This window comes from Acinetobacter oleivorans DR1 (genome assembly GCF_000196795.1).
GTDB lineage: Bacteria > Pseudomonadota > Gammaproteobacteria > Pseudomonadales > Moraxellaceae > Acinetobacter > Acinetobacter oleivorans.
The window spans coordinates 1,844,927-1,960,269 of sequence record NC_014259.1 but is presented as its reverse complement, the minus strand read 5'-3'; the positions used below and the strand labels follow the sequence as shown (position 1 = coordinate 1,960,269).

104 protein-coding genes and 3 pseudogenes (2 of these 107 running past the window's edge) are annotated in these 115,343 nt (G+C 38.5%); 34 read left to right on the top strand and 73 right to left on the bottom strand.

Translation table 11 applies throughout. The annotated features are described in order from the left end of the window. Positions 1 to 1,008: the 3' portion of an HlyD family secretion protein gene (locus tag AOLE_RS09215; RefSeq protein WP_013197799.1), read on the top strand. Its footprint begins 81 nt before the window's first position; only the last 1,008 of its 1,089 coding nucleotides appear in the window; its start codon lies beyond the left edge, outside the window; the stop codon is at positions 1,006 to 1,008. Between the two features lie 76 nt (positions 1,009 to 1,084). Here AOLE_RS09215 and AOLE_RS09210 read toward each other — a convergent pair whose 3' ends face one another. The 6 genes from AOLE_RS09210 to AOLE_RS09185 all read right to left on the bottom strand — a co-directional run bounded on the left by AOLE_RS09210 (position 1,085) and on the right by AOLE_RS09185 (position 7,528). Beyond that, complete coding sequence (locus AOLE_RS09210) at positions 1,085 to 2,341, bottom strand: OprD family outer membrane porin (RefSeq protein WP_013197798.1); 1,257 nt, start codon at positions 2,339 to 2,341, stop codon at positions 1,085 to 1,087. Positions 2,342 to 2,419: 78 nt separating this feature from the next. Then, entirely contained in the window at positions 2,420 to 3,763 is a 1,344-nt protein-coding gene (locus AOLE_RS09205; protein ID WP_005305569.1) for an MFS transporter, read from the bottom strand. Positions 3,764 to 3,874: 111 nt separating this feature from the next. Then, positions 3,875 to 4,576: a fumarylacetoacetate hydrolase family protein gene (locus tag AOLE_RS09200; protein ID WP_013197797.1), complete on the bottom strand. Its 702-nt coding sequence runs from the start codon at positions 4,574 to 4,576 to the stop codon at positions 3,875 to 3,877. A 31-nt stretch (positions 4,577 to 4,607) separates the two neighbouring features. Beyond that, on the bottom strand, positions 4,608 to 5,246 hold the full coding sequence (gene maiA, locus AOLE_RS09195) for a maleylacetoacetate isomerase (protein ID WP_013197796.1): 639 nt from the start codon (positions 5,244 to 5,246) through the stop codon (positions 4,608 to 4,610). Further along, a complete protein-coding gene (locus AOLE_RS09190; RefSeq protein ID WP_013197795.1) occupies positions 5,243 to 6,463 on the bottom strand; it encodes a 3-hydroxybenzoate 6-monooxygenase in 1,221 nt (406 codons plus the stop codon). Before AOLE_RS09190 ends, maiA begins: the two co-directional genes overlap by 4 nt. A gap of 27 nt (positions 6,464 to 6,490) precedes the next feature. Next, positions 6,491 to 7,528 (bottom strand): cupin domain-containing protein, encoded by a 1,038-nt coding sequence (locus AOLE_RS09185; RefSeq protein WP_013197794.1) that lies wholly within the window; start codon positions 7,526 to 7,528, stop codon positions 6,491 to 6,493. A 154-nt stretch (positions 7,529 to 7,682) separates the two neighbouring features. Between AOLE_RS09185 and AOLE_RS09180 the strand changes: the two genes are divergently transcribed. Continuing rightward, positions 7,683 to 8,576 carry a LysR family transcriptional regulator gene (locus AOLE_RS09180; RefSeq protein WP_013197793.1) on the top strand — a complete coding sequence of 298 codons (894 nt, stop codon included), beginning with the start codon at positions 7,683 to 7,685 and terminating at the stop codon, positions 8,574 to 8,576. Positions 8,577 to 8,674: 98 nt separating this feature from the next. Here the strand turns inward: AOLE_RS09180 and AOLE_RS09175 are convergent, their stop codons facing one another. The 3 genes from AOLE_RS09175 to AOLE_RS09165 all read right to left on the bottom strand — a co-directional run bounded on the left by AOLE_RS09175 (position 8,675) and on the right by AOLE_RS09165 (position 13,177). Next, complete coding sequence (locus AOLE_RS09175) at positions 8,675 to 10,066, bottom strand: amino acid permease (protein ID WP_013197792.1); 1,392 nt, start codon at positions 10,064 to 10,066, stop codon at positions 8,675 to 8,677. 108 nt (positions 10,067 to 10,174) lie between these two features. Next, positions 10,175 to 11,740, bottom strand: coding sequence for a CoA-acylating methylmalonate-semialdehyde dehydrogenase (locus AOLE_RS09170; protein ID WP_013197791.1), 1,566 nt, complete (start codon positions 11,738 to 11,740; stop codon positions 10,175 to 10,177). A gap of 54 nt (positions 11,741 to 11,794) precedes the next feature. Beyond that, positions 11,795 to 13,177: an aspartate aminotransferase family protein gene (locus AOLE_RS09165; protein ID WP_081399144.1), complete on the bottom strand. Its 1,383-nt coding sequence runs from the start codon at positions 13,175 to 13,177 to the stop codon at positions 11,795 to 11,797. Between the two features lie 96 nt (positions 13,178 to 13,273). Here AOLE_RS09165 and AOLE_RS09160 point away from each other — a divergent pair, with 96 nt between their 5' ends. Further along, complete coding sequence (locus AOLE_RS09160; protein ID WP_013197789.1) at positions 13,274 to 14,191, top strand: LysR family transcriptional regulator; 918 nt, start codon at positions 13,274 to 13,276, stop codon at positions 14,189 to 14,191. Positions 14,192 to 14,258: 67 nt separating this feature from the next. Here the strand turns inward: AOLE_RS09160 and AOLE_RS09155 are convergent, their stop codons facing one another. The 4 genes and pseudogenes from AOLE_RS09155 to AOLE_RS20900 form a co-directional block, all read right to left on the bottom strand. Beyond that, positions 14,259 to 14,738: an SMI1/KNR4 family protein gene (locus AOLE_RS09155; protein WP_035331563.1), complete on the bottom strand. Its 480-nt coding sequence runs from the start codon at positions 14,736 to 14,738 to the stop codon at positions 14,259 to 14,261. Further along, complete coding sequence (locus tag AOLE_RS09150; protein WP_013197787.1) at positions 14,738 to 21,187, bottom strand: two-partner secretion domain-containing protein; 6,450 nt, start codon at positions 21,185 to 21,187, stop codon at positions 14,738 to 14,740. The genes AOLE_RS09155 and AOLE_RS09150 overlap by 1 nt, the downstream gene beginning before the upstream one ends. 24 nt (positions 21,188 to 21,211) lie before the next feature. Continuing rightward, positions 21,212 to 22,951 carry a ShlB/FhaC/HecB family hemolysin secretion/activation protein gene (locus tag AOLE_RS09145; RefSeq protein ID WP_013197786.1) on the bottom strand — a complete coding sequence of 580 codons (1,740 nt, stop codon included), beginning with the start codon at positions 22,949 to 22,951 and terminating at the stop codon, positions 21,212 to 21,214. A gap of 407 nt (positions 22,952 to 23,358) precedes the next feature. Next, positions 23,359 to 25,512 (bottom strand): annotated as a pseudogene (locus AOLE_RS20900) (calcium-binding protein); the annotation flags it as partial. 341 nt (positions 25,513 to 25,853) lie between these two features. Between AOLE_RS20900 and AOLE_RS20895 the strand changes: the two are divergent. Further along, a pseudogene (locus AOLE_RS20895) lies at positions 25,854 to 25,925 on the top strand (hypothetical protein); the annotation flags it as partial. Here the strand turns inward: AOLE_RS20895 and AOLE_RS09135 are convergent. The 3 genes from AOLE_RS09135 to AOLE_RS09125 form a co-directional block, all read right to left on the bottom strand. Beyond that, positions 25,922 to 26,110: a type II toxin-antitoxin system Phd/YefM family antitoxin gene (locus tag AOLE_RS09135; protein WP_013197784.1), complete on the bottom strand. Its 189-nt coding sequence runs from the start codon at positions 26,108 to 26,110 to the stop codon at positions 25,922 to 25,924. The pseudogene AOLE_RS20895 and the gene AOLE_RS09135 overlap by 4 nt on opposite strands. A 61-nt stretch (positions 26,111 to 26,171) precedes the next feature. Next, on the bottom strand, positions 26,172 to 27,440 hold the full coding sequence (locus AOLE_RS09130; protein ID WP_013197783.1) for a DcaP family trimeric outer membrane transporter: 1,269 nt from the start codon (positions 27,438 to 27,440) through the stop codon (positions 26,172 to 26,174). Between the two features lie 156 nt (positions 27,441 to 27,596). After that, positions 27,597 to 28,274 (bottom strand): RraA family protein, encoded by a 678-nt coding sequence (locus tag AOLE_RS09125; RefSeq protein WP_013197782.1) that lies wholly within the window; start codon positions 28,272 to 28,274, stop codon positions 27,597 to 27,599. Positions 28,275 to 28,473: 199 nt separating this feature from the next. On the opposite strand from AOLE_RS09125, the gene AOLE_RS09120 reads away from it, so the two are divergent. Together AOLE_RS09120 and AOLE_RS09115 are read left to right on the top strand one after the other, a co-directional pair. Further along, complete coding sequence (locus tag AOLE_RS09120) at positions 28,474 to 29,463, top strand: hydroxyacid dehydrogenase (RefSeq protein ID WP_081399142.1); 990 nt, start codon at positions 28,474 to 28,476, stop codon at positions 29,461 to 29,463. A gap of 75 nt (positions 29,464 to 29,538) precedes the next feature. Continuing rightward, a complete protein-coding gene (locus tag AOLE_RS09115) occupies positions 29,539 to 30,858 on the top strand; it encodes an MFS transporter (protein WP_013197780.1) in 1,320 nt (439 codons plus the stop codon). Between the two features lie 59 nt (positions 30,859 to 30,917). Here the strand turns inward: AOLE_RS09115 and AOLE_RS09110 are convergent, their stop codons facing one another. Together AOLE_RS09110 and AOLE_RS09105 are read right to left on the bottom strand one after the other, a co-directional pair. Next, a complete protein-coding gene (locus AOLE_RS09110; protein ID WP_013197779.1) occupies positions 30,918 to 31,616 on the bottom strand; it encodes an IclR family transcriptional regulator in 699 nt (232 codons plus the stop codon). A gap of 253 nt (positions 31,617 to 31,869) precedes the next feature. Continuing rightward, positions 31,870 to 33,330, bottom strand: a complete 1,461-nt coding sequence (locus AOLE_RS09105; RefSeq protein ID WP_013197778.1) for a carotenoid oxygenase family protein — start codon at positions 33,328 to 33,330, stop codon at positions 31,870 to 31,872. Positions 33,331 to 33,433: 103 nt separating this feature from the next. On the opposite strand from AOLE_RS09105, the gene AOLE_RS09100 reads away from it, so the two are divergent. Continuing rightward, positions 33,434 to 34,045 (top strand): TetR/AcrR family transcriptional regulator, encoded by a 612-nt coding sequence (locus AOLE_RS09100; protein WP_013197777.1) that lies wholly within the window; start codon positions 33,434 to 33,436, stop codon positions 34,043 to 34,045. Between the two features lie 37 nt (positions 34,046 to 34,082). Here the strand turns inward: AOLE_RS09100 and AOLE_RS19820 are convergent. The 4 genes and pseudogenes from AOLE_RS19820 to AOLE_RS09085 form a co-directional block, all read right to left on the bottom strand. Continuing rightward, a pseudogene (locus tag AOLE_RS19820) lies at positions 34,083 to 34,262 on the bottom strand (hypothetical protein); the annotation flags it as partial. A gap of 137 nt (positions 34,263 to 34,399) precedes the next feature. Further along, positions 34,400 to 35,533, bottom strand: a complete 1,134-nt coding sequence (locus AOLE_RS09095) for an OmpW/AlkL family protein (RefSeq protein WP_013197776.1) — start codon at positions 35,531 to 35,533, stop codon at positions 34,400 to 34,402. 341 nt (positions 35,534 to 35,874) lie between these two features. Continuing rightward, the gene (locus tag AOLE_RS09090; protein WP_013197775.1) at positions 35,875 to 36,111 is read right to left on the bottom strand and encodes a hypothetical protein; all 237 of its coding nucleotides are present in this window, start codon (positions 36,109 to 36,111) and stop codon (positions 35,875 to 35,877) included. Between the two features lie 7 nt (positions 36,112 to 36,118). Continuing rightward, positions 36,119 to 36,328 carry a hypothetical protein gene (locus AOLE_RS09085; protein ID WP_005305637.1) on the bottom strand — a complete coding sequence of 70 codons (210 nt, stop codon included), beginning with the start codon at positions 36,326 to 36,328 and terminating at the stop codon, positions 36,119 to 36,121. A gap of 353 nt (positions 36,329 to 36,681) precedes the next feature. Here AOLE_RS09085 and AOLE_RS20490 point away from each other — a divergent pair, with 353 nt between their 5' ends. Then, entirely contained in the window at positions 36,682 to 36,855 is a 174-nt protein-coding gene (locus AOLE_RS20490) for a hypothetical protein (protein ID WP_005305641.1), read from the top strand. 275 nt (positions 36,856 to 37,130) lie between these two features. Here the strand turns inward: AOLE_RS20490 and AOLE_RS09080 are convergent, their stop codons facing one another. The 7 genes from AOLE_RS09080 to AOLE_RS09050 all read right to left on the bottom strand — a co-directional run bounded on the left by AOLE_RS09080 (position 37,131) and on the right by AOLE_RS09050 (position 41,671). Continuing rightward, positions 37,131 to 37,361 (bottom strand): hypothetical protein, encoded by a 231-nt coding sequence (locus tag AOLE_RS09080; RefSeq protein WP_013197774.1) that lies wholly within the window; start codon positions 37,359 to 37,361, stop codon positions 37,131 to 37,133. Between the two features lie 151 nt (positions 37,362 to 37,512). After that, a complete protein-coding gene (locus AOLE_RS09075) occupies positions 37,513 to 37,695 on the bottom strand; it encodes a hypothetical protein (protein ID WP_013197773.1) in 183 nt (60 codons plus the stop codon). 158 nt (positions 37,696 to 37,853) lie between these two features. Further along, the gene (locus tag AOLE_RS19815; RefSeq protein ID WP_013197772.1) at positions 37,854 to 37,994 is read right to left on the bottom strand and encodes a hypothetical protein; all 141 of its coding nucleotides are present in this window, start codon (positions 37,992 to 37,994) and stop codon (positions 37,854 to 37,856) included. A 238-nt stretch (positions 37,995 to 38,232) separates the two neighbouring features. Beyond that, positions 38,233 to 38,580, bottom strand: coding sequence for a TonB C-terminal domain-containing protein (locus AOLE_RS09070; RefSeq protein ID WP_013197771.1), 348 nt, complete (start codon positions 38,578 to 38,580; stop codon positions 38,233 to 38,235). A gap of 105 nt (positions 38,581 to 38,685) precedes the next feature. After that, positions 38,686 to 39,348, bottom strand: coding sequence for a hypothetical protein (locus AOLE_RS09065; protein WP_013197770.1), 663 nt, complete (start codon positions 39,346 to 39,348; stop codon positions 38,686 to 38,688). A gap of 126 nt (positions 39,349 to 39,474) precedes the next feature. Next, entirely contained in the window at positions 39,475 to 40,032 is a 558-nt protein-coding gene (locus AOLE_RS09060) for a TetR/AcrR family transcriptional regulator (protein WP_013197769.1), read from the bottom strand. 781 nt (positions 40,033 to 40,813) lie between these two features. Beyond that, on the bottom strand, positions 40,814 to 41,671 hold the full coding sequence (locus AOLE_RS09050; RefSeq protein WP_013197766.1) for an SDR family oxidoreductase: 858 nt from the start codon (positions 41,669 to 41,671) through the stop codon (positions 40,814 to 40,816). Positions 41,672 to 41,798: 127 nt separating this feature from the next. Here AOLE_RS09050 and AOLE_RS09045 point away from each other — a divergent pair, with 127 nt between their 5' ends. Next, positions 41,799 to 42,158 (top strand): winged helix-turn-helix transcriptional regulator, encoded by a 360-nt coding sequence (locus AOLE_RS09045; protein ID WP_003651924.1) that lies wholly within the window; start codon positions 41,799 to 41,801, stop codon positions 42,156 to 42,158. A 106-nt stretch (positions 42,159 to 42,264) separates the two neighbouring features. Beyond that, a complete protein-coding gene (locus AOLE_RS09040) occupies positions 42,265 to 42,699 on the top strand; it encodes a winged helix-turn-helix transcriptional regulator (protein ID WP_023274226.1) in 435 nt (144 codons plus the stop codon). 67 nt (positions 42,700 to 42,766) lie between these two features. On the opposite strand, the gene AOLE_RS09035 is transcribed toward AOLE_RS09040, so the two are convergent. From AOLE_RS09035 to AOLE_RS09000, 8 genes are all read right to left on the bottom strand, one after another. Continuing rightward, positions 42,767 to 44,017: an NADH:flavin oxidoreductase/NADH oxidase family protein gene (locus AOLE_RS09035; protein ID WP_013197764.1), complete on the bottom strand. Its 1,251-nt coding sequence runs from the start codon at positions 44,015 to 44,017 to the stop codon at positions 42,767 to 42,769. Positions 44,018 to 44,025: 8 nt separating this feature from the next. After that, on the bottom strand, positions 44,026 to 44,412 hold the full coding sequence (locus AOLE_RS09030) for a hypothetical protein (RefSeq protein WP_004642957.1): 387 nt from the start codon (positions 44,410 to 44,412) through the stop codon (positions 44,026 to 44,028). A 47-nt stretch (positions 44,413 to 44,459) separates the two neighbouring features. Then, positions 44,460 to 45,323, bottom strand: coding sequence for an alpha/beta fold hydrolase (locus tag AOLE_RS09025; protein ID WP_013197762.1), 864 nt, complete (start codon positions 45,321 to 45,323; stop codon positions 44,460 to 44,462). Between the two features lie 24 nt (positions 45,324 to 45,347). Next, positions 45,348 to 46,361, bottom strand: coding sequence for an alpha/beta fold hydrolase (locus tag AOLE_RS09020; protein ID WP_013197761.1), 1,014 nt, complete (start codon positions 46,359 to 46,361; stop codon positions 45,348 to 45,350). Positions 46,362 to 46,636: 275 nt separating this feature from the next. Continuing rightward, positions 46,637 to 48,241, bottom strand: coding sequence for a GMC oxidoreductase (locus AOLE_RS09015; RefSeq protein ID WP_013197760.1), 1,605 nt, complete (start codon positions 48,239 to 48,241; stop codon positions 46,637 to 46,639). An 80-nt stretch (positions 48,242 to 48,321) separates the two neighbouring features. Next, positions 48,322 to 49,782, bottom strand: a complete 1,461-nt coding sequence (locus AOLE_RS09010) for a class I adenylate-forming enzyme family protein (protein ID WP_013197759.1) — start codon at positions 49,780 to 49,782, stop codon at positions 48,322 to 48,324. Positions 49,783 to 49,820: 38 nt separating this feature from the next. Further along, positions 49,821 to 50,738, bottom strand: a complete 918-nt coding sequence (locus AOLE_RS09005; RefSeq protein ID WP_013197758.1) for an alpha/beta hydrolase — start codon at positions 50,736 to 50,738, stop codon at positions 49,821 to 49,823. Then, positions 50,735 to 51,841: an enoyl-CoA hydratase/isomerase family protein gene (locus AOLE_RS09000; protein WP_013197757.1), complete on the bottom strand. Its 1,107-nt coding sequence runs from the start codon at positions 51,839 to 51,841 to the stop codon at positions 50,735 to 50,737. Before AOLE_RS09000 ends, AOLE_RS09005 begins: the two co-directional genes overlap by 4 nt. Before the next feature lie 148 nt (positions 51,842 to 51,989). Between AOLE_RS09000 and AOLE_RS08995 the strand changes: the two genes are divergently transcribed. The 3 genes from AOLE_RS08995 (at position 51,990) to AOLE_RS08985 (ending at position 55,160) form a co-directional block, all read left to right on the top strand. After that, positions 51,990 to 52,688 (top strand): TetR/AcrR family transcriptional regulator, encoded by a 699-nt coding sequence (locus AOLE_RS08995; protein ID WP_013197756.1) that lies wholly within the window; start codon positions 51,990 to 51,992, stop codon positions 52,686 to 52,688. Between the two features lie 615 nt (positions 52,689 to 53,303). Beyond that, positions 53,304 to 54,107 carry an oxidoreductase gene (locus tag AOLE_RS08990; protein ID WP_023274225.1) on the top strand — a complete coding sequence of 268 codons (804 nt, stop codon included), beginning with the start codon at positions 53,304 to 53,306 and terminating at the stop codon, positions 54,105 to 54,107. Positions 54,108 to 54,161: 54 nt separating this feature from the next. Further along, complete coding sequence (locus AOLE_RS08985; protein WP_013197753.1) at positions 54,162 to 55,160, top strand: NADP-dependent oxidoreductase; 999 nt, start codon at positions 54,162 to 54,164, stop codon at positions 55,158 to 55,160. 157 nt (positions 55,161 to 55,317) lie between these two features. Here AOLE_RS08985 and AOLE_RS08980 read toward each other — a convergent pair whose 3' ends face one another. Genes AOLE_RS08980 through AOLE_RS08960 form a run of 5 tightly spaced genes read right to left on the bottom strand, consistent with a single transcriptional unit; the run spans position 55,318 to position 59,891 of the window. Continuing rightward, complete coding sequence (locus AOLE_RS08980) at positions 55,318 to 56,187, bottom strand: metal-dependent hydrolase (RefSeq protein ID WP_013197752.1); 870 nt, start codon at positions 56,185 to 56,187, stop codon at positions 55,318 to 55,320. A gap of 35 nt (positions 56,188 to 56,222) precedes the next feature. Further along, positions 56,223 to 57,449 carry an NADH:flavin oxidoreductase/NADH oxidase family protein gene (locus AOLE_RS08975; protein ID WP_013197751.1) on the bottom strand — a complete coding sequence of 409 codons (1,227 nt, stop codon included), beginning with the start codon at positions 57,447 to 57,449 and terminating at the stop codon, positions 56,223 to 56,225. A gap of 24 nt (positions 57,450 to 57,473) precedes the next feature. Then, complete coding sequence (locus tag AOLE_RS08970) at positions 57,474 to 58,331, bottom strand: metal-dependent hydrolase (RefSeq protein WP_013197750.1); 858 nt, start codon at positions 58,329 to 58,331, stop codon at positions 57,474 to 57,476. 13 nt (positions 58,332 to 58,344) lie between these two features. After that, positions 58,345 to 59,091 carry an acetoacetate decarboxylase family protein gene (locus AOLE_RS08965; protein WP_013197749.1) on the bottom strand — a complete coding sequence of 249 codons (747 nt, stop codon included), beginning with the start codon at positions 59,089 to 59,091 and terminating at the stop codon, positions 58,345 to 58,347. After that, the gene (locus AOLE_RS08960) at positions 59,088 to 59,891 is read right to left on the bottom strand and encodes an SDR family NAD(P)-dependent oxidoreductase (protein WP_013197748.1); all 804 of its coding nucleotides are present in this window, start codon (positions 59,889 to 59,891) and stop codon (positions 59,088 to 59,090) included. Before AOLE_RS08960 ends, AOLE_RS08965 begins: the two co-directional genes overlap by 4 nt. Before the next feature lie 107 nt (positions 59,892 to 59,998). Between AOLE_RS08960 and AOLE_RS08955 the strand changes: the two genes are divergently transcribed. The 5 genes from AOLE_RS08955 (at position 59,999) to AOLE_RS08935 (ending at position 64,954) form a co-directional block, all read left to right on the top strand. Beyond that, complete coding sequence (locus tag AOLE_RS08955) at positions 59,999 to 61,045, top strand: AraC family transcriptional regulator (protein ID WP_013197747.1); 1,047 nt, start codon at positions 59,999 to 60,001, stop codon at positions 61,043 to 61,045. Positions 61,046 to 61,125: 80 nt separating this feature from the next. Then, positions 61,126 to 61,695, top strand: coding sequence for a TetR/AcrR family transcriptional regulator (locus AOLE_RS08950; RefSeq protein ID WP_013197746.1), 570 nt, complete (start codon positions 61,126 to 61,128; stop codon positions 61,693 to 61,695). 140 nt (positions 61,696 to 61,835) lie between these two features. Beyond that, positions 61,836 to 62,855, top strand: a complete 1,020-nt coding sequence (locus AOLE_RS08945; RefSeq protein WP_013197745.1) for an MBL fold metallo-hydrolase — start codon at positions 61,836 to 61,838, stop codon at positions 62,853 to 62,855. A gap of 187 nt (positions 62,856 to 63,042) precedes the next feature. After that, positions 63,043 to 63,591 (top strand): RrF2 family transcriptional regulator, encoded by a 549-nt coding sequence (locus AOLE_RS08940; RefSeq protein ID WP_023274223.1) that lies wholly within the window; start codon positions 63,043 to 63,045, stop codon positions 63,589 to 63,591. Positions 63,592 to 63,748: 157 nt separating this feature from the next. Beyond that, positions 63,749 to 64,954: an NAD(P)/FAD-dependent oxidoreductase gene (locus AOLE_RS08935; protein WP_013197743.1), complete on the top strand. Its 1,206-nt coding sequence runs from the start codon at positions 63,749 to 63,751 to the stop codon at positions 64,952 to 64,954. A 97-nt stretch (positions 64,955 to 65,051) separates the two neighbouring features. On the opposite strand, the gene AOLE_RS08930 is transcribed toward AOLE_RS08935, so the two are convergent. Beyond that, positions 65,052 to 65,744 (bottom strand): type 1 glutamine amidotransferase domain-containing protein, encoded by a 693-nt coding sequence (locus AOLE_RS08930; RefSeq protein WP_013197742.1) that lies wholly within the window; start codon positions 65,742 to 65,744, stop codon positions 65,052 to 65,054. A gap of 156 nt (positions 65,745 to 65,900) precedes the next feature. Here AOLE_RS08930 and AOLE_RS08925 point away from each other — a divergent pair, with 156 nt between their 5' ends. Together AOLE_RS08925 and AOLE_RS08920 are read left to right on the top strand one after the other, a co-directional pair. Then, a complete protein-coding gene (locus AOLE_RS08925) occupies positions 65,901 to 66,317 on the top strand; it encodes a MerR family transcriptional regulator (protein ID WP_013197741.1) in 417 nt (138 codons plus the stop codon). Between the two features lie 75 nt (positions 66,318 to 66,392). Beyond that, entirely contained in the window at positions 66,393 to 67,199 is an 807-nt protein-coding gene (locus tag AOLE_RS08920) for a type 1 glutamine amidotransferase domain-containing protein (protein ID WP_013197740.1), read from the top strand. A gap of 67 nt (positions 67,200 to 67,266) precedes the next feature. Here the strand turns inward: AOLE_RS08920 and AOLE_RS08915 are convergent, their stop codons facing one another. From AOLE_RS08915 to AOLE_RS08900, 4 genes are all read right to left on the bottom strand, one after another. Then, the gene (locus tag AOLE_RS08915) at positions 67,267 to 67,842 is read right to left on the bottom strand and encodes a dihydrofolate reductase family protein (protein ID WP_013197739.1); all 576 of its coding nucleotides are present in this window, start codon (positions 67,840 to 67,842) and stop codon (positions 67,267 to 67,269) included. Between the two features lie 201 nt (positions 67,843 to 68,043). Further along, entirely contained in the window at positions 68,044 to 69,111 is a 1,068-nt protein-coding gene (locus AOLE_RS08910) for a saccharopine dehydrogenase family protein (protein ID WP_013197738.1), read from the bottom strand. 15 nt (positions 69,112 to 69,126) lie between these two features. Continuing rightward, a complete protein-coding gene (locus AOLE_RS08905; protein ID WP_013197737.1) occupies positions 69,127 to 70,365 on the bottom strand; it encodes an NADH:flavin oxidoreductase/NADH oxidase family protein in 1,239 nt (412 codons plus the stop codon). A gap of 158 nt (positions 70,366 to 70,523) precedes the next feature. Beyond that, a complete protein-coding gene (locus AOLE_RS08900) occupies positions 70,524 to 71,354 on the bottom strand; it encodes an alpha/beta fold hydrolase (RefSeq protein ID WP_013197736.1) in 831 nt (276 codons plus the stop codon). Between the two features lie 328 nt (positions 71,355 to 71,682). Here AOLE_RS08900 and AOLE_RS08895 point away from each other — a divergent pair, with 328 nt between their 5' ends. Then, complete coding sequence (locus AOLE_RS08895) at positions 71,683 to 72,579, top strand: acetoacetate decarboxylase family protein (RefSeq protein ID WP_013197735.1); 897 nt, start codon at positions 71,683 to 71,685, stop codon at positions 72,577 to 72,579. A 129-nt stretch (positions 72,580 to 72,708) separates the two neighbouring features. On the opposite strand, the gene AOLE_RS08890 is transcribed toward AOLE_RS08895, so the two are convergent. From AOLE_RS08890 to AOLE_RS08865, 6 genes are read right to left on the bottom strand one after another with little or no spacing between them, the layout of a single operon-like run. Continuing rightward, positions 72,709 to 73,326: an NIPSNAP family protein gene (locus AOLE_RS08890; RefSeq protein WP_013197734.1), complete on the bottom strand. Its 618-nt coding sequence runs from the start codon at positions 73,324 to 73,326 to the stop codon at positions 72,709 to 72,711. Continuing rightward, a complete protein-coding gene (locus tag AOLE_RS08885; protein WP_013197733.1) occupies positions 73,323 to 75,059 on the bottom strand; it encodes an FAD-dependent oxidoreductase in 1,737 nt (578 codons plus the stop codon). The genes AOLE_RS08890 and AOLE_RS08885 overlap by 4 nt, the downstream gene beginning before the upstream one ends. A 12-nt stretch (positions 75,060 to 75,071) precedes the next feature. Further along, positions 75,072 to 76,847, bottom strand: a complete 1,776-nt coding sequence (locus AOLE_RS08880) for an FAD-dependent oxidoreductase (protein WP_013197732.1) — start codon at positions 76,845 to 76,847, stop codon at positions 75,072 to 75,074. A gap of 5 nt (positions 76,848 to 76,852) precedes the next feature. After that, complete coding sequence (locus AOLE_RS08875; RefSeq protein ID WP_013197731.1) at positions 76,853 to 77,680, bottom strand: sugar phosphate isomerase/epimerase family protein; 828 nt, start codon at positions 77,678 to 77,680, stop codon at positions 76,853 to 76,855. Further along, the gene (locus AOLE_RS08870) at positions 77,670 to 78,485 is read right to left on the bottom strand and encodes a shikimate dehydrogenase family protein (RefSeq protein WP_013197730.1); all 816 of its coding nucleotides are present in this window, start codon (positions 78,483 to 78,485) and stop codon (positions 77,670 to 77,672) included. The genes AOLE_RS08875 and AOLE_RS08870 overlap by 11 nt, the downstream gene beginning before the upstream one ends. Before the next feature lie 37 nt (positions 78,486 to 78,522). Continuing rightward, on the bottom strand, positions 78,523 to 79,878 hold the full coding sequence (locus AOLE_RS08865; protein WP_013197729.1) for an MFS transporter: 1,356 nt from the start codon (positions 79,876 to 79,878) through the stop codon (positions 78,523 to 78,525). A gap of 209 nt (positions 79,879 to 80,087) precedes the next feature. Here AOLE_RS08865 and AOLE_RS08860 point away from each other — a divergent pair, with 209 nt between their 5' ends. Further along, complete coding sequence (locus AOLE_RS08860) at positions 80,088 to 80,858, top strand: IclR family transcriptional regulator (RefSeq protein ID WP_013197728.1); 771 nt, start codon at positions 80,088 to 80,090, stop codon at positions 80,856 to 80,858. An 88-nt stretch (positions 80,859 to 80,946) separates the two neighbouring features. Here AOLE_RS08860 and AOLE_RS08855 read toward each other — a convergent pair whose 3' ends face one another. Beyond that, positions 80,947 to 82,155, bottom strand: coding sequence for an MFS transporter (locus AOLE_RS08855; RefSeq protein WP_013197726.1), 1,209 nt, complete (start codon positions 82,153 to 82,155; stop codon positions 80,947 to 80,949). Between the two features lie 101 nt (positions 82,156 to 82,256). On the opposite strand from AOLE_RS08855, the gene AOLE_RS08850 reads away from it, so the two are divergent. Then, a complete protein-coding gene (locus tag AOLE_RS08850; RefSeq protein ID WP_013197725.1) occupies positions 82,257 to 82,874 on the top strand; it encodes a TetR/AcrR family transcriptional regulator in 618 nt (205 codons plus the stop codon). A gap of 38 nt (positions 82,875 to 82,912) precedes the next feature. On the opposite strand, the gene AOLE_RS08845 is transcribed toward AOLE_RS08850, so the two are convergent. The 5 genes from AOLE_RS08845 to AOLE_RS08825 form a co-directional block, all read right to left on the bottom strand. Then, the gene (locus AOLE_RS08845) at positions 82,913 to 84,247 is read right to left on the bottom strand and encodes a carbohydrate porin (protein ID WP_035331554.1); all 1,335 of its coding nucleotides are present in this window, start codon (positions 84,245 to 84,247) and stop codon (positions 82,913 to 82,915) included. Positions 84,248 to 84,458: 211 nt separating this feature from the next. Beyond that, positions 84,459 to 85,811 carry an MFS transporter gene (locus tag AOLE_RS08840; protein ID WP_013197723.1) on the bottom strand — a complete coding sequence of 451 codons (1,353 nt, stop codon included), beginning with the start codon at positions 85,809 to 85,811 and terminating at the stop codon, positions 84,459 to 84,461. An 87-nt stretch (positions 85,812 to 85,898) separates the two neighbouring features. Further along, positions 85,899 to 86,231: an NIPSNAP family protein gene (locus AOLE_RS08835; protein WP_013197722.1), complete on the bottom strand. Its 333-nt coding sequence runs from the start codon at positions 86,229 to 86,231 to the stop codon at positions 85,899 to 85,901. Beyond that, positions 86,221 to 88,005 carry an FAD-dependent oxidoreductase gene (locus AOLE_RS08830; protein ID WP_013197721.1) on the bottom strand — a complete coding sequence of 595 codons (1,785 nt, stop codon included), beginning with the start codon at positions 88,003 to 88,005 and terminating at the stop codon, positions 86,221 to 86,223. Before AOLE_RS08830 ends, AOLE_RS08835 begins: the two co-directional genes overlap by 11 nt. Before the next feature lie 311 nt (positions 88,006 to 88,316). After that, positions 88,317 to 89,123: an IclR family transcriptional regulator domain-containing protein gene (locus AOLE_RS08825; RefSeq protein ID WP_013197720.1), complete on the bottom strand. Its 807-nt coding sequence runs from the start codon at positions 89,121 to 89,123 to the stop codon at positions 88,317 to 88,319. Between the two features lie 190 nt (positions 89,124 to 89,313). On the opposite strand from AOLE_RS08825, the gene AOLE_RS08820 reads away from it, so the two are divergent. Beyond that, positions 89,314 to 90,054, top strand: coding sequence for an SDR family NAD(P)-dependent oxidoreductase (locus AOLE_RS08820; protein ID WP_013197719.1), 741 nt, complete (start codon positions 89,314 to 89,316; stop codon positions 90,052 to 90,054). Positions 90,055 to 90,240: 186 nt separating this feature from the next. Here AOLE_RS08820 and AOLE_RS08815 read toward each other — a convergent pair whose 3' ends face one another. Next, complete coding sequence (locus tag AOLE_RS08815; protein WP_005305848.1) at positions 90,241 to 91,302, bottom strand: sigma-54 interaction domain-containing protein; 1,062 nt, start codon at positions 91,300 to 91,302, stop codon at positions 90,241 to 90,243. A gap of 486 nt (positions 91,303 to 91,788) precedes the next feature. Between AOLE_RS08815 and AOLE_RS08810 the strand changes: the two genes are divergently transcribed. After that, the gene (locus tag AOLE_RS08810; protein ID WP_013197718.1) at positions 91,789 to 92,985 is read left to right on the top strand and encodes an acyl-CoA dehydrogenase family protein; all 1,197 of its coding nucleotides are present in this window, start codon (positions 91,789 to 91,791) and stop codon (positions 92,983 to 92,985) included. 92 nt (positions 92,986 to 93,077) lie between these two features. Then, complete coding sequence (locus AOLE_RS08805; RefSeq protein ID WP_013197717.1) at positions 93,078 to 94,154, top strand: sigma-54 interaction domain-containing protein; 1,077 nt, start codon at positions 93,078 to 93,080, stop codon at positions 94,152 to 94,154. Positions 94,155 to 94,218: 64 nt separating this feature from the next. Here the strand turns inward: AOLE_RS08805 and AOLE_RS08800 are convergent, their stop codons facing one another. The 13 genes from AOLE_RS08800 to AOLE_RS08740 all read right to left on the bottom strand — a co-directional run bounded on the left by AOLE_RS08800 (position 94,219) and on the right by AOLE_RS08740 (position 108,188). Continuing rightward, entirely contained in the window at positions 94,219 to 94,998 is a 780-nt protein-coding gene (locus AOLE_RS08800; RefSeq protein ID WP_013197716.1) for an ABC transporter ATP-binding protein, read from the bottom strand. Positions 94,999 to 95,015: 17 nt separating this feature from the next. After that, positions 95,016 to 96,413, bottom strand: a complete 1,398-nt coding sequence (locus tag AOLE_RS08795) for an ABC transporter substrate-binding protein (protein WP_013197715.1) — start codon at positions 96,411 to 96,413, stop codon at positions 95,016 to 95,018. Between the two features lie 43 nt (positions 96,414 to 96,456). Further along, positions 96,457 to 97,527, bottom strand: coding sequence for a branched-chain amino acid ABC transporter permease (locus tag AOLE_RS08790; RefSeq protein ID WP_013197714.1), 1,071 nt, complete (start codon positions 97,525 to 97,527; stop codon positions 96,457 to 96,459). A 3-nt stretch (positions 97,528 to 97,530) separates the two neighbouring features. Then, positions 97,531 to 98,412: a branched-chain amino acid ABC transporter permease gene (locus AOLE_RS08785; protein WP_005305864.1), complete on the bottom strand. Its 882-nt coding sequence runs from the start codon at positions 98,410 to 98,412 to the stop codon at positions 97,531 to 97,533. A 40-nt stretch (positions 98,413 to 98,452) separates the two neighbouring features. Continuing rightward, entirely contained in the window at positions 98,453 to 99,244 is a 792-nt protein-coding gene (locus AOLE_RS08780; RefSeq protein ID WP_005305866.1) for an ABC transporter ATP-binding protein, read from the bottom strand. Positions 99,245 to 99,256: 12 nt separating this feature from the next. After that, entirely contained in the window at positions 99,257 to 100,414 is a 1,158-nt protein-coding gene (locus AOLE_RS08775) for an AMP-binding protein (protein ID WP_013197713.1), read from the bottom strand. A gap of 323 nt (positions 100,415 to 100,737) precedes the next feature. Then, positions 100,738 to 102,327 (bottom strand): rhodanese-like domain-containing protein, encoded by a 1,590-nt coding sequence (locus AOLE_RS08770; protein ID WP_013197712.1) that lies wholly within the window; start codon positions 102,325 to 102,327, stop codon positions 100,738 to 100,740. Between the two features lies 1 nt (position 102,328). Beyond that, positions 102,329 to 102,892 (bottom strand): cysteine dioxygenase family protein, encoded by a 564-nt coding sequence (locus AOLE_RS08765; protein WP_013197711.1) that lies wholly within the window; start codon positions 102,890 to 102,892, stop codon positions 102,329 to 102,331. Between the two features lie 2 nt (positions 102,893 to 102,894). Continuing rightward, complete coding sequence (locus AOLE_RS08760; RefSeq protein ID WP_013197710.1) at positions 102,895 to 103,887, bottom strand: ABC transporter substrate-binding protein; 993 nt, start codon at positions 103,885 to 103,887, stop codon at positions 102,895 to 102,897. A gap of 17 nt (positions 103,888 to 103,904) precedes the next feature. Then, positions 103,905 to 104,993, bottom strand: coding sequence for an LLM class flavin-dependent oxidoreductase (locus AOLE_RS08755; protein WP_013197709.1), 1,089 nt, complete (start codon positions 104,991 to 104,993; stop codon positions 103,905 to 103,907). 202 nt (positions 104,994 to 105,195) lie between these two features. Then, positions 105,196 to 106,092: a LysR family transcriptional regulator gene (locus AOLE_RS08750; protein WP_013197708.1), complete on the bottom strand. Its 897-nt coding sequence runs from the start codon at positions 106,090 to 106,092 to the stop codon at positions 105,196 to 105,198. 305 nt (positions 106,093 to 106,397) lie between these two features. After that, positions 106,398 to 107,192, bottom strand: coding sequence for a TorF family putative porin (locus AOLE_RS08745; RefSeq protein WP_013197707.1), 795 nt, complete (start codon positions 107,190 to 107,192; stop codon positions 106,398 to 106,400). 81 nt (positions 107,193 to 107,273) lie between these two features. Beyond that, on the bottom strand, positions 107,274 to 108,188 hold the full coding sequence (locus AOLE_RS08740) for a LysR family transcriptional regulator (protein ID WP_013197706.1): 915 nt from the start codon (positions 108,186 to 108,188) through the stop codon (positions 107,274 to 107,276). Between the two features lie 100 nt (positions 108,189 to 108,288). On the opposite strand from AOLE_RS08740, the gene AOLE_RS08735 reads away from it, so the two are divergent. The 8 genes from AOLE_RS08735 to AOLE_RS08700 form a co-directional block, all read left to right on the top strand. Then, positions 108,289 to 109,395 carry a muconate/chloromuconate family cycloisomerase gene (locus tag AOLE_RS08735; RefSeq protein WP_023274222.1) on the top strand — a complete coding sequence of 369 codons (1,107 nt, stop codon included), beginning with the start codon at positions 108,289 to 108,291 and terminating at the stop codon, positions 109,393 to 109,395. A gap of 23 nt (positions 109,396 to 109,418) precedes the next feature. Next, complete coding sequence (catC, locus tag AOLE_RS08730) at positions 109,419 to 109,709, top strand: muconolactone Delta-isomerase (RefSeq protein ID WP_003651954.1); 291 nt, start codon at positions 109,419 to 109,421, stop codon at positions 109,707 to 109,709. Positions 109,710 to 109,870: 161 nt separating this feature from the next. Continuing rightward, complete coding sequence (gene catA, locus AOLE_RS08725; protein WP_013197704.1) at positions 109,871 to 110,791, top strand: catechol 1,2-dioxygenase; 921 nt, start codon at positions 109,871 to 109,873, stop codon at positions 110,789 to 110,791. 135 nt (positions 110,792 to 110,926) lie between these two features. Further along, entirely contained in the window at positions 110,927 to 111,598 is a 672-nt protein-coding gene (locus AOLE_RS08720) for a 3-oxoacid CoA-transferase subunit A (RefSeq protein ID WP_013197703.1), read from the top strand. 18 nt (positions 111,599 to 111,616) lie between these two features. Then, entirely contained in the window at positions 111,617 to 112,267 is a 651-nt protein-coding gene (locus AOLE_RS08715; RefSeq protein WP_013197702.1) for a 3-oxoacid CoA-transferase subunit B, read from the top strand. A gap of 391 nt (positions 112,268 to 112,658) precedes the next feature. Next, positions 112,659 to 113,873 carry a 3-oxoadipyl-CoA thiolase gene (gene pcaF, locus AOLE_RS08710; RefSeq protein WP_013197701.1) on the top strand — a complete coding sequence of 405 codons (1,215 nt, stop codon included), beginning with the start codon at positions 112,659 to 112,661 and terminating at the stop codon, positions 113,871 to 113,873. A 10-nt stretch (positions 113,874 to 113,883) separates the two neighbouring features. After that, positions 113,884 to 114,663, top strand: coding sequence for a 3-oxoadipate enol-lactonase (pcaD, locus tag AOLE_RS08705; protein ID WP_013197700.1), 780 nt, complete (start codon positions 113,884 to 113,886; stop codon positions 114,661 to 114,663). Positions 114,664 to 114,922: 259 nt separating this feature from the next. Next, positions 114,923 to 115,343: the start of a penicillin acylase family protein gene (locus AOLE_RS08700; protein WP_013197699.1), read on the top strand. 2,042 nt of this gene lie beyond the right edge of the window; the window shows 421 of its 2,463 coding nt (coding positions 1-421); the start codon lies at positions 114,923 to 114,925; the stop codon falls past the right edge of the window.

The following is a 115,343-nucleotide window of genomic DNA, read 5'->3' as shown; positions in this document are numbered from 1 at the left end:
GTTATGGTTATTGCGTTCATTATTGTTTTAGCCTCTATTTTATGGGTTTTAAAACTTATATTTTTACCATCTTCGACTATTGAAACAGACGATGCACGTGTAGATGTAGAGTACTCAACAATTGCCCCTAAAGTCTCTGGAAATATCGAAGAAATTTATATTAAAGATCATCAGACCGTAAAAAAAGGCCAGCTTTTGGCACGGATTGATGCAAGAGATTATGAAGCTGCTTTAGCTGAAGCAGAATCTAATTATGCTAAAGCTGAAGCTGATTTAAATGAAGCAAAGCTAGCAGTAGAAAGACAACCGACTGTTATTCGAGAAACAGAGGCTCAGCTTAGAAAAGTAGAAGCTGGGATTAAACTCACAAAAGATAATACAGCGCGTTATGAGCAACTACAGGCACTTGGTGCTGAGTCTAGATTAATTACACAACAGTCAAAAACTACATTGACTGAGCAATATGCTGACTTAGACAGCAGTAAAGAAAAAGTTACCGATGCACAGTATCAACTCAACCAATATAAAATTCAGGTTCAAGCCAAACAAGCTGCTCTTAAACAAGCCCAAGCCGCACTTGATAAAGCAAAACTGAATCTGAGCTATACAGAAGTTCGAGCGCCTATTGATGGCATGATTGGACAAAAGTCTGCAAATGTGGGCAACTTTGTAGGTGCAGGTAATCCACTCATGGTGGTTGTACCTTTAGATCAAGTCTATGTAGAAGCAAACTTCCGTGAAATTGAGCTAAAACAAATTAAAATTGGTCAGCCTGTCACTGTATATGTCGATGCTTATAATGTTGAATTAAAAGGTGTAGTAGACAGCTTCTCTCCATCTACTGGCGCATTTTTCTCTCCGATCTCGGCGACCAATGCGACAGGTAACTTTACCAAGATTGTTCAGCGTTTACCTTTACGAATCAAGCTTATTGAAAATCAAAAAGATATTAAGTTGTTGCGCCCAGGTCTATCTGTTGTAGTTTCTGTAGATACCAATAAAAAGTAAATTTGAGGTTGTGACGTAATTAAAAAAAAGAGACCATTGAATGGTCTCTTTTTAAATGATGAGTTTTAAAAAGTCTTTAAAACTTTTTGGTATAGTTTACAAACAAGCGGTCTTCACCAAAGTCATTGCCGTGTTTTACGTTGTAATCAATCCGAATATATTGCAGGGCAACGCCTTTTAAGAAAGGCTGCTGAAATGCATAGTTCAGAATGACATTGGACTCGGTTTCGTGGTTTTTCTCACCATTGGCTGCTTTAAAATCATTTCCGTAAACATATTTCACCATTGCATTTAAGCCTGGTACATAATCTTTAAAGTCATAGCCATACATGACATGATAAGACTTTTCATCTTTTTTAAAGAATCCGGTGGCGTTCCAGTTAATGAAATAGGTTTCTGGTAAGAAACCATCTGGTAAAGGGTATGCCGATTCACCGATAATTTGTTGGTAACCCAAACCAAAGGTATGGTTTTTTACTTTAACTGTTTCTAGTACTCCAATGTTTTGCGCATCGATATCAAAAGTATTGCCGTCATTTTTTACATTGAAGTACTTAAACTTAGAAGTAAGCGCAAAGTTAGGTTGTTTCCAATTATGCTCAAGACCAACATAGTGTTTGTTGTAGAGATCTTCTAAATTACCGAAGTAATATTCACCCTTTAAAGACGGCGTGAATTGATAGCGTAGGTCAATGTAGTTCAAACCATCAGATTCTTTAGTAACTCCATTTGATGTGAAAGAAAACTTTTTAAAGTCTTCTTCATTGCGTGGTGACACTTTTTCAACTCGGCCAATTTCGGCATAGAGCTGATCTGAAAGTTGCGACCTAAGATTGGTTCCCCAATAAGAAGCAAGTAATTGTCGGCTGGCATCGACAGCCGTTACAGGTAAATCTAACCAGAGTTCACCGACGCTTAAAAGGGTTTTGTCGTAGCCCAGTTTTAAAGTGGCGCCGTATTTTAAAAAGTCAGATGCTTGAGATTGTGTTTCCTTATTAAAAGGCAAAACCGTGTCCGCAACATGTTTATCTGAACTCAAGCGAACGGCGTATTGGACAGAAGCATCTGTACCAATCGTAATGGGTTTGTCTGCAATTTGCAGTGTAGTGTCATGCATTTTCGATTTATAAAATAGCGATGCTGCCTGAGACCAGCTACCCGTATCTTTGAGTGCATCATTATCAAAATTACGGTTGATATAGGCATTTTTTAAAGTGAATTTCCATTCATCTTCGCTTTGTTGAGTAGTATCTGCTGCCCACAACATTGAATGACCACTACAGATAAATAAAAGAGTAGAAAACTTTAAATATGGTGTTTTTAAATATTTCATGAAACAAATCATCCTTTAATTATTGTCTGCGCCATCCTTTGGCGCAGACATATATTTGTTCAGTGGAATCGCCTTATCTCAATTCGAAGCGACTAAAACTTGAGACCGATTTTTCTTTAAACGTTTAATGAGTAACAACGAAACCGCGGCACAAAATGCAGGTATCGCTAAAATGCTTAAAATTTCAAAACTGGAGAGATTTAATGACATTAACCAGCCACCCATAATTGATCCCACAATCGACCCTGAGCGCCCTACTGCATTGGCCCAACTAACCCCTGTTGCTCGGCAATGTGTTGGATAAAAACTAGATGCAAAAGCGTTTGCTCCCACTTGCGAACCACTAATTCCTGCACCTACCCCAAACATGGCAAACATCAATAAAGCCGTATTTGCCTGTTCAATTCCAAACCCTAAACAAATCAGGAAAAAACCACCAAAAACATAAGCCGTACTTAAAATTTTGGTTGCATCCATCTTATCCATCAGTAAGCCCAAGACAATGGCACCAATGGTTCCACCTATTTGGAAAATTGAAGTCAGCCATGACGCGTTGGATAAATTAAAGCCCTCATTGGTCAATAAAGTAGGCATCCAACTTGAAATCATATAAATAATGAGAAGGCTCATAAAAAAGGTAAACCAAATCAAAAAAGTGCCCAAAGCAAAGCCTTTATTAAACAAATCCTTCAAACTTGATTTTTCGACTTCATTGACTGTTGGAACCAACGTAGGAGTGCTATTTAAATGCGGTGCGATACGGTGAATAATCTTTTCAATTTTTTCGGTACCCTTCTTTTTAAGCACTAAAAATCGAATAGATTCAGGTAATAAAAAATATAAGAAAGGTACAGTCGCTAAAGGTAATACTCCCCCAATGAGCAAAATACCGTGCCAGCCAATATGAGGAAGTAGCTGAGCCGAAAAAATACCACCAAGAGCGGAACCCACAGTAAAGCCACAGAACATCATGGTCACTAAATTAGAGCGACGAGATGTAGGCGCATATTCAGAGGTTAAAGTAATTGCATTGGGTAAAGCCCCTCCTAGACCCAAACCAGTGAGAAATCTCCAAATAATCAGTGTTTGTAAATCTGCTGAAAAAGAGGCAAAAACACTGGCAATTCCAAACATAATGACCGACCCAATCAAAATCGGTTTACGGCCTAATTTATCGGATAAAGGTCCGAAAATGAGTGCACCAGCCATCAGTCCAAATAAGCCAGCGCCAAATAAAGGCGCCAAATCGGTTGCTTGCAACCCCCATTCTGCCTTTAAAGCAGGTGCAATAAATCCAACTGCTGCGGTATCAAACCCATCAATCGCAACAATCAAAAAACACAACCACATGATTAATTTTTGCAAAGACGATAGCGGTATTTCATCAATGAAACTTTGTACGTCTATAGAATTTTGAGACATGAGAGCTCCTTTCGCCAATACATTGGCGTATATGCAATCCTTAGCAAAGGTGCCCAACTGTATTTTTTATTTAGGTTGAGCACCTATTTCAATAAATCAGATCAATTTGATTTATTTGACATTCACCGTAATTCCAGTCAGCCCGGTAATGTCTGCACGCATAACATCACCTTTCACTACAGCACCCACGCCTTCTGGAGTTCCTGTAAAAATCAAATCACCTGCTTTTAATTCAAATAACGTAGATAAATTGGCAATCGTTTCGGCCACAGACCAAATTAGGTGACTGACATCGCTGTGCTGTTCAGTTTTACCATTTACCGTTAAATGAATATCGGCATTATTGATTTCACCCGTTTGAGTAATCGGATGAATTGGGCCAACTGGTGCAGAAAAATCAAAAGCTTTACCGATTTCCCATGGACGACCTTTTTCACGCATTGCCATCTGTAAGTCACGACGGGTCATATCTAAACCGACGGCATAGCCATAGATATAGTTCGCTGCATCCTCAACCGATACATTTTTGGCATCTTTACCAATTGCAACAACCAACTCAATTTCATAATGAAAATTTGAAGTTTCAGATGGATATGGAATATCAACCGCATCTGTATTTACCGGAACAACCGATTCAAGGTCATTTGGCTTACAAAAGAAAAATGGTGGTTCACGGTCTGGGTCAAAACCCATTTCACGTGCATGAGCAGCATAATTACGGCCGACACAATACACACGGCGTACTGGAAATTTATGCTCTGAGCCGTGAATAAATAGACCCGCAGTGGTCATTGGTTCAAAAATAAATGACATGTTAAATTCCTTCTATTAAGTTAATCACGACTCAAAATGCATCGGCCTGCTGTTCAGGTGCTGCTTTTTGAAATGCTTCTAAGGTCATGCAATGTTGGTAAATTTCATTAATGTTTGGATAAGCCGATAAATCGACTTTAAAACGCTCGGCAGAAACGACTTGTGGAACTAAATAGGCATCTGCAATAGTAGGTTGATTGCCATAGCAAAACTTTTCGCGACTCTGGTCTTGTTCCAAAATATGCTCTAAAGCTGCAAATCCATCCTGAATCCACTTGGCACACCATGCATTGATTTGTGCCTCATCCAGCCCTAAGTTCTGGCGTAAATATTCAAGAACACGTTTGTTATTTAAGGGGTGAACATCGCATCCAACTAATGCAGCAATAGCACGGACTTTTTCACGACCCAATGCATCTGTAGGCAATAAAGCTGGTTCGGGATATTGTTCTTCTAGCCATTCGATAATGGCTGGACTTTGCAACAAGTTTCCTGATTCAGTTTCAATTACTGGTACAAACCCTTGCGGATTTAAAGCTTTAAAAGCAGCTTGATGGTGTTCATTTTTAGCGAGCGAGATATAAGTTGCTTCGTAAGCCAAACCCTTTAGGTTCAACACAATGCGAGTTCGATGCGATGTACCGCTACGGAAAAAGCTATAGAGTTTCATGCTACATTTCCTTGATAATTTTTCACTGCATCAAGGCAGTTATTGACATTCCAGCCATATAACCATTCCATTGCATCATAAAAACGTTCAGTAGGACGTCCACGCCACAAATCGTTTCGAACCAAGCGTTGTACACCTTTAGCATGGTAAATTTTGCCCATTTCACGTGAAGACAAAACAATACGTGCTGTACGTGCCACACGTGCTTTTTGGTAAATATCAAAAGCTTTTAAAATGTCATGGTCAGTAACACGTAATGCTTCACCTAAAGTTACGGCGTCTTCCATCGCCATACATGCACCTTGCGCCATATATTGCGTGGTTGGATGTGCTGCATCGCCAAGTAATGTCACACGGCCAAAAGTCCATGTTTCAATCGGTTCACGGTCTGCAGTTGCCCAGCGGCGCCAACTTTTAGGTAACTCAATCAATTGACGAGCTTTCGGGCAAATTCCTTGAAAATAAGACAGCACTTCTTCTTTAGAGCCGTCGGTTACACCCCACTGTTCTTGCTCACGACTATGGAACGTCACCACAACGTTATATTCCTTTCCGCCGCGTAGTGGATAATGCACAAGGTGACAATTTGGTCCGACCCAAATACTGGCTGCATTCCATTTCAAGTCTTCAGGAAACTCGCTTTCAGGTACAACAGCACGGTAAACCACATGACCTGTAACTAATGCAGGGTCACCCACATAGGTATCACGCACAACGGATTTAACCCCGTCAGCACCAATAAGTGCCTGACCATGATATTGCTTACCATGTTGATCGGTAATCGTTACGCCAGCATCATCTTGGTCAACTTTTTGAATATGACAATTAGTGATAATTTCCAAGTTGCCGTATTGTTTAGCACCTTCGACCAATGAACCATGAATATCGGCACGGTGAATCACCGCATATGGGTTACCGAAACGTTCACGGAATTTTTCATCGGTTGGAATTTTGCCAACCTGATATTCATCAATCGCATCATGCATAACCATATAGTCGGTATAGACTGCTTTACTGCGAGCAATCTCACCAATTCCTAGCGCATCAAAGGCATGAAATGCATTCGGCCCTAGTTGAATACCTGCACCGATCTCACCAATTTCAGGTGCTTGTTCAAAAACCTGTACCTTAAAACCTTGTTTTGCCAAAGCGAGTGCAGCTGCAAACCCACCAATGCCGCCACCAGCAATTAATATCGGTTGTTGAGTATTTGACATGATTTATATCCTTATAAAATATTCTATTTACTGGCGCTCACGCACAGAGTACAAACCCAGTTTCCGTTGTAAGGGCGCTTCATCTGCAATAAACAAATAGCATGGTTGATCAGAGGTATTGATTAAATCAATATGAGAAAAACATGGCGCACATGCCGTATCAGCATTATTTAAATTGAAATCTTTCTGATCAATTTTGACTTGGAGCTGACCATCAATCACATGAAAAATTTGGGCAGTAGAGCGCGGTTGGAGCTGTAACGTTTCATTTGGTCTGAGCATTAAAGCGGAGTAACCAATAATATTTTGACAGTCATCGCCGGTTTCAGGATTGATGTAAGTCACCTGAATTGGTGCTTGATGATTTTCATCATCTGCAAGTGCATGCAAAACTTTTTTGGTTTCTTTCCAAGAGTAACGCATGATCGGATACGAGGCATTTTCACGGGTAAAATGTGCTGTTGGTACGATGCCCGTTCCATAATGATGAGCATTTCCGGCACTGGTCACTTTTTGGATTTCACCCGGTTGTACATAAGAAGCTTCCATGTAATAAACCAAAGGTAAATCCAGTACATCTAACCAGATCACAGGCTCATCGCCATCATGTCCATGTTCATGCCACAGCCCTGATGGTGTAAGGATTAAATCCCCATGCTCCATCATGCATTTTTGACCTTCAACCGTCGTATATGCACCTTCACCCTCAACAATCAGACGTACTGCATTTGGGGTATGTCGATGTGATGGTGCCCACTCTTTTGGCAACAAAAGCTGCATGCCAAGATACATGACCGAACTGGCTTTCATATTTTCCAGACCATGTCCGGGATTTGCTAAAACCAATACACGGCGTTCAGCTTTTTCAATTGGTGTTAACTCACCTGCTTCGAGCAATAAAGGTTTAATATTCTGAAAATACCAAGCGGTTGCTACGGTCTGCGGCATCGGTTTATGCGGAGGTAATACATTGCGTAAACTTGGCCATAAAGGGACTAAATTTGATTCTTCAAGTTGACCAAGATAACGTTTCGGTAAGTCATCTAGCGTTGCTAACTGTTCCATTTCAGATCCTCTATTTAAGGCCAATTGGTACAAGAATGCTTTGTACTTTTACGACCTATTCTTCCTTGATCATCAATGTAACAATCGAAAATTGTTGAATCCATGCACAAAAAGCAATAGTCTGTATTGATAAAATCAATACAAGGAAATTAAAGTGTTTGATCTTGATACTCGGCTTTTACAAATTTTCTTTGAAATTTATAAACATAGCAGTGTGTCTAAAGCTGCCGAACAGCTAGAAATTGGACAACCAACTTTAAGTATTGCGTTAAATAAATTACGTGAGCATTTTCAGGACCCACTTTTTGTCCGTATTGAAAATAAGATGCAACCTACTGAGTTATCTAAACAAATATATCCGCTGGTTGTAGAAATTCTGAACCGACTAAAACTGGTTCAAAACTACAATATTGAATTTGATCCTCAGACTTCAAATTATCAATTTAAAATTAGCATGACTGATATTAGTCATCTGGTTTTATTACCTAAACTGATCAATTATTTACGTGCCCATGCGCCTAATATTCGCTTAGAAATTGTCCCTATTGATGCCAATACACCAGTCATGATGTCAAATGGAGACATTGATTTAGCCATTGGTTTTTTGCCTCAGCTTGAAGCAGGTTTTTATCAGCAAACACTTTTCCAGCAACGTTATATTTGTATTGCCAGTAAAGAACACCCGAGGCTTACAGGCACAACGCTTTCAGACCAAGAGTTTCGCCAAGAGCTACATGTCGATATTTTTGCAACGGGTGGACACTACGTGCTGGAGCATGAGTTACAAAAACTGGGAGTAAACCGAAATATTCTGGTTCGTTTGCCAAGCTATTTAGGGGTTGGCTTGGTTGTTCAAGACACAGACGCGATTGCGACTATTCCTCATTATTTAAGTCAGGTGCTTTTAGTCAGAGGTGGTTTAAAAGTTTTAGAACCGCCTTATCATTTTCCGACTTATAGCGTAAAGCAGCATTGGCATGCACGAGTTCACCAAACACCAAGCAACCAATGGTTAAGAAGAGTATGTTTTGAACTTTTTTCTGAATAGAAAATTTAACAGACACTATTGAAATCTAATAAAACAAAAAGACTTTGCATAGATGAATAAAATTTCACTACACAAAGTCTTTATAAACTCTTTTTTAATTAGTCTAAATTCATGGCAACCGATCTGGTTGCTTTACGCTTTCGCGTGACAAACAACCCGCAAATGACCACCAATAAAGTTACGCCTAAAGATAAAGTAGTTTCATAACTATAGGTAGGTGATAAGAACATATAACCTAAAACAGTCATAATCACTAAAATTACAAACCACGTTAACCAAGGGAACAACCACATTTTAAAAGATATAGCTGCGCCCTCTTTTTCCAATTTATGTCTTAACCGTAATTGTGAAAATGCAATTACAAGATAAACCAGTAATGCGATTGAACCTGTGGTGGATAGCAAGAATCCAAAGACTTGGCCTGGAAACATATAGTTCACGGCACAGCAAATCACGCCAACCAAAGTCGATAAAAATACGGCTGAAGTCGGTACACCTGCTCTATTAATCTTTGTTACAATACTCGGTGCTTCATGGCGTGTACCTAAGGCAAATAACATTCGAGACGAGGTATAAACTGCGGCATTCATACAGCTTGCAACCGCAATAAAAACGACAGCGTCCATAATCAATTTAGTTTCAGGTACATTTAAACTCATTAATACAAACTGGAAGGTACCGAATTTTTGTAAGTCTGGGGAACGCCAATCGACCAAGGCAACAGCAAGAAAAATTGAAACAACAAAGAATAAAATAATTCGATAAAGTACTAAATTCGTTGCACGTTTAATTTTTTCTTCTGGATTTTTAGATTCTGCCGCTGCAATAGAAAGAATTTCTATTCCAAAAAATGAAAATGCTGAGATTAAAATTGCTGACAAAACACCGCCCATTCCGTGTGGCATAAAACCACCATTTGAAAATAGGTTACCAACACCACTCACATTTGTTGCTAAAGGCCACATTCCAAAGACAGCCATTGCTCCAATGATAATAAACACTACAATCGCAATGACTTTAATGAGTGCAAACCAAAACTCAAATTCACCAAAGCTTTTGGTACTAAAAAAATTAGCTAGACTGAGTAAAATAATAAAGGCAAATGCATAAACGGCACTAGAAATTTGCGGGAACCATGAGTGTAAAATTTCAGCTCCAGCAATGGCTTCGATTGGAATCACCAACACCCAAAACCACCAATATAACCATCCAATGGTAAACCCAGCCCAAGGGCCAATGGCTTTACGGGCATATGTAGAAAATGAACCTGTGTCAGGTTGCGCGACCGCCATTTCACCCAGCATGCGCATGACCAGAAAAACTAAAATACTTGTAATTATATAAGCGAGTACGGCAGCAGGCCCTGCTTTTGCAATTGCCGCAGAAGAACCTACAAATAAACCTGCACCAATAACGCCACCAATACTAATCATGGTGACATGTCGATTAGAAAGTCCTTCACTTAATTTTATTGTTTTATCATTGTTCATATTCGATTCCTTCAAATTGACAAACTGATTTTAAAACCGTCTTAAAAATGTACTTCTCCAACTTGTACGAAACAAAAAAGGGAAAATCAGAGTTTTCCCTTTTATTGATTAATTTAATGTAGGCATCGCAAATTGTTTAGCTTCACGAAGCTGAGTTGAAGGCCAACGTTGGGTAATGGTTTTACGGCGTGTATAAAAACGCACACCATCTGGACCATATGCATATAAATCACCGAACAATGAACGCTTCCAACCACCAAAGCTATGATACGCAACTGGTACAGGTAATGGCACATTAACCCCAACCATACCAACTTGAATATTGCTCGTAAAATAACGAGCAGCCTCACCATCACGAGTGTAAATACATGTTCCATTACCATATTCATGGTCGTTAATCAGTTGCATTGCATCTTGCATGGTTTGTACACGAATGACCTGTAAAACAGGACCAAATATTTCTTGCTGGTAACTTGTCATGTCTGGCGAAACTTGGTCAATTAAAGTCGGCCCAACAAAAAAACCGTTTTCATAACCTGTCGGTTTTGCATCACGACCATCCACAACAATTTTAGCACCTTGTTGCTCTGCACTTTGAATAAAAGCTTGCACTTTGTCTTTATGTGCTTGCGTAATGAGCGGTCCGAAGTCATTACGCTCATCTGCATAGTGTCCAAACTTCAATTGTTTCATTTCTTGTTTTAGTTTTTCAATCACAACATCGGCCACTTCATCGCCAATAGCAACTGCGACTGATAACGCCATACAACGTTCGCCAGATGAGCCAAATGCAGCACCTAACAAAGATGTCACGACGTTATCAATATCGGCATCAGGCATAATAATCGCATGATTTTTTGCTCCGCCTAAAGCTTGGCAGCGCTTACCACTCGCCGTTGCCGTACGGTATATGTACTCTGCAATAGGCGTTGAACCGACAAAACTAACCGCTTGAATTTTAGGATGATGTAGCAACGTATCAACTGCTTCTTTATCGCCATTTACAACGCTAAAAACACCATCAGGCAATCCCGCCTGTTTTAGAAGCTCCGCTAAAAATAAAGCGGCAGAAGGCGCTTTTTCCGAAGGTTTTAAAATAAAACAATTACCGCAAACAATTGCCATCGGGAACATCCACAACGGAACCATTGCAGGAAAGTTAAAAGGCGTAATACCTGCAACCACACCTAACGGTTGGAACTCACTCCACGAATCAATATCTGGACCCACATTTTTTGAATATTCACCTTTTAAAAACTCAGGCGCACCACATGCATACTCAACATTTTCAATCCCACGTTGTAATTCACCTTTGGCATCATGGCAAATTTTTCCGTGTTCTTCTCCAATGAGTTGGCAAAGCTTGTCAGCATTTTCTTCGAGTAATTGCTTAAATTTAAACATCACACGCGCACGTTTAATCACTGGTGTATCACGCCATGCTGGAAAAGCCTGCTCTGCAATTTGAACCACTTGATTGACCAACTCTGTATCTGCAAGTGCAACTTCTTTTGTACTCTCACCTGTCGCTGGGTTATAAACAGGTTGTTTCTTGGTATTTTTAGTGACAAGTCCACCATCAATAAAATGCCCTACTACTTTAATGGTTTGTTGGCTCTGATTTGTGTCTGTGTGAGCGCCAGTGTTGCTGTCAAAATTCTCTAAAGTGTTCATCTTTATTCCTTGTGTCTATTCATCTTGTCCAATTAAGTTCTAAGTCGACCAGTGTTATTTCACTTGATAAATTGCCTCACCCACGGCATTCATGAGTCGTTGCAACTCAGCTTCAGTGCTATTAAACATTGGACCAAACTGAAGCGTATCTCCGCCAAAACGGACGTAAAAACCCGCTTTCCAAAGTTGCATACCAATTTCAAAACCACGAATCGTCGCATCGCCGTCACGGGGTGCCAATTGCACAGCGCCAATCAGCCCGCAGTTGCGTATATCAATAATGTTTGGAGCGCCTTTTAATTCATGTAAAAGTTTTTCAAAGCTTGGAGCTAAATCAGCCGATTGATGAATTAAATTTTTCCTCTCTAAAACATCGAGTGTTGCTAAAGCCGCCGCACAGGCAACAGGATGCGCCGAATAGGTATAGCCATGGGTAAACTCAACCGCATGTTCAGGTAAATCTTGCTGCATAAAGGCATCATAAATTTCATGGCTTGCCACCACGCCACCCAGTGGAATAGCACCGTTGGTAATTTGTTTGGCAAAATTTAAAATATCTGGCGTAACGTCAAAATATTCTGAAGCCGTCCATTTCCCCATCCGCCCAAAACCAGTAATGACTTCGTCAAAAATAAGTAAGATATCGTGTTGATCACAGATTTCTCTTAAACGTTTTAAATAACCAGTCGGCGGCACAATGCATCCTGCCGAACCAGAAACTGGCTCCACAATGACTGCGGCGATATTCGAAGCATCATGTAGCTCAATTAACTTAAGCATTTCATTGGCAAGCTCTACGCCACCAGTTTCAGCACAGCCTTTAGTAAAACTTAAATTGGGTTGTAAGGTATGCGGTAAGTGGTCTACATCCATAAGCTGACCAAACATTTTTCGGTTACCACCGATACCACCAAGACTTGTCCCCGCAACGTTTACACCATGATAGCCACGGGCACGACCAATCAATTTAGTCTTGCTTGGTTTACCTTTAATGCGCCAATAGGCACGCGCCATTTTAATTGCGGTGTCGGCAGACTCTGAACCTGAGTCAGTAAAAAATACATGCTGCAATTTTTCAGGCATAAGCTGAATAATTCGTTCAGCCAATTGAAACGACAATGGATGACCAAACTGAAATGCCGGTGAATAATCCAGCTTTGCCAACTGAGTACTTACAGCTTGCTGAATTTCAGGAAGCGTATGCCCAGCACCACAAGTCCAAAGGCCCGACAAAGAGTCGTAGACTTCGCGGCCTGCGCTATCAATTAAATAAGACCCTTTAGCACCGACAATCATGCGCGGATCTTTATGGAAATTACGATTTGCGGAAAATGGCATCCAATGCGCTTGATAATTTAAGCTCATCTGAGCATTTGATTGAACGGTTTCCGATGCTGCGTCGTCATCAGTTAATTTGTCGATATCAAACATAATCACTCTTCTTGTTTTGAGGCTATTTTTTGAGTGTACATAGCACTATAGTTTTGATAAATTCAAATTATCTTGAGTTTAGATTTAAAAAAACAAAACTAAATGAAACCTAAAAAATTAAATCAAGTCACTGATTTTGATATTAAATTACTTAAAATATTTAAAACGGTTTGTGACTGTCACAGCTTTACGTCTGCCGAAAGTATTCTTGGTATTAGTCGTTCTGCAATTAGTTTGCATATGAGTGATTTAGAAAACCGTCTAGGCATTCGGTTATGCCAACGTGGCCGCGCAGGGTTTGCATTGACTGATGAAGGTCGTGAAATTTTAGAATATATAGAAGTGCTCACCGCCTCTATCGAAGACTTTCGCTCTAAAGTCAATCAAATGCACAACCGTCTAAAGGGCGAATTTAATATAGGTATTATTAATAACCTCGTGACCATGCCAAGTGGCTACATTACCAATACGCTGGCACAACTCGCCGAAGAACATTCTGAAGTAATCATTAACATTAGCATGAGTACGCTTTCAGATATTGAGTGTCGTGTGCTAGATAACCGTTTACATGCGGGAGCAATTCCCCTTGTGACTCCGCTGTCTGGCCTAGACTATTTTAACTTATATAGCGAAAGTTCATTTTTATATTGCGGTAAAAACCATCCCTTGTTTGGCAAATGTAGCAAGATGGATTTAGATGAATTAAAAGAATGGCAAGCTGTACTTCCCAATTATGCAATTACACCTGAAGCAGCAAAGTTGCATCAGCTTTTAGACTGTAAAGCGACAGCAAGTGACCGTGAAGGAATTGCATTTCTGATTTTAACAGGAAAATTCTTAGGTTTTTTACCCGACCACTATGCAAAAAAATGGGTTGAAGATGGTTTTATGCAAGCTGTTTCAAAAGAAAAAATGCATTACAGCACACCCATTTGTTTAATTACTCATAAAGGCAAAAACCACAATATTATTTTAAAAACTTTTATGGAGATGCTTGAGAAGCGGATTATTGGAAGTTAAAAAAAGAGACCAACTAATGGCCTCTTTTTATAGTCAATTTACTGTAAATAAATTATATATTTAGAGATTAGTACTCAATAAATTCATGTAAAGAATTTATAAAGTGTACAAAGTTATCTGCTAGATATAGAACCTTTCTTTTACCTTCATTTTTTCCAGAATCATAGAAGTCATCATGTAAAACAAGTACGATTTTTGGTTGATCTTTGATCCAAGGAAGTCTGTAATCAAAACAAATAAAATTTCCACCAGGTGTCGCTCCAAATCCTATGAGCTTTCCCTCATAATCATCATCACCTTCAGGAAATTGCATCCCCTCTATACGTGGCTCATGCAAATATCCTCCTAATTCAACTGTACTGATATTCAGCTCCCCATCAGTATCTACATAGTCGAAGTCAGAAATTTCAGGATAAAGCCCATCATGTTTAGAAATAAGTTCAATGTATTCTGGTGGAAAAGTCACACCTAAACTCAACGCAAAACTCTCAATAACTTCTTTATCGATTGTACCATTTGGGTATTGATCACCAATATCTTGCATCATCATTTAATAATTACCCCTTTTTTTAATGAATCTTGGCCAATATGCTTAACTGCATCATGTACAACTTCTGGTAATAACTGCATGTTATTTGGTCCGGATTGAGCGTTATGATGCCAAGTATAACCCTTTATTTTACTAGCCCCAGCTTGTATTTGCTTTAGCTGCTCACTTGTAAATTGACTTGAGTTGATTTGACCTTTCTGTATAGCTTCCCATAGTGATAAGCTTGCATACTTAAATTGTGTAGATTCCGTCTTATGTGTAGTAATTGGTGTCGTAAATTTAGCAATATCATCAAAAATAGGTAAACCTCTACTATCATAAGGAATATTGGCCATTTTAGTAGTTTTCACACCTGCAGGACTAACATCTATATAAGTTACTTGAGCCGCTTTATTCATTTTGGTACCGTCACCAATTAAATTAACCGACCAGTTATTCCCTGATTTATCCACACCTTTAATATTATTAATTGTTTGTCGTGCACCAGGTTTAAAAGTTGTAGATGTTACTGTTTTTCCTTTAGCCATTTGCTCAGTAATATCTTTGCCAACTTGTGGTACATAAATACGGTATCCTGTACCCGCACTTGAAATAATGGCATCAACTTCACTACCATCTTTTAAAATTAAAGTAATTACTTTTTTGCCTGAGTTTACCCATTTAGCTATAGGGAAAACCGTTATACCAGCAACAAAATAATCAGTTTTAGTTTCAGCATCTCTAAATGCTTTTATATTCCCCCAAATAGGAGTTACATCTTCAAGTGTTTCAAAAATAATTTCAGAAACTTTACTTTGTACTAAAGCATTGCGTAATGCGGGTTGCATTTCATATTTTTTAGTTAAAAACTCTTTACAGCCACTAGAACCATAGGCGAATCCAGCATCTGTACAGCTCCTTTTAGCACCTTCCAGTTTAACTTTAGCACTCACGAATGCATTATTCTCAATGACTGTTTCTGCTGCATTTGCAGCAGTATTAACATCATATCCAGCATATGCAGAGATTATTCCTGATAACAACTTTCCATAATTTTTAATTTCTAACTCATTAATAGGAGTTTGATTATTTAAATTATCATTAACCATAGCCTCTGCAAGAATTTCGCCAACTCCAGCACCAATTGCGCCCGCCTCACATTGTTTTTGTACACTGCCTATAGCACAACCTGCTGCGATATGAATAATTTTATGAAGTACCTTATCAAAAAGATCAGGATTATCTTTTAATAAAGGGGAAAAGTTTTCTCCTATTCCTTGTGCTACTTCAGCATGTAGAGCATTGGTTAATCCTGATAAGATAATAGCATTTAAATTATCAGATAGGTTATTACCTTGAATGCTACTACTAATAATATTAGAACCAACACCTTGTATGAAATTATTAGTCAGTCTCTCTAGCCGAGGCATATCATTTAATTTAATATTTAAAGTGGTGCCTACTTGGCTCATTAGTCCAGCAGTAACTACAGATGCTGCTAAATTCTTAATAGAATCTTTACTTCCTAAATCTTTTAGTGTTTTACCAATATCTCCGCCGTTATTAATCAAACCAATACTTGCTTGAGCTGCCAGACTGGTAATTGCGGCATTTGCCATGGCACCTAGAGCTGATGGAACGATTGCTCCAGCTGCAGTTGTAGTAACGCCAGCAGCACCGAGCATGCTTGCGCCAAGTCCAACAGTAGTACCGCTTGCAGCAGCTCCTCCTGCTGCACCAGCCGCCGCCGCCGTACCTGAACCCATCGTAACAATTGTTACAATGATGACAATAATTGCTGCCCCAGCACCTGTTAAACCTTGTGATTTATAGTCCCAATCTTTTTGGGTTAATAAAACTGTTTGCCAATCAACATCTTTTCGGTTAACTAATTCTTTGAGATATGCATTACCTGGCTGATTAGCCAGTTTTAGAATTTCATCCCGCAACTCAACTTTATTAGCGTCTTTTTCACTAATTGGAACTTGTACACTTAAACCACCAGCGGCTTTAAAAGTAGGTAAGACTGGACCGTTAAAACTTGGTAATTGAGCAGTTTCAGTAATTGAGCCTTTATCTTGCATTGACTGCCAAACAACACTATTACTCTCTTTTTTTAGAGTTTCTGTAACAGTAGTCGAGGCTCCCTCCAAAGTAATAGTCCCGCCCGCTTGGATTTCTGCTCCTTCTAGATAGTTGAATACAGTTCCTGTTAAACGAGTATCAAATCCAGACTTGGTTCCGATATAATCGGCATTTAATTCTGCAGGTAATTCTGATTTCACATTCCGCGTATTCGTGGTATGTGACTTATTCAGTTTGACACCAAGAAATGAACTTTTTTTACTGATATCTGTTGTATTCAGTGATACATCATCAGCAGTTAAAAAGTTTAGATCACCACCTGCCTGAATATTAATTTTTCCATCAATCGCGGTTAGTTGACTTGAATACATATCAATACTAGTACGATTCTGACCACTCATAGCAGGCGTATTCTTTGCTTGACTCTTAATATTAATATTTTTTGCATCAATATCGACGGATAAGCCACCACTTTTCTCATCAGTCTGCGTTGTGGTAATCGTTTTCTTTTTGCCATACCATTTACTTTTGGTCTCAGTCTTCTGAGATTTATTAAAACTATTATTAATTGCAACATCAAAAATTATATTTTTATAAGCTTCAATATCTACATCATTTTCTGAGGTAATTGCCACGCCTTGTAAAATTAAATTATCTGTACTCTGCTTGCCTGTAGCTTTTATAGAAACACCTTTAGTTCCATTAATAGTTGTAGGACTTACTGGACTAAACCAACGATAATCATTATCAGAAGGACTTCCTTGCTCATATGAGTCTTGGTTAGCGTCAATAATAATACTGCCTTTAATAACACCTTTTTTTACACTGTTTTCAGTAGGGTTATTGTATTTTCCTTGAATATTATATCCCTCACCATCTAAGGTTCCAGCAGCTTCAAAATTGACCTTTCCATCTTTCGCATCAATTGATGAACCACTTATACTTAAACCTTTATTAGATACGAGCTGGATGTTGCCTGTGTTGCTGATAATTTTTGAACCAGAGTGTACTTCTCCATTTACGTAACCTACGTTAAATAGTTTTATCATTTCTGAATAAAAATCTTTTTGGTCTCTTAGCGGACCATATTTTGAAACGTATTCTGGGAATTCCTTAGTCGTCTTTTGAAGAGCTTTTTGAAGCTCTCTCTCCATTTCAGGGCTTCCTTCTATTAATTCTCCCGAACTAATTCTTGCATAGACTTTAAGAGCCTCTTTCATAAAGAATGCAATTATGGCCTCATAGTCACTCGACTTTTGTAATATTTTTATCTCTTCATCTAGCTTTGTTATTTTTGCCTTATATTCATCAGTATGTTGATTAGTAATTGTATTTCTAACTCCATCAACCACCAAGTCACCATTTGTCGAGACGATCTTAATATCTTTTTGTGCTGTTAACTGTGAACCTTGAACATCAACTTTAGCACCTTCTAAATTGATACCGCCATTTGCTGTATCCAACTTAATAACTTGTTCTGATCCATTACCAGTTGTTCCTCCATAGCCTTTTAAAGTTAAAGTACCGGTTTTAGAAACAAGTTCAATATCACCCACTGCTTTTAAACTATAAACTTTTGGATCAATCGTTAAGTTAGAATTGGTTTGAATTGTTAAATCACCATTCAGGCTATTTAACTTTGTATCATTCTTGAGTAAATCACTTCCGACCGCATTTAAGTTCAATCCAGTCTGGCCTGCAATAAAACCACCCGCCTCTAATAAAACCGCTCCACCTGTTAAATTTGTATTTTGTAATACTTGGTTTCCTGTAGCCGTTACAGAGGTCACACCCTTAGATGTTAAGTTAGTGACTTTATCCGCAATCCATTTGGTCGCTGGCGTATACTCAGCATTGCTATAAACCGTACGACCAGAGCTTACCGCCAGATGCTGGTCTGATGTAGCATTCACACCCTGTAAAGTCAGTAAATCTTTTGCATAGAGTTCGGTATTACCTTTTGATGTTAATACACTGTCGATAATTGTGCTCATACCTGCTCTACTATTGATCGCAAGTTTACCAACCGTAGAGCTGAGGTCTGTATTTTGGATTTTAATATCAGATTTACTATTTTCTATCGAAACAGTTTGTCCCTTTAGAACATTATTTACCGTTTTAAATCGGCCCGTATCCCCAGTAACAACTACATCATTATTAACTTTTAGATTGATTCCATTATTACTCGAAACTAATATATCGCCCTGACTCGCATTAACTTGTACTGATTGCAAGTTAACGGTGCCATCACCAATCGAGCCAAGCGTTACGCCTCTTAAACCACTAATAACCGTCTGATCAGTTGTTAATTCATCTTTATCAGCTGAAGGCATCGCCTTGGTTGTCTGGGTCGAGTTTAAATTTATATTTTTATTAGCAAGTATAGAAATCTTTCCAGCCGAAGATGTGGCCTTTAAGCTATTTGCAGTAACTCCACCAGCAAGTGCGGTTAGATTAATATCACCTTGAGCCTTGAGTGCCTGACTTAAAACAAGATCAGCAATTTCGGAACTCACATCAATATTTTTTTGTGACGTCAGTGCACTATTGAGTGTTATTTGATTGGCATGGAGTTGGATACTGTCTTTATTGGAAATTTCTTTTGCTGTAACGGTTAAATTATTGGCTGCATCAAGTTGAACCATACCTGTAATAAGGGGAAGTGCCTTGTCAGCATTATTCCAGACCAGATCACGTCCACTATAGGCTTTAATGTTTTTAACTCTGGTTGCAGCATTTTCAAGTGAAAATCCAAGATTCTTTAGATTCAGATCTCCTGAACTATACAGGTTTAGATCTTTACCCGCATAAATCGTTCCGCCTTGAAGATCAATCAAGTTTTGGGTATTAGCCGAATTTGCTTGTAGATTGATTGAACCTAATGATGCCTGTATATGGTTCTCTGTAAGTGATAACTTACCGTTACTTAAAACATTTAAATCTTTGGCAGCAATCAGTTTTGCGCCTTTTGCTGCAACCAAGTCTTTTTGTACTTGTATGGTTGCTGTACCACGGTTACTTTTGAGTTCTGATCCAGCGGCAAGATTGATATTCGCTGCATCAATATAGACATCTCCACCTTGTGAGTCATCCATAATGCGGGTATCAGCAGCCAGATTGATATTACCTTTGGCATTAACGATTAAAGGTGATGAAGCCAGGCTACCGACATTAATAAGAATTTCTTTAGCATTTACATTCAGATTATTACCTGAATCGATATTTAGCATGCTATTACTGTTAATACTGCCTGATGAGTTGATATCGGCAGCTGCATCAGTACCCGTTGTTTGTATGTTCACTAAACCTTGGGTTTTACTGGTCGAACTGATTGTGCCACTGTGTTCAATTTTTCCGGCACTGGTAATCACCAGATTATTTACTGCCTGAATAGTCCCTGCGTTAGTCACGCCCAAACCTTTTTCAGTTCCCATCAAGTAAATATTATTGGCATACATCCCACCCAGCGCTTTAACATCTACCGCCAATGTCGGTGCGGTTCCAGTACCAGTTTTAGCAGTAACATCCTGTAAATCTGCACTGACATTATTCGCCCCGGCAATGACCTGAATATCATTTTTAGCACGTAGTTCAGCACTAAGTTCTAATGCACGCGCATAGAGGTCTACATAATTTGCATCGTTATTATTTCCACCTAGTCCAAATTTAGAATTAGGGTTTGCTGAAACCGTAATTTTTCCTTGGTCAACCGTAAACTGCTTGATACTACCATCAGCATTTAACTGAGGTTTACCTGTGGTGAAAATTGCCTTGTTGGCATTAATAAAGCCACCACCTTTAATACTAATACCAGATGGGTTGGCAATAATCACATCTGCCATTTGCCCTGCAACTTCCAAGTTCCCTTCAAAGCGTGAAGCCGCTGATGAATTTACTTCATTTAAAATAACTCGTGCTTCACCTGTAGCTAAAAACGGGTTGGCTGCAACGTTTCCTACCGTTTGTGTCGTAGCCCCTTGGCGGCTGTTATTCAGGACGGCACCTTCAGCCAGTACATCAAACTGTTTATAAATATTATGAGATATCCCATTTTTGGGAGTTTGAATATTAACGACAGGAACAACTGTACCAGCCGAGTTCTTACCAGCACCAATCACTGCTCTATTCGCAGCATTTGCTGCACTATCCGCCACAATACCCGCATAGACAGGTGCTAAAGGCATCCACAAACTTATACTGGCAACCAATGCTTTCACTTGCCAGAGTTGATGAAATGCCTGAGATTCAGTGTTATTAATATTGCTCTGGGTACTTGCTTCACTTTGGCCTGATGCCTTGGTTTGGCTTCGTACATTTTCGGCCACCGCCACAAACATTTGACGTGCTTTGCTATAAATAATGCGATAACTATTCTTGTTCATGAATTAAGTCTTTTCTAAAGTAAATTAATAAGAAAGGTTGATACTAAAACCGGTAACCCAGTCTTTTTTTATGCTGTCAGGTGCAATTAGCCCTCGACCTGTAAAGGCATCCAGATAAAAACTATTTTGATAGGTGCGTAGCCCTAAAACACTCCCGAGTAAATAACGCTGACCCGGTATGCTATTACGCCCATTAACCCAGCCCTGATCGACCGCCATGTAAAACTGGGTATTTGGAATTGGTGCATTCAAGCTAATTTCTTGCTGTACATACTGCCCGTTATCTCCGGAAAGCATGAGCTCACCATCAAAACCACGCACGCTATAGCGACCACCAATATAAAAGCGGTCATTCGGTACTAAAATTTTTGGTGCATATTGTCCACGCCAGTTAAGGCGATATTGAGCTGGTTTTTCGAGCAAAAGGAATGGTGTGCTAAAACGCAGATCGGCACTTAAAAGTGGCGCACGGGAGTAACCTTCAACAGGAAGATGTTTCCCCTCAATATTGGTAATATTTTCTTCTGGTGCAGTTCGGGCACCTACCCCCATCCCACGACGGTAATCGATGCTGCCGTCTAATACTGCATTTCCTAAATATTGACGATGCTGAAACCCTAAATTCCAGCCTGAGGTTCTACGGTGTAAGACATTAATCTCAACATCATCAATAAAACTTTGGCTTTCCTTATGATAAAGTTTTCCATACAGACTAGTTTTATGCTGCCCGCTACGGCTAATCACACGAGACAAATTCAGGTTGGCTTGTTGGCTGTTACCATGGTAAAGCAGTGGACCATTCGCACCTAAGACTGTTTGCTTATATTGATAGTCATTGTAGCTAAGACCTAAATCATAATAACCAACAGGCAATTGATAACTAATAAAGTAACTTCGGTTTAAGTCTTCATGAAAGTCATCTAATGAGTGACTCACGTTTAACGATAAAATATCATTTAAATGAAATGGGTTATTGACGCCTAACCCGATGTTTCCCATATAGGTACCAGTATCCTGATTACCCGAATCATCTACACTTAAATTAAAATTAACTTTTTGTAGTGGCTGAAGTTTAAGTATTAAATCGCTATAGCCCGTTAATTCTTTATCTTGACTATTTGCAGGGGCAATTTGCATATCTACCGCATAGACACGTTTGAGATTTTCCAACCCCTGATCGAGCCTTTTTAGATTTACAATGTCACCTGCTTTAAATGGCAAGCCTGTCTTAAGCTGTAATGAGGAAATTTTCCCTTCCTGAATTATGATTTTATTCAGGCGACCGATTTGCACACTCAGGTTTAAATTACCCTGATTTAAGTCTTGCGGACTCACGACAATTTGACTGGTAATAAAACCCTTTTTTAAAAGTTCGTTTTGGGCATAGTTCACGATGTTATGTAAACTTTGGGTTCCAATACATTTACCCAAAACATTCTGTGGGTGTTTTTTTATAGCTTTAACCACAAAGTTAAATTGCTGTAGTTCAGACTCTGACTGGTCATTTAAAGGGACAAGACTAATTTGTTTAACCGCCACACATGGACTCTCTTCAACAACCAGATGCTTAAAGTCCTGTAATGGCTTGGTGTTTTGGTAAGGAGTTTGCTGGGCAAGCTGGTCTTGTATTTGCTGGTTAAGCTCTTTTAAACGTTGATCTTGAAGCACCTGACTGGGTAAAGAAACATCTTCAATCGCATAGACATATTGATGAAAACCCGCAAAAAGAATAAGGGAAGTAGTTATAAAATTTCTAGTTAACATCTCATATACAGAATTGTACGTATAAGAACTTTATTTTACACAAAAAAACACATTATTCAATTTTTCTTTATATTTGAATAATATGAAATTTATCATAATTAAGCAATCTTCTTCTATTTAAGCCATATCCATTAGAATTGGTGAAGATCTTGTTGGTATTTGGATAATCTTACATAGAAAAATTTCTATAACATTGTTAATCTTTACTACAATATAAATTATATTTAAAATCAATTACTTTAATTAATTTCTTACAAACGATCTAAAAACCTCTAGCTTTTATTTAATTCATTTGAATATAAAGCTAAATTACCAAAAACTTTTATGGAGATGCTTGAGAAGCGGATCGTGGGGGGTTAAAAAAGAGACTGATTAATAGTCTCTTTTTTAGTCTATTATTAAACAACTTAATGAATAAAGGTATTTAAAGCGATTAAGTTCTCTAAAGTATCATGCTTACCAGTAAGCAAAATTAGTTCTTGTGAATGATACGTAGATTGACTAGACCCATCTCTATCAACTGAAATAATGAGCCCCGCCTCAGTATCTTTTACAGAAATATAATCTTGAAGATTCCCATTTTCATTTATAAGCAATTGAGACAAATCAACTTTATCATTCTCTACGAGATTAAAATCAGTCCACTCACTTTTAACATTTCCACCTAAATTATCTGTGTTATCGAGAATATTAAAAACCACTGTATCTGCACCATCTCCTAGAATATAAGAGTAAGTTTGATTTGCTATGTTTGTCTCGATTACATCGTTACCAGTTGTGCCAAATACAGGTTCGGCAATATGTTGTTCAATTTGAGCTTTATTCCAAACAGTTCCATCATCAAATACAATGGAGGACAATTGTCCCTCACCAAAACGTATTGTTGATGCTGAATCATTGAATGATATTATGATTAGTGAATCGGATTGCTTAAGTAAAATATCACTAGAAAGCACTGATTTTAACTGAAGAGTATTTTCTTCAGCTGCATTATCTAAAATATGAATATAGCTTGATGAAGTAAATAATGCTTTATCTACAATATAAGTATCATCACCTGTCTGACCTAGTAAAGCTGTATATGCATTTGAATTACCACCATAAACCAACGTATCATTACCAGCCCCACCATATAGATAGTCCGAACCTGTATTAGAAATTAAAGTATCGTCTCCATCACCACCATATAAATAATCATTCTGTACACCACCTTGAATCGTATCATTGCCTCCCAAACCATAAATAGTTGAAATCTCAGCATCTGCTTGTAAAGCATCTGCCTCATCAGTACCTAATAATTTACCAATAGTATTCGCTTCAATTTGAGCTTTATCCCAAACAGTTCCGTCATCAAATACAATAGAAGATAAATTATCCTTACCAAAACGTATTGTTGATGCTGAATCATTGAATGATATTATGATTAATGAATCGGATTGCTTAAGTAAGATATCACTAGAAAGCACTGATTTTAACTGAAGAGTATTTTCTTCAGCTGCATTATCTAAAATATGAATATAGCTTGATGAAGTGAGTAATACTTTATCTATGATATAAGTATCATTACCCGCCTGACCTAGTAAAGCCGTATATGCATTTGAATTACCACCGTAAACCAACGTATCATTACCTGCACCACCATATAGATAGTCCGTACCTGTATTAGAAATTAGTGTGTCATTCCCATCACCACCATACAGATAATCATTCTGTACACCACCTTGAATCGTATCATTGCCTCCCAAACCATAAATAGTTGAAATCTCAGCATCTGCTTGTAAAGCATCTGCCTCATCAGTACCTAATAATTTACCAATAGTATTCGCTTCAATTTGAGCTTTATCCCAAACAGTTCCATCGTCAAATACAATAGAAGATAATTGTCCCTCACCAAAACGTATTGTTGATGCTGAATCATTGAATGATATTATGATTAATGAATCGGACTGCCTAAGTGAAATATCACCAGAGGACACTGATTTTAACTGAAGAGTATTTTCTTCAGCTGCATTATCTAAAATATGAATATAGCTGGATGAAGTAAGTAATACTTTATCTATGATATAAGTATCATTACCCGCCTGACCTAGTAAAGCCGTATACGCATTTGAATTACCACCATAAATCAACGTGTCATTACCCGCCCCAGCATATAGATAGTCCGAGCCTGTATTAGAAATTAAAGTATCGTTTCCATCACCACCATATAGATAGTCATTTCCTGTAGATCCTTTAACAATTTGATTAGAAGTAGTATCTGTTGGTTTATAAGTCCCTGATGCAGTATTAATTATAGTAATCAGTGGTTGAGAAATATTTCCAGCTTGATCTGTAGTAGTTACTCGGAATTCGGTATTCAACCAATCAAATTTTTCTTCAAGATTTATTTGAACCCAAGTGTTATCAACTTTCTGTTCAACAATGTAACTATCACTGGGTGCATTAAAAATAATTTTATCTGTGCTTACATCATAACTAAACAAATTAGTTAATATAGGTGTTATAGCATCAAGTGTATTTAATAGAATCATGCTTTCAATCTCTTTAGTATCTGTAATATTTAGCTTTATTAAGTCATCATCTTGGTAAGAAATATTGTCTATTTTCAACTGCAGTAGCTTTTAAAATCTTCATTTAAGTAAATCCTCTGTGGAAGAGTTTTTAGCCAACTTTAGTAAAAGTAAATATATTCTTCATTTTTGTAAAACCTGTTTGTAGCGCAAAAAAATTTACCACAAAAAATAATAAAATCTATAAAAATTCATAATAATAATTTTATTAATCGATATAATTTACCTTACCAAGACTATAGTCAGTAAGCACACTAATTTGATCTTAATTTTAATAATTTCTAAAATCACACTAGCTTTCATAGCTTAAAAAAAGTAAATGGCGATAGAAGAAAGGCAAAAACCACAATATTATTTTAAAAACTTTTATGGAGATGCTTGAGAAGCGGATCGTGGGGAGTTAAAAATCTTTGTTTTTTAATTTATTAAGCTCAAACATCGCATTTTTATATTCAAGATATGCCTTTTCACTGATTAGAACTACAGAGTCTTTCTCTTTTAGTGTAATTTTTACGGCGTAACCTAACAGCACTCTTTCCATGACTTTTGAAAATTGTGATCTTGCATTCGCATAATTAATTTGTTCCACAATATTAGTCCTAATCAGATAAAAGAAAGCCACTTTCGATATTAAAGTGGCTGTGATTACATTAAAAATTGTATCGACCTAATAAGTTGATTCGAGATAATTTTCCTTCTAAATCTGAAAAAGTTTCTCTCTTACCATAGGTGTATTCAACACCAAGATCGATTTTCTCTACAGGCGTCCAAAATAAATTGACGCTTGCATTGATTAGCCTTTTATTTTGATCAGGATTATTTTCTGAAAAATTTGAATCTTTATAGACAAGGCTACCAGCGGACAAAGAAGAACGTAAATTTTCATTCCATTTACGCATATACCCTAACTCAACAGAATCAAATTCACTTAAATACATCCGATTTTGATCAAAGTAGAAAGCATCATTATCTTTTGAATAAAGCATGTAACGGTTATCGCCAGCGATGTGATAGTAATTAAACACAACTGAGTCATTTTCAGAAAGCTTATACTTTGTGCCTAATCCAGCACCCCAAGCAAGTTTAGTTTGCTCTTCATTCGAGTCAGAAACTGCTCGATTTTCATGAAGCATGCCATGCAATTGAACCAAAAAATCTGGATTCTTAAATTCATATCGCATGGTTAATGCAGGAAAACGGCTGCCGCCTTCTACATTTTTATTTTCAACATCACCGCCTTCCAAAGCGACTAATAATTTTTGTTTGGCATCAACAACGTGCTGATAACGGATTTGGATATTACGCTGAGTTCCTGTACCCATCGCGCCTGTAAAATCAACCAAACTTGGAGCTGTATCACTATTCACAAAAGGTGAAGTGGTTTGACCAATCAACCAATTTCCTAGTGAAATATACGCATGTCTAACCCGAACCGAACCATTACCGTTATCTCCGCCACTTCCCATGAAATCGGCTTCTAGCTTTCCAATCAAATCTCCTTTTGAGGTCGGTTTGACAATATCAACACCTACACGGGAAGTCGCAGCAGAAACATTTAATGATTTACTGGTTGAGTTTGAATTGTCTAATGGTATTGACCCTGTTTTATTCGCAATTGAACGCGTTGAGCCTTCAAAATCATATGCGGCATCAACCCGTATATTTCCATAAAATTTAATTTTAGTTTGGTCAGCTGTAATAGGCGTTTCGGTGTTTGATGTTTTGTTTCGAATCAAATCAGGTGCTTTATTCAATCCATTATTTTTATTTAAATTTTGCTGCTCCATCAAGTAATCTATTTGTGCTTGTAATTTACTTATTTTTTCATTTAGCGCTGAGTTATCTTCGCTTTCAGCTTGGGCTTGCTGCAATGTAATACTCATTAATAACGATAAATAAATAATCCCTTTATATTTCATGTCCTTTTCCTTTAGACGAAATTATCTAGACCAAATTGAAATTTCCTATTTTTCAATTAGCGACCTAATAATTATTGAGTTAACTTTTGAGAGCCTAACGAAGCTCAACCATTGACTTCGCTAGTTCCGCTCCTGCTCGAATATTTTTGAATGACCTTATTCGGGTAATTCACATCCTTTTTGTTTTAAGCTGTTGATCACCCAGCTACGGTCATTTTCACCTACGGCGATTTGATCTAATTGCTTTTGTTCAGCGGCATGTTTGGCACTTGCCTTCAGATAAACTTCTTCTACTTCTGCATACGGCACGCTTAAAAGTCCATCTTCATCCCCTAAAATCAAGTCTCCCGGTTCAATTACCATTCCATTGATTGCGATAGGAACATTAATTTCCCCCGGTCCGTCTTTATAAGGCCCTCGATGTGAAACTCCTGCTGCAAAAAGTGGAAAATCTCCCTCTCCAATTACAACCGAATCACGAATCGCACCATTAATAACAATGCCGGCTATACCTTTCTTAATGGCATAAGCAACCATCATCTCTCCAATTAATGCATTGGTTAGATCGCCACCCGCATCAACCACGATGACATCTCCCGCTTGGGCAATATCAATAGCGTAGTGCAACATCAAGTTGTCACCCGGACGCGCCTTAACTGTAATGGCAGGTCCACAAAGATATCCCTTTTTATGCATTGGTCTTAATTGAGCCCCGCCTGAAGTCATTCGATTCATTGAGTCACTGACATTAGCGACTGGTAGATTTCGATATTGCTCAATCCATTTTTGCTCAACTTTTCTGTCGTTTTTTAGCACTCTAAAACCAATTGCCATAACTTTTCCCTTACATCAGTTTTCTTGTGCAAATTAATATGACAGCATTTTTTTGAAATGTCATTTCATTTTTAATTAAATTTAAACTAAAATTTACTCAATTTTTAAATTTAGTTTTTACTATTGACTATTTTTTTGAAATGAAGTTTTAATAATATGGATTATTAAGGACGTATTTTGCTCAAAATACTAAAATGGAGTGCAAGTCAAAATGAAACGTAAAGTTCTTATCACGGGGCCAACATTAACTTCAGATGCGTTACTGTATGCTCAATCCCATGATATTCAGTTGATTCCAACTGAACCCTACATGCCAAAAGATGAAATGGAAAAACTCATCCATGATGAACAACCTGATGCAATTATTGTGCGAACAGGCAAACTTTCTAGGGATATGATTTTTGCTTCAGATAATTTAAAAGTGATTGCAAAACATGGTGTTGGATTTGACACAATCGACACTCAGGCTGCCGCTGAACGAAAAATTCCTGTCACTATTGCCGTAGGCGCAAATGCACAGTCTGTTGCCGAACACGCTTTTGCACTTATGTTTAATGTTGCTCGACAAGTCACGTGGTTAGACCAACGAATCAGAGAAGGTCATTGGGACAAAGCAAGTGCAAATGGTGTGGAGTTATATGGAAAAACGCTGGGCTTAATTGGTTTAGGGGCAATCGGTAGCATTCTCATGAAGTTAGTCGCTCCCTTAAACATGAAAGTAAAAGTATATGATCCGTTTCTACAAAATCTGCCAGAGCTTGATTATGTAGAACAAGAGCATGACTTTGAAAAACTCTTAGAAACCAGTGACATTATTAGCCTACACTGTCCACTCACAGCAGAGAATAGACACTTATTTTCTCATGCCCAATTTGAAAAGATGAAACGCTCAAGCATCTTAATTAATACAGCACGTGGTGAATTAATTGATCAAGCTGCATTAGTTGATGCACTAAAAAATAATAAAATTGCTGGTGCAGGTTTAGATACTTTTTCTTCAGAGCCACCTGAAAAAGATAATCCATTATGGGAATTACCTAACTTGGTTGTGACTCCTCACATAGGAGCAAACACAACAGATTCACGTAATCGCGTTGGTCTCTTAGCACTCGAACAGATTGTGAGTATTTGGGATGGTCAACTATTAAACCCACGAGCTATCGCTAACTGGAAGTTACTCAATAGCTAATCATGGAACTCAATTGTTTCTAAGCTTTTAGATGCGAGAACAATTAAAATATTGAATATAAAAAAGGATTTTTTTATGTCTACAGAATATTCTCAAGCGAGTGCGATTGAACGTGAAACAATGCGCAAGGTGGCGTGGCGATTGCTGCCTTTTTTAACGCTTTGTTATGTGATTGCTATTATTGACCGTGGCAATATTGGTATGGCTTCATTACAAATGAATGAAGACCTTGGATTAACAGCTACTGCCTTTGGTTTTGCCAGTAGCTTATTTTTCTTTGCATATTTTCTATTTGAAGTACCCAGCAACCTCGCCATGCAAAAATTTGGAGCAAAAGTATGGATTGCCCGAATTATGGTGACTTGGGGGGTAATTTCAGCTGCAACAGCATTCGTTGAAAGCTCCACATCGTTATATATTATGCGCTTTTTGCTAGGCGCTGCCGAAGCTGGTTTTTTCCCTGGTGTGATTTTATATCTAACCTATTGGTTGCCCGCCAATTATAGAGGCCGAATGATTGCTATATTTATGGTGGCAATTCCGGGGGCAAACTTTCTAGGTTCACCATTATCTGGTTTTTTACTATCCCTAGATGGTTTGATGGGCATGCGCGGATGGCATTGGCTATTTATTTTAGAAGGTATTCCTGCGATTTTACTGGGTATCGCTTGCCTATTTGTACTCACAGATCGACCAGAACAGGCAAAATGGCTCAATAGCGAACAAAAAGCTTGGTTAGTTGAAAGACTACAATTTGAACGCCAACAAAAAACTCCGATTGGTCATATTTCACTATGGCAACTTCTAAAGAATAAATATATTTGGGCTATGATCATTATTTATTCTGGTGCTTCTGCTGCTGGAAGTACAATGAGTGTTTGGGCACCTCAATTAATTAAATCATTCGGTTTGAGTAATGTAGAAATCGGTTTAGTAAATGCGATTCCTTATGGCTTAGCTTCTATTGCCATGATTCTTTGGGGTCGTAGCTCAGATCGTAAAAATGAACGCCTTTGGCATACAGCAATCGCTCTATTAATGATCTCAATTGGTTTATTAATTGCTTTGTTCACGTCTTCACTTATTGGCACAATCTTTTTACTCAGTATCGTTTTAATTGGTGCTTATTCTGTGAAAGGTCCATTCTGGGCTTTAGCATCCTCATGGATGTCACCGACTACAACGGCGGCTGGACTAGCAGCAATTGGCGCATGCGCTAACCTGATTGGTGGCGGCATGATGGTGAATATCTATGGTGCAATCCATGATGCAACAGGAAGCCATGCTATAGCCCTACTTCCACTTGCAGCCTTAAATCTCGTATCGGCTATTATGGTTTTCATTATGTCTAGAAAGAAAGCCGTTTTGTTTAACCAACCACAAAGCACTTCGTAAATAACACGAATAAAAAAAGGGCTAAATCATTAGCCCTTTTTATATTTAAAATATTAAGATTAATTACGAATACTCTTACCACCCAAACTTTTGGTCAAGTCATCTGCAATTTTAAAGAAGAAATCACCCACAGATTTTGCAATTTCCGAAGTAAAGCGGCTTGATGGACCTGAAACAACCAATGCGCCAACCACATCATTTTGAGCATCAAACACAGGCAATGCCATTGAAGCAGCATGTGGCTCCGTTACACCAGTTGAATAAAAAGGATCAGTTCTTGATAAAACTTGTTCGTGTGTTGACCGTAATGCTTGAGCACCTGCCGCACCATCCATTGGCCGAACTTCACCCGGCTGAATATGAACGCGCAATCGATGGGTAGAGTTTATTCGATATTGGCAAAGACGATATGCCCCATGCTTAACGTAAAAAGAAGCTGTTTCGCCAATTTCATCTACAAGTTGCTGTAAACAAGGCACAACATGTCTTTCTAAGTCTAAAGCATCTTGATAAATTGTATTTAAACGCATGACTTCGCTGGCAAGCGTATATCTGCCATCTGAAAGACGGTTAACAAAACCAAAATCTTCTAGCGAAACAATTAAGCGCATGATGGTTGCTTTATTTAATTCTGTTCGTTCAGCGAGTTCTGCTAGGGTTAAAGATTTATCACCTATTCTAAAAGCAGTTAACAAAGTTAAAAGGCGATCAGCCGATGCATTTCCGCTTGTTGCTGGGTGAGGTTTAATTTTAACCATGTTTTTCCTACAATAGCTTGATATCAATTTTAATGTATTGAATTAGGTTTTTAACTTTACCATATTTCTTATATTTTAATTTAATCTCTCAAGTGACCTTCGGTTTTTCTTTACTCAATCATATAAAATTCATATCTTTCAGTCTATTATGCTAAAAACTTGTAAATATTATCTATAAATATCAAAAGCATAATATTTTTCTAATTATATAAAATGTGCATTCTTTTAGCAGAATGCACATTAAACTATCTTTTTAAATATCTACCCAATTTGCATGAAAACCCAAAGGCACCCTTACAGGTAAATCAATAGTAGCTTGGAGGTCTTGCCCAATTTTTTTGGAGTCGAGTATTACGACTTTACTTGGCTTTATTCCGTCTAAAGCATGGATATACGAAATTAACCAACCATCACCTTCTTCACTCTCAGAGTGTTTTGGTAAAAAAATCACTTCGCCAGTGAAATAATCATCACCATATGAATGCTTATAGGATTCACCTTTGAGTAAATCATGGACCAATAAATTATTTGCTTTTAAATTAATATTATCTACTGGCTCACCTTCATTTCCAACAGAAATTGAATAAGCAAAACGATAAGGTTTCCCAACAAAACGTTCATCTAGACGAGGAAATTCTTGAGGAATTTTTGAAATTACTTCCCGTTTTAGAGTTTGAGTACCAAATTGCAGAGTCCATCTTTCAAACTGGATAAGCTGCTTATCTACTGGCCCCTGAATAGAGTCAGTAAAGGTCTTGGTGTGAACACAAGCATCAAAAATGATATCGCCATTTTCAAGATCATATGCATTAAATGAATGAAAAATAATACATGGATCTACATCAAACCATTTTATATCCTGTGCATCACCATTTTTTGGTAAGACACCTATTCGCGCAGGGTGCTTTTCATTCCATGAATAGGGCAATTGCATCCCTTGTAACATTCTCTCGATTGAAAAAGTTACAGGGAAATCCAGAACTAGCATTTTAGTTTTTGTCATACCGCAATCATGCATCATTGGCCCATGCTTAACAGGGATACTGACCCGCTTCTTAACTTGGCCCGATTGATCAATCACCTGATAATAGACTTGCATTGGCAGTAAAGCATCATAGCAAATCGCATGTAACTCTCCCGTATCTGGGTCTACATGAGGATGAGCTGTAAAAGGATAATTATCTTTACTGTTGAATAAACCATATTTAAGGCTATTTAATTCATGATCTAAAGCGACTGGAAACGGCCCTGATTCTGTTATTGTCCAGATCTTTCCTGCATGACCAATAATATTCGTATTTGCGACATCAACTGGACCTCGAGGCTCACCTTTTATTTTCTCTCGCCCTAATTTTTTATGTATGTGATGCGTCCCTACATATCGATTTTTATACCATAATGCTTGACCATCTTTTAACCTTAGGCCATGTACCATCCCATCGCCCATAAACCAATTATAGTTTGCAGGGTTTTCAACTTCTAATGGATTTGGACCCATTCTTAAAAAAATGCCATTTAATGAAGATGGTATTTCTCCATGCACAACCAAATCACTTGAAAAAACCTCTTTAGTAACTGGTGCAAAGGGACCTACAAGAAAAGGATTATCTGGGCTATAGGGAACTCGGCTTTGATGGAAACTCAGAAACTTCCCTACTACGGAAGAAACCAGCTTATTGTTAACAATTTCATTACGGATACTTGTCCTGTTCATTCGATTACATCCTACCTGTTGATTAATTTTTTGTATAATTCCAGTATGTATCAACGAATGTATACACTGTATACTTAATTAAAATTACACGAGGATGTTTATAGTGTCAACATCGGGCATAAATCCAACTTCTAGCTATCACCATGGTAATTTGAGAGAAGCTTTACTTATTAATGGCTTACAATTATTAGAGTCTAGTCAGGGTGTTGATTTTAGTATGCGAGAATTGACCCGCATGATTGGAGTATCCCCAAATGCGGTTTACAGGCATTTTGCAAATAAAGAAGAACTACTGACCGCTTTAGCCATATATGGTTTTGAACAATTAATAGAAGCTCAAGCGCATGCTATTCATAATGCAACCAACCCCAAAGCCGGTTTTTTAAACTCAGGTAAAGAATACATATATTTTGCTATTAAAAACCCATCTTTATTTAGACTGATGTATAGCCAGTTTGCTGTTGCTCAAGATGATGAAAAATTAAAATCTATGACAGATTTATTCTATACAGGAATGCTATATGCAGCGGCAACAGCATTTCAAACCTCTGTCGATACTGAACAAAGCCAAACGATGGCAAGATTAGCTTGGGGCATGGTTCATGGTCTAAGCTATTTAATTATTGACGGACAATTTAGTCATTTGAGTAATGATGAACTCAACATCATGATCGATAATGTGCTAGAAACAGCAATAGCTGTATCAGGAAAATAGCTGCTTTTAGATTAAAACAACAGCAAGATATGATGAATCAATGTATTCCTATTCTTATACGAAAACCATGAGGATTTTCATCCGTAATTTTAATTGTATAAAGATATTTAAGCTGTTTTTGATCTTTCCTCATATCAATTTTAACTACCCCATCAGCCTTCTCGCCAACTATATCAACTTTATAAGTATAAAGTGGTCGTTTAGGGATAGAATAATTGATACCAACATATCATACGTTAAAAAAGAAAAACCCCACCAATAATTGATGTTTGGCAGGGCTTTCTATGCACAGAAAATACGACAGGTTAAATCGTAAATTTTCCTAAATGATAGATTAATATTTAAATGAGGATATTAAAAACGATAACCCACACCTAGATATGTAATTAAGGGATCAATATCAACTTTGGTTGAGGCATGAATTAACTGCTTACCTGTTTTGCTATCAATCACATCAATATTTGCGCGGTTATTTAACTTTGCATAGGACACTGAACCAACAGCATACCAATTTGGCGTGATGTCATAAGTAGCGCCTAGACTCACAATTGGGGCAATCGCATCAGTTGCTTTAACCCAAACATATGGATTTGCACTTGAAGTTTTACCATCTAATGCAGCGCCAGCATTATTATCTAGAACATTCTGAATCATATGCCCCGCAGCAATTAAGTCAGAATTAATTTGGTCGTTTAACTTAATGTTAGAAAAGCGTGAATACATAATTCCGGCACCAATATATGGGCGCAATTTATTTACTCCTGCCTTACCAAACTGATATTGAGCCTCTAATGCTGGAGTCCATGCACGCACCGTAGCAGCTTTCGATTTATTACCCAGATTAGTGATTGGAATGTCTTGTAATAAATCAAGTTTATCCCCGATAACCAAAGCAGCTAATCCTTCAGGATTTGCAAAACCAGATAACGGCGCGTTAATTTCTCCTTTCCCCTTAATATCAACTTTTGGAGGAATCCCACCAATTAACTGTAAAGACACGTTCTCATTCACATAGTAATTAAACATTAAACCCAGAGTGTCTACATCTTCTGCTTCAAGCCCTGTACCTTTACCTTCCCATTGTTCTAATCCTTTAATGGTTGCTGTACCAGTGATATCTGGCGAAACCATGTCATTTTCATCTACAAGCCCTAATAGCTGACCAACCGATTGTTGTTGATTGCCGTTTTCATCGACTGGATGACTAAATACCATATCGAGAACTTCTTTGGCATTTTCCCCAGTTGATAATGTTGCATTAGGGTCTATTGATTTCATAAATGCTGAAGTAGAAATAGTTCCGACTTTGGCAGTGGTTCCATTTGCTACAGCAGTATTGATGTTGAATGGATTTGCTTTACCTTGTGGCATGACATGCAACCACCCAGCAGATACAGAAAACCGTTTAAATTCTGCATGTGCTGTTTGAGTTCCCGTTACAAAAGCCACGGCGAGCAGATTTCCGCCTATTAATTTTAAAATATCCATTTTATTTCCTTTATTTTATTTAAGAGGTTTCCATTAACCTCTTCATTTAAAATAAAGATTTTTTTAACTTTTGGTAAAATTTTCCGACAAAAAGCATTATAAAACAATATATTAATTTTACTTAATTTATTTTAATTGATTGAAAAATATACAACATAAGTGAATTTTCTATGGAAATTTATAAATTAAAAAAAAGCCCACCTTCCGATGAGCTTTTTATTTAATTAAAATTAACGGTATGTATTGGCTTTAAATTCTGCTAATACTAGACTTATAAAATCTATGATTTAAATACAACGACTATTTATTAAAAAAAAGAGCACCTAAGTGCTCTCTTGTTCTTATTGATTTTTGGATAAGGCAAAATTTATTGCCCTGTCATATGCGTGTTCTTGTAACTCGGTATATACATAGAAATGCTGTTCTGTCTTGGTAACAGGATTAATGAGTTTCATTGCTTCATAACTATGAGTATTTAAATCATTAGGATCAACATCAAATGCTTCTAATTGCTGCTCTCTCCACTCACCACTTAGAACACCACCCACACAAAGCCATTTTGTTGAATTGTCTGACATATCATGTTTACTCTATATAATAGCTGTTGCCATCGGAACTGTTGAAAACCAAATTTAAAGTAGGGTAAATACATTCACCTTTTAACAAAATATATTCAACTTTGGGTCTCTGAACTCTAGAAGAATGACCGATTTTATTAGTATCTACTTCTGTATAGTTTGCGTGCGCTCTTTTTTCTTTACCTTGGAAATCAATAATTGTAATTTCTTTTAGCATTAATATGCTCCAATTTAATCATACATATTATGCCCAACGATATTTTTATACTATGAATATTTTGTAGGCAACTAGATTGAATTAATTTTTAAAAAACTATCAATCCAAAACGTGGAAAAAAATTATATATGTTTACTTTGTGTACCCCTACTTGAAAGTTGGATAAGGCAATTTCAAAATTTAAAGGATAAGACTCAACAGGTTATATATAATTGATTTTATTTATGAAATAAGTTGTCGACATAAAGATCCTTTCTTGGACAAATCAACACACATGAGTCTTAAAACTACCGCAATGTAAAGGCCTTTAAAGTGTACTATCAACTCTCCCTAATGAAGATAAGAAGATAAAAATGTCAGGTTTTAAAAGTTTTTCTCAAAATACAACTAACCACGCTAATATCATCAAATCTCAAATGAACAAGCATCCTGCAACACCACCTACTGAAACTCAACCTTCAGAAGTTCCAGGCACAGTAAAAGATCTGCCTGAGAATAATGAACAACCTGATCCTAATAACAAATAATTTCTTATTAACAGTGCTTTGGACGTTGTTTTGAGGCTCTGCTACTATAAAGAATAAATTAGTGCACTGATTTATTATACTATTAACTACTTTTATCAATTTGATTTGTTTAGTTATTTAAGAAATTACAGCCATTCATTCCAGAAAATTGATATGACTAGTCTCTCAGATATGAGGGGCTTTTTTAATTGTTTTTACTTAACCAGTATTTAGCCGACTCCGCCTAGATAGATTAAGCCCACCATAATTGGCAGGCTTATTTTTTAATATCTGAATTATGAAAGATAGGGATGTTTTTGCGCCAAGTGATCATTCGCTATTTTTGTAATTTCAAAATAAGATAATTCTGCACAAAGCCAAAAACGATATATATTTTCGCCCACTAAGTAACTCTGGCGGTTGTATGTTGATTGTTTACTTACATCTATTTCACTGGCTTCAAAGTAAGTACCTTCACGGTCATATACAACTTCACCATCTAAATCACCGCCAATACAAATGAACATTGTAATAATCCATAAATTTATGAAGATCAGCTTAACACATATAGAAAAAATCCCCCCAAAATAAGGATATTTTGCGAAGCTTTATTTAGTGTAAACGGTCAGGAATTTTTAGTCGTATTGGTTAGGATAGATAAGCTTTATTAATCGAATATCAACTCTTGGTTGAACTTTCTATTTGAATTTTATACTTAATATTTTTCTCCTCATCAATATAGGATAGTAAATGTTCATCCCTTCTTTTCCTTAATTTTCCAATTTCTGAATCAATTTTTGCAGTAATCAACGATTCCTCTTCTTGCTCCTCATTAGGAATGTACTCACTTATTGATTTCATACTTTAACACTCCTGTTTTACTGCATTGTTAGTTTAGAACAACTAAATAAACAAGTGCATTAGAGTGTTTTTTATTATTAAAAGAAAATTTGAAATCTATAAAACAAAAAAGCTCACCTTCCGATGAGCTTTTATTTAATTAAAATTAGCGGTATGTATTAGGTGTTAAATTCTGCTAATACAAAGTTTTTTACTATTTCATCAAAATTAGGTTTCAGAAGAGTTAGCTTGCTATCTTTTATAGTTTTATACCAATAACTTGCTGCAACTCCCATACTGAACAAAGCTAACAATTTCATTGCTCACCTCACTTATTGGGAAGAGTGAAACTTAAAGTATCATTCGCGTTTGTAGCATTCCAACTCGTTTTAGCGAGGTTTCTGTATATTTTTTAAGCGATGTGTAATATAAAAACCACATCTTTGATAGGCTTTCTCTAATGCCAAAAGTGCAATTTACTTATACTTTTCCCAGTATCATGCCAACCTAAAATTTCCCATGTACAAAGTAAAGTTCTTAATAAAAAATAAAGAATGGTTATTCTTCATTTTTAACTTTGTCTGTGGAAGGTGTAATTATAAATGGTTGACTGAAGTAAACTGGATAATCCAGATTCTTATATCTAAGATTCAGCTTTTCTTGAAATATCTTAAAATTTGTAGCTCTTATCGCTTTTAAAATTTTTTCATCTTGCTCCAGATCACCACTACTCTTTGTAAGAACTACGTCAAACGAACCATTTTTATAAAGTTTTATACGTGCTTCTGCTGTTAGATTTTTTGGTCCTGATTTAGAAATTTGGACACGCGGTACTTCATCATTTGCATAGACAGTCACACCAAGAGTTAAAACAAATAGCCCACTTACTAAATATTTTTTTATCATATTTTACCTATAGTTACTTTTAATCATATTTTTATAGTTAATAAAAAATCTTTTAAAATAACTGCGCTGCTTAATTTAAAACTTAGAACTTCTTCTAACAAAAATTTAAGTTTCTTTAGTTCCTTCATTCTTGTTTTCCAAAAAAAATTTTAATTTTATTCTTACATTCTCATAAAATTCTTTCTGTTTTTTAAGTATTCGTTGATTTACTATTTCATCCTCTTTTAATCCTATTTCAATCCTTAGTTCTCTTTGCAAGTCTAAAGCTTTAATTCCATAGTCACGCATAAAATCCATTACCTCAATCTGTATTCTCAGTCTTTCAGGTTCATTTCCTTCAAACTCATAGAACTCTGTACCATAGCGTTTAATCTTGAATAAATCTTCAATTAATTGCATTGTAAAATCTAATACTTTTTCTTTAGTCAACGGATCAGAAATAAAACTGGCCTCATGTAAAGAGGCAATTAACTCGGTTAAAGCTAAACTAAAATTTTCTTCGTAAACTTCCTTATTTGCGCTAATGAAAGAAAAAACTGCCATCATAAAGTTTTGCCACTTACGGACTAAATCCAGATAAACATCTCTTTTTGCCTCAGCTAATTTATCAATTTTATGCGCTTTTAAAGTAGAATCTGCTGTAAGTTTTATTGAAATTATTAAAGCTAAGCCACTAATTATTCCCCCAATGACAGCTGCCCAAAGTGTATAATTAGCCTGAATCTGAGCACCATGTATTGTTGCTGTAGCAGAAATTAATTCTTCCATCTAATTCTCTATAAATAATTGCTATTCGAAGATGACATAATTCTTGAGTCAGCGCATTAAACTAAATCTAATTATTTTAGCGTATTCCACCATTTGAAAATTATAACAGCAAAAAACTTCAAGTTACTAATGAGCCATCCCACCAAAAAACCTCCCCACCACCACATCCCTTTCATCCAAACGATTTGAGCTTAAAATCTGGAACATCAAACCATCAATTAAGTTTAAAACCATATTGGCATCGGGTTTTAGTGTGTTGTTCTCTAAACTAAAAACCAGATCAAAAAGTTCTCGAAGTAACCATTTTCTATATTCAATTGCCATTTGGTAGGCCTGAGAGTAAATCTTTTTAATTTCAAAAATAGCTTTAAGTAATAGATAGTACAGACTATTAAAATTGACATGTAAAACAATAATCTCTTTGAGTTTATCGCTTGAGGTTCGGTAACAGCTTGAGTAAATAATTGCCAGCACTTCTTCTTTCAGGCGGCTTTTTTGAAAAGATACACACCTTTCAATAAGCTGCTCTTTTGAGTGAAAGTAGTTGTAAAAAGTGGCTTTAGGAATTTTGGATTCTTTGGCAATCAAGTCCACGCCCGTATTGTGAAATCCATAGAGATTGAACAGCTCTATTGCAGTATGAATAACATGTAATTTTTTGGAAGATCTTTCTAAAGTTGGCATCGTTTTACCGTTATAAATTCTTGTTGTTTCAAAAGAGATACTTTTTGAGAGAAAAAAGGCACAGCAAAGCCGTAAAGACTGTGCATGGCACATCTCAAGTTTTATTGTTGCTAAGTTTTAGACGTAATGATTTAAAGTCCGATAAGCCTATAGCTCATCAAACTGCTTTAAATTGATTTAAGTTGTGTCGAGATAGATTTTGATTTTGACAGTGACTGCCAATAATTTATGAATGTGCATGGGCCAACTCCTTCTTTTGGGAGTTCTGCCGAAACATTATAAATTATGGTGGCAGAACGGAAGCGGGTTGACGGACTGGGTTCGACATCCAGCACACCCGAAGGTGTCCCACTCCCGTCCTACCGCTACGGGAGGGAACGAGGTGTGCGCACATAAAACTATCCCTCAGAAAGGAATAATCTGATGTGGTCGATCATCGGTCCGTCAAAACCGACTGGCAATGTAGGCCAGCCCGCAAATGGTAATCTTCAAAAATTAAGGTGTCAATGTGAAATTGGATAGAAATTATTTAATTAATTATTGTTTTTCATTTAATTACATATTTAAGGAAAAACTTAAGTAAAAATAAACAGAAGTAGAAATGATAGAAGAAGCAGTAACAGCAGTTCAATCAAAGTTGCGCTATACATCAGGAAAAAATCTGATCGGGTCAACTTACTTTGCATATTAATGATGGGAAACCTATTTATTAAAATATACAAAAGGCCTAAATCCGAACAATTTAAGCCTTTTGCTTTTAGATAAGAACTATAGCGTTAACTTAAGATAAGAATTCTTTAATCGTCTCTTGCATACTTGTAGTGGCACGACCAATTAACTGGTGCAGATCTTTGCTATCACTATACAAACCACCTTTAGATACGCCTTCATCTGAATCTGCCAAGATGCCAGCAAACCCTTCTGGTATGCCCAATTGTATCAAGAGCGCTTTATATTCCTCTTCTGGTAGGTCTTGGTAAATGACTTCTTTTTTGCTAATTTCACTTGCCCATTTTGCAACATCGTCAAGGGTATAACTCGCATCGCCTGCTAGTTCATAAACTTTATTTTCATGCCCGTCTTGCGTTAATACCACAGCGGCAGCAGTCGCATAGTCTAAGCGTGAAGCAGAAGCAATTTTGCCGTGATGCGTTGCCCCCAAAATTTTGCCATGCTCAACTGCTTGTGCAAGCCCCATTGCATAGTTTTCGCTGTACCAGTTATTACGTAATAGCGTATATGGGATATCCGATTTTTTTAAATATTGTTCAGTTTCAACATGTTCTTGTGCTAATAGAAGTGGTGATGTATCTGCATTTAATAAACTCGTGTAAATAATAAATTTTACGTCTGCAAGTTTTGCCGCATTAATCACATTTTGGTGTTGTACTGTACGTTGACCAACTTCACTCGATGAGATTAATAAAAGCTTATCAATACCAGCCAATTGAACCGAAAGTTTATCTGCGTCATGGCCATAATCAAAAGCACGCACTTCGATCCCTTTTGAGCTTAAATCTGATGCTTTTTCTGGATTGCGAACTAATGCGACAATATTTTTTGCGTCAGTCCGTTCGAGTAATTGAGAAATAACCAATTGGCCGAGTTGACCTGATGCACCAGTAACTGCAATACGCATGATGATCTCCATCTGATGTAGTTGATATATTCCAATCATCGTAGTACCTTAACTTACTAAAAGTAAGTACTTACCTAAAAGTAAGTTTAGAAACAAATGTAAACTTTTGTAATGAAGGTGGTACGCGATGAAAGGATACGTTTTTGCAGCAGATTGTCCCTCTCGAAAAATTTTATTAACTCTCACGAGCCGTTGGAGTGTCTTGATTTTAGTTGCACTTCGAGATCAACGTCTGCGTTTTAATGAGTTAAAGAAAATTATTGATGGCATTAGTGAAAAGATGTTGGCACAAACCTTAAAAACGCTTGAGCACGATGGTTTTATCGTACGTCAGGATTATGCAGAAATACCACCTCGTGTAGATTATCAATTAACAGACTTTGGACGCGAGGCTTCCGAACGACTTTTTGATTTAACTACTTGGCTTGAAAATAATTTATCCAAGTTATTAGAAAGTCAGCCTAGTGCAGACATAGTTCAAAATTGACTCGGGACATAGAGTTATTATTGTATATTTAGCATTCAAACTCGCTTAATTCGCTACTTTGTGTTAGTATTATTTTAGTAGTTACTATTGAGTTTATTAATTCGATATGAGTAAAAATAGCAATCTAGAAGTCTGCCCAATCGCCAGAAGCCTTTCTGTACTAGGTGATGCGTGGAGCATGTTGATATTACGAGATGCTCATGCGGGTTTCACTCGTTTTGATCAGTTCCGTAAAAGCTTAGGTATTGCACCAACCATGCTAACAAAACGGTTATCTGTTTTAGTAGAAGAAGGCTTACTTGAAAAAAGACAATATTCTGAACACCCACCACGTGAAGAGTATGTATTAACTCAAGCAGGTAAAGATTTTTTACCAGCTTTATTTGTGATTGGTGCATGGGGTCGAAAATATAAACCCTTTGAGCAACCTGAGAAAATGGTAACTTTCATTGATGCAGAACGAGGCACTGAAATCAAACCTATTGTAATTGACCAAGTGACGGGAGCCGAAATTGGTACTCGCCCGATCAGTCAAAAGTAATGAATGATTTAAATATAAAAGCACTCAATTGGAGTGCTTTTTATTGGCCTGATGTAAAGTAAATGGGTTATTTTGCTCGGCTACGTTGGGTGGCATAAGTTCCCCAACCACTGAGTAAAACTGATTTAATAAATGCCCATAAGCCACTTTCTTTAGGTTTCGGCTCTTTACCTTTACCAATCCGTTTGAGTTGTTGGGTATACCAAAGTACTTCCATAATCCCGAGACTATCAATTTTTTTGATGCCAGTTTTGATGGGTTGCACTGACTGAAAACCATTTTTTCCTGCCAGTAAAGATTTGGGTACATCAGGTTCAATTGCCATAAGTCTTGCAATTCCAATAACATCACATGCATGTGACTGCAAAGCTTGATCCATACCTTCTACAGTTCGGAATCCACCTGTTACCATCAACGGCGTTTTTACGAGTGTTCTCACTTTTTCGGCGAAATCAATAAAGAAAGCTTCGCGTGCAATTGTCGATGCTTTTTGTGGAGCTTTGGCTACTCCAGATTCGTAGGTGCCACCCGATATTTCAATCAGGTCAATGCCTGCATTCGCTAAAGCCTGAATAGTTTCTAAGGAGTCTTGCTCGGTAAACCCGCCTTTTTGAAAGTCTGCCGAGTTAAGCTTAATCGCAATAGGAAACTCTTTACCGACTTGTTTTCGGATCTCTGTATAAACTTCCATTAAGAAACGGCGACGTTTTTCTGGTGTACCACCCCACTCATCATTTCTTAAATTGTGCAAAGGTGACAAAAACTGGTTAATCAGATAACCATGCGCAGCGTGAATCTCAACTCCACTAAATCCAGCCTTTTTACATATCGCAGCACTACGCCCAAAACGCTGAATAATTTCTAGAATCTCTTCATGTGTTGCTTCATCCGGTGTTGCAAATAAAGACTGCATTTCTGCACCAAATGGCACTGCCGATGCAGAAATGTTACGTACATTTAATCCTTTCGGTGATTGTTTTCCCGGATGATTTAACTGTGCCCATAATTGAGAACCTTGTTCGGTCACGGTTTTTGCCCATTTCTGTAAAATTGCAAAATCACGCTCATCCTCAACCACCACATTGCCAACCTCACCTAAGGCTTTGCGGTCAATCATAATATTGCCAGTTATGATCATCCCAATCCCTGATGCGGCCCAACGCTGATATAGCCGAACATGTTTTTCGTTTGGATTATTTGAATAGCTGGCTAAAGTTTCACTGGTTGCGGCCTTCGCTAAGCGGTTTGGAATGATGACACCATTCGGTAAAGTTAAAGGCTGATTCAAAAGATTCGTTTTTAATTGCAGATGAGTCATGGCTTATCTCACACAGTTAAAGAGGGTTTTGAATGGGGTTGAATAAAGTCCACTAAACTTTGAAACCACATCACATCCACAAAATTTCCGGTAATGACAAGGTCTTGTGTTTTAAGTGCAGTTAAAAAAGTGTTTACACTGTCTTTCGCTGACAACACGGCAAACCCTTTGCTACCCGTTTTAAACGTAAAGGTAAAACTTGGTGACTTGGTTAGCCCTGAATAAGAGTTAATCTTGCCATTTTTCACTTCGAAATAGCGGCCTTCACCACTTGCTGTTTGAATCTGAAAGATGACATTTTTATCTTTCACATAAGCTGCGCATTTCGGGTTCTTTTTTACAGCACGCTGCATGAGCTTGGTCAGCATCCACAGCAATAATTTAAATTTCATCATTTTTATCTTCTTGATTCATCAAATTGAATGGACGGAACTCATGGGCATTATTCATCTAAAAACTGGATTGCATGTTTTACGAAGCGTTCAGGATACTGAAATTGGGCACCATGTCCTGCATCGGGATAAATAAATAGCTGAGCATTTGGAATGTTAAGTGCCATGTGATATGCATTGATGGTCGGAATCATCACATCATCGACACCATTTAAAATGAAAGTAGGTTGTTTAATCTCACGTAAATGTGCAAAAGGATCTTGTTCATCAAGTTTAGGTAAAAAATGCATATTGGCTTCTATCTGTGCCTGCATGACTTCAACTGAACTTGCTGGATCTTGGTTTTTACGCTCATGGCGACGTTGCCAAAATTCATGCCCTGCCTGAATAGCAGCTTCAGATCGGCCAAAAAATAAAAAGAGGAAGTCTTCTTCAGAAGGCACAGCAGTTGTTGCATGCTTCAATACCAAAGCGGCAACTTCTGGATCATCTCCACGTGGTTTGCCACCTCTTGGTCCCGTACCTAAAAGCATTAGTTTTCTGACGAGTTCAGGATGGCGGCGTACTAAATCTTGTGCCTGAAACCCGCCCAGTGAAAAGCCTAATAGGTCAACCTGCTTTAAACCTAATGCACGAATGACTGCTGCCGCGTCGTCTGCCATATCTTCAATGCGAGTACGGGGCTGGCCAGTAGATGAAGCAATCCCGCGACCGTTAAACAAAATGACTTCACGCCCTTGCGCTAAACCATCAGTAATCAGTGGATCCCAATTGTCTAAACCACCTCGGAAATGCTGAAGAAAAAATAGCGGTGCTTGCTCTGTATTTGCATTACCCCATCGACGATAGGCAAAATTTGCTCCATCTACTTCAATGAATTGGGTCTCGGCTGTTTGGTGTGTAATTGTTGTCATGGTCATAGTCCTAAATTTAAGTTCTTATTTAGCTAAGAATGTAAGTGATTGTTTTACAAAATCTTCATTAAACTGAAATATTCCCCCATGACCTGCATCTGGATAGATTACAAGTGAACTATTCGGTAAGCGCTTTGCTAAATCATAAGTATTTACTGTTGGCACCATTCGGTCATGATCACCGTTGGCAACAAGAACAGGTTGTTGAATCACAGAAAGGTCAGCAGGTTTTTTACTTCCCCATTTTTTTAATGCTTTAAGCTGGGCACGATAGGCAGAAATGGTAATTTCTTTATCCCTGTTTTCAGTACGTTCATTAATACGTTGAATAAAGGCTTTTGCAGAAGCTTTACCATTTTCTGTACGAGTGAAGAAAAGATAAACCTTAGGGTCTTGACCAGTCACCATTCCACGAACTAAATCCCAATTAGAAACTCGCCCGACTGTACTAATTCCAGTACCGCCCGCAGGGCCAGTTCCCGATAAAATCATTTTTCTAACCAAATTCGGCTGTTTTAGCACAATCTCTTGTGAAATCATGCCGCCCATCGAAAAGCCAAATAAATCAACCTGCTTAAAGCCTTTTGCTTGAATGAAAGTAATCGCATCATCTGCCATTTGTTCAATTGACTTTGCTGGTTCACCAGTCGAAGCACCAACGCCGCGATTATCAAACACAACAACATGATGTTTAGCCGCAATTCCATCAATAATTCGTGGATCCCAGTTATCTAGTACAGCAGCTAAATGGTTTAAAAAAATGACAGGTGTTCCACCATTTTGTTGACCATATTCTCGGTAAGCGAAGTTAACGCCACCTGCACTAATAAATTGAGTTGGGACATTTGTCCAATTTGTATTGAGTTGGGGATTTTGACCGGCTTGCTGATTGATAACACTGTTTTTTGACACTTCATTCGCCTTAGTTAAGGGGGTGCTAAAAGAGAGTGATTCCACAGTCTCAGCCTGGCTTAAGGGAGCACTAAAAATAGATATCGCCGTCAAACTCATAGCAACTGTATTTAATAAAAAATTCATTTCTCTGATCCTCAAATTTAATTCATTGATCTGATTCATCTGTTTTTATGAGTGATCTTTCAAAGAGAGAAAAGATAAAAACAGAGTAGGTATCGATTTAATATTAACTATATATTGATAAACCCCCTTTGTCACTATCTTTTTAGTACTAACTATTATTTACTTGAATTTCTTGTAAAAATTAAATGAAATAAAAAAGGACTGCTTCGTGTTGATACACAAAACAGCCCTTAAAATTACTGATCATCAGTTCAAGACTTAAAGGTTGGATATCTCTAGGGTTCTATTACTTTAGACATTGCATATTCAGCTAAAGCAGTAATTGTTAAAGCTGGATTTACCCCAGGATTTGCTGGCATTGCTGATCCGTCACAAACCAATAAGTTTTTATATCCAAATATTTGTAAATTATGATCAATCACACCGTGAGCAGCATCTTTTCCAATGACAGCCCCACCTAAAACATGTGCTGTCGTCGGGATATCAGCTATTGCTTCTAAAATATTACTCTGCGCAACACCACCTGTATAATCAGCTACCCACTGTGCAGCCTGATTTGCAATATCAATGTATGTTGGATTTGGCTTATCACTATTCTGCTTAGTAATTAATTTATATCCAGAACCAAACCAACGCTTTTTAGGTAAAAATTGGATTGAGTTATCTAGAGATTGCATTACCAACAACGTAATCATGTGCTGACTCCACCCAATAGGTGACACTGTTTTCAGCCATTGTGCCGGATGCCGCACAATTTGCCACAACCATTTGAGTGGGCGTGTTAATCGATTTCCGTTACCCACTAAAACGGTATACATCAAACTCATAAAGTCCGCATGTCGCCCATAGGTCAAAAACTCAATATGTGTGTTTTGATCAATATGTACACTGCTACTTGCAGTAACGTCATTCCACGTTTTTAGATCTTTGGGCAATCTTACATTAAGCACAGATTCACTATTGGTACGCACCAATTGTCCCAATTTATTGCTGATATTCGGTAGTGAACCATTCAATTTACAATTGGCTAATAATTCATTGGTTCCCAGTGCGCCTCCTGCAAACACGACACCTTTAGTCGAAAACGTAATTTTTTTAGTAAAGAACAACCCTTTTGTTTGAACTGTAACGCGATAGCCATCACTTCCATCTGATGCATTTAAAGGTTTAATATCAGTGACTTGATGTTCTGGAAAAATTTGAACACCTTTCTTTTCAGCAAACCATAAATAATTTTTACTTAATGAGTTTACTGCTCCGACCCGACAACCAACCATACATGCGCCACAGCGAATACATCCTGTACGCTCTGGACCTTCACCTCCAAAATAAGGATCAGGCACTTTTTTGCCTGGCTCACCGAAAAAAACACCTGTCGGTGCACGCTTAAATCCATCACTACAACCAAAACGAGCTGCCATTTCTTTTGCAATATTTTGATTTGTAGAATCAAACTCAACAGTCTCTACGCCCAGCATATATTCGGCTTTATCGTAAAATGGCGTTAAGACCTGTTGCCAATCATCCCTAAGATGATTCCACTGAGGATTTTTAAAGAACTCTGGCCTAGCCCGATAGAGAACTCCACCATAAACCGTACTACCGCCACCAACAGCAGATTGACTGGGAAAAAAAACATGGCGAAAAATCTTCATTCGCATGATTCCTTTCCATCCAATTGAAGGTACCCATAAAAATTTACTGAGTTGCCAAGTCGATTTAGGCAAGTCCTCATCTTTATAGCGTTTTCCACGCTCTAATACGGCAACTCGATAGCCTTTTTCAGCTAAGCGTAAGGCAGAAACGCTACCACCAAAACCAGAACCTATAACTACCCAGTCGTAATCAAATAATGGGCTGTCAGAAGAAGTGTTTCGCATAATAATTCCTCACTCTAGCTTGTTATCTTTTGGACAACCCATTTTTTAGATGCATGACGATCTTTAGTAATTTCGACATTTTATGCTCCCTGAACTTGATATAGCCCACGAAGCTTAGGTTTATCAATTTTACCAACTGCATTTTTAGGAAGAGTCGGAAGAACAATCACTTTTTCTGGTTGCTTATAACGAGTCAAATGCTGCTTACAATACTGATTTATTTGATCAATTGAACATTGGGTATTAGGCTTAAGGGAGACAAATGCCCAAACTACTTCCCCCCATTTTTCATCAGAAACACCAATCACAGCCGCTTCAAAAACTTCGGATACTTCGAGCAATGTATCTTCAATTTCTTTTGGATAAATATTTTCGCCCCCACGAATAATCATTTCTTTTAATCGCCCAACGATTGAAAGATATCCCTCATCGTCAATTCGACCTATATCACCTGTGTGTAGCCAACCATTTACAACCGTTTTGGCTGTTTCTTCTGGTTTATTCAGATAACCCCGCATAACGTTTTTACCTTGAATCAACACTTCCCCGATTTCACCTACAGATAAATGTTTTCCATTAAAATCAGCTATAGCTATTTTTTGACCGGGTAATGGCAGCCCTACCGTTCCAGCTTTTCTGATACCATTCACTGGATTTAATGTAGAGCCACATGTACCTTCCGATAAGCCATATGCCTCTACTATTGGAAAACCATATCGCTTTTCAAAATTAACGAGTAAGTCAACTGAAGCTGGTGCAGCTCCACAAACGCCATAACGTAAACTAGATACGTCTGGCACAACCTCATTAGGCAAGGCATATAACATTGCATAAATGGTAGGTACAGCTGAAAAATATGTTGGGCGTAATTGCTCTATATCAGAAAAGAAAGTTTCTATATCAAATCTTTGACGGATGGTTACACGACCACCAGAAGCAAGAGGAACAAGAATACTTACTACAATTCCATTGACGTGGAATAAGGGCAAAATTAAAAGGCAGTGGTCTTTTTCAGATATTTGTAATCCCTCACGCCCCATTTCAGTCATCGCTATAATATTAGAATGATCTAACATGACTCCTTTTGGTAAACCCGTTGTACCACTTGTATATATTAATAAAGCCAATGCCTCAGGATTAACAACTGGAGCATGTTGAAACTCATCACCATGCTTGAGCATAGTTACAGCTATTGAAGAGACATTATTATCGATTTTCTCACCTGTTAAATTGATGAGTAGTTTTGCTCCTGAATCCTTTAACTGATGATTTGCTTCTTTGTGCGTAAGCATAGGATTAATTGGAGTTATAGCAGCCCCTAAATACCATGCGGCAAACATGGCAACAACAAATTCAACTTGATTTGGTAGCATAAGTGCGACAACGTCACCCTCACAAATACCTTGGCTATCCATTGTGCCAGCTGCTCGAAGAACAGCTTTATGAAACTCATAATTAGTTAAAGAAATGTTCGAGTCAGAAATGCAGTGAGCATTTGGGGCTTCCTCTGCCCTTAATTTAGAAAGCATAGTAAATTGCATAGTAGTTCCTTTACAAATCTAGATGAAATCACAGCAAGTTAATTGAAATTTTGCTTAAGGAATTGAGTTTGATCGTTAACCAATTGCTCAAAAGCCTCACCTGTATAAAAATCAAAATGCCCTGCTTCATAAAGTTTAATGACCCCACGTGGAGCATGTTTAACGAGTTTTAAAGTTTGGCCTGCTGGTGTAACTGTATCGGTATCACTTACACAAAAGAGTATTGGGCTCTGGATTTTAGAGGCGACTAATCCAGGTCGATATCTTAGAATTTCTGGAATAATTCTTGCGGTTAAGTAATTTACGAATTCGACGCCTTCTGGCATTAATGCTAGATAGCCCTCTAAGGCATCATGAGCGTTCATAAGAGCGGGCTGTCCCGGAGGAGCTGCAATTGGCACCATGACTGGCGGCAATCCAAATAGTTTTGCAAATAAATCTTTGGCTACGACTGGAATTACTTTTAAGGTATCTTTTAAGCCTAGTGCAGACGCTGAAGCTAAACCATCTGTGAATGGACATTGTGCAATTGCAGCTTTAAGTTCTGGATGTCTGCTCGCAATAGTAATTGCATGCCCTCCACCGAAAGAACTTCCCCAAATTCCTACACGCTCACCATCAAGCGACGGATAGTTTTTTACAAATTTTAAAGCTGCTTCCCAATCATCTAATTGGCGATTTACAGACATGAGTTGACGAGGTTCACCACCACTGTCGCCAAGATATCGATAGGTAAAGGCTAAAGCAGCAATACCCGCTTGGGCGAAACGTTCTGCAAAAGCATCTAATCTCATTTCTCGGATTGCACCAATGCCATGCCCAAGCACAACTACAGGAGGTTTTGTTACGCCTTTAGGTAAAAATAGCCATGCAGAACAATAAGTTTCACCTGAATCAAAACGAATATCTTCTTTAACAACCTGATATTTAGAAATATTTACTTGATTTTTATTCATTTTTTATTTCCTTCAGACGCTAATGGAAGTGAGCCACGCTTTAAAGTCTCTTGAAATACTTCAGCATCATAGAAAGGTAATTTTTTACGTTGATCGGTTTGCTCTAGATAGCCTTTCATGAGCTTTTGTGCTGTCTCTGTTGGGGATATATGAATAAATTCAGTTCGCTCTCTATGCAGACCTTCTTCTAATGTTTCCGACCCACCAAAATATGCCGCACGCTTAATTGCAGCTCGTGCTGTTTTAGGACGTTTACTCAAATAAATTGCTCGCTCTAAAGCTTTATCTATCAACTGATCTTTAGGCACGACTTCATCTACATAGCCAATTTCTAACGCAGCTTTTGGAGATACAGGTTTTCCTTCAAGCATCATCATTAACGCTCGATGAGTTCCCACTAATCTCGTTAATCGCTGAGTCCCACCACCTCCTGGATTAATACCCAGTAAGACTTCAGGTTGGCCAATTACATAATTGCCATCAACCATAATTCTGATGTCACAGGCTTGTGCAAACTCGCTACCCAAACCCAGAGCAGAGCCATTTAATGCTGCGATAAAAATCACACCACTTCTATTCATTCGTAAAAAAGTTTCATGCAATTTATCTAATTGCATACCACCATCTAAAGGGGTAAGTTCCGCTAACTGCTCTAAGCCTGGAACTCCTCGAATACTTTTAGATGTACGTGCAACCAAAGAAGAAGTTTTTAGCCCCAGCTTTGGAATACTAGCTCCACCTTCTTGCAACCAACGGACATCAGCATGGGCAATAAAATAATCTGGATGATCCCCAGTAAAAATTACTGCCTCAACAGAGGTATGCTTTTTTTCAAGATCATCTAATAGTTCAGATAACTCTTCAGCCATATCTAGTCCCATTAACTGATAAGGACCGCCATCTAAGTGAGCAATGAGCACATTGTCATGAGTTTCCAATTTAATGTGCTTTCTCTGTATTTCACTATTAATCATTTCAGAACCCTTCTTTATTTGACTAACATTAGCCTTGCTATTACTTGTATTTAACGACTGAGAATAATGGCTACAGGCCGCTAAACTTATTGCTACTGCTGACAAAACAGCACTTTTAAGTATCTTCATGATGCAATCCTAGTCACCACATTTTATGTCTCTAAGCTCGATATCTCGCTGGAAGAATCCGTTCAGCTTTGCTTAACTTTTATTGAAAAAATATGAAATTAGTAGCTACTAAGCATTAACAATAACATTGTTATGGTTTAATATAACAATGTTATTTTTATTGCGCAATAACTTTGTTATGGAAAAAAAAAGTCCTCGTACACGTTTATTAGAAGCAGCAATGCGAATAATCGAAAACCAAGGTCCTTCTCAAATTAAAGCGAGAACTGTTGCTTTAGAAGCAGGTCAGTCCACTATGGGTGTTTATACTCACTTTGGCGGGGTGCCTGAGCTGCTGCAAGCCATAGCTGACGAAGGATTTACCCAACAAGCTCGTTTATTTAAAAGTATAGAAAACACAGACGAGCCAATGACAAACATGTGTTTAATGGCTTTAGAATGCCGAAATTTTGCTATGGCTAATCCGCATCTTTATGATTTGATGTTTGGCTTGTCTATTCAGGGACGATACACACCACTTCGGAGAAGTGAAGCGTCAGCCAATGAAAGTACAGAAGCATTTAAAAATTCTTATTCATACTTACGTCAAGAATGTGTCAATCTGATAGAAGCAAAATATATTCGAGACATTGACCCTGATGTGATGGCGGCACAGTTATGGAGTGCACTGCATGGATTTATTATGTTAGAGCTTGGGCAACACTTTACTAGTTGCCCTAATCCAACCACCGAAATTCTAATTCCAATGTGTATTAATCTAATAGTTGGATTAGGCGCAGAAGCACAAATAGCAGAAAATGCGGCAAATAAAGCTCTAACTATCTGGAATTCAAAGAATATCGTATAAAACTAGCTATATAAAATGATGTCAACCGAGGCATCATTTTATACAATATTCAAGTTATTCTAAAAACTGAATTCCCTTTCCCACAAAGTCTTGATGAAATTGAAATATGCCTCCGCAACTTGTGTCTGGGTAAATAATTAATAAAACTAAACCAAGCGTTTCAAATTCAATCGCGTTATCAGCCATTGCTTAAACAGTAGCTGGAGTTTTTCCTTGTGAACCGCCAACACCCCGATTATCAAAGATGATGCTCCACTTTTCTTTAGCAATCCCATCAATGGCTCTAGGATCCCAATCATCAATTACAGCACTAAAATGATTTAGCAGAATAATTGGTATGCCTTCTTTTTCCCAAATTCACGATAAGTAAATAAAGTTCCATCGACATTGAGCTTTAAGGTTGGTGAATGATTTGCAGAGCTTTTATTTTTTGTATGCAATTTCTTTCTCCATTAATTTTGAAATTGGTTTGAAAATCGTATGAGCCAATAAAAACTAGAAATAAATTCGATAAAAGTCACTATCATTTTAGTAGTAACTATTTTGTTTTTAGATTATGATGAAAATATCAAGGTGAAACTGAATAGCGAACACCTTCAAATTGGAAAAAATGGTATGACTGGTAAAGTAGTTCTAATTACAGGTGCATCTTCTGGTATTGGTTTAGCAACAGCAAACCTTTTACATGAGGCTGGATTTATTGTTTATGGCACAAGCCGACAAGCAAAAGATTCATCAAAATACAAATTTCATCTTATTGAGTTAGACGTAAATCAAGACAATTCAGTTGCCCAAGGCGTTGAGAAAGTAATAGCAACTGAAGGAAAAATTGATGTCTTAATTAATAATGCTGGGTTTGCAATAGCGCCTGCTGGTGCCGAAGAAAGCTCAATGCAACAAGCACAGGCTATTTTTGACACCAACTTTTTTGGTGCGGTTCGAATGACTCGTGCAGTGGTTCCACATATGCGCCAGAAAAAATCAGGATTGATCTTAAATATCAGTTCAATTCTTGGGCTTTTACCTCTGCCTTTTGGCGCACTTTACTCTGCATCAAAACATGCACTTGAAGGTTACTCTGAATCTTTAGATCACGAATTAAGATCTCAAGGTATTCGTGTGTCACTTATTGAACCTGCTTACACTAATACTTCTTTGGGAGTAAACTTACTCGAAGCAGATAATAAAATTTCTTTTTACGATCAAACTCGTGAAAAGCTACATAAACAAATGATTAATTCAATTAATAAGTCAGATGACCCAAGTGTGGTTGCCAATACAATTTTAGCGGTCATTCAAAGTCAACATGTTGTGCCACGCTACACAGCAGGAAAAACTGCAAAAAGCTTAAAAGCGTTAAGACGATTTGCACCTGCAAAGATCTTTGACAAATTAATTCACCGCAGCTTGAAAGTTTAGAATAAACCCAAGCCTATAAAACTTTAAAATAATTTTGAGAAATAGAGGTTTCAAATGAAAGCAGCCTACATTAGCCGTTATGGCAACATTGATGACGTACAGCTCGATGAACAATCTCAACCACCACTAACAGCAGACGCTGTGCTCGTTAAAGTTCATGCAGCCAGCATTAACCCTCTCGACTTAAGAGTTTTAGAGGGTGAATTTAAAGCAATTCTCCCAGTGAAGTTTCCTTTTATATTAGGCAATGATTTTGCAGGTACAGTCGTAGAAGTTGGATCGAAGGTTACCCAGTTTAAAGCTGGAGATGAAGTCTATGCCAAGACAGATTTAAACGGCGCTTTTGCTGAATATACTGTGGTTCAACAGTCTTCACTTGCACTGAAACCGCAAAATATTTCAATGGAACAGGCGGCCGCCCTACCATTAGTTGCCTTAACTTCATGGCAAGCACTAGTTGAAATTGCAAAAGTTAAAGCTGGTCAAAAAGTACTTATTCATGCAGGTTCTGGCGGTGTTGGCTCAATTGCAATTCAACTTGCCAAATCACTTGGCGCTACAGTAGCAACCACAACCAGTGCCAAAAACAGTGGTTGGGTGAAAGAGCTAGGTGCTGACATCATCATTGACTATAAAACAATGGACTTTGAGCAAGAACTTAAAGATTACGACGTAGTCTTAGATACACAAGGCGGGAAAACCTTAGAAAAATCACTGAACGTTCTTAAACGTGGTGGACGTCTTATTAGTATTTCAGGACCACCTGACCATGCTTTTGCAGAGGCAATTAATCCGAACTGGTTCCTAAAATGTGTTATTCCGATGTTAAGCTGGTCAATTCGACATAAAGCAAAAAAACGCGGGATTACTTACTCATTTTTATTTATGCAACCCAATGGTCAACAGCTCTCAAAAATTACTGAACTGGTAGAAGCTGGAAAAATTAAACCCGTAGTTGACCAAACCTATGACTTTATTCAAATTAAAGAAGCGCTCCAATATGTAAATACTGGACGAGCAAAAGGGAAAGTTGTTTTACAATTTGATGAATAAGGTACATAGCTCAAATATTATCTAGATTACGCAAGGGTTCGAAAATTATATAGCCGCTCATATGGCGGCTATAGACCATGAATAAGATGAATTAAAAGGTCTTATTCATTATTTCTGAGCCTAAAAGAAGCAATATTCGTACAAGCTTTTATTTAGTTTAGTTAAGTTCTTTTATTGTAGATAAAAAAGTTAAGGCTTGCTCAGTTGACCCTTCATTTAAAGGGCTGTGGTTGGGGTTAAAGTATCGCAAACATGCAAATATTATATTATCAACTTTCGGCACACGGTCTTGTCGAGCTGCTCGGAAATAATCTTTGAAACGAAAACGATGTGGTAATTGCGCATCTTGTTCTACTAGATTTTCGACAGCAACATAAGCCAAAACAATAAATAGAGGGAACGTGAAAACCGCTGCCCCCACTCGAAGTACATTACTATTGCTAAAATATCTAAACATTGCATCGGCTACTTCACGGTGCTCAACCTCTTCAGCCCCATGCCATTGCAATAAACGTAACATTTCCAAATCGACAGGTGCTTGTTGTAGCCCCTCTGCATTGAGAACCCAATCCCCTAATACTCCAGTCAGATGCTCAGCCGCGGCCACCATTGCTAATCGGGTCGTTAGCCACATCGACTTTAAGCGTGGATGCTTCAATTCATAGCCTAATGGTTTTGGGCCAATCATGTCATTAAATATCCAATTCGTCATCTTGGTATAACGACTTAAATCAATCCCTAACGCCTCTATATGCCGAGTTCCGAGAGTGTGCCCATAACTATGAGCACCCTCTTGTTTAATGAAAGCAATTGCTGCCTCTTTCAGTTTTTCATCTTTAATATAAGGCAATGCATCTCTAAACGTCTGACAAAACCAACGTTCTGGTGCAGGTGTAATTGGGTTAATTGAATTTAATATCTGTGAAACTATGGGATCATCATAAATCCAATGACATGGGGTTTCAGTAAAATTAAATACTGGACGCCGCGGCACAATGACATGGTTTTGTCTGATTAAACTATTCATGATAATAAATCCTTATATATCAAAAGCACTTACCATTAATCCTGAGTCAAAATGTTAAAGCCCATACGTGGACCAAAAGCAATCAATGTACGTACTAAGCCCTTAATCACTTTCTGCTTTTGTCCACTACTAATACGGCGAAATTGCGAAGCATGCCAAGCGAGTTGCAAATAGGCATCTACAGGTTTGTATCCAATGGCTGGAATTTTTGCTGGTTCTAATACCGATTTTCCTGCTAACAGTTGTTTGGCTAAATCAGGCTGTACTGCAAAAGGTCGAGCCAATCCAACCAAATCGACCGTACCATTGGCAACAATATGGTTCATAAAATCTACATCGCGCAGTCCACCTGTTAACATGAGTGGTAATTTGCTTTGTTTACGAAGTGCAGTGGCATAGTCAATAAAATATGCATCACGCTGAGCAGAACGATCTGGTGCATAGCCTAACTGTGCAGGGGATTCATAATTCCCGCCTGAAATCTCTAATAGGTCGATCCCTTCTGCTTCTAAAGCTAATGCAATGTCTATCGATTCTTCCTGACTTAATCCGCCTTTTTGAAAATCGGCAGAGTTGAGTTTTACACTTAATATTTTGTCTTTGCCTATTGCAGCTCGCACAGCCTGAACTGTTTCAATGAGCATACGGCGTCGGTTTTCAGGACTACCGCCCCACTGATCTGTCCGAACATTGGCTAGAGGTGATAAAAATTGTGAGAGTAAATAGCCATGCGCTGCATGCACCTGTACTCCATCAAAACCAGCTTCAATAGCCAGCCTCGCAGTTTGAGCAAATCGATTGATCTGTTCATATATTTCCGCTTCGGTCATCGCACGCGGAATGCGAATAATATTCATGGCAGGTAAATCAAGCCCAACTGCTGAAGGGCCTATTGGCTTTTTCAAAAGTGGTAAAACTGCAACACGGCCGGGATGGTTAATTTGCATAATAATTTTGCTGCCATTGGCCTTAGCAGCCTGAGCCCATAACTTATTTGCTTGCAGAAATTCTGCTGACTCTAAAACCACATTTCGTGGTTCAACAAAAGCACGGTGGTCAATCATCACATTGCCTGTGATTAATAACCCTGCTCCACCTCTGGCCCAAGCTGCATACAACTGTTGTAAGTCAGTGGTCGGTGAACCATGCCGATCAGCAAGTTGTTCACTCATGGCAGATTTGGCAATTCGGTTTGGAATACTAATGCCACAGGCTAACGTTAAAGGACTTGCTAATGTGGGTTTTGAATTAGGTTTTGTCATTTTGTTTCTTCCTAAATTTAAAAATCATTCATTAAGATATAGGTCTTTTAATTTCATCATTTGTTCACGGTTATCGTGTTGCCAAGGATGAAAATCTTTAGAATAAAAATCTAAGTAACTGCGACTAATTTTTCGAATCACACCTTGACCGCCAAGCAAATATTTCAAACCCACATATAGACTTTTAAAATCTCTATTTTTGCCCGAAGCCTTTAAAAGCTCTTTTGTTCCTCTGGTGGTAATGATGACAAAAGAAAGTGTGGTTTCTAACATCACCAACCGTAAGAAATAAGGTCTATTCACTAAAGATTGGTAAACATCAAACGCCACAGCTTTATGCTCTGTTTCTTCAATGGCATGCCAAGCCCAAATTTTTCGCAAATGAACATTAAACAACTCTAAGTCTTCGGGCGCGATACTAATAAAATAGTCCGCTAAAATTGCCGTTAAATGTTCCATACATACCGTGCAAGCCAACTGATGCTCTAAAGAAAATCGTTGCTGCAACATACGGTTCATCTTTTTAAAACGTTTATAAATACGTTCAACTGGATAACCTTTTTTAAGCATGACAGCATTAAGCGCATCGTGCTCTTTGCCGTGATGAGCTTCTTGACCAATAAAAGCTCGGACTTGTTTAAGCAAAATAGGATCGCTAATTTTGTCCTGATAATTACGCACACTATAAATAAACTGCCGCTCACCATCTGGAAAAGCACTCGACAAAGCAGTAAATAACATGGTCAGCAAGGGATTATTTTTAAACCAAAACTCTGGTATTTCATCTGGAAAAGATAAGTCTAACTGGCGCACTGTAATGTCAATTGATGCGGAAATTTTAGAAAAATCTTGTGCTGGCTTTGACTCAAAAACTGCATTCATCTTTATTCTCCAGCTATAAAACGCGTGGATTAAACTGACGTAATAAAAATAACGGCGTACGTAACCGAGGTATTTGAATCGGTGGAATTACCCCTCCCGACAAATCAACGCGATGTAGTCTGGCCTCAATAACTTCGCCTAACCCCATATCATGTAAAGGATCGTTTGCTGTGCCTGTAAAACGTAAGTTCATTTCAACCTGACGCACTTCAACTGGATGCTCTTTCGGGGTGAATCGAACTTCACGGGGTAAACTAATTCCTAATCCACCCGTAATATTCCGATGCGGTAATCCTAAAATTGGAGGTGCATCATGAATGACTTCACCCAGCTTGGCTTCCATTTCAATGAGTGTTGTGCCTCGGCGTGAAGCTTTGCTTAAAATGCGTTTGCCATCATTTTCCCAGCTAATTTCTCCCATCTTTTTAGGGTAGCCTAACAATTCACGGCCAATAATCATGGCGCGGTCATCGTCCAAAATCATCCAAGGACAAAAGATTCCTGTTTTATTGCCAACTTTAATATGAACAAATAGACCCGCTTCATGGTAATCGCCCGTATAGACATTTTCTGGGAAATACGCACAAAACAGATCGGCTCTGGCAGGTTTAACTAGTGTCATTCCAGATGGTAACCAGCGCGCCATTGCTTTTTCATCAATTTCAACAACAGCAGTCAAATATTGAGCATTGTGATAAAGCTTATTGCCAAGATTGGCTAAACCCACAAGCACACGTAAGTCATTAATCAACTGTTTCATGGGCTTAATCTCGAAAATACTTGTTTAAGAATGGGCAGCAAAATAATGCGTGGTGTGTAACGCCCTCCAAAGGTTTGGGCCTGTGCCACGAAACCCGGAATCACAATTCGACAATTTCGATCCATTCCTTGAATGGCTTCTTTGGCGACGCGTTCTGCGGTTACCCAAACAAGACCGCCACCTACACCATCAATTTTTGTAATGCCTGCAACTTCGTTAAAACCAGTTTTCGTTGGCCCCGGAGCCAGTAGCGTACAGCTAACCCCTGTCCCTTTAAGTTCGCTATGTAATGACTCGGCAAAAGAATTGGCAAATGCCTTGGTTGCTGCATAAGTTGCATTTGCTGGAGTCGGCTGATGACCAGAAGTAGAACCCACAATGAGTATTGCCCCAGCTTTTCTTTTAATCATTTGTGGCAACACAGCTAAAGTCAGGTCATGAATTGCCACTGAATTAACTTCAACTTCTTCACGCTCTCGGTCTGCATCTAAGTCTTGTAGGCAACCAAAAGTCGCAAATCCAGCGTTATTACAAAGAATGGCTACTTCAATATTTTCTAAATAATCACGAAATTTAGCTCGCGCCGCCCGATCACCCAAATCACATGGATATAAATCTACGGATATTTGATATTCGGCTTTTAATTTTTCAGCAAGTGCCTCTAATTTTTCTACACGGCGAGCCACTAAAACTAAAGAATAGCCTCGTACAGCAAACTGTTTTGCTAGCTGTTCACCAATGCCTGATGAAGCGCCAGTAATCACAACTCGAGAGGAAGCTTGTGGAATAGGTAAGCTCATAATTGATGCTCAAAATATAGTAAATTGATTATTCCGAACTTTTAACTTGAGCGTGAGATGTGGATCAGACATACTGATAATCATTTTCGGCCATAATAAAAAACAATATGAAAGATCCTTATGGGCTTTCCAAAGCCAGCATTCCTATTTCTTATGCGCATTTGTTACTAGAAATCATGGTCGACAAAGGATTTTCTGCGCTTGAAATTTTGAAGAAAAGTAAAATTCCCTTAAACCTTTTAGATCAACTAGATGCGCGAATTACTCCTGTGCAGTGGTCTAAACTGGCATGGGAAAGCTTGTTATTGTCGAAAGATTCTGGCTTAGGATATGAATATGGGCTAAAACTGCGTTTAACTGCTCATGGCCCGATGGGATATGCGTTAATGAGTAGCCTAAACTTACATCAGGCTCTCGATGTTTCAACGCAATTCTTTAACATGCGATTAAAAGATTACCGCATTGCTCTGCTAGACGATCATGAATTTTCTATTATTGAAATTAAAGAAACTCATCCTGTTGTCAGCAATCAGCCCGCGCAAGTGGAAAAGCTTAGACGATTTTTTTATGAATGTTTGATGATTGGGGTGATTCAAGCTGGTCAGTTTTTGATAGAGCATGACTTTACTGAAATTGAGTTATGGGTGGATTGGCCAGAACCTACCTATCACAAAGCCTCTCAGCATTTATTGCCACCTATTCGATTTAACCAAGCAACTAATCAAATTCGATATAAAAAACAGCTTCTAGATTTACCCATTAAAATGGCAGATCCGATTGCCTTTAAACAAGCTCTGGTGCAGTGTGAAGCTGAACAAATCCGTTTTTCCGAGCAAATTAAAGATATATGCCTGACCGTAAAGGCCGAACTAAACTTAAAACCGCAGGTGGGTTATCCCTCATTTGATGAAATTGCGACTCGCTTAAACATGTCTAGCCGAACATTGCGGCGCCATTTGAACCAAGTCGGTTCTTCATATCTGCAACTGCTTGAAGAAGCTCAACAAAAAGAAGCTGAGCATTTGTTACTTCATAGTGATATGGATATACAAGAAATTGCGCTTTATCTGGGCTATATACAACCTACAAATTTCACACGAGCTTTTAAGAAATGGACAGGTCAAACACCAATTACTTTTAGAACGAATCAATAATGTGGATCTAACAAAATATATCTTGCTGTCTTGCTATTTTTATGTATGATTGAGTAATCACTCAATTAATGTGTTTGTATATGGCTCGTCCACGCAGTGAAGATAAACGTAATGCAATTTTAAGTGCTGCTATTGAAACATTAGCAGAGCTTGGTGAGCGTGCGTCTACCTCAAAAATTGCAAAAGTCGCTGGTGTCGCGGAAGGTACTTTATTTACCTATTTTAGCAATAAAGAAGAACTGCTGAACCAGTTATATCTTTCACTAAAGGCTGAACTACGTCAGGTCATGATGCTTGGTTACCCTGATCACTCCGATTTGCAAACACAAATGTCTCATATTTGGCAAAGCTATTTGGACTGGAGTTTAGAAGCTCCACTCAAACGCAAAGTCATGGCACAGCTTTCAACCTCTGAACAAATTACCGAGCAAAGCAAACAAATTGGCATGCAAACCTTTTGTGACCTCACCCAAAATATTCAAGAACGTATTAATGATGGCAAATTAAGAGATTATCCACCGTTATTTATTGCTTCAATTTTAGGTGCGCTTGCAGAAGTTACACTTAATTTTATTGCTCAAGACCCTTCTCAAACCGAGCTTTATCGTAAATCTGGTTTTGAAGCGTTTTGGCATGCAGTTTCAATTTAGATAAAAGTTAAGGATGCGCGGCGTCCTTATTTTTAAACGAATTAATGAGTGAGCAAATACTCATTTAAATAAATCAAAATAAGCACTTAGCCCAAGTTCTTATTTGCACATATAGGTTTGTTCCAATAAGGAAAAACAAGATGACTATTTCAAACACAACAGACTTGCCTTCTCCCTTAATGCCATCTCAACAGCACAATGGCAAATTTAGAAATACGCGTCCCAATCAACACAAGCCTTCTTTTGGCAAAACACTTCAGCTCATGTGGAAGTTTTTATTTAACAAACCAAAAGACACCGTTCCAAACAAAGAAATTCCTATTTTAAGTTTGTCGAAAGAGCAGTTATTAAGTGCACCCGATCGCTCTCTATTTCGTTTGGGCCACTCAACTATCTTACTAAAACTGCAAAATGAATTTTGGTTAACCGACCCAGTTTTTTCAGAGCGTGCATCACCTTTTCAATGGCTTGGGCCAAAACGTTTCCACCAACCACCGATTAGCATTGCGGACTTACCACCCATTAAAGGCGTGATTTTGTCGCATAACCACTACGACCACCTCGACTATCATGCTGTTATGCAACTTAACGATAAAGTTGAGCATTTCTTAACACCACTTGGTGTCGGTAACACACTCATTAAATGGGGAATTCCAGCAGAAAAAATTCAACAACTTGATTGGTGGGATACTACCCATGTAGATGGACTAAAATTGGTGGCTACCCCTGCTCATCATTTTTCAGGCCGTGGTATGGGCGATAGTAATGCGACCCTTTGGGCTTCGTGGGTAATTATTGATAATGACTTACGTGTATTTTTCAGCGGTGACACAGGCTATTTCGATGGATTTAAAGAGATTGGACATCGTTATGGCCCATTTGATCTGACCATGTTAGAAACTGGTGCTTATGACCCTGAATGGCCCGATGTTCATATGCAACCAGAGCAAACGTTACAAGCACATATCGATTTAAAAGGTCGTCATTTGTTACCTGTACACAACGGTACTTTTGATTTGGCACTTCATGCTTGGGATGACCCGTTTGAACGTATTGTCGGTTTGGCTAAGCAAAAAGATTTGGGCATTAGCACACCACAAATGGGCGAAATCCTAAATCTGAATGAGCCAAATATAGAAAATTATTGGTGGCGTTCGTAAGTTTTTCGATATTTTTTAAATTATTTATTTCTCTTTAAAGGTATTTAAATTCAGATATATAACGTCAATTTTCCTTATTTGCATTCTCTTTAAATAAAACTAGGACTAACTTTGTCTTAGTTTTATTGTTGACTTAAAACACAGACTCTATTAGTCTGTGTTTGTAATTGATCAATTATGAAATTAAATGGCTTATATCACTAGTAGCGTCGAGTATGCGATTCACTGTCTTCTTTTTCTTGTGAACAATGAAGATAAACCCTTGAGTAGTAAGGATCTTGCCGAATTACAAGGAGTCTCTCCGAGTTTTATGGCCAAGATTTTTCCTAAACTTGAAAAGGCAGGTCTTGTTATTGCTCAAGAAGGTGTTCGTGGTGGGTATTTACTCGCTCGATCCGCTCATGAAATCAGTTTTTTAGATATCGTGAATGCAATCGAAGGTGAAAAACCGCTTTTTGAGTGCCAAGAAGTTCGTGGGAAATGTGCGGTCTTTAATCATGCCCCGCCAGATTGGGCAACCGGTGGTGTGTGTGCAGTGCATGCGGTCATGCTACAGGCCGAAAAAGCCATGCGAGATGCGCTAGGTGCTCATACACTTGGCGATATTGCAGACCGTTTTGGCCGTTATGCACCCGACGTATTTTTTAGCGATGTAAATGGCTGGATCAATGATCGCATTGAAGCAAGAACAGCAAAAATGCGGAAAAATAAAATATCGCGGGACACCCCCGACTAACGAGCTGATAGGGCCTCAAACCCTAAGCTAAAACTCCACTAATCGTTTTAAACGCCTTCTCAGATTTTTCGGACAATCAGAGAAAGGATTCGCTCACCCTAAATTTTGTGATGAGCTGGAATGTGTTGTCCGAAAAATCTATCAAAAGGATAATCAAATGAGTAAGCGTATTATTATTGCTGGTTCTGGCTTTGCTGGTTTATGGGCTGCACTTGCTGCACAAAGAGCAATTTACTTAGCGTCGCAAGAACAAAATATTGAAGTAGTGATGGTTTCCCCTAGCCCGAATGTTGATATTCGTCCTCGTCTTTATGAAGCTGTACTAGAAAACATGAACCCTGATATTTCAGATTTATTAAGTGTGGTTGGGGTTAAATTTCTAGCAGGTTGGGTAAATAAAATTGATGTCGACCAACAGGCAATTGAAGTTTCCACCACCGATGGCAGCAAACAAACCTTAAGCTATGACCGTTTTATTCTGGCAACCGGAAGTACTACGTTTATGCCCCCAATACCGGGCCTTACCGAATATGGCTTTAGCGTAAGCACACTAGAAGATGCCGAAAAACTAGATCAACATCTTAAAAACTTAGCCCATAAACCTGCAAATGCAGCGCGTAACACCGTGGTCGTTGCAGGTGGTGGGCTTACTGGGCTAGAAACCGTTACCGAAATGCCTGAACGTCTGCGTAGCATTTTAGGCGAAACTGATATACGTGTTGTTTTAGTAGATTCCTCAACAGAAATTGGTGCAGCAATGGGTGACCAAGCTGCTACCGTTATTCGAGAAGCTCTTAGCGAGCTTGGTGTGGAAGGTAAAGCTGGACTACGAGTTACAGCACTAGATGCATCAGGGGTAACGCTTTCTAATGGCGAAAAAATCGAAACACAAACCGTGATCTGGACTGCGGGCATGCGAGCCAACTCGCTCACCTCTCAAGTTACTGGTGAAAAAGATAATTTAGGACGTATTTTAGGGGATGCTTATTTACATGCACCTGAAGCAAAAAATATTTTTGTCACTGGCGATACGGTAAAAGTTCCAACCGATGATTTAGGTAACTTTAACGTGATGTCTTGCCAACATGCCATGAGTCTAGGCCGTGTAGCGGGTTACAACGCTGCGGCAGAACTAGTTGATTTACCACTTCATCCATACAGTCAACCGAAGTATGTGACGTGTGTTGACTTAGGTCCTTGGGGCGCACTCTATAGCGAAGGTTGGGATCGTCAGGTTCAATTTGTGCGTGATGAAGCTAAAAAAATTAAACAAGAAATTAATACCATCTGGATTTATCCACCAGCCGCAGACCGCGAAGCAGTTTTTGCAATAGCTAACCCTGATTTTGTGATTGTTCCTTAAAGTTAGCCTTGCTAGATCACACCACTTTATTTAAACAGTCGAAAAGCAAAACCGTCACTGGTTTTGCTTTTCTAGTTTATATTTGAATCATTAACAATTATGACTTTTCTAGCTCTTCTACTATTGCTAAAGCCGTCTTTCTAGCTGAAAAAGGGTTTTGACCTGTAATTAACTTGCCGTCTTGAACGACATATGGAGCAAAAGGAATAAAAGCTTTTTCATAATGAGCGCCGTATTCTTTCGCTAACTCTTCGGCATTGTACGGCACTTTTTTTGCCACTCCGGCCAAGACCTCTTCACTCCAAGCAAAGCCCGTTAACTTCTTATCTTTTATCAGTCGCTCGCCATTTGAAAGTCGTACATTGAGCAAGCCACAATAGCCATGACAAACACTCGAAACGATGCCGCCATTTTCATAAATATTTTTGGTGATTTCTTGAAGTTCAGGGTTATCTAAAAAATCCCACATCACACCGTGACCACCTGTATAGTAAATCACGTCATAATCTTCCCAATGAATATCAGAAGGCTTAAATGTATTTGCCAGTAGCGTAATAAAAGCTTGATCTTTTTCTCTGTCTTTAACAGATTTATCAGCAACTAACGGCAAAAGTGACTTAGGTTCAATTGGAGTTTTTCCGCCATTTGGGCTAACAATATCTTGTATGTAACCTTGCTTTTCAAATTCATCATAGGCATGGGTGAGTTCGCTTAACCATAGCCCTGTTGGTTCATTAACATCCTTATAGCGTGAAACATTGGTGACGACGTGTAATATGCGTTTAGACATTTTCTCACCTCATTTTTCATATTTATAATTCTATTCTTTCATCTATCAAAGCATAGAAAGCTGTTACTGAAAGTGTGTGCTTGGTAAAGTTATGAACCTTGCTTTTAAGTGACTATAAGTCTAAAGTTAACTTGAATGTCAATAGAGTCTGTGGCCATGAATATTAGCGAGTTATCCAAATTAAGTGGTTTAAGCACCCCTACAATTCGTTATTACGAGCAAATCAAACTCTTACCTAAAGCAAAAAGAAAATCGAATGGCTATCGTGAATATACCGATAACGATTTGAAGCAACTTTCTTTAATTCAGCAAGCCCAACAAGTTGGGTTTTCCTTAGCTGAAATTAAAGCTTTTTTGCCTTCTAAAGTTGCCACTTGGAACCATGATGCCCTTATTCAAACAATTGAATTAAAAATTCAGGAAATAGAACTTTTAGAACAAAAGCTAAAGGTGAGTAAGCAAAACTTACGCACCATGATTGATGCGATCAACAACAAACCCGATGAAATTACCTGCGAGCAAAATGCAGAAAGGCTCATGACACTTTATTTCGACAAAGCAAGAACACCGTAATTTCTTCGAGACCTATTGACCTTAAAGTATGCTTTAAACATAAGATTGGCTACAGGTGATGAATGAGGACCTGTCATGTTTAAAGTTTGGAATTTTCAGCGTTGTTTAACCATTATTTTTGCCATTTTTTTGACTACACATGTGGTACATGCCGCTGAGTCAAATAAAGCTCAAAGCTTTACCAAAGCAAACGGAAAAATTTTAGTCGTAATGACCAATCACTCGGCTTACCCTTCCCGTTCGGATAAAACAGGACTTTGGCTGACTGAACTCACTCATTTTTACGATGTGGCCTTAGCTGCTGGTTATGAAATGGATTTTGTAAGTCCTTTAGGTGGTGAAGTTCCACTAGATGAACGTAGCCTAAAGTCCATTTACCTAGACAAATCAGCACATCAGCATTTAGCCGACCCAGCCTTTATGCAGCGGTTAAAAACAACATTAGCTCCAAATGTGATTAATCCTTCGCAATACAAAGCCATTTACTATACCGGTGGCCATGGAACCATGTGGGATTTCCCAACCAATAAAGCTTTGCAAAACATTAGTGAACAAATCTATCGCCAAGGTGGAGTCGTTTCAGCAGTATGTCATGGTGTGGGTGGTTTATTGCCTTTACAGGATGAAAATGGCAAACCCTTAATTGCAGGTAGAACCGTTACTGGTTTTGCAAATATTGAAGAAACACTTTCAGGTATTAAGTCTCAAGTTCCTTTTTCTCTACAAAATGGACTTATTGAACGTGGAGCAAAATACAAAGAAGCGTTTATTCCGTTTACTTCGTATGTGGTTTCGGACGATAGAATTATTACTGGACAAAACCCTCAGTCGAGTAAAGAAATTGCTGAAACAGTTGTTAAGCGTTTAAGCAGTATGCAATAAAGCTAAAAAGACGAATTATAGACCAGCACTGTAATTCGTCTTTTCCATACAAATATTATAGAAAAAATTAGCTTATCTTTTGATAGTGAAGACCGAGAGCTCCAGAAGCAAACGTTTTATTTTCAATAAGTTTAAGATTGGTCTTTTGCTGAATGCCTTGAAACAGTGGCAAGCCCTTACCAATCAGCACGGGCGAAACTGTAATTTTATATTCATCAATTAAATCAAGTTGCATCAAATAGTGCGCGAATCGAGGACTCCCCAGAATCACCATATCCTTACCCACTTGCTGTTTCAGCTTATTAATTTCTTCTTCGACATGGTCTTTTACAAGACGGGAATTATTCCATTCAACTGTATCTAAAGTAGTTGAAAAAACGATTTTCTCTGTTTTTTCAATCCACTCAGCATGATTGCGTTCATGCTCTGAAGCTTCTGGATTTGAAAGCATGGTTGGCCAGTAATTATGCATCATCTGGTAGGTCGCACGTCCCCAAATTACCGTATCGGCAGTGCTCAAAATTTCTTTGGCATGGTTTGCTAAATCGGCATCGTAAGCAATCCAGCCTATGTCCATTGCCCCATTTGGACCTTCGACAAAACTGTCAAGCGATGCATGTAGAAATAGTATGAGTTTTCTCATTATTCTCATTCCTTTGTTATGAAAAATATTTATCGCTTTTTAGTATATTCAATTTGAATTATTTCTTATGCAGTGTTTTGTTTTCTGTTTTTCTTTTTATCCATATTAAGCCGTATTTACTTGAAATATTTAAAAATAACCCGAATAAGAGTGACTCCTTATTCGGGACAATCTATAAACATACTGTTTTAATAAAAGCTTTTAATTAATAACCAATGGACCAGAACCCGGTAGCTCCGTCACTAACTTATAACCCATCAATTTTGCAGGTGTATATGTACCGCCTTTCACGGTATTTTTGAGTAAATAATTCACCACAGTCAGTGAGCCATTTACGGTAAGGCTATACGCATTTTCTGTTTGGATACGAGCAGTTTTGACTTCCCCACGCGTATTTCTTGCCTCACCCCAAACATAGGTAGGTACTTTCGCGCGGAGTTCCTCATTTGGCCCAACAACGGTTTTTTCAATACGCGACTTAATAAACTTCTGCACAGCATTAATTTTTAATACTGGGCGTAAATAGTTCATCATTTTCGCACCAAAAATCATTTTAGGAAACGCGGGTACAAACACTTCAATGTTTGGAATGCCTGTTGTATAGAATGCAGTAGATACGTCTCCCCAAGGAACACTCATAGCACTTTTTTTACCGTCACCAAAATCAATGGTCCGAACATAATGTGCTAATGGAACGGTAGTAATTTTTCCGTTTTTACGAATTTTTCCGCCTTCGGCCATGCCTTCTGTACTTGTTTTAGCAGTACCCGGTGAAAACCCTGTTCTAGAGTCAAAACCAAGTGCTAAATGGGTCGCATCTGGCAATGCTTCTTTCAGTGCCGCGGCAACACAATCTGTCGGAATCACATCGAAACCAACACCCGGACAAAGCACAATATCGGCTTTTTCAGCTTGGCTGTTCAGTGACTGTGCCAATTCAAATACAGAGATTTCACCCGTAATATCTAAATAGTGAGCGCCTGCTTTAATACACGCTTCCATCATGGGTTTTGATGTTGCTGAAAATGGCCCTGCACAGTGCATGACCAGTTTGAAGCCTTGGAGCTGCTCACTGACCGCATCTACGTTATCAAGCCCAAAAGCTTTATAATCGAGCCCCAACTCTTGAGCTAATGTTTCAACCTTAGCTTTGTTACGACCAGCCAAAGTTGGTTTTAGACCTTGGCGTACAGCTTCACGAGCGATTAACTCGCCCGTGTAGCCATTTGCTCCATAAATTATCCAGTTTGAATCGTTAGGATTTGTCATAACACAACTCACTTATTAAGAAGCAAATGTATAGTCACGCATACCTTTTTTGTATTGGCGGGTACGGCATGACATCGCTGATTGTTGCAAAATTAAAGCCCAAGCTGGTGAAACATTTGGTTTTGTTTTTTTACCAGCACTTAAATTACGTAACTGGAATTTCACCACTGCCATATTGGCAAGAGAAGCGAATGTTTTATTTTCCCAGGTAATTGGCTTGAGTTCAGGTGAAACATTTTTGCCTTGTTTCCAAGCATTTGGCAAATTAGGTTCAATCGCTAAAGCTGTGGCAATACCGACCATATCTACACCACTTTCAACTACTTGCTCTGCTACTTGTTTACGGCGTATGCCACCTGTCACCATAACAGGCATTTTGGCAACTTTACGAATCTTCTGTGCAAACTCTAAAAAGTAAGCTTCGCGAGCAAGTGTACGGCCATCACGCGCTTCACCCTGCATTGCTGGCGCTTCATAGCTACCGCCTGAAAGTTCAACCAAATCGACTGCATGTTCATTTAGCATTTTAACTACCTGGTGAGCATCTTCAGTGCTAAACCCACCACGTTGGAAATCGGCTGAGTTCAGTTTTACTGCAACAGTAAATTGAGGGGAAACCACTTTACGAACAGCTTCTACAATCTCAATTAAAATGCGAGCGCGGTTTTCTAAAGAACCACCCCAACGATCTTGGCGTTTATTGCTCAGTGGTGAAAGAAACTGGCTTAATAAATACCCATGCGCTGCATGAATTTCCACACCAGTAAATCCTGCTTTTTCACCTAATCGTGCCGTGTTTGCAAAACGCTGAATCACTTCTGTAATCATAGATTCAGTCATTTCGATTGGCGTATTAAAGCGATTGGACATTTTGCCGAGATCAAGTGAAATAGCCGATGGCGCCCAAGTCTGCTGACCAAGGTTCGCTTGCATTTGACGCCCCGGATGGTTAATTTGAAGCCAAATCTGAGCGCCTTTTGAACGACCAATTTGTGCCCATTTTTTAAAAGTATCTAGATGTTTTTCATCTTCAAGCACTACGCCGCCCGGTCCAGTCATCGCTCGGCGGTCTACCATCACATTTCCAGTAATGATTAGACCGACACCACCATTTGCCCAAGCTTGATATAAACGCATTAATTCTTCTGATGGTGCATGGTTTAAATCAGCCATGTTTTCTTCCATTGCTGCTTTAGCAATACGGTTAGGAACATATGAGCCATTTGGGAATACTAATTTTTCGAACACTTTCATTGGAATGACCTCATTCAGTATGGCTTTACTTTAAGATTAAAGCTAACTTTAATGTCAACACCTTTTCGCACCTCTACACTTAATTAATTGAATTTATTATTTTTATATAAAAAAAGAGGCACTTAATGTGCCTCTTTTTTAAAGTTTAAAGCTTTAAATTATTCGCGGATAAATGCCAATAAGTCAGCATTAATCACGTCATGATTTACAGTTAACATGCCGTGAGAAAAACCTGGGTAGATTTTGAGTTGGCTATTTTGGAGTAACTCAGCAGATTTCACACCAGAAGTTTTATAAGGTACGATCTGGTCGTCATCGCCATGCAACACCAAAACAGGAATGGTGATTTTCTTTAAATCTTCGGTGAAGTCAGTTTGTGAGAACGCCACAATACCATCGTAATGTGCTTTTGCACTGCCCGTCATACCCTGACGCCACCAGTTAGCAATGATACCTTCAGATGGCTTCGCATCTGGTCGGTTAAAACCATAGAACGGACCCGATGGTAAGTCTCGGAAAAATTGCGCACGGTTAGTGAGAACTTGATTTTGCAGGTCGTCAAAAACTTCTTTTGGTAAACCTTCAGGATTACTTTCAGTTTTAACCATTAGTGGTGGAACTGCACTGACAAGAACAGCTTTTGCAACGTTTTCTTGACCATGACGCGCAATATAGTGAGCAACTTCACCGCCACCTGTAGAGTGTCCAATATGAATTGCATTTTTAATATTCAGATGTTTGACCACTTCTGCAACATCATCTGCGTAGTGGTCCATATCGTGACCATCCCACACCTGACTTGAACGTCCATGGCCACGGCGGTCATGAGCAACTACACGAAAACCTTCTTTAAGGAAAAAAAGCAACTGTGTGTCCCAATCATCTGAACTTAAAGGCCAACCATGATGAAAAAATAAAACTTGGGCATCACGTGGTCCCCAATCTTTATAGAAAATTTCTACGCCATCTTTTGTGGTTACATAACCCATCTTTGTTCTCCTGGTGAAAAACCGCTTGTTGATTCGTTATAAAGATTTGAATATTTATACTAAGCTTAAAGTTAACTTTAAGGTCAACTATATTAATCATCTTTTAAAGATAAAATTTATATGAAGACGCTCATCAAGTTTGTATCTTTTTAATCTTTAATTGTTTTTATTTTATTTCTTTTAAATGTCAAAGATTTGACATATCAAAATTAAAGCCTTGACTTTAAAGTTAGCTTTAAACTTATAGTGACCACATTGGCTATTAATTAATACGTCTTGTTAAAGACAACGGTAGCTACTCGGTCAATTAATGTAAAGGTGAACTCCAATGAATATAAAACAACAATTTACTGAGGTTGAATTCGGGCAACAAAAAGTCAAAGTACCGAAAGGTGGTTATTATGACCGCTTTAGAATGAATCCTGACCTAGATGAAGTGGCTCAAGATCCAGCTGCTGGCAATATCGACTTTTTCCGTCATATTACTAAAAAAATTGTGGAATCCCGAGTAGGTCCTGTTTGGGCACCCAACTTTTATTATCGTAGTGCAAATGTACAACTACTCATGCTTGCTCCGATTAAGCAAATTAAAGCAAAACTTCCCGCTGCTTTAACGCCGTTACAACCATTTCCGGGCTATGGTTTGGTCGCCGTCACATTCTTTACCTATTCAGTTTGTGACAATGACCCTTATAACGAAGTATCGATTGCGATTATCGTACGTCAACCTAATGCTCGTGGGCCACATATCGTAGAGTTAATGAAATCGATGCGTCAACGTCATTTTTATGCCCATGTTTTAGCTTTGCCTGTTGATACTGAAATCGCCAGAGTACGTGGTGTATATGGTTACCAGCTACCAAAATGGTTAACTAAAATTGACGTCTCCATTAACTCAAAAGAAGTCCAAGCCAATATTTTTGATGTTAATGGAAAATTAGATTTAAGTTTAAAAACTGCTGTTCCTACTTTAAAACATGTCGATTCTGAAACGCATATTAATAAAGCAACCATGCTCCATGTAGTGGATGGAAAATGGCACCGAACAGACGTTCAATCTAATATTCTTTCTTTTTCACAAAAGCTTTTTCCAAAAAAAGTACAACTAGTGAAAAATGAGGGGCCTTTAACTACGTTGCTAAATGAATTAGGTGCTTCAAAAATTTTACGCTTAGATGTTATTGAGGATGCTCAGGTGGTGCTTAATTTGCCAGTTAAAATTTAGTAATGCTTTATTCAATAAAATTAGAGTAGTTAAACTAGATATATAAACCTATTTCTTGATTGTATTTTATACATCTAAAAGCCTACTAACTAAATAGTAGGCTAGTTTTCAATACATTATTACCAAATTTTATTTCAGTGGCGATACGGAAGTTGGTAGTGCAATCATTGACTTCATTGCATGAGTTAACCACTGTGGACCACCTTTTGGTGGCCAAATGCCATCTGCCACTGATTTGGCACGAACTTCCGAACGCTCATTCAATGACGCATATGGCCAAATACTTACAATACGAGGTGTGCCATCAAGAGCATACATCGCTATTGTTAATTTTGAGTATTGAGTCCGAATTGGCACTGCATTTTTCCATGCTTCAAGGACATGAGGGACACCACCATGTTTCAACTCATAAGTGCGGATTTCATATACAGGACCAAATTCACCCACCTCAACTTCTGGTAAGAAGTCAAAACCAGCAAAATTTTCTACTGAATATCTAATAATATTTTCAGATGCACCAAACAAGTTTTCTTGTGCTGCTAAACGCGTATTTTCATCATCTAATTCTTGTTGTGAAGCATAGCTGCGTAATACAACAACTTGGTTGAGCTCGCCTATATCAGAGAAAAATACTCCAAGTAACTTACCTTTAGCTGCCTCATCTTGGTAAAAACTTTGAATACCTGCTGCAACAGTCGCAGTTGTACCCATTTTGATAGTAATGTTAATCAGTTGATAAAGCTTCATGCGGTTCTCCGTGGTTGTGTCATTTGTGTAGGTTGTTCAGTCACTTGTTTATTTAGTTTTCCTGCGGCAAATTGAGCAATTCGCCAAGCAAATACCATCCCTGGCCCTAGTGTTGTTCCTGGGCCCGGATATGTTCCTTTAAAAATTGAAGATAGGTCATTACCGCAGGCAAATAGTCCAGTAATCACCTGATTATTCTGATCAAACACTCGACCATAAATATCGCCAGCTAATCCACCACTACTCGCACAGTCCATTGGAATGACAGGTAAAGCGTAAAAGGGACCGTGCTCAAGTTTGCCCAAGCATGGATTAGGTTTGACTTCAGGATCTCCATTAAAACGATTCATCACACCACTGCCTTTACCAAAGTCTGTGTCTACACCCTGTTCAACGAGGTGATTAAAACGTTGAACTGTATTCACCAATCCTTGAGCGTTAATCCCAACCTTTTGGGCAAGCTCTTCTAGTGAATTTGCAGAGAATAAATATTTTGCTTTGAGGTAGTAATCGAGTTTTTTTGCGCCTGGCAAAACAAAACCTAACCCATATTTTTGAATCGCAGTTTGGTCGCAAATCAGGTAAGACTGAATTTTTGGTTTACCTTGATTTGTTTTAAGCTGAGCCATACAAAAGTCGTGGTACGAATCTGACTCATTGACAAAGCGTTTGCCATCATCATTGACAGCTATCACGCCTGGTTTGGCCCGGTCTAAAATAATGTGCGGCCAAATAGCTTTATAACCATTGGCATGAACATGAATTGAACATGGAAAATAAAGCACACTGCTATCCACAGAGGGATCAAGTTTTGCACCTTTTTCAATAGCTTTACTAAGCCCATCACCCGTGTTTGAGTAAGGTGACAGTGAGTCTGCAATTAAACCTTTTGGAAACAATTGTTGACGCAACTTTATATTCCACCCCACACCACCTGTGGCTAAAACCACACCTTTTCTGGTACGAACGACTTTTACGCCTTGTTCGGTTTCAATTTTGGCTCCCACCACTTTGCCTTTTTCGATCAGTAACTCTTGCAGTGGTGCATTGAACCAAACAGGAACATGTTTTTGTTTAAGGTTATAAAATAAGCTACCTACCAAAGCATTACCCATAACAAGCCGTGTACCCCGATTAAAGCGTAGACGTGACAGAAAATAAGGCACCACAACTTTTAAGGTAGTCATAAAGTTCTGAAAGCTTTGTAAAGGATTTAACAATGCATTTAATTCAGTACGATTGACCATCATGCCGCCTAAGCCCATAAATTCCGCTCGTGGAGGACGTACATATTTAAAGTCAGCACCTAAAACACTTGCATCAAACTCAGCAGGCGCAAGTGCACGACCACCAAATGCTTCACCTGGTTGATTTTTGACATAGTCGGGGTGTGCTAAACAAGCGTTAAGCTTAACTGTAGTTTTCTCATCTAAATCACGGACCATATCCGCACATGAAGCTAGAAATGCTTCACGAAGTTCTTCACCACCACGTTCACCAACGACAGATTTAAGAAAAATTCGAGCCTGCTCAATATCATCAGGAACGCCTGCTTGAACACTTAAATGTGAGCCTGGTGCCCAAATCGTTCCACCTGATGTTGCTGAAGTGCCACCTACTTGTGAAGCCTTTTCGCAAAGTAAGACATCTAATCCATTAAGCTTGGCAAAAAGTGCTGCGGACATGCCTGCTGCCCCACCGCCAATAACCAATAAATCAACTTCTTTATCCATGTTCAATTCTCCTTAATCCTGCCTATGTGGCTTGAACGCTACTGTTTCAGTTCTAGCCTGCTCAGCAATTTTTTTTGCAGCAAGATAACCAAATGTCATGGCTGGACCTAAGGTAATTCCACCACTTGGATATTGACCACCCATGATGCTATTGAGATCATTTCCAGCCGCAAATAATCCATTAATTGGTTGCCCTGTTTTATTTAGAACTTGGGCATATTCATCTGTAACCAGTCCTGCAAATGTCCCTAAACTTCCTGGCACCACCTCAACTGCATAAAATGGTCCATTTTCAATCGGGGCAATACATGGGTTCGGATGATGATCGGCATCACCCTGTGCTTTTTGATAAGGAGTAGTACCACGTTGAAACTCGGGGTCTTGGCCTAAATAGGCATATTGGTTGTACTGCTCTACTGTTTTTAAAAACTGAACTGGATCTATACCGCACGCCACAGCCAGCTCTTGAATAGTGTGTCCTTGTTTTAAGTAACCGTTGTCTAGCCAAGGCTTTAGAGAAATTGGAAAAGGTTTAACAGCGCCTAAGCCGTAACGGCGGATGAACTTGTGATCACAAATCAACCAGCAATGTGCTTGTTTGCCTTGCGATGTATGTTTGAATAAATCTTTAATAAATGCAGGATAGGAATCACCTTCATTCGTGAACCGACAGCCATTTTTTAAAACTGCAATTAATCCCGGTTTACCTCGCTCAACCAAATGTGGAAAACGACCTAAAGTTCCATCTAAACGCGGAATTAATGAAACAGGTGCCCATGCGCCAGACCAAGGCAAGGTTTGGTCAACAGTTGCTCCAATTGCTTCTGCTGCAATTAAGCCATCACCTATATTTGTTTCAGGAGCAGCTGAATGATGAGGAGTTCCTTCACTCACATGTTTAAATAAAGCTTGTTTACGTTTTTCATCATGCGGAAAACCACCAGTCGCTAATACCACGCCATGTTTTGCTATTATCTTGACGATACCAGCTGGTGTTTTAAATAATGCTCCAATCACTCGACCATTTTCTTCAACTAATTCAGTCATGGCATGATTTGCTAATAGTTTTACTTTGTAATCAAATGCAGATTTGAGTAAGCGAGCCACCAAAGCATTACCATTCACAATTTGAGTAGAGCGCTTAGTAAAAATTAGATCAAAAAAGTGTCGTAATACTCTTTTGGTCGCATAGATAAAGGATGGAATTGTATTAAAAGTATTAATGAAATGCTTCATATCTGCGCCAGAAGCGATACCCATTCCCCAAAGCGTAGTTTCAGGAATTGGCGGACGTAGGATATTTAGTTTCTGACCAAGTAAACGACCATCGTAAGGTGCCGCAACAATCGAACGCCACCCAACCCTAGCACCCTCAATATTGAAAAAGTCAGGTACTGCGGCACCAATATTAAACTTAACCTCAGTTTTGGCTTCGAAAAATTCCACCATTTTTGGTGCTTGAGTTAAATAAGTATGAATCATTGTTTCATCATACTTTTCACCCAAAATATTTTTTAAATATAGCTTAGGTATCTCAATTGATTCGGCTTTTCCTTCACGTACAGCATGAGGTGTATTAGGAATCCATAACCACCCTCCCGATACAGCAGTAGTTCCACCAAATACGGATGCTTTCTCTGCGACAATAACCTTTAATCCTTCATATGCTGCGGTCACGGCGCTTGAAAGCCCACCTGCACCTGAGCCAATGACTAAAACATCACATTCGTAGCATTCACGAATTGGCATCGGAATCATCTGAAATGGTTGTTGGGTTTTTGCGTTCATACTTATTACCCCGTAACCGTGCCCAATTGAGCGAGTGCAACGAGCTGCTTCATTGCTTGCAAATTAACTTCAGCGCGTTCGAGAGCAGGACGTTCAGCTAGTACTAAATTGGGGACTTCTGCCGCTAATATAATTTCTTTAGGCAAAGCACGAATTAACCCTACAAGATCAATTTCACCTTGCCCTGGCACTAATCGATTAGAACGTGCAATCTTAATTAAGCCTTCGTCGCTCGGATCATATTCAGCAAAACCATCGCAAAGCTGAACATAGTTCAATTGCTTTGGATTAAGTGCTTTGATCTGCTCAAGTGTTGAATCTGATCGGTCAAAATGTAATGCATCAATTAAAATGGCCGCATTTTCTTGCCCTGATTGATTCACGATATATTCAGCCTGCGACAAATTTTTCACATTGGTCCACGGCATGAACTCTAGGTCACAACTCAAGTCAAACTGTTTACTTAATTCACAAAATTGTGCGAAGTGATGTATTTGTCTTGACTGCTCAGGGTCATTTCCTGCAACTAAAATATGCCTAGCACCGAGCTGCTCAGCGGTACTTAAAAACTGCAAATATTTTCTTGGTTCAAAATCTTGAGTAATTCGCACAATTTCAACATCAGCAATACGAACACCCGTGTCATTCAAAGCAGCCTTTGTTTCCTTAATTAGCTTGCTATCATTTAAAATTGGATAATCTACTTCATTAGGTGCTGCTGGCAGCAGGCGTAAGCCCACTGCTGCATAACCACACTTTGCTGCAATTTTGACTGCTTCTACAGGACTCACATCTGCAACTGTCAAAAATGAAAGTGAATATTCACGCGACATCTTGTTGCTCCTGCTCTTTCTCAAGTAAATAAGCAATCATTAGGTCACGAACCTCAATAAACATGTCCGTTCCTTTGACTGCGTTACATCCCAAAGTCGATGCATGTTGAATAAATGGTGTGTTTTCAGGACTAGTCACCACATCTGCAACCGACATTTGTGCAGTTATTTTTTCTAATTGAAAAGCTGCTGAAGGATCGCCATTCATTCCCATAGGTGTCGCATTGACCACAACGTCGAATCCTGTTGGATCATTGTTATGTGCAACAACTTTTCCTTTACCTAGCTGTTGAAGTTGTTCAACTAATTGTTTTTGACGCGTTTGATCTACATCAAAAATTGCTAACTCTGCTACCTCAGCAAGAAGTAATTCATAAGCAATCGCTTTACCTGCTCCACCAGCTCCCGCCAAAATGGCACGTTTATCTTTTAGCTCGATTAACTTATTTCGTATCGCTTGTACCATGCCTTTACCATCAAGCATGTCTCCTTCCCACCCTTCTTTACAGCGGCGAATCGTATTTACCGCCCCAATAAACTGTGCACGTGAAGTTAATTTTTGGCAGCAATTCAAAGCCGAAATTTTATGAGGCACCGTGACAATCAAGCCGTCACTATTATTTAAATACAAATTTTGCTGAACAAAATTTGGGAATTGTTCTGGTGCTACATCAGCAGGTATAACAATCGCATTTAAATCCTTTTTAAGCAGCTCCATCGTTACACCCTCAGGTGATTTGACCTGTACAATCGGATGTCCTACCACAAAATAAAGACGAGTTGATCCATTCAATTGAATATCCATTATTCAATCTCCTTAAAAGTCGATGAGTTAGAAAATTTTAGATTTGAACTTTTTTAAGTTCGTGCTGAAGTATCTTTGTTGGCGAATAAACCAGTTTCATAATGATTAATGCTGCGACCATACCGGCGGTTGGTAAGCAAAGCACAAGGAATATTTTGCTCGTCGCCCATCCTAGGCTTAAAAAATATGCTCCCGCAAATGCGCTACCCACTGCTCCTAATCGGCCTATCCCATGCATCCAACTGTTGCCGGTCGCGCGAGCAAAAACTGGGTAAAATGAACTGGAAACACTGTTAAGACCTGCATTCGCACCATTCATCCACATACCGATGAAGAAACACATCATGCTATACATTACAAAGTTATGACCCACTGCACCTAGAAAGAACATGAAGCCAATCGCTAAAAGATATGCAATCACTAATCCAAGGTGTGGATTCAACTTGTCCATCAAATAACCGCAGGCGATACAACCTACTGGGCCCCCTAGCTGATAAATCGCAGTGATAATTGAAGCTTCGCTAATGCTGAAACCAAATTCATGGCTCATCATTGGTAACCAACTTCCAAGTAAATACACCACAAACAAACCAGATGCATAGCTCCACCAGAGCAAAAAGCTGCCTAAGAAATAAAAAGGACTCAGGACTGCTTTTACTGGATTATCAACCGTATTAGTTTTTGCTTTAGGTAAAACGAAAACAGTGTTAGCTGTATCAAAATCTGGTGCCATTTTATGGATAATGGCATCAATCTCTGCTTTTGGATGTTCCTTCAGGACTTTATAACCAATAGATTCAGGTAGTTTAAATACTGCGATAACGGCTAGAACAAGTGGTAGGACTCCACCAATAATCATCATGGCATGCCAGTTAAAATGTGGAATCACCCAAGCAGCCAAAAAACCTCCAATAGCAGCACCAATTGTGAATCCACTTAGAATGATGGTAACCATACGGCCATTCATTCTCATGGGAGAGTAATCCGTTACCAACGTAACAGCTTGCGGCATTACCCCTCCCATAAATAAACCAGCAATAAAACGGAACATCATCAGTTCTGTCACATTGCTAGAAACTGCTGCACATAAAGTAAATACACCAAAACCCATTAAGTTAATAATGAGTAGTTTTTTACGTCCAAACTTGTCTGCCAAAGGTCCTGAAATCACTGCACCTACAGCTAAACCAATTAAAGCTGCACTCATTACGGGTGCAAGATCCGTTGTAGTAATTCCCCATTGCTGCTTAATGACGGGAGCCACAAATCCCATAATTGATATATCAATACCATCAACAACGACAATCATTAAACATAAAAAGATGACTAGTTTTTGTATTGGGGATATAGGATTTTCATCAATAAACTCCCTTAAATTTACCTGTTGAGTCATACACTTACTCCATTAGTGTGTATAAGCAAATATGCGTTTTCCATCGCTTATTCAGTTTTGCTCCCTACTTATTCTCAAAAGCTGAATAATTAGGAAACTCCTTATCTGAATGATTCATCTGTACGGCATTTGAGATAGAATCTAAAACAACTATAATCTGTTTTTAATTTTTTTGGAACACTGTTCCAGAAAATAATATTAGGATTTTTATGCTCAGCAATACCGATCGTTCTTTGCTCATCCTCGAAGCACTATTAAAAGAAGTGGATGGATGTGCACTTAGTCAGCTTTCTGTTGATCTTGATATCCCAAAGTCTGCAATGCATCGCATTCTGACTGCGATGAAAGACATGGGATATATCTATCAAGATGAAATCACCCAACACTACAAGCTCACTCTTAAAATTGCCTCAATGGGTTTGAGTTTTCTGTCTTCACGCTCGATTACCGAAACATTTCAACCCTATCTTGATGAACTCGCAGAAACCTCTTCTGAACTGGTTCGCCTCGGTTTAATCGAAGACGAAAAAATTATCTGGATTGGTAAGGCTCAAGGAGCCAAATCAGGTCTAAAATATGATCCTGACTCAGGCAACGTGGCCTATTTACCAGCTTCAGCTTGTGGTTTAGCGTATTTATCTACCCTTGATCAAAATGACTTTGCACGAATTGTGGAACGTGAAGGTTTCGATAAAGCCAAGAACTTTGGACCAAACTCACCAAAAGACCTTACAGAACTAGAGCAAATGATTAATGCTTCTAGAGAGCGAGGTTATGGTGTGATTAGTGACACCTATGAGCTAGGTATGTCTGCTATGGCTAAAATCATTCTCAACCCACAGACAGGTGAGCCTTTTGGCACAGTCAGTATTGCAGGGCCTTCTGTACGATTAAGTCCTAAACGTATTGAAGAGTTAGCACCAGCACTCATGGCAACTTCTGAAAAAATTGCATCCATCATCAATTTGATCCATATCTAATTTTTAGCTTCTAAGGCAATCAAAATCATATTTCGATTGCCTAAACTCCCTTTAAAACATTTTTCAAGCTCCAAAAACTGAGCAATCATTATTTATGACAAGCTAATATAGGCCCTACCTTAAATTTAAGTTGATGCATCAACCAAACGATAGTCACCATTAATAATGCTGCAATCAGCCCTAATGTGATGACCACCCCGAAATATTCAATAAAATAACTGGAAAGGATGACAGGCCAGATCGTGCCTTGATAGGCAATAAACAAATAACTAGAAAAGATCAGTGGATTTTTTTCCCGATCCATCATATTGCCAATAAAGTGATAGACAGCACTTAGGGTAAAACCATGTCCCATACCCGTTAGTAAAATACTAATCAATAAAAACCAAACTATGTGTTCGACTTCTGCCATCACCAAACTAATCGTTCCAAGCAATAAAGCTAATAGCCCTGCATACAACACATGCAATTCTTTAAACGATTTACAAAATAATTGACTCAGTACTGACACAAATAAAATGATTGAAATTGATACACCTGTTAAGGTGGCTGACGATTTAATCGGTAATTCTTTAATAAAAGTCCCAGCTAAAGCTGCATATAAGCTGAAGGCCCCGAAACTACAAAGTGCAGCCACACTACAGACCCAGAAAACTTTACGTGAAGCTACCTGCGGCAATGCTAAACCTTGTAACTTTAATAACTCATTTAACTGATATTTTTTCTCAATTTTAAATCTGGGTTTGACCCAAAACACACTGATAAATATTAGAAGTGAAAAAAAGATAATAATCCAATAAGGATCAGCCAAAGGTCGCACAGTATGATCAGCTAATATACCACCGACCAAAGGCCCCAAACCAAAACCCAAGACAGTAATTATAGAAGTAAGCTTTTCAGCTAATGCCTTATTACGAAACGGATATTGGTCTTTGAGTCCCACCATTGCAGCAGTGGTAATAAGTCCTGAAGCAATTCCAATCAGAAACCTCGAAAAGCCCAGTAACCAAACAGAACTTGCCAATGCAGACAACATTAAACCTAAAATGGTTAAAGCCAGACTGACCAAAATCACATTTTTATAGTGATAAATTGCATTGAGTTTATTTAAAAACAGAAGTGAAAAAACTACGCCTAACATATAGGAAATAAAGATATAGCCTATTTGAGACGTTGAAACTCCCCACTCTTGTTCATAGATTGCATATAGAGGACTTGCTAGAGCGGTGCTTAAAGCAGCAAGACACAGCGCAAAGCTAATAATGCAATATTGAACACTGGACTTTGGTGTCTGCATAATTCAACCAAAAGTGACTTTTAAGTCGATTTTAATTCAAATATGACCTGCAGGTCAATTTATGTTAAAATAATATTGGTAACAATGAAATCTAGTTCAACATGACGAAATCTAAAACACGCGGCCCTAGTCTAGAAAAGACGCAAGAAACTAAAAAGAAAATTATTGACTCTGCTCTACAACATTTTATTGAAGTGGGTTTTGCAAGAGCAAAAATTTCAGATATTGCTAAACATGCTGAATTAGGCAAAGGTACAATTTATTCTTATTTTGAAACTAAAGATCAGCTATTTGAAGCAGTAATTGATGCTCTCATCAACGATTCATTTCGCCCTATTCGCGCTTCTGAAATCACTCAAAATGAAACTGTTTACGAGTTTATTTGTAAAAAGATTATTCCCAGTGTTTTAACGCTTGAAAGGACTGGTCGTGCGGATATGGCACTCTTAATTTTACGTGAAGGAAATAATTTTCCGCATATTCGTCAAACTTACGTAAATAAGATTTTTTTACCTATTCAGTATGAGCTTGAGCAATTAACCAGTTTAGCGATTCAACGTGGAGAATTATCAGCCACTATTTCCCCACAGCAATTTGCATTGCTTATTGTGAGTCCTATGTGGATGGGTATGATTCACAATGGCATCCTGAATCCAAATGAAGTTTTATCACTTGAAACGCTTTTCCAAGAAAATCTAAAAATCTTGTTTGGAAAATAAAAGGGCAAACCCCTGTTTGCCTTTTTACTCATACATATTTAAAAATTAAGTTTCATGGTCATACCAGCTACCCAAGCATCATCCACTTGTTTTACACCACCCGCTTGATGCACATATTGAATATTTGGTCGTAAAGCAATACTAGGTGACCATTGAAAGTTATAGTTCAATTCAATATTCAATTCATCATACTGAATCGGTGTATATTTCGGATTCGCATAGTCAGCTTCGGTTAATCCCAGCAATTGATTAGATGCATTTTGGCGCTCTTGTACACGATCATTCACATCAAAACGTGCTAGGCCCAAACCGATGGTATCATTTGGTCGACGCTCAAATATGCCTTTATACCAAAGTGCTAGTTGCTGTGTGCTTTCAACAACAGTTGTAGATTTATCATTAAAAGTAAAGTTTGCTGAAATAAATAAACCATGCTTAGGGTCGTCCGCAGGCGCAAAAACCTGTTGTTGCGCATTAAGCCAAACACTATGCTTATTGTTTTGCCATTTCCGATCTGCTGCATTTGGCTCAATATTACCTTTTTCATCTGTACTAACATTACGTGCATCTGCCGTTGACAAAAATGCACCGACTTTATATTCACCACTTAAGCCATCGAAAAATGCTAGATTGGGTTTCCAAGATAGTTCCACAGGAATTAAAATACCTTTACGTTGATCCATATCCAAATTAAAACCATGTTGCTCTAAAGCATTTTCAGGATTGACCTCATAAATCCCTGTTCCAAACCAGAGCGATGGTAAAAATTGATATTTGGCGTTAATTCCCCATTGGCTTACAGGACTATTAAACCAAATATCTCCTACTGTTTTACCTAACTGACCTCCACATAACATTAAGTTTTGAAACTCACAATGTGATGCATTAAAATCATCTGAAAGTCCCATGCGACCTACCTTAATGTGTAGATCATTATTCAAAAATCCTTTTTTAATCCATGCACTGGTTAAGCGCCACCATTGTCCACGCCCATAAATCTCTTGAGCACTACTAAATTGCGGCGCTCTAGGATCACTAATCCGATCAGTAGAAAGCGGTTGTCCATCTCGTTTCGTTATGCTCAACTGGGCTTGAGTATCTTTCCAATCTGCTATTTTTTCTAAATCTAGACGTGTACCAAATGTCCATTGGTTTGCATTAAATAGTCGTGATGAATCGTCATATCCTCCACTTAAATTAACAGCACTTTCATTTTGAAAAGCGGCGGTAAATTGATAACCCTGCTGTTCGAGTTGAGCCCGTTTTCCGTTCCAATCGCCCAATATCCATTTTTGATCCTGAGCTAAAGGATCGAAGGCGAATACCGCACTACTTGCTAATGTAAAAGTTGAAATCATCGCAAGCGAAGTCATAGAAAATTTCATTAATGCTGTTCCTTAGCACATTGTTTATTATGAACATAAAGCCTTGAATTATTTCAGCTGAATCAACTGCTATACATTTTTTAAGTGTATTTATCCCTACCTGACCAGCACGCTGATCAAGCTAATTCAAAGCCATAGAAAATATTTAAGAAGCAAAGATAGATTTTAAAATAGTTAATCATCTTGCTTTATTACTGATTTAACTCAACTGTGTTTTGGTTTGCACAATAGACTGTTTCGTTTTAATACCCTGAATTAAAACGGCAAAACCAGAAAGTACAGCAGGAATCATTAACAATGAGAACATCATAGAAAATGGCATACCTGAACTGATCATCGCAGCTCCAGCAAATGCACTTAATATTGCACCAAAGCGCCCAATACCATTCATCCAGCTTGCTCCGGTTGCGCGAGCAGAAGTCGGATAATATCCAGTCGCTAAAGCACTTAAACCAACGGCCCCACCATTAAAGGTAAAACCAAGAATCCATGCAAAAATACACATAAGCACCATATCATAACCAAAATGCCCTAACCCAAAGGTTGCAAGTGCGCCAATCAACATCGCAATAAAAAGTACCAAACGCGGACGATAATGATCCATACACCAACCAAGAGTGATACTTCCAACAGGACCACCAATTTGAAAGAACGAAGTCACAATGGCAGCTTGAGAAATCGTAAATTGATTCGATTTAATTAAGGTTGGTAACCAGCTACTGCATAGATAGATTAAAAATAATGCCATGAAATAACTGATCCAGAGCATAATCGTGCCATAGCGATATTTACTAGATAAAATTAGACCTAGACCAGATTTCTCGGTTTTTACTTCATTCAGATAAATTTCTTGATTTAAAAAAGAAGATTGTGGAAATAAGCGTTTTAAAATCGCTTTGATTTTGTCTTGGGAGTACGATTGTTTGACTAAATAAGTAATTGATTCAGGCATTTTCCAATATAAAAATGGTACCAAAATCAAAGGTAGTACGCCGCCTAATATCAACATACTACGCCAGCCAAACTCCGGAATCAGCCATGCTGCTAAAAAACCACCTGCGGCAGCGCCTAAAGAAAATCCACAGTAGGCAACAGTAACTGAAAATGAACGGCGATGATCTGCTGCATACTCTGAAACTAAAGTCGCTGCATTGGGAGCAGCAGCACCTGCACCTAATCCAGTAAGAAAACGATAAATTAAAAGATGTGTGATATCAGTTGAAAACGCTGTTAGCAAAGTAAAAATACCAAAGCCAAGTACGCTTAAAATTAGCACTGGTTTTCGGCCAAATTTATCTGATAAAGGCCCAGAAACTAATGCACCTATTGCTAATCCAACCAATGCTGCACTTAAAACTGGTGCTAACTCTTGTGCACTAATACCCCACTCCTGAATAATCTGAGGAGCAATCAATCCCATGACTACGACATCCAGACCATCTAGGGCAATAATAGCAAAGCAAAAAAATAGAATGAGCTTTTGTAGTCCACCCATCTTATTTTCATTTAATATACTTTTTACATCTTTCCTTTGTATTTGACTTGTGCTCATGAGTTTCTCCTTATAAAAGCACGAAGTTTCCCTCGGTGTTTTTCTCAAAACACCGTTCCTTAAGGGAATTTTTAAATAAACTGCTGTTTAAGGCTTAATTAGTGAAGCTAAGTTCACTGGCCTTAAAATTTGATTCACCTGTGACGTCACTAAACCTTCAGATGCTTTCAAATAAATTTGGAAGTCAGGATCTGTATCTCGGGCAAAACTACGCTTTTCATAGTCATCCAGACTGTCATAACCCCACAAATGTACGACCTGATTTAACGTACCGATATTACTAATATAAAAACCAAGTGGCTCGCCCAAGTGCTTTTTCAAAATAGGCATCGCCAGCTGATCGAATACCTCAAGAAATCTAGGCATGCATCGTGGTGTAATATTGTAAATACGGTGATCAACAATCGGTTTATGAAACATGAAAAGTCTCCTTAACAGATTGAGAGTTGGCAGATTTAGAATTTTTAGATGATATAAAACCATTCCCTCCTTTAGCTAAATCAGCAATATGTGATCCTGTGATATAACCAAAAGTCATGATTGGCCCTAAAGTAATTCCTGCACCTGGATAGTTTCCACCCATAATACTCGCACGGTCATTACCAACTGCGTATAAACCTTGAATGGGTTGGTGAAACTGATTTAAAACTTCACCAGTAACGGCTGTTCTGATTCCATCAAATGTTCCTAAATCGCCCATAAACACCTTCACAGCATAAAATGGACCTTGCTCAATTGGTGCTACACATGGATTTGGTTTGTGATCTGGATCGGCCAAATATCGGTTAAACGAAGTAGAACCACGATGGAATTCTGGATCCTGGCCTTTCACAGCCCCTTCGTTATAACGCTGTACTGTTTTAGCCAACTGCTCAGCATTAATTCCCACCTGCTGTGCCAGTTCTTTTAAACTATTACCTTTAAAGAGATAGCCTTTTTTAATTAAAGATGAAAGTGGTATTGGGGCAGGTTTGGCATAACCTAAACCGTATTTGCTAATCGTTTTATGATCGCAGATCAACCACATGGCTGTTTCATCGAACTCCTCACACGCCCTAAATAAATCTGCACCTACATCATGATAAGAGTTTGATTCATTGGTAAAACGTTTGCCGTTTTTAAGCACACCAATAATTCCAGGCTTATAACGGTCTAATAAATGTGGGAACACGCCGTAGCCATCTGTACAAGGGACTTTTGACACTGGCATCCATGCAGCAGAATCCGCATATTGAATATCCACTACACCACCAACCGATTCTGCAAGGCGACAACCATCTCCTGTATTAGTCTTTGGCACAGGTGAGATGTGTTCACCACCATGTTTCAGGTGCGCATAAACTTGTTTGAGTCGTTCAATATCATGTGAAAAACCGCCACATGCCAGCACGACTCCGTTTTTAGATTTAATCTGGCAGTGCTGATCTGGTTGTTGAACTTGTACGCCAACAACTTTGTCATTTTCAAAATTTAACTGCTTAACTTCAGCTTCTGTATAGATTGGAATATCTAAATCAAATGCAGATTTAGCCAAACGTGCAGCCAAAGCATTACCGCTTGTGACATTGGTACCACGACCATAAATAGCCAGTTCTTTTAAATGAATAGCTAATCGCTTTGCCACATAGATAAATGAAGTAAACGATTTAGTGGCATTAAAAAAGTGCTTTAAATCTGCATTAGATGAATTAAACATCATGCCAATAAAGGTAATGGTTTTAAGAGGCGGACGTAGGCGCTTCATATTCTCGCCCAAACCACGAATATCATAGGGTGCAGCTAGTACAGAGCGACCAATATCAACCCCACCCGGAGCATCCGGATGATAGTCTGGATAAAGTGTCGGGATAAATTTGACTGAGGTATTTTGTTCAAAAAACTGGAGCATTTCAGGTGCATAATCCAGAAATGCGTTTACAGCCTCAGCATTAAAAAATTCTTTGGTTTCATGCTTTAAATAGGTCAATGCTGCTTCACGGCTATCTTGTATACCATTTTGTTTTGCATGATGATTCCCTGGAACCCATAGTACTCCACCAGAAAAAGCTGTTGTACCTCCGAACACATCGTCTTTTTCAAGGACAATAACATTTAAGCCTTTTTTCTTAGCAGTAATCGCAGTCGACAAACCGCCTGCCCCTGCACGCACCACAACCAAATCGCATTCAAGCTGTTGAGGTAATTTGGTATTCATTGTTGTCACTCCTTGCGACAGATCCATGCGTTCACTTGCCTGAAATAGCTGGCTACACCATCCTGATAGTGTTGTATCGAACGCTTTTCTTTTTATTAAACTACGGGGCTATCACAGTTCCGACTAGACTACTTTCTTTTAAATTGAACGATGATCGCGCAAACACATCTTATATCGTTCACTGTTTATAAAATCATCTCTTCCAACGGTTATATAAGACAAATTAAATAGTCTTAAAATATTGATAAAATTATTTTAAATATAAAAAAACGCCCGATGAGGACGTTTGATTGAAACTACAAAACAATAAACTAAATCATGTCTCGAATTTCTTTGGCTGCCTCTCTTAGTAATGGCAAAACCGTATTAATCAGATAGGTATCATTTACTTTAGAAATCGGAGCAACAGCATTTAATCCCGCAATAATATCACCAGTCTGATTAATAATCGGTATCGCAATTGCTGTTACGCCCAGTTCATATTCTTCAGCGGAAATACAATAACCATTGTCCTTAATGGTCTGTAATGCAGCTAGAAAACTGGCTTCTTCTGTGTATGTATATGCAGTAAATCGTTTAAGTCCATATAACTTAATCCAATTCTTTTGCTCTTCTAAGGATTTATGCGCTAATAAAACTTTACCCGTAGATGAAGCATGAGCAGGAATTCGATTACCCAGATGAATACCAAAAGGACTTACCCGGAAATTATCATTTTGCGGAACACTTCTAGCAATCGGAACAACCTCATAATTATCTTGAACCACCACTGAGAAAACTAATGTCGTTTTTTCAGATAAATGATTTAACACAGACTGCGATATTTTTGGCAAATGTGCTGTACTTAAAAAAGCCCCTGAAAACTTAAGTACCTTATGTGTTAGCCAGTAATAATATTCATCAGTTTCAAGATAGCCTAAAAACTTGAGTGTCTTTAGATATCTACGTGCTGCTGTACGAGTAATATTAGTTCGCTCTGCGACTTGAGTAACATTTAAACGCTGTCGATCTGTGCCAAATGCTTCAAGAATATTGAGGCCCTTTGCTAAACCTGCAATGTAGTCATCGTATTTAATCGTCTCTTCTGAGAGCGGATGTTGAATAATCTGATCCCTCATCATTTTCCCTTTTCTAAATTCCCTGTCCGATATTCGCTCAGTATGTCTGAATATCGTCTTCATTCCCAGATTGTATCTAGAGCTCGTTTGGCTAAATACGTATTTTAAGTCTTACAGGAGAACTTCAATATTTAAGCATCTATTTCACAAAGAGAGCTTAGATCAAAACTTAGGATTTAGGAAATGTATTATGTCTAGACTACAAAATAAAGTCTGTATTATCACAGGTGCAGCCTCTGGTATGGGTGAGTCTGAAGCAATTGCTTTTGCACAACAAGGAGCAAAATTAATTATTGCCGACATGAATTTAGAACAGGCTAACCAAGTTGCCGAGAAAATCATCAACGCAGGTGGAGAAGCCTTTGCTTTTCAAGTGGATGTCACTCAATTTGATCAGCTCAAGCAGTTAGTTGAATTTACATTAGAGAAGTTTGGAAGAATTGATGTACTACTGAATAATGCAGGTATTTTCGACAAATATACCAATAGCTTAGATACAACCGAAGAACTTTGGGACCGAATGTTTGCCATAAATGTAAAAGCCGTATTCAATTTAAGTAATTTAGTTTTGCCTAAAATGATTGAACAGGGTTCTGGAGCAATTATCAATATTGCATCTATTGCGGGTCTAGTAGCTCAAATGGGAGGCGCTTCTTATACAGCCTCAAAACATGCTGTAATTGGTTATACAAAACATCTAGCAGCAGTGTATGCCAAACATGGCATCAAAATTAATGCTATTTGCCCAGGCACTATTCGTACGCCAATGACTGCCAAAATGCTAGAAACTCGCCCTACTGATAAAATTCCATTGGACCGTTTTGGAGAAGCGTCTGAAGTTGCCGAGTTAGCTATTTTTCTAGCTTCCGATGAAGCGCGTTTTATGAATGGCTCATGTATTACAATTGATGGCGGATACACTATTATTTAATAAGATATGTTTACTCATCTAATAGAAATATCTATTAGATTAGTTTAAAAACAATAGTAATTGTTTTAAATGATATATGTCTTATTTTGAAATTAAAGAAACAACAATATTAAATCTTTCTTGAGTAAGAAAATAAAACCCAAAATCACATGGTAATTTTGGGTTAATACAAAAAATAAGCACGATCTATATGCGAATATTTGGAGACAATAAACCATGTTTAATCAATCTTGCACGAATAATATTTCGGCTTATTCCTAGTAATTTTGCAGTATGCAATTGATTGTGATGACAATATTCATAGGCAGCTCCTGTAATTTCTGCCTCTAATTGCTCATTTAAATCTTCTATTCCTTGTTCAAACCAACTAAACAGCAATTGTTTTAAAGTTTGATTTGAGTTGCGATAAATCGAAAAATCATATTCAGAAGTGAGTAATTTATGCTTGAAACCGGAAAGTTGGAAATCATAACTTTGAATCACCCCATTTTTACAAATGAGCAATGCGTGATGAATTGCATTTTCTAATTCACGAATATTTCCCGGCCAATGATAATCAACGAGCAATTGTTGAGCTTCTTCACTTAACATAGGCGGTTTCTTATTCAGACTCTGCGAATAGTCATAAATGAAGTGCTGTGCTAGAGGTAAAATATCACCAGTTCGTAGGCGAAGCGGTAAAACATGGAGCGATGCAACTTTTAATCGAAAATATAAATCTTCTCTGAAATTACCTGCATATACGGCTTCTTCTAATCGAATATTCGTTGCAGCAATTACTCTGACATCAATTTTTTTGGTCTGTCGAGAACCAACCCGAACCACTTCATTTTCTTGTAAAATTCTTAGCAGCTTCACTTGAATGCTTGGTGACAAATCACCAATTTCATCTAAAAAAATAGTTCCGCCATGCGCTGCTTCAAACCACCCGATCTGAAGGCTTATGGCTCCTGTAAAAGCTCCTTTTTCATGACCGAACAACTCTGTTTCAGCTAACGTATCAGATAAAGCACCACAGTTTACAGCAACAAAGGGTTTATTTTTCCGATTAGATAAAGCATGAATCTTTCGAGCAACCAGTTCTTTACCTGTTCCTGTTTCACCAACAATTAAAACGGACGCTTCGCTTGGTGCGATTTGTTCAACATAAGACATTAAACACTTTGAATTTTGATCTTCAAATACATATGCACTAGCTTTAACCGTACGTACGAGTTGGCGAGATTCGGGATGTTTGACGATATCCATAATAATCTCCAAAATTTAAAGTGGATGAAATCAATCTGAACGAGTACTTTTTCTTAAATCAGAAAAATAGCTAAACAACGCACCTTAATCTAAGTTTTCTAGATAACTAATACCAATAATATTAAGTGCAAATAATATTAAATTTAATTATTTGCTCATTTAGAGTACTCGATGTGAAATAGGCAACATTCCAAAAGCATAGTGTTGTTTATGCAACAGCACATCAACACTTTGAATTTAGAGCCAACCTGCCCCATGAGAAAAAAGATACAGTCTGTTGAAATTTAATAAATATTTTATTGGCATAGTGTTTGCTGGCTGCATGCTATGAGACTTTAGTTTGGTTGATCTCTTATGATTTATCTAGCTATAACAACTTATAAATCAATTGAAGCACCAACCAATTATTTATTCGTCCTTCACGCCACATCGTGAAAGTAAGTCTTAAATTATGTAAAAAATAGATAAATAAAGGATAAGGCAAGTATGAACGTTTCTAATCAGAACCACAGTATTCGTAGTCTTTCTGATGTCATTCCTGTTGCACAGTCTCTGGCTCAACAGTTTGCACAAACTGCTATAGAAAGAGATAAAGTTGGCGGTACGCCTAAATATGAACGTGATTTAATTCGTCAAAGTGGTCTTCTTTCTTTATCCATTCCAGAGCAATTTGGTGGCTTGTCCGGTCAGTGGCAAGATATCTTTAATGTTGTCAAAATCTTTGCTCAGGCTGATAGCTCACTCGCCCATGTTTTTGGTTTTCATCATTTGCTTTTAGCAACGGTTCGCTTATTTGGCAATTCACAGCAATGGCAGCGTTGGTACCAACTCACTGCTGAAAAATCGTGGTTTTGGGGAAATGCATTAAACCCACTCGACAAACGTACCGTCGTAAAAAAACAAGATGACTGGTACGAATTTTCTGGAAAAAAAAGTTTTTGCTCGGGTGCGCTTGACTCAGAAATGCTTATTGCATCAGGAGTAGATGAAGCAACTGGAAATCTTTTAATTGCAGCGGTACCAACCTCACGCTCAGGAATTACGTTGTACCATGACTGGGATAATATTGGACAACGTCAAACAGACAGTGGTAGTTCCATTTTCGAACGGGTTCGTGTTGAAATTAAAGATATGTTGCTTGACCCAGGGCCACTAAGTACACCATTTTCAACATTAAGACCTTTAATTGCACAATTGGTTTTTGTGAATATGTTCTTGGGCGTTTCCGAAGGTGCAATGCTTGAAGCCAAACGTTATACAAAAACTGAATCACGTGCATGGTTTTTATCTGGTGTGGAACATGCAGACCAAGACCCTTACATTTTGCGACACTATGGTGAGTTCTGGTTAGAACTAGAAGCCTTACGCCTGTTAAACAAAAATGCGATTACCAAATTACAAAAAGCATGGGACATTGCCGAAAACCTGACAGAACAACAACGTGGTGAGGTTGCTATTGCCGTAGCAACAGCAAAAGTAGCAGCAACACGAACAAGTCTAGATATTACCAATCGTATTTTTGAGGTGACAGGAGCCAGAGCAACTCAGGCATCATTACGATTTGACCGATTCTGGCGCAATGTACGAACACAAACCTTACATGACCCAGTGGAATATAAGCTGCAAGATTTAGGAATTTGGGCTCTAAATGATCTTTATCCCCAAGCGTCATTCTATTCATAACATCATCGACAATTGAATACTCAGGAATAACCGATATGTATCGAACTCTCACCGACAGAAACGATTTGATATAAATGAGAGACCTATATTAGATGCGGCATAATATTGTTACCCTACCTGAAATTACCCAGCGCAGTGACTCTCATAAAGCCACGGCACAGGTATTTAACGACCCAGAATCCAAAAAATTGCTTGAATATATCAAGCAGATTGCACCCAGCGAAGCGAGTGTATTAATTCATGGTGAAACAGGTACAGGTAAAGAGCTCATTGCCAGACAAATTCATAACCACAGTAAACGGCGTAATAAACCGTTTATTGCGGTAAACTGTGGGGCTTTTTCGGAGACCCTTGTTGAAAGCGAACTCTTCGGTCATGAAAAAGGTGCCTTTACAGGGGCATTATCGAGCAATGCTGGGTGGTTCGAGGCTGCAAACGGTGGGACATTATTACTTGATGAAATTGGGGATTTATCTAAACGGATTCAGGTTAAACTTTTAAGGCTATTACAAGAACGTGAAGTAGTCCGTTTGGGCTCTCGTAAAAGTATTCCTGTAAATGTACGAGTACTCGCAGCAACAAATGTAAACTTAGAACAAGCCATTCTTAGCGATCAGTTTCGCGAAGATTTATATTACCGTCTTAATGTGGTTACCTTAAACATTAAACCTTTACGTGAGCGAAAAGGAGATATTCTACCTCTCGCCTATCACTTTATTGATAAATATCATGCTCAACTTGGTTATGACAAAGCCGATTTTTCCAATGCTGCAAAAGAAAAAATCAGCAATTACTGGTGGCCTGGTAATATTCGTGAATTAGAAAACATGATCCATCATGCGCTATTAATTTGCCAAAATGGCATTATTGAAAGTCATGATCTCACATTAATTCAACCACCCACTCAACTGAACCAAAATAAGCTTCAAGAAAAAAAAGCTAGTGAACCCGTCATAAACCCTAAATTAAAAGAAGTTTTTCATCAGCTATTTCAGCAAAATGATGGACAAGTTTACGCACAATTTGAAGAGCAATTATTACGAATCGCCTATCATTATTGCCATCAAAATCAAGTTAAAACTGCACAAATGCTAGGTTTAAGTCGTAATGTCATTCGTTCTAGACTGATTGATTTAGGTGAGCTGGTTGTAAATAAACGCGGCGAATAAATTATTTTATCTATCAATATCAAGCCAGTCATCAATCATTTGATTGATGACTGGTTATTAAAAGCTAAGCAATCTCTCCTAAATATGCTTTTTGAATTTGTCCGGTTTCATAAAGAACTTGAGTCTGTCCAGAAACTTTGACCTCTCCACTTTCGATGACATACGCATAATTGGTGTAGCCAAGTGCCAAACGAATATTTTGTTCAGCAACCAAAAAACTCACACCTTGCTCTTCAGAAAGCGACTTAATTAATTCAAAAATTTCATAACTAATCTTAGGAGCTAACCCCATTGAAGGTTCATCTAATAAAACTAACTTTGGCTCTGTCATCAATGCCCGGCCAATGGCAAGCATTTGCTGCTCACCACCAGAAAGATAACCAGCCAATGTTTGCTTCTTTTCAGCAAGCCTTGGAAAATATTGATAAACTTTCTCTAATGCAGTCGAAAGTTTGGCACCCGAATGATGCGAAATAAAACCACCTGTCCTTAAATTTTCATCAACAGTCAAATGTGTAAAACAATGACGTCCTTCAAGGACTTGCACCAAACCTTTTTTGACAATATCACTTGGATTTTTCCCAAGTATGGATTCACCCTGATATTCAATTTTGCCACGGTGAATTTGCCCATTTTCAGCAAAAATCAACTGTGATATTGCTTTCAGAGTTGTACTCTTACCAGCTCCGTTGGCGCCAAGCAATGCAACAATAGAACCAGAAGGAACAGTTAAACTCACCCGTTTAACTGCCAAAATACTCTGGTCATATACGACTTCAATATCATCGACATTTAACAATGGTTCACTGCTTTCAGGTTTGATACTGTTTAATGATTTAGACATGCGGTCATCTCCTGATCTTATTCTTCAGTTGCGCAATCTCGAACTTTTATGCCTTGCTCTTTAGCATATTTTTCTGAAGATTGTTCAATAATCGGACGTAATAAGCTGCGATCTGCTTGTACCCAATCACTAATTACTTTCCACTCTTTACCGTCCCATTGTTGGAAACGTACCGCACCACCGCCTTCATGATCTTGGCACGATAATTTTAAAGGCTGTACCAAACCATATGCACCAAGTTCTTTTAGACGTGCTTCAGTTAAGTTGATATGTTCAAAGCCCCAACGGACCTCTTCACCAGTAAGCGGACGTTTACCAAATTTATTTTGTGCCACACGTACTGCTTCTACATTCAAAATACCGTTTACCACACCTAGGTTATAGTAAACCGTACCGAAACGATTTTTGTCAGCAAGATCTGACTGGCCTTTATCAACAACAAGTTGTTTAATTTCTTGTAATACAGGGAAGTTCGTTCCTGATGGATGAGTCGTAATTGAAATGAAACCATTTGCCGCAGCACCTGCTGGTGCAGCATCTTCTTCTGAGTTTGACCAGATATTTCCAATAATTTTATTGGTTGGGTAACCTACTTTCTGTGCAGTTTTTAATGCAACAGGATTCATCACACCCCAACCACGAAGAATGACCCAATCCGGTTGAATCCGTCTAATATTCAACCATTGAGATTGTTGTTCATTACCGGGATGTGGTACTTCAATGTTGGTTACTTCAAAGCCATACTTTTTCGATAAAATCTCAATAACTGGAATCGTTTCTTTCCCGTAAGGAGAACCGTGATATAGAACCACGATTTTTTTACCTTTTAGCTTTTCCACGCCACCGCTTTGCTGACCTAAATAATTAATAATTGCAGATACTTCACTATACGGATTGAGCTGCAATGGAAATACGTATGGGAAAACACGGCCATCCGTAGAATCTGTACGCCCATGATTAATAGTAATCAACGGTAATTTATCTTTCGTTGAACGCTCCAAAGTTGCATAAGCGATACCGACAGATAAAGGGTTGGTTGCTGCAGCAGGCGCTCCATTTAAACCATTCTTCAAACGCTCATAGCATTCTACCCCCTTTTCTACTACATACTCGGTTTCACACTCAGACCACACCAGCTTCACGCCATTCACACCGCCTTTGGCATTGACGGCTTTCATGTAGTCAATAAAGCCCCCGAAAAAGCCCGTTCCCCCAGCAGCATAAGGGCCAACCCGATAACTCTGTAACGGGAAATACTGGGCATTTTTATCCGACAATTGTGTTTGCTGCTCAGTTGCGGCTTGTTGTTTTTGCTCAGGTGGATTTTGTTTGTCTTTTTTCGTGACAAACACAATAGCGACTAAAGCGATGGCAATAACCACCAGCCAAAACCACAAAGATTTAAATAACTTCATAAATTAATCTCTAAATAAACAGACAAAAGTGTTGTTAAAACAATTAGTAACGTAATGGCCATTTTCTTAATCTGTGATACAAATTACGTAGTAAACGGCTTAATCCTTCTGGTTCCTTGATCAAGAAGTAAATGATCAAAGCCCCGAAAATAATTTTTTGTAGATTCTGTAGTAGTGCTTGATCGATAGCCTGTCCGAAAACAGCTTGCCCCAAAACACTCAATAAAATAGGCAACAGCACAATAAATGCGGCGCCCAAAAAGCTGCCGGTTAGGCTGCCTAAACCACCAATAATGATGATGAATAGAATTTGAAATGATCGATTAAGATCTAGCCCATCTGCTTCAATGGTTCCAAGATAAGCAAAAGCCCAAAGTGCCCCCGCAATACCGAGATAAAATGAACTGATCGCAAACGCCAGTAATTTAGTCTGACTCACCGGAATGCCGATGGTGATTGCCGCAGTTTCCATATCTCGTACAGCACGAAAATTACGACCATATTGACTATTGATCAGGTTGCGAGCCAAAGCAGTGAGAACCACAACAATACTTAAGGTTAATAAATAGTGCCCGACTGGGCTATTTATGGAATAACCCAATATTTCCATACGAGGAGCAGTAATCACCCCCGAAGCATTATTGTTAGTAAACCAGCCATACTGTGTGAATAACCACGGTATAAAAAACTGTGCAGCTAAGGTGGAAACAATTAAATAAAAGCCTTTAATTCGAAGACTTGGCAGACCAACCACAACCCCAGTTAAAGCAGCAATTACACCGCCCAAAAAAATGCTGACCAGTAATGGCAACTGAGGAATTCGCAGCTCTAAGTTATAAGTTGCAAATGCGCCCACTGCCATAAAAGCTGCGGCACCTAATGAAAGTTGTCCGGTATAGCCTGTCAGAATATTAAGTCCCAATCCGGCAAGTGCCAAAACTAGAAAAGGGACTAAAATGGCATTAAATAAGTAATCTGGCCCCAAAAATGGAACGAAAAGAAAGGCAATCAATAGTGCAAAAATAAATAAAATACGATGCTCTTTAAGGCGGAAAATGCGTTTCTCATCTTGATATTGCTGTACGTACTGTCTTGCTTGGCTAAATAAAAACATTGCTTATACCCTCGTCACTTGTTTCTGACCAAACAGACCGGTTGGGTATACCAATAAAAAGAGAATCGCCAGCACATAGGGAAACCAGTTTTCAATTCCGGAGCCAATAATGCCGCCTAAATAAATCTCCGCTAGTTTCTCGGTTGCTCCCACAATCAAGCCCGCTAAAATCGCACCTGCAATCGAAGTAAAACCACCAATAATCAGTACAGGTAATGCCTTTAGTACAACCAATGAAAGCGAGAATTGAACACCTAAACGTGCGCCCCACAACAAACCAGCGACTAATGCAACAAACCCTGCTACTGTCCAAACCAATATCCAGATATGATTTAAACGGATTCCCACAGATTGCGCGGCTAAAGGATCATCAGCAACTGCACGTAGTGAAATACCAAAGCGGGTTTTACTAAATAAAAGAGATAAAATAATGACCAATGTTCCAGCAATACCTGTTGCGAACAGATCAAACTTGCTCAGCATGATGCCAAAGAAATTAATGGGTGAATCAGAAATTCCCAGATCTAATCCATGAACCTGTGTTCCCCATACAGTTTGAGCTAATCCCTCAATGACATAACTCAAACCCAAAGTTGCCATAAACAATGTAATGACAGAGCGATTAATTAAATGTTTTAAAATTAATGCATCGATCAGTAGTACCAGCACAAAAATGACAAATAGCGTGACAATAAAAGCCACCACAAATGGAATGCCACGTTCAGTTAAATTGACAAAAGTTAAAGCTGAAAATAAAACCAAAGAACCTTGTGCAAAATTAAAAACACCCGATGCCCGATAAATTAAAACAAACCCAATGGCAACCAAGGAATACATGACACCTGCCAACGTACCCCCTAGCAAGACTTCTAGAAAAAATGACATATAAAAACTAACCTCTTATTTTTAATTTATTTGTATATGCTCAATGCGCTTCAAGCGCTTGAATCCCTAGATATGCGCTCAGCACTTCAGGATGTTCTTGAATTTGTTGTGGCGTGCCTTCTGCAATCTTTTTGCCATAGTCCAGCACCACAATATGGTCAGAAATATCCATCACGACAGCCAAATCATGCTCAATCATGAAAATGGTTATATCCAACTGTTGATTTATCTTTTGAATAAACTTGGCAATACTTCGTTTTTCAGCATGGTTCATTCCAGCCATTGGCTCGTCTAAAAGCAGAAACTGAGGTTCTGCTGCCAATGCTCTTGCTAACTCAACACGTTTTTGCAAACCATAAGACAATGAGCTAACCAATTGGTCTCGGTATTCTTGTAGATTCAACAGTTTTAAAATTTCTTCAGCTTTAAAACGCTGTAAATCATCATTTTTTTGAGTGCTTGGTAAAGACAATAATGCACCTAGTAATGAGTGACGACTTTTTAATACCCGTCCAGTTAAGACATTGTCCAATACCGACATTTGCTTGAAGAGTGCTAAATTTTGAAAGGTGCGCGCAATTCCTAAATAGGGTGCATGCTTTGCCTTATAATTATGCAAAACCTGACCAGCAAAAATGATCTGACCAGATTGCGGCTGATAAATGCCATTAATAATATTAATTACCGAACTTTTGCCGGCCCCATTGGGACCAATTAAAGAATAAATCTCTCCCTCTCTCACCTCTAAGCTAAGCTGCTTGAGCACTTGTGAAGAGCCAAAAGATAAATCAATTGCCTTAAGTTCTAGCAATACCACAGATGATACTGACATATATTCCCCTTCTTAATTTATTGTTGTTATTGGCAAAGAATGAAGCTGCGAATTGTCCAATTGGGTACTTTGCCATTCGGCATATTCTCCCCATTCGTGTAACTTCACACCTAAACTTCGATAAAAATTTCGTGTTGCAAGCGTTACAGGCTGCCCCACTGTTAAAGCCACTTTAAGATGTGAAAAACCCAACTCTTCTAAAATGACTTGCTTAAATAAGGCAAAGCTCAACTTATCAATCAAAGATAATTTTTCTTCATTTTTCTGTTTTTGAAGTGCGTGCCAGTAATGTTTGGCAAGCCATTTATCACTTGGTAAGCGGTTGTAAATTAACTGCTCAACACGGGCATAGGTTTCATTGGTCCCTAAAATCAATGTTGGCGAAATAATCTGTCTATCCTGGTCGCGAGTATTTAAGGTCTCAGGAATATTTAAGTTAAAACCTGCAAGTAGCCACGATGACCATAGATAACGAATGTGCCCAACACTTGAAAAAGCACGCGTAACAAATGCTTCCTCATGATGATCTAAGTGGTGGTTTTGAACTAAATGTTTGGCTTCTGCAATCAAATCTTGATGAGAATATTGCACTCTCAGTCGTTGATTAGACTCAATCCGTTCAAAGCTAAAAGCAATTTGTGCAGGTTCGAGCTGAGTCTTTTTAAAATCAATACGATATTTTTCGTTGGAATTTTTTAATAACTTATCGACAGCTACAACATAGTCATATTCAAATGTACTTAATTTGCTTTGTTCAATATAAAAAATATAAATTGGGTGATAACGTAATGTCTCAATTGAAACAAGCTGCTCTAGTTCTTCTACGAGAATATAATCTGGTTTTAAAATCGCAAGGTGTCGTAAAAAGTCTTCTGTTTTTAATGTATCAACACTTTGGTCAATTAATTGAACTTCGCCACCTAAAGCCTGAATAGCCAGACTAATAGCAACTACATCAATATTCGGAGCACTGACAATAAGAAAAGTTTGCTTGTTTTGAAAACCATACTCATAAAGCGCAGACGCGTATCTTTCGCTAAGTTCTAGTAAATTTTTCCATGACCACTGCTGCCACAGACCTAGTTTTTTATGTCTTAATGCAATTGCATCTGGACGTGCTGTTGCGTGGTATGCCAACAGTGAAATAAGACTTTGCGAATAATCTGACATTTTTGCAATACCCCCCTCATAACGTCGATTGCTAAACGATGAGATAAAAAAATATTGCTGTTATATTTCAATTTACATGCCAAATATTTTTATAATTATTTTCAATGTTTTACAAAAAGATCTTTCTCTATCTGTGCATAAAAGTGATAGTTTATTGTTGAATAACTGTTTTTCAGGCAACAGTTATTACTTGGTTTCAAAAAAACATTTTTAGAGAAATCTCAAGAACAAATTTTGATTAATACTTTTGATTTTCATAATAGCTCTTCTTTGCTTTAAAAGAGCTATTATGATTTTCATCAATATTTTAGCTAAATATTTAACTAAACCACAAAGAAACCATGTGTTCCATCTGTATTCAGTTGGGCAACTAATCCATATTCCCACTCTAAATAGTCTTGCATAGCTTGGATAGAATTATCCGTTCCTTCATAAGGGCGTTTATACCGATCTATGCGGGGTGATAAATACACATGTTTATCAGTTTCCAAAACAAAAGTTTTTGCCCATGCCTGATTACCGCCTTCCAAGACATAAACATTTTCTGAAATTTTAGCTTGAAGAGCAGATACTGCATATTGTGCTAACAGACTAGTACCACAAGTCACAACAATTTTATTGTTTGTTGGAATTTTTTTCTCATTAAACAGACGTTCAATATCTGCTTTTAATACCCATTGAGCAGTAGGAATATGCCCTTTTTGATAGTTTGCACTAGTTGTAAAATCCAGAATAGTGACTTCTTCACCGACATCTAACCATGCTTGCAATTGTTCAGGTGTAATCCGATGTTTTATATGCAATAACGGAACAACTGGTTTCCATGCTCCTTGCTCGGTAAATATTGTCTGAAAATCCGCATCGAGTACGTAGACATCCCAATTCATTTGCGCCAACCAAGAGGCAGTCATATAAGCACGGACGAGTTGATCATCAATGAGTACAATTCTGGCACCGCGTACACTCGCATAATGGTCAGTTTCCTGAACTAGTTGCCCACCACCAATCCAACGGCTATTGGGTAAATGCGATTGTATATACTCTTCTTCTGACCGTACATCAAAAACATAGGTGGTGCGTTCACTCTGTTGTTGGAACAATTGTAGTTGTTCCAAACTAATCGTTTTTACACCAGCCTGCTGGGTTAATTGTTTGGCATTCTCTAATATGCCTGATGAATTATTTTTATTAGCAAAATTAGTATATTGTTGGTGTTGTCCTAAAGCTAATTGCTGCTGTGCCAATGTCCAACCAATCGTACCGTTACGTAAAGCATAGACTTCATGTCCAATCTTGGCATTAATCAATGACTGTGTACCAATTAAACTACGTGTACGCCCTGCACAATTCACAATAATTTTAGTATTTTCATCTTTAACAATATTTTTAGCATGGAGTACCAATTCAGCACCAGGTACGCTGATACCGCCCGGAATACTCATGGTTTGATATTCATCAAAACGACGAGCGTCCAGAATAACAATGTTGTCCTGATCATCAATTAATTTTTGGACTTCTTGAGCTGACAGTGACGGCGTTCCTTTATGATGTTCAACAAATTCACCAAAGGCTTTACTTGCTGAATTGACATCAATAAAAATTTCACCGCCTGCATCTTTCCAGCCTTGTAAACCACCATCCAATAATGAAATCTGCTGATAGCCTAATGCTTGTAACTGTTGATAGGCACGTTCTGCCAAACCCTCACCATTATCATAAATAACAATATCTGTAGACAGACGAGGTATTCGATTGAGAATTTCTACTTCAAATTTGGAAAGAGAAATATTGGCAGCAAACAAAGGATGACCTTGAGCATATGGATCTTCTTCACGTACATCAATTAGTGCGATTTCTTGACCAGCCAATAGCTTTTTGCGGATATCTTGATAAGTTTGAATATTGGTTGTCATATTAATGTTCCTGATTTGAATAACCTGAAATAAAACGCTTTGCTGTGCCATCTAAAGCAAAGGTATAGCGTTCTACTTTGCCAATATCTGCACCATAAATGTGGATGCTAATTGAAACCTGATCGGACAGCGCATTACTCACTTGATGCACATCACCCGAAGCTGGAGTAAAAAAATCAATTTCGCCAACTTTTAAATAATCTGGTTCACCTGTGATCTCAAAATGCCCTAATGCATTTCTTTGATAGCGCTGTGAGATTTCTTCACCTTGCAGAACACCAACGACTCCCCAAACTTCATGATTATGGATTGGTGTAGTTTGTCCCTTATCCCATACAAAACTGACAATTGAAAAATGATCTTGCGGATCGCGATATAATAAAAACTGTTGATAGCGTTCAGGGTTCGGTTGCCGATAAGAGCCTGGCAACCAATCACTTAAATGCAGCAATCTACGAAACTCTGGAATAAAAGATTGTATGAGATCAACATCTTCTAATTGCTGTGAAATTCCATATTCTATTCTTTCAATCAATGGCTGGAGTACTTGTTGCAACTGACTCATCTTTATTTTTGCTCCACTTTAAAACCAGTATCAAATGAAGATGTCACATCAAACTTTTTATCAATCAGCTTATATTTGGTATAAAAATCGGCAGTTCCTTGAGAAACTTTGATCACTTCATTATCGATCGGCTCCCACGAGGCATTACGGCGTTTAAAAGCTTTTATTCCCACATCTTCTGGTAGTCCAGTGATTTTGGCATAAGCTTTACCAAACTCATCCCCATGTTGTCCCGCCCAAGCTTGTGACTCTTTTAAACGATAGATGAAATCTTGAATTGCCACACGTTTGCTCTGATCCTTTAAAGATTTATCCGTGGCTGCTAAAAAGGTATAACCTGAATACAAACCACGACCATTAACCACAACACGAAAATGATCCTTGAGCTCAGCATATGCCGTATATGGATCCCATACCACCCAAGCATCTACTGAACCATTGGCAACAGCTAATTTTCCATCGGCAGGCGGTAAAAATTTAAACGTTACATCTTCAGGCTTCAGACCTTGTTGTTCTAGGGCCTTTAAAGTTAGAAGATGACTAATTGAGCCTTTATTAAATGCTAAACTTTTACCCTTTAAATCTTTGGCAGACTTAATTGGACTATTCTGCGGCACTAAAATAGCGACTGGATATGGATCTGCTTTATACACGGCAATAGCCTTGGCTGTTCCCCCATTAGAATTGGCAAAAATAAACGGTGCATCACCCAAATAACCAATATCAATCGCATCTACTTTTAATGCTTCTGCAACTGGTGCAGCAGCTGGAAATTCATACCAATTGATTTTATATGAGACATTTTTTAAAGCACCAGATGCTTCAAGCTGTGCACGCATATTGCCTTTTTGATCACCAATATTGAGCACAACCTGCCCCTTATTTGCTTTGACTTCAGATGCCTGAGCATGTTCAGGTGAAGTCTCTTTTTTTGTACAACCGACTAAAATTGCTGTTGTAAAAACACCCAATAAAATTTTGCCATAGTGATTCATTATTATTTCCTTTCAGATTAGGCCGAGATCAGCTGTTGCTGTTGATCATATTTTTCTGTTTTTTCACGGATTTGGGGCAATAGCTCTCGACCATAATCAATTGCGTCCTGAACAGGATCAAACCCACGTATCAATACGCTATGAATACCAAGTTTGTAATACTGCAAAATAGACTCTGCAACTTGTTCAGGGGTCCCCACTAATGCCGTGGAGTTATAACTGCCCTGAACTAAAGAAGTGATACCAGTCCATAAATTGGTATCTAAACGTTCGCCTTGACCCGCTGCTGCAAGTAAACGTTGCCCACCCGTACTTTGTGGTTTTTTTCTGGCAGCTTGTAAGCCAAAATTTTCTAATTGTTTTTTAGATAATTGATAAATTTCTTGCGCTTTTTCCCAAGCTCTAGACTCACTATCAGCAATAATTGGACGAAATGAAATGTTGTAATCAAGTTGGCGCTCATGTTGTGCTGCCAACTGATTTAGTGTTTCAACCTGCTCTTGGGCCCCCGCTAGAGGCTCTCCCCAAAGCGCAAAAATATCAACCTGTTTTGCGGCAACTTGTAAAGCTTCTATTGAAGAACCGCCAAAATAAATCGGTAAGTGTGTTTGGAGTGGTTTAATTTCAGAATAAGCATCTACTACATGGTAATAATCACCTTCATAGCTAAAAGGTTCTTGGCTATACCATGTTTTTTGTACAACTTCGATGAACTCGGCACTACGTGCGTAGCGTTCTTGTTTATTTAAAAAATCTCCATCTTTTTTCTGATCGATATCACTCCCGCCAGAAATAACATGTAGTGCTAAACGTCCATCCGTCAACTGATCCAAGGTTGCCAATTTACGGGCTGCCAATGTTGGAGAAACAAAGCCCGGACGATGTGCTAGTAAAAATTTTATTTTAGACGTATGTGCTGCAGCATAGGCTGTCACTAAAAAACCATCAGCCTGATCCGACCAATAGCCACATAGAATACGGTCAAAACCAGCCTGTTCATGTGCCTGAGCAATTTTGACAATATAATTTTTATCAAAAGTTTTCGTCGCTGGAATAATTTCAGATGCCTCACGGTGCCAGATCATTCCTAAAATTTGAATTGCCATATTTAAACCCGATGTATTTTTTATAAGAATACGGCAGGTCTTAATATGTTAAAAACAAATATTAAATATATAATAATATTAAAATATGGAATACTAGCAGAATGAGTAGTGCTCAAAACATTGCGGACGTCAACGAAAGCGTTATCTTCAATTAATACTTTTTATATTGATTATGCTCAATAAAATTTCTTGATATTTTATTTCATCCCCATCCTAGTATGCTCTGTACTTTGCGGCTCATCTCTTGGCAAATTGATTGATAGACTTCATTCAAATCGGGTTGAATCATATAAAAAAGTTGCACTGATAAATTGAAGTCAGTAAGTTCAATTGAGGTAAGTTGAGCAGCATAAATACTCTTTTCAAAAACTTCTTTAGGTAATAACCCTACTCCAAGACCTTGAGCCAATAAATTCATCTGCAAATTGGTTCCTGTAACCTCAATTTTTATATTAGGTAACTGATTCAATTTATGGTATTCCGATACAAGATATTGGCGAAAACCACACCCTTCAGTATTAATAATCCATCCTAAAGACTGACAATCGGCAAGATGCTGAACAGACATCTTTTTTAATTTTTTAGAAACCGTGGGCACAATTTGTAACTGACCTAAAATTTCCATGTTTATCTGGTCATTCTGCCCATAAGTTTGGGCTGTTGTTGAAAAAATACAATCTAGCTTTTTTTCTTTAAATTTATCTAATAAATCGATACCCCAACCTGTGCTAATTTCTAAGTTTAATGTGGGATAACTTTGCTTTAAGTCTTCTAAAATACCTGACAAGATCGTGTCTGATAGACTTGTCGCAATACCAATCCGTAAGTTTTGGGTCGATAATTTATAGCTGTTCACTAGTTGCCCTAATGCATCTATTTCAGCAGTAACCTGTGCACACTGCTCAAAAATTTGAAATCCTAGCTGAGTCAATTTTAGAGGGCGTGTATTACGGTCAAAAAGTTGTAATCCCAAATCTGATTCTAGATTTTGGATCCTTCTAGTAATAGCAGGTTGTGAAATACCTAATTGCTGGGCAGCCAGACTGGTAGATTGAACATTGACAAAACAAACAAAAGCTTCAATATCTTCAATTTTCATAATAGCTTAGGACAAGATTTATAAGTAAAGGTTATATCCAATTATGATGTTTTTTTATGGAATAAACAGTAGCCTACTATTCATTTTATTTCATATCATCAATATTGAATTTAATAAAAGTCCATATAAGTTTTAGGATAAAAATTACGAGAAGCTTTCAAACTTATGCTGAGTTCAATCGCAGTTATTCTCAATTCAGCCGTAATTAACTTAAAAATAAATAGAAATTCAGTTTTAACTACGTTTGGAAGTTTAAATTTAAAGATGCCCAAGCGCAGTTAAAAGCCATTATTGTTAAATCTAATTTAAAATACTTTTTTTACAGAGACTGTAAAAGTCGAATCAATTGGATTTGAAACAGGCGCACCAGATTCTCCATTACTATACTTTTTATAGTAGTCATTTTTATCCCATGCTTTTGTATACGCTAGTCCTGTAGTCCAGCCATCACCTAAATCTTTAACGAGTTCAGCTTTAACATCTTGAAAATTAGATTCTGAAAAGTTTTTGATCCTTTCATAGCCATAGTGAGCGCCAAAAGTCCAGGTGTCATTAATCGGCTGGGTAAAGTTAAGATCTAAATAACTTGAACCTCTCGACCTTTTACCAGCAGGTCCACCCATGGTTTTAGAGTTATATCCAGCATAATCTGGTGTGTAAGTCACAAAGTATTTGAGGCTTAAAGGACCATAGCCAATTTGAGGTACGATTTCACCATAGTTATAACTACTACTCCCTGTTTCTGGTGTACTTTTCGCGCCTGGGTAGTAGTAGTAAAAAACCGACATCCCAATTGAAAATTTATCGATTGTTTTTAAATAACCTGTATAAAAATCCCATTCAACCGAGGCATTTCGCAAATAATTAGAGCTTACACTTGATGCCCAAGTCCCGACAAAAAAACCATTCGGGTTGGCATAATCCAGTCCACCTTGCAAAGCAGGTTTACCCCAAGTTTGTTGAAACCCACGTGAAATATATTGGCTAGCAAAAGTAACATTCGCGCTATATGGAGAAGTTTTTTCTTGTTCGTTTAATTGTTCAGCATGTACAACACAGGTAGACATAATGAGAGAAGCTACGCCTAAAATTTTTCTCATCTATTAATTCCTTTTAAATATTACCTATAATCTTAAAGTTTTAAAATAACATGATAATTCAATTTAAAACGTATTAAAAAGTTATAAATTTAGATTTCTCGACACTTCTTCTTCGCTATAAATCTCTTCAATACAATCTAAAATTTTAGGAATATAAGAACTTTGGTCCATGTTACGCATCGATAGAGAAATGGGACTATAAGCTTCTAAATCTAAGATATTTAAATAAGTTAGATTCTTCATTCCAATATCACAGGCACTTTCTGGAATAATACAAATACCCTCGCCCGAAGCCACCAAACCAAGCGCCATGTGAATTTCTCGTACTTCGGTCAGCTTGGCTGGTATTAAACCTAACTTGGTAAATAAAGCTTGAATAGTGGTCGAAAAATTAGGCTTAGGTGTCGTTGGATAAGAAAAAATCGTCTCATTGATAATTTGAGATAGGTAAATTCCTGAATCTTGAAATTCACTTAATGGATGCTTTTTATGAATCGCGAGTTTTAATTTTTCTTTGCGAAGTAAAAGCCTTTTTATCGCTGGATCACTAATGGGTAAGCGACCAAAACCTAAATCGATTTTACCTAACTTTAAAGCCTCAACCTGATCTCGTGTGCCACATTCAATAAGCTCGACATGAATGTCAGGATTCTTTTGTCTAAATAGATAAATGACCTGTGGTAAACGCCCATACAGAAGTGAACTGACATAGCCAACTTTGACAATGTTTTCGACCAGCTTCATTTTTTTAGCCATGGAAGCAGCTTGAGCAGTATGCGTTAAAATTTGAACGGCATGTTGGTAAAAAAACAGCCCTGCTTCCGTCACTTTTAATGGACGTGAGCCTTTCACAAACAAATCAATGTCTAATTCTTCTTCTAGTTTTTTGATTTGACGCGTGAGTGGTGGCTGGGCAATAAAAAGCTTCTCAGCCGCTTTAGTCAGACTTTGTTCTTCCACAACGGTAACAAAATAACGTAGATGTCTTAATTCCATTAATATACCTTTTTAGTATCTTAAAATACCGTTCTATATCTATTTTAGGCTATTACATTCTTCTATGGTATGTAAACAAGTTCGTAATAGTTGAAACTTCATGTATAGAACCATAGAAACCATACTTGTGGATATTCCAACTATCCGTCCTCACCAGCTGTCTGTGACTACAATGCGTACTCAGACTTTGGTGCTCGTTAAAATTACGACTACGGATGGTATTGTCGGCTGGGGTGAAGCGACCACCATTGGTGGACTGAACTATGGTGAAGAAAGTCCTGAAAGTGTCAAAGCCAATATTGATACTTACTTTGCACCATTACTCGCATCAGTTAAAGATTTAAATGTGGCTCAAACACTAAAACTGATTCGTAAGAATATTAATGGTAACCGTTTCGCGAAATGTGCCATTCAGACCGCTCTACTTGATATTCAGGCAAAACGTTTAGGCGTGCCGTTAAGTGAAGTTTTAGGTGGCCGTCTGCGTAATAGTTTACCTGTACTTTGGACGCTCGCGTCTGGTGATACAGAAAAAGATATTGCTGAAGCTCGAAAAATGATTGAGTTGAAACGTCATAACACGTTCAAACTCAAAATCGGTGCACGCCATTTGCAACACGATGTTGATCATGTGATTGCAATTAAAAAAGCACTAGGTGCAGATATTAGTGTACGTGTTGACGTAAATCGTGCATGGTCAGAGCTGGAATGTATTCAAGGTATTCAACAGCTACAAGATGGCGGGATTGATTTAATTGAACAGCCTTGTGCTATTCAAAATACTGAAGCACTTGCGCGTTTAACACGTCGTTTTGATGTCGCAATCATGGCGGACGAAGCTTTAACTGGTCCTGACAGCGCATACCGTATTGCAAAAAGTCATGGTGCAGATGTATTTGCCGTGAAAATTGAACAATCAGGAGGTCTGATCGAGGCATGTGAAGTTGCCAAGATTGCAGGTTTGGCTGGAATCGATCTTTATGGCGGCACTATGCTTGAAGGCCCTGTAGGTAGCATCGCTTCTGCTCACGCATTTGCAACCTTTGAAACATTAGCGTTTGGTACTGAATTATTTGGTCCGTTATTGCTTACCGAAGAAATTTTGAAAGAACCGCTACGTTACGAAAACTTTGAATTGCACTTGCCAACGGCTCCGGGCTTAGGCATTGAAATTGATGAAGATAAAGTCGAGAAGTTACGTCGTTAAGGCAACAGGATAAGGAGTTTCCCATGTTATTTCATGTACGTATGGATGTGCATATTCCACTCGATATGCCAGCCGACAAAGCAAATGAAATTAAGGCCGTTGAAAAGGCTTATTCGCAAGATTTACAACGCCAAGGTAAATGGCGTCACATCTGGCGAGTTACAGGCCAGTACTCAAACATCAGTATTTTTGATGTTGAGAGCAATGAAGAGTTGCACAACATTTTACAAGGATTACCTCTCTATCCTTATATGAACATCGAAGTGATGGCACTTAATCGTCACCCTTCTTCTGTTCGTGATGATGATTCGTAATCTAAGAAAATAGTTTGAGTGTGTGGTCTGAAGCACATTCAAAAACTAAATATATTTATTCAGAAGGTAACAAGGAACGTGGCGGCACTTATTCGCTAGCAAAACAACATGCCCGCAGCGCTGCCACCCAAAACCGTATTGCATACTTAAGGAGTTTTAGTATGAACCGTCAACAAATTGATGCGCTTGTAAAACAAATGAATGTCGACACTGCAAAAGGCGAAGTTGATGCACGTGTTCAACAAATTGTAGTGCGCCTTCTCGGGGATTTATTTCAAGCCATCGAAGATTTAGACATCCAACCTTCAGAAGTATGGAAAGGTTTGGAATATTTCACAGACGCAGGTCAAGCAAACGAACTTGGTCTTTTGGCAGCTGGCTTAGGTTTAGAGCACTATCTTGATTTACGTGCAGATGAAGCTGATGCAAAAGCTGGTGTTACGGGTGGCACACCGCGTACCATTGAAGGCCCACTTTATGTAGCTGGCGCGCCTGAAACCGTTGGTTTTGCTCGTATGGATGATGGCACTGAATCTGGCAAAATCGATACCTTAATTATTGAAGGTACGGTGACTGATACTGACGGCAATATCATTGAAAATGCTAAAGTTGAAGTATGGCATGCTAACAGTTTAGGTAACTATTCATTCTTTGATAAGTCTCAATCTGACTTCAACTTACGCCGTAGTATTTTGACTGATGCAGATGGTAAATATGTTGCATTAACCACAATGCCAGTAGGTTATGGTTGCCCGCCAGAAGGTACTACTCAGGCCCTTCTTAACAAATTAGGCCGTCATGGTAACCGTCCATCCCACGTTCACTACTTTGTTTCTGCACCAGGTTTCCGCAAGCTTACAACTCAATTCAACATTGAGGGTGATGAGTACTTATGGGACGACTTTGCCTTTGCAACTCGTGATGGCTTAGTGGCAACAGCAGTTGATGTAACTGACCCAGCTGAAATCCAACGCCGTGGTTTAGATCACGCTTTCAAACACATCACATTTAACATCGAACTTGTTAAAGATGCCGCTGCTGCTCCTTCAACTGAAGTTGAACGCCGTCGCGCTAGCGCTTAATTGAAAGTGTATGTGAGTTAAAAGTTCGCTTTTGACTCACAAAATTTATTCCATTTATTACTACCATTAAGAATTTAAATAAATTTTTAGCGGTAGTAATAACATCACGTTACCTCATGCTCTAAGGTTTCTCACATGATTGACAAAAGTAAGTCCTCTCTTAGCGAGGTACTATCGCAGATTAAAGATGGCGCGACCATCCTGATTGGTGGTTTCGGTACCGCAGGACAACCCGCTGAACTCATTGATGGACTGATTGAACTCGGTGTTAAAGATTTAACGATTGTTAGTAATAACGCCGGTAATGGCGATTATGGTCTGGCTAAACTGCTTAAGGCTGGTTCAGTTAAAAAAGTGATCTGTTCTTTCCCACGTCAGTCAGACTCTTATGTTTTTGATGAATTGTATCGTGCCGGAAAGGTCGAGCTTGAAGTTGTTCCGCAAGGTAATCTGGCTTGCCGTATTCAGGCAGCAGGTATGGGACTTGGTGCTGTGTTTACCCCAACAGGCTTTGGAACACTTCTAGCTGAAGGCAAAGAAACTCGCCAGATTGATGGTAAAGATTACGTACTCGAATATCCAATCAAGGCGGACTTTGCCTTGATTAAAGCTTACAAAGGCGACCGCTGGGGCAATCTGGTTTACCGTAAATCTGCACGTAACTTTGGTCCGATTATGGCCATGGCTGCTGATGTCACCATTGTTCAGGTGTCTGAAGTGGTTGAGCTAGGTGGATTAGATCCAGAGCACATCATCACCCCAGGTATCTTTGTACAGCACGTTGTACAAGTACAGCCCGCACAGTAAGCAATAAGGAGAAATAACATGAGCTACCAGAAACTCAGCCGTGACCAGATTGCAAAACGTGTGGCACAAGATATTCCAGATGGCGCCTATGTGAATTTGGGCATTGGCTTACCAACCAAGATCGCAAGCTACCTACCTAACGATAAAGATATTTTCCTTCATTCTGAAAATGGCCTGTTGGCTTTTGGCCCACCACCAGCGGCAGGTGAAGAAGACCCTGAACTAATTAATGCGGGTAAAGAATTTGTGACCATGCTTGAAGGCGGCAGCTTTTTCCACCATGGCGACTCCTTTGCGATGATGCGTGGTGGTCACCTTGATATTGCCGTGCTTGGCGCATTTCAGGTTGCCGCGAATGGTGACTTAGCAAACTGGCATACGGGTGCTCCAGATGCGATTCCTGCGGTAGGTGGTGCGATGGATTTAGCTGTAGGTGCTAAAAAAGTATTTATCACCACAGATCATGTGACCAAGCAAGGTGAACCAAAGATTGTGGCTGAGCTGACTTACCCAGTTACAGGTAAACACTGTGTTGATCGTATTTACACTGACCTGTGTGTGATTGACGTGACTAAAGATGGTTTAAAGGTGATTGAGAAAGTTGAAGGTCTTAGCTTTGATGAGTTGCAGGCTTTAACAGGTGCAACTTTGATTGATGCCACGAATTAAGTTTGTAAATGATGTAGTCGCTACAGTTAATAAATAGCATCACGGCCTTGAATTACATTGATATTCAAAAGCCTTTTGTATAGGCAATACCTTACTTTTCAAAGATGAAAAGTAACAAAAATCTATGTTGAACAGAGGAGGCTTCCTTGCCTCCCTGTCCAACGGGTGACATCCATGTCACCTGTCACGATAGCAAACTGCTAGCGGATACGAGGTGGCGACATGGATGTCGCCTCGTTGCTCAGCACAACAGGGATGTTGTGTCTGCGTAACAAAGGGTTTTGTCACTTTTGCCCTGTCAAAAGTGAGGCATTGCCTCTGCAAAGGAAGAATGGATAAACCCATCATTTGTGGCAATGACAGCAACAGATTTCAAAATGGAAATGTAAGAATGAAAAACGCTTATATCATCGATGCCATCCGTACTCCATTCGGCCGTTATGCCGGTGGCCTTGCACCTGTCCGTGCCGATGACCTTGGCGCTGTGCCGATTAAAGCACTCATGCAGCGCAACCCGAATGTAGATTGGGAACAGGTCGATGATGTGATCTATGGCTGTGCGAATCAAGCCGGTGAAGATAACCGTAACGTGGGCCGTATGTCAGCACTGCTTGCAGGTTTACCATATCAGGTGCCAGCAACCACTATTAACCGTTTGTGTGGTTCATCACTCGATGCGATTGCCATTGCTGCACGTGCTATTAAAGCAGGTGAAGCGAACTTGGTGATTGCAGGTGGTGTGGAAAGTATGAGCCGTGCACCGTATGTGATGGGTAAGTCAGACAGTGCTTTTGGTCGTACCCAAAAGATTGAAGACACCACCATGGGATGGCGTTTCATTAACCCTAAACTTAAAAAATTGTATGGTGTAGACACCATGCCCCAGACTGCCGAAAACGTCGCTGAACAGTTTAACGTGAATCGTGCAGATCAGGACCAGTTTGCCTTGGTGAGCCAACAACGCACCGCAAGCGCGCAAGCCAAAGGCTTTTTTTCTAAAGAAATCGTGGCAGTTGAAATCCCTCAGCGTAAGGGGGATGCTGTTGTGATTGATACCGATGAACATCCACGTGCATCAACCACCCTTGAAGCTTTAAGCAAACTTAAACCGGTTGTCAAAGCAGATGGTTCTGTGACTGCGGGGAATGCTTCAGGTATTAATGATGGTGCAGCAGCTCTACTGATTGCTTCTGATGAGGCAGTTCAGGCCTACAACCTCAAACCACGTGCCAAGATCATTGCTTCAACAGCAGTGGGTGTAGAACCACGCATTATGGGTTTTGCCCCAGCCCCAGCGATTAAAAAATTACTGAAACAAGCCAACCTGACTTTAGATCAGATGGATGTGATTGAGCTGAATGAAGCCTTTGCTGCACAAGCTTTGGCAGTGACCCGTGATTTAGGTTTGCCAGATGATAGCAACAAAGTAAATCCAAACGGTGGTGCAATTGCTTTGGGTCATCCACTTGGTGCATCAGGTGCACGCTTAGTCACTACAGCTTTAAACCAGCTTGAGCAAACAGGCGGACGCTATGCCTTATGTTCAATGTGTATTGGTGTAGGCCAAGGCATCGCATTGATTATTGAACGTGTTGAAGCACTTTAAGGAGAAACAAATGCCATCTTTTCAATCTGCCGATGCACAAATTAACTATCAAACTTTTGGCGAACCGTCGTCCCCTGCTCTGGTGTTTTCCAATTCTTTGGGCACCAATTATGGTATGTGGCAAAAACAGTTTAATGAGTTAAAAGATCAATTTTTTGTGATCTGCTATGACACTCGTGGTCACGGTTCATCATCTACGCCTGACGGTCCATATACTGTAAAGCAATTAGGTGAAGATGTTGTCCGTTTACTGGATCATCTGAATATTAGCAAAGCTGCTTTTTGTGGAATTTCTATGGGTGGTTTAACCGGTCAATGGCTTGCGATTCACTACCCTAACCGTTTTAGTCATGTGGTTGTGGCAAATACTGCCGCTAAAATTGGACAAGAACAGGCATGGCTTGACCGTGCAAAATTAGTACGTGAGCAAGGTTTACAACCGATCGCAGCTACAGCAGCTTCGAGATGGTTTACAGATCCCTTTATCCAAAGTCATGCTTCAATTGTCAACAACCTGTGTAACGACTTAAGTGCTGGCAGCGCAATGGGTTATGCCAATTGTTGTGAGGCTTTGGCTAAAGCGGATGTCCGTGAGCAGTTAAAAGACATCAAAATTCCTGTATTAGTCGTTGCTGGAACTCAAGATCCTGTAACAACCGTTTCAGATGGTGAATTTATGCAGCAACGCATTCCACAATCAAAACTTGCAGAAATAGATGCCTCTCATATTTCCAATGTAGAACAATCAGAAGCTTTTAATAAAATCCTAAAAGATTTTTTAGTGAGCTAATTCCGCTTTCTTAAAATTTATTCATTTCTAAAAAGGCCAATCATGGCCTTTTTTATTCTCTCAAAATAGAAAACACCATAACTTGTTCGAGAAGGTATAAATATATACCTCAAATGTAATGGAAAATTACATGGATAAATAACAGTATTTTAAATTCATGAACAGGGCTTGTTCATCAGTGACGTGAATCTAAGAAGATTCTTAAATCGTTCACTTCTACATCATAATGAAAGTAAGGATATCTAAATTGAACATACCTATGCTGAATTCTCGGCCTCACCCTACACGCCCTTTAATTAAATATGGAACATTACTTTTAGGCGCACTTTTAGCGGGTTGTAATTCTTCATCAAGTTTAGACTCAACACCAACACAAAAGCAGATCACGATTAAGCGTGATAAATTCGGTACTCCTCATGTATATGCAAATGATACCTATGGGCTTTTCTACGGTTATGGCTATTCGGTAGCGACCGATCGATTATTCCAGATGGAAATGTCAAAACGTACAGGACAAGGTACGGTTGCTGAGGTCCTCGGCCCCGACTATCTTCAATATGATATTGCGACGCATAGCCGTTTTGACCCAGAAAATATTAAGCAGCAACTCGCCGCGCTCTCACCAGAAGACCGAGCAATTTTTGAAGGTTATGCCGCAGGTTTTAGTAAACGGGTTAAAG

Coding starts and splice junctions, on each gene's coding strand:
- AOLE_RS09050 (WP_013197766.1), bottom strand. CDS start 41,671: ATGCGTATTGCAGTTACTGGTGCATCAGGTCAACTCGGCCAATTGGTT.
- AOLE_RS08885 (WP_013197733.1), bottom strand. CDS start 75,059: ATGGATAAAGAAGTTGATTTATTGGTTATTGGCGGTGGGGCAGCAGGC.
- pcaF (WP_013197701.1), top strand. CDS start 112,659: ATGAAAAACGCTTATATCATCGATGCCATCCGTACTCCATTCGGCCGT.
- AOLE_RS09130 (WP_013197783.1), bottom strand. CDS start 27,440: ATGAAATATAAAGGGATTATTTATTTATCGTTATTAATGAGTATTACA.
- catC (WP_003651954.1), top strand. CDS start 109,419: ATGTTATTTCATGTACGTATGGATGTGCATATTCCACTCGATATGCCA.
- AOLE_RS08890 (WP_013197734.1), bottom strand. CDS start 73,326: ATGAAGCTTTATCAACTGATTAACATTACTATCAAAATGGGTACAACT.
- AOLE_RS09185 (WP_013197794.1), bottom strand. CDS start 7,528: ATGGAACAGTTAGCAACGCTAGATGACTTACCGAAACGTTATCTTGGT.
- AOLE_RS08925 (WP_013197741.1), top strand. CDS start 65,901: ATGAATATTAGCGAGTTATCCAAATTAAGTGGTTTAAGCACCCCTACA.
- AOLE_RS08965 (WP_013197749.1), bottom strand. CDS start 59,091: ATGAAACAGTTGATTAATGACTTACGTGTGCTTGTGGGTTTAGCCAAT.
- AOLE_RS08915 (WP_013197739.1), bottom strand. CDS start 67,842: ATGAGAAAACTCATACTATTTCTACATGCATCGCTTGACAGTTTTGTC.
- AOLE_RS08935 (WP_013197743.1), top strand. CDS start 63,749: ATGAGTAAGCGTATTATTATTGCTGGTTCTGGCTTTGCTGGTTTATGG.
- AOLE_RS08940 (WP_023274223.1), top strand. CDS start 63,043: ATGGCTTATATCACTAGTAGCGTCGAGTATGCGATTCACTGTCTTCTT.
- AOLE_RS08780 (WP_005305866.1), bottom strand. CDS start 99,244: ATGTCAGTATCATCTGTGGTATTGCTAGAACTTAAGGCAATTGATTTA.
- AOLE_RS09155 (WP_035331563.1), bottom strand. CDS start 14,738: ATGATGCAAGATATTGGTGATCAATACCCAAATGGTACAATCGATAAA.
- AOLE_RS08895 (WP_013197735.1), top strand. CDS start 71,683: ATGAATATAAAACAACAATTTACTGAGGTTGAATTCGGGCAACAAAAA.
- AOLE_RS08785 (WP_005305864.1), bottom strand. CDS start 98,412: ATGTCATTTTTTCTAGAAGTCTTGCTAGGGGGTACGTTGGCAGGTGTC.
- AOLE_RS08910 (WP_013197738.1), bottom strand. CDS start 69,111: ATGACAAATCCTAACGATTCAAACTGGATAATTTATGGAGCAAATGGC.
- AOLE_RS08955 (WP_013197747.1), top strand. CDS start 59,999: ATGAAAGATCCTTATGGGCTTTCCAAAGCCAGCATTCCTATTTCTTAT.
- catA (WP_013197704.1), top strand. CDS start 109,871: ATGAACCGTCAACAAATTGATGCGCTTGTAAAACAAATGAATGTCGAC.
- AOLE_RS08990 (WP_023274225.1), top strand. CDS start 53,304: ATGACTGGTAAAGTAGTTCTAATTACAGGTGCATCTTCTGGTATTGGT.
- AOLE_RS08720 (WP_013197703.1), top strand. CDS start 110,927: ATGATTGACAAAAGTAAGTCCTCTCTTAGCGAGGTACTATCGCAGATT.
- AOLE_RS08875 (WP_013197731.1), bottom strand. CDS start 77,680: ATGTCGCGTGAATATTCACTTTCATTTTTGACAGTTGCAGATGTGAGT.
- AOLE_RS08855 (WP_013197726.1), bottom strand. CDS start 82,155: ATGCAGACACCAAAGTCCAGTGTTCAATATTGCATTATTAGCTTTGCG.
- AOLE_RS09145 (WP_013197786.1), bottom strand. CDS start 22,951: ATGTTAACTAGAAATTTTATAACTACTTCCCTTATTCTTTTTGCGGGT.
- AOLE_RS08810 (WP_013197718.1), top strand. CDS start 91,789: ATGAACGTTTCTAATCAGAACCACAGTATTCGTAGTCTTTCTGATGTC.
- maiA (WP_013197796.1), bottom strand. CDS start 5,246: ATGAAACTCTATAGCTTTTTCCGTAGCGGTACATCGCATCGAACTCGC.
- AOLE_RS09105 (WP_013197778.1), bottom strand. CDS start 33,330: ATGAACAGGACAAGTATCCGTAATGAAATTGTTAACAATAAGCTGGTT.
- AOLE_RS08765 (WP_013197711.1), bottom strand. CDS start 102,892: ATGAGTCAGTTGCAACAAGTACTCCAGCCATTGATTGAAAGAATAGAA.
- AOLE_RS08960 (WP_013197748.1), bottom strand. CDS start 59,891: ATGAGCTTACCTATTCCACAAGCTTCCTCTCGAGTTGTGATTACTGGC.
- AOLE_RS09090 (WP_013197775.1), bottom strand. CDS start 36,111: ATGTCAGACAATTCAACAAAATGGCTTTGTGTGGGTGGTGTTCTAAGT.
- AOLE_RS09035 (WP_013197764.1), bottom strand. CDS start 44,017: ATGACTCATCTGCAATTAAAAACGAATCTTTTGAATCAGCCTTTAACT.
- AOLE_RS08850 (WP_013197725.1), top strand. CDS start 82,257: ATGACGAAATCTAAAACACGCGGCCCTAGTCTAGAAAAGACGCAAGAA.
- AOLE_RS09115 (WP_013197780.1), top strand. CDS start 29,539: ATGTCTACAGAATATTCTCAAGCGAGTGCGATTGAACGTGAAACAATG.
- AOLE_RS08845 (WP_035331554.1), bottom strand. CDS start 84,247: ATGACTTCGCTTGCGATGATTTCAACTTTTACATTAGCAAGTAGTGCG.
- AOLE_RS08840 (WP_013197723.1), bottom strand. CDS start 85,811: ATGAGCACAAGTCAAATACAAAGGAAAGATGTAAAAAGTATATTAAAT.
- AOLE_RS20490 (WP_005305641.1), top strand. CDS start 36,682: ATGTCAGGTTTTAAAAGTTTTTCTCAAAATACAACTAACCACGCTAAT.
- AOLE_RS09010 (WP_013197759.1), bottom strand. CDS start 49,782: ATGCAATTTACTATGCTTTCTAAATTAAGGGCAGAGGAAGCCCCAAAT.
- AOLE_RS08860 (WP_013197728.1), top strand. CDS start 80,088: ATGCTCAGCAATACCGATCGTTCTTTGCTCATCCTCGAAGCACTATTA.
- AOLE_RS09175 (WP_013197792.1), bottom strand. CDS start 10,066: ATGAACAATGATAAAACAATAAAATTAAGTGAAGGACTTTCTAATCGA.
- AOLE_RS08830 (WP_013197721.1), bottom strand. CDS start 88,005: ATGAATACCAAATTACCTCAACAGCTTGAATGCGATTTGGTTGTGGTG.
- AOLE_RS09205 (WP_005305569.1), bottom strand. CDS start 3,763: ATGTCTCAAAATTCTATAGACGTACAAAGTTTCATTGATGAAATACCG.
- AOLE_RS08775 (WP_013197713.1), bottom strand. CDS start 100,414: ATGTCAGATTATTCGCAAAGTCTTATTTCACTGTTGGCATACCACGCA.
- AOLE_RS08975 (WP_013197751.1), bottom strand. CDS start 57,449: ATGACAAAACCTAATTCAAAACCCACATTAGCAAGTCCTTTAACGTTA.
- AOLE_RS08770 (WP_013197712.1), bottom strand. CDS start 102,327: ATGACAACCAATATTCAAACTTATCAAGATATCCGCAAAAAGCTATTG.
- AOLE_RS08980 (WP_013197752.1), bottom strand. CDS start 56,187: ATGAATAGTTTAATCAGACAAAACCATGTCATTGTGCCGCGGCGTCCA.
- AOLE_RS09075 (WP_013197773.1), bottom strand. CDS start 37,695: ATGAAATCAATAAGTGAGTACATTCCTAATGAGGAGCAAGAAGAGGAA.
- AOLE_RS08920 (WP_013197740.1), top strand. CDS start 66,393: ATGTTTAAAGTTTGGAATTTTCAGCGTTGTTTAACCATTATTTTTGCC.
- AOLE_RS08750 (WP_013197708.1), bottom strand. CDS start 106,092: ATGAAAATTGAAGATATTGAAGCTTTTGTTTGTTTTGTCAATGTTCAA.
- AOLE_RS09150 (WP_013197787.1), bottom strand. CDS start 21,187: ATGAACAAGAATAGTTATCGCATTATTTATAGCAAAGCACGTCAAATG.
- AOLE_RS09170 (WP_013197791.1), bottom strand. CDS start 11,740: ATGAACACTTTAGAGAATTTTGACAGCAACACTGGCGCTCACACAGAC.
- AOLE_RS08880 (WP_013197732.1), bottom strand. CDS start 76,847: ATGAACGCAAAAACCCAACAACCATTTCAGATGATTCCGATGCCAATT.
- AOLE_RS08815 (WP_005305848.1), bottom strand. CDS start 91,302: ATGGATATCGTCAAACATCCCGAATCTCGCCAACTCGTACGTACGGTT.
- AOLE_RS08950 (WP_013197746.1), top strand. CDS start 61,126: ATGGCTCGTCCACGCAGTGAAGATAAACGTAATGCAATTTTAAGTGCT.
- pcaD (WP_013197700.1), top strand. CDS start 113,884: ATGCCATCTTTTCAATCTGCCGATGCACAAATTAACTATCAAACTTTT.
- AOLE_RS08735 (WP_023274222.1), top strand. CDS start 108,289: ATGTATAGAACCATAGAAACCATACTTGTGGATATTCCAACTATCCGT.
- AOLE_RS09160 (WP_013197789.1), top strand. CDS start 13,274: ATGAAACCTAAAAAATTAAATCAAGTCACTGATTTTGATATTAAATTA.
- AOLE_RS09000 (WP_013197757.1), bottom strand. CDS start 51,841: ATGAAGATACTTAAAAGTGCTGTTTTGTCAGCAGTAGCAATAAGTTTA.
- AOLE_RS08945 (WP_013197745.1), top strand. CDS start 61,836: ATGACTATTTCAAACACAACAGACTTGCCTTCTCCCTTAATGCCATCT.
- AOLE_RS09095 (WP_013197776.1), bottom strand. CDS start 35,533: ATGGATATTTTAAAATTAATAGGCGGAAATCTGCTCGCCGTGGCTTTT.
- AOLE_RS08805 (WP_013197717.1), top strand. CDS start 93,078: ATGCGGCATAATATTGTTACCCTACCTGAAATTACCCAGCGCAGTGAC.
- AOLE_RS09080 (WP_013197774.1), bottom strand. CDS start 37,361: ATGTTCATTTGTATTGGCGGTGATTTAGATGGTGAAGTTGTATATGAC.
- AOLE_RS08835 (WP_013197722.1), bottom strand. CDS start 86,231: ATGTTTCATAAACCGATTGTTGATCACCGTATTTACAATATTACACCA.
- AOLE_RS08715 (WP_013197702.1), top strand. CDS start 111,617: ATGAGCTACCAGAAACTCAGCCGTGACCAGATTGCAAAACGTGTGGCA.
- AOLE_RS08740 (WP_013197706.1), bottom strand. CDS start 108,188: ATGGAATTAAGACATCTACGTTATTTTGTTACCGTTGTGGAAGAACAA.
- AOLE_RS08790 (WP_013197714.1), bottom strand. CDS start 97,527: ATGTTTTTATTTAGCCAAGCAAGACAGTACGTACAGCAATATCAAGAT.
- AOLE_RS08825 (WP_013197720.1), bottom strand. CDS start 89,123: ATGAGGGATCAGATTATTCAACATCCGCTCTCAGAAGAGACGATTAAA.
- AOLE_RS09015 (WP_013197760.1), bottom strand. CDS start 48,241: ATGCGAAACACTTCTTCTGACAGCCCATTATTTGATTACGACTGGGTA.
- AOLE_RS08900 (WP_013197736.1), bottom strand. CDS start 71,354: ATGGGTTATGTAACCACAAAAGATGGCGTAGAAATTTTCTATAAAGAT.
- AOLE_RS08970 (WP_013197750.1), bottom strand. CDS start 58,331: ATGAATGCAGTTTTTGAGTCAAAGCCAGCACAAGATTTTTCTAAAATT.
- AOLE_RS09190 (WP_013197795.1), bottom strand. CDS start 6,463: ATGTCAAATACTCAACAACCGATATTAATTGCTGGTGGCGGCATTGGT.
- AOLE_RS08870 (WP_013197730.1), bottom strand. CDS start 78,485: ATGGATATTCAATTGAATGGATCAACTCGTCTTTATTTTGTGGTAGGA.
- AOLE_RS09125 (WP_013197782.1), bottom strand. CDS start 28,274: ATGGCAATTGGTTTTAGAGTGCTAAAAAACGACAGAAAAGTTGAGCAA.
- AOLE_RS09030 (WP_004642957.1), bottom strand. CDS start 44,412: ATGATGAAATTTAAATTATTGCTGTGGATGCTGACCAAGCTCATGCAG.
- AOLE_RS09025 (WP_013197762.1), bottom strand. CDS start 45,323: ATGACAACAATTACACACCAAACAGCCGAGACCCAATTCATTGAAGTA.
- AOLE_RS08795 (WP_013197715.1), bottom strand. CDS start 96,413: ATGAAGTTATTTAAATCTTTGTGGTTTTGGCTGGTGGTTATTGCCATC.
- AOLE_RS08800 (WP_013197716.1), bottom strand. CDS start 94,998: ATGTCTAAATCATTAAACAGTATCAAACCTGAAAGCAGTGAACCATTG.
- AOLE_RS09110 (WP_013197779.1), bottom strand. CDS start 31,616: ATGGTTAAAATTAAACCTCACCCAGCAACAAGCGGAAATGCATCGGCT.
- AOLE_RS08755 (WP_013197709.1), bottom strand. CDS start 104,993: ATGGCAATTCAAATTTTAGGAATGATCTGGCACCGTGAGGCATCTGAA.
- AOLE_RS09210 (WP_013197798.1), bottom strand. CDS start 2,341: ATGAAATATTTAAAAACACCATATTTAAAGTTTTCTACTCTTTTATTT.
- AOLE_RS08985 (WP_013197753.1), top strand. CDS start 54,162: ATGAAAGCAGCCTACATTAGCCGTTATGGCAACATTGATGACGTACAG.
- AOLE_RS08995 (WP_013197756.1), top strand. CDS start 51,990: ATGTTATTTTTATTGCGCAATAACTTTGTTATGGAAAAAAAAAGTCCT.
- AOLE_RS08820 (WP_013197719.1), top strand. CDS start 89,314: ATGTCTAGACTACAAAATAAAGTCTGTATTATCACAGGTGCAGCCTCT.
- AOLE_RS08760 (WP_013197710.1), bottom strand. CDS start 103,887: ATGAATCACTATGGCAAAATTTTATTGGGTGTTTTTACAACAGCAATT.
- AOLE_RS08865 (WP_013197729.1), bottom strand. CDS start 79,878: ATGACTCAACAGGTAAATTTAAGGGAGTTTATTGATGAAAATCCTATA.
- AOLE_RS08930 (WP_013197742.1), bottom strand. CDS start 65,744: ATGTCTAAACGCATATTACACGTCGTCACCAATGTTTCACGCTATAAG.
- AOLE_RS09005 (WP_013197758.1), bottom strand. CDS start 50,738: ATGAATAAAAATCAAGTAAATATTTCTAAATATCAGGTTGTTAAAGAA.
- AOLE_RS08745 (WP_013197707.1), bottom strand. CDS start 107,192: ATGAGAAAAATTTTAGGCGTAGCTTCTCTCATTATGTCTACCTGTGTT.
- AOLE_RS09200 (WP_013197797.1), bottom strand. CDS start 4,576: ATGTCATTTATTTTTGAACCAATGACCACTGCGGGTCTATTTATTCAC.
- AOLE_RS09045 (WP_003651924.1), top strand. CDS start 41,799: ATGAAAGGATACGTTTTTGCAGCAGATTGTCCCTCTCGAAAAATTTTA.
- AOLE_RS09065 (WP_013197770.1), bottom strand. CDS start 39,348: ATGGAAGAATTAATTTCTGCTACAGCAACAATACATGGTGCTCAGATT.
- AOLE_RS09040 (WP_023274226.1), top strand. CDS start 42,265: ATGAGTAAAAATAGCAATCTAGAAGTCTGCCCAATCGCCAGAAGCCTT.
- AOLE_RS08905 (WP_013197737.1), bottom strand. CDS start 70,365: ATGAAAGTGTTCGAAAAATTAGTATTCCCAAATGGCTCATATGTTCCT.
- AOLE_RS09060 (WP_013197769.1), bottom strand. CDS start 40,032: ATGCCAACTTTAGAAAGATCTTCCAAAAAATTACATGTTATTCATACT.
- AOLE_RS09020 (WP_013197761.1), bottom strand. CDS start 46,361: ATGAATTTTTTATTAAATACAGTTGCTATGAGTTTGACGGCGATATCT.
- AOLE_RS09085 (WP_005305637.1), bottom strand. CDS start 36,328: ATGCTAAAAGAAATTACAATTATTGATTTCCAAGGTAAAGAAAAAAGA.
- AOLE_RS19815 (WP_013197772.1), bottom strand. CDS start 37,994: ATGAAATTGTTAGCTTTGTTCAGTATGGGAGTTGCAGCAAGTTATTGG.
- AOLE_RS09070 (WP_013197771.1), bottom strand. CDS start 38,580: ATGATAAAAAAATATTTAGTAAGTGGGCTATTTGTTTTAACTCTTGGT.